This window comes from Streptomyces sp. S.PB5, from assembly GCF_030403745.1.
Lineage (GTDB): Bacteria > Actinomycetota > Actinomycetes > Streptomycetales > Streptomycetaceae > Streptomyces.
The window spans coordinates 172133-287475 of the sequence record NZ_JAQMWP010000012.1; the positions used below are offsets into that span (position 1 = coordinate 172133).

Below are 115343 nucleotides of genomic sequence, written 5' to 3' on the forward strand. Positions count from 1 at the left end.
GACGGCCAGTGCGGCCGATGCCGCCGCGGAGGTGACGAGAAAGTCTCTTCGTTCCATGGGAATGCCTGCCTTTCGGTGCGGGTCGGGCTGGCCATTCGGGAGCGGAGCGGGACGGTGCGCAGGAGGGGGTGGCTAGTCCTGGGCTTTGCCTCCGGTGATGCGGGACAGGGCCAGGGCGACGAGGATGATTCCGCCGTTGAGGGCGCCGATCCACTGGGCGGGGACACCGCCGAGGGTGAGGACGTTCTGGATCAGGAACAGCAGCAGGATGCCGGTGAACGCGCCGAAGACCGTGCCCTTGCCGCCGTTGAGGCTGATGCCGCCGATGACGGCGGCGGCGAACACGGTGAAGATGTAGCCGTTGCCCTGGGCGGAGGCCACCGAGGCCAGGCGGCCCGACAGGAGCAGGCCGCTGAGCGCGGCGAGGACGCTCGCGGTGACGATGACGATCCACAGCACGCGGTCGGTGCGGATACCGGCGGCCTTCGCCGCGTCGACGTTGCCGCCGATCGCGTAGAGGGAGCGGCCGAAGCTGGTGAAGCCGAGCACGACGATGCCGATGGCGAAGAGGATCAGGCAGATCCACACCGAGGCGGGCATGCCCAGCCACTGGGTGGTGCCGAGGTAGAGCATCGACTCGGGCAGCTGGAAGAAGGTCTGGCCGCCGGAGATGCCGGTCAGGATGCCGCGCAGCACGATCAGCATGCCGAGTGTCACGATGAAGCCGTTGAGCCCGAACCGGATGATGAACAGCGCGTTCACCACGCCGATGAGGAGGCCGACCGCCAGGGTGACGGGGATGGACCAGGCGCCGGGCAGCAGCCCGACCCCGTGTGCCGCGCCCACCGGGACGGTGAGCCAGGCCGCGACGCCGGGGGCGAGCCCGACGGTGGACTCCAGGGAGAGGTCCATCTTCTTGACGATGAGGACCAGGGTCTGGGCGAGGACCAGCAGGGCGATCTCGGACATGGTCTGCAGCACGTTGATGAGGTTGTCGGGCTGCAGGAACACCGGATTGACGAGCTGGCCGACGATCGCCATGACGATGATCGCGGGGATGAGCGCCAGGTCCCGCAGCCGGGCGAAGGCCAGCCTCCGCCCGGCTGAGCCGGTGGTGGCCGGCTGCTCGCTCGCGGGGTCGGGCGGGCCGTCGTGGGGACTCTTCGCGGCGGCCGCGGTTGCGCTCTCAGACATCGAGGTCCACTCCTTCCATCGCGGCCACGAGTTCGTGGTCGTGCCAGCCGCGGGCCTTCTCGGCCACTACTCGGCCCTGGAACATCACCAGGACCCGGTCGCACATGCGCAGGTCGTCGAGTTCGTCGGAGGCGATGAGCACCCCGGTGCCGGACTCGGCGATCTCCTCGACCTTGTCGAGGAGGAACTCCTTGGACCGCACGTCGACGCCGGCGGTCGGATTGATCAGGACCAGCACCTTCGGGCCGCTGGCCAGGGCGCGGGCCATGACGACTTTTTGCTGGTTGCCTCCGGAGAGTCCGGAGACGGGCAGCTCGGGCCCCGGTGTCTTGATCGCCAGGTTCTCGATCATGGACCGGGCGTAGGCGTTCCGGCGGCGGCCGTCGATGAAGCCCGCCGGCCCGAGCCGTTCGGGGATGGTGAGCGTGCCGTTGTCCGCGATGGACATCTGCGGTACGTAGCCCTGGTGATGGCGGTCCTGCGGGACGAAGCCGGCGCCGGCCTTCAGCGCCGCGGGCACGCTGCCGGGCCGTGGACGCACCCCGGCGATCCGCACCGTGCCGGTGTCGGCGGCGCGCAACCCGACGACCGTCTCGGCCACTTCGATGCGGCCGCTGCTCGCCGCGCCGGCGAGACCGACGATCTCCCCGCCGCCGATGCGGACGGACACGTCCTCGTAGGTCCCGGTGAGCGTCGCGTCCTCCACGACGAGTACCTCGGGGGAGGAGGTGTCCGCGGAGCGGCGGCGGGCCCTGGCTGTTTCGGTGGCACCCTCGCCGGTCATGGCGGCGACCAGTTCGGCGCGGGGCAGTTCGGCCACCGGGGCGGTCAGGATGTGCCGGGCGTCGCGGAACACCGTGACCGTGTCGCAGATCTCGTAGATCTCCTGGAGGTGGTGGCTGATGAACAGGAAGGTCACGCCCTGCCGTTGCAGATCCCGGATGCGGGCGAAGAGCCGGTTGATCGCGGCTCCGTCCAGCTGTGCGGTGGGTTCGTCGAGGATGATGAACCGGGCTCCGAAGGACAGGGCGCGGGCGATCTCCAGGAACTGGCGCTGCTCGACGTCGAGTTCGCCCGCCGGGGTGCGCACGTCCACGTCGACCGACCAGGTCTGCAGCAGTTCGCGGGCCCGGTGGCGCACGGTCCGCCAGCTGATCAGGCCGCCGCGGCCGCGGTCGTGCCGGTTGAGGAAGAGGTTCTCGGCGACCGTCAGCTCGGGGATGACGGTGGACTTCTGGTACACGCAGGCCACCCGCTGCCGCCAGCCGTCCCGGTCCGCGAGCCGGGGCGCCGGCTCGCCGTTGAAGGTGACCGTGCCCTCGTCCGGGGCGTGCAGTCCGGTGAGGATGGAGACCAGCGTGGACTTGCCCGCGCCGTTGCGTCCGACGAGTGCGTGGGTCTGCCCGGGGGTGATGGTGATCCGGGCGTCGCGCAGCGCCACCGTGGATCCGAACCGTTTCGTTATCGCCGCCGCCTGGGCGACGGGCGCTGCCGTGGACATGTCTGCCAATCGCCTTCCGGTCAGCTGAGGTTGTTGCCCCACAGGGACTTGTCGTCGCTCTTGAGGCTGGGGACCCCGCCGTAGGTGCCGCCGTCGGCCGTCACCAGGGGCGCGGAGAGCTGGTCCTCCAGAAGTCCCTCGCGGACCTGGATGATCGTGCTGTCGTGGTCGGTCTTGCCGGGCTTGAACGTCTTGCCGTCGATCGCCGCCTTCAGGTAGTAGAGGGCGTACTTGGCGTAGAGGTCGGCCGGCTGGGAGACGGTGGCGTCGATCTTGCCCGCGGCGATGTTCTTGAGTTCCTCGGGGATGCCGTCGTTGGAGACGACGAACACGTGCTTGTCGTCGTCGGGGTCGACCAGCAGGCCCTTCTGCTTGAGCACCTGCAGGGTGCCGGAGAGCGCGAAGCTGGACTGCATGTAGACGCCCTTGATGTCGGGGTGGGCGGTCAGGTCGGTCTGGAGCTTCTGGGCGGCGACGGCGCCGTCCCAGTTGGTGGCCTCGCCGAAGACCTTGATGTCCGGGTAGTTCTTCTTCATGCAGTCGTTGAACGCCTCCGTGCGGTCACGGCCGTTGACGGAGGCGAGATCGCCCTGGAGCATGACGACCTTGCCCTTGCCGCCCAGCTTCGTCCCCAGGAACTGGCAGGCCTTCTCGCCGTAGGCGCGGTTGTCCGCGCGGACGACCATGTACACGTTGCCGGTGTCCGGGCGGGTGTCCACGGAGACGACCGGGATCTTCTTCGCCTCCAGCTGCGCCAGGGTGGGCGCGATGGCGGCGGTGTCCTGCGGCGCCATCGCGACGCCCTTGACGCCCTGGCTGATGAACGTCTGGACGTCGGCGGTGAGTTTGGCGACGTCGTTCTGCGAGTTGGTGGTCTTCAGGTCGAGTTCGAGTTCCTTGGCGAACTGGGGGGTGTACTTGATGTACGAGTTCCAGAAGTCGGTGTCGGAGCGCGGGTAGTCGACGCCGACCACGGTGGAGCTGCCGCTCGAGGTCGAGGCGGATCCCGAACCTCCGCAGGCGGTGAGTGCGGTGACGGACAGGGCGGCGAGGGCGCCGAGGCAGGCGTACCTGGTGGACCTGAGGTGCATGGCTCGCTCTCCTTGCTTACGGGTCGCGCGGGTGGACTGGTTGCGGGACCGGGTGTCCGGTGTGCGGGTGCCGGTCGCGAGAGGAGACGAAGGGGAGGGGGAAGGGGCGGGGTCAGGTGCGCGGACGGATCCGCAGACCCTGCATGCCGCCGTCGACGGCGAGGTCGGTCCCGGTGGTGGAGCCGGACAGGGGGCTTGCGAGGTAGGCGATGGCGGCAGCGACCTCGTCGGCGGAGACGAGCCGGCCCATCGGCTGGCGGGCGTTGAGGGCGGCGCGTTCGGCCGCGGGGTCCGCGGCGCGGTCCAGCAGGCGGCCGATCCACGGGGTGTCGGCGGTGCCTGGGTTGACGCAGTTGACGCGGATCTTGGAGTGCACGAGGTCGGCCGCGGTCGCCCGGGTCAGGGCCAGCACGGCGCCCTTGGTCGCGGAGTACAGCACCCGGTCGGGCAGCCCTGCGGTGGCGGCGATGGAGCAGGTGTTGACGATGGCCGCGCTGTCGGAGCGGCGCAGATGGGGGAGGGCGGCCCGGGTCACCCGGACCATGCCGACGACGTTGACGTCGAACACCCGGTGCCACTCGTCGTCGGTGTTGTTCTCGATGGTGCCCTGGGCGCCGATGCCGGCGTTGTTGACCAGGATGTCGATGCCGCCGAGCACCCGTGCGGCCTCGGCGACGGCCTCCCGTACGCCCGCGTCGTCGGCCACGTCCGCGCGGATCCCGAGCAACGGCTCGGGCAGGCCGTCGGGCTGGAGGTCGAGGCAGGCGACGCGGGCCCCGCGGGCGGCCAGCAGCCGTGCCGTGGCCAGTCCGATGCCGGAGGCACCGCCGGTGACGAGGGCGGTCAGCCCCGCGCAGTCGGCAGCGCTCATCCGCCGGCCTCCGTGCTCCAGACCGGGCCGTCGGGGTAGCGGTGGTCCGCCAGGGACCGCGGATGGAGTTCGGCGCTGATGCCGGGGGCGGACGGGGCGAGATAGCGGCCGTCGCGGATGCGCACCGGGTCGGTGAAGTGCTCGTGCAGATGGTCGACGTACTCGATGACGCGGTTCTCGGTGGTGCCGCTGACGGCCACGTAGTCGAACATCGCCAGGTGCTGGACCATCTCGCACAGACCGACCCCGCCGGCGTGCGGGCACACCGGGACGCCGAACTTGGCGGCGAGCAGGAGGACGGCGACGTTCTCGGTGACGCCGGCGGTGCGGCTGGCGTCGAGCTGCAGGATGTCGAGGGCTTCTGCTTGCAGGAGCTGTTTGAACATGACCTGGTTGTGGGTGTGTTCGCCGGTGGCCACCTTGACCGGTGCCACGGCCCGGCGGATGGCGGCGTGCCCGAGGATGTCGTCCGGTGAGGTGGGCTCCTCGATCCAGTACGGGTCGTAGGGCGCGAGCGATGCCGTCCAGTCGATGGCCTGCTGGACTCCCCAGGCCTGGTTGGCGTCGACGGCGATCCTGATGTCCGGGCCGACCGCCGCGCGGGCCAGCCGCATGCGGCGCTGGTCGGCCTCGCGGTCGGCGCCGACCTTCAGCTTGATCTGACCGAACCCGTCGGCGACCGCCTCCTTGGACAGCCGCACCAGCTTCTCGTCGTCGTAGCCGAGCCAGCCGGGGGTGGTGGTGTAGGCGGGGTAGCCGTGGTCCAGCAGGTGCGCGGTGCGTTCGGCGCGGCCGGGTTCGGCGCGGCGCAGGATGTCCAGGGCCTCGTCGCGGGTGAGGGCGTCCTGGAGGTAGCGGAAGTCGACCAGGTCGACGAGCTGTTCGGGGGAGAGTTCGGCCAGCAGCCGCCATACCGGCTTTCCGGTGCGGCGTCCGTACAGGTCCCAGACGGCGTTGACGATCGCCGCGGCGGCCATGTGGATGGCCCCCTTCTCCGGGCCCAGCCAGCGCAGTTGGCTGTCGCCGGTCAACCGCCGGGAGAAGGCGCCGGGATCGGCCAGCACCTCTTCCACCGGGAGCCCTGTGACCAGCGGGGCCAGGGCACGTACGGCGGCTACCTCGACGTCGTTGCCGCGTCCCACGGTGAAGGCGAGCCCGTGGCCCCGGTCCCCGGAACTCGTGCGGATCGTCACGTACGCCGCCGAGTAGTCGGGTTCGGGGTTCATGGCATCGGAGCCGTCGAGGTCCCGCGAGGTCGGGAACCGTACGTCGACGGCCTCGACCGCGCTGATGAACTCACTCATCGGGCCCGGCACCTTCGGTTCGCAGAATCCGGTGTCGCGTCGGCTCCATGGCCACCACCCATCGTCGTGTGTCAACGAGATGTCCGCTCTGCCACGGCAGACGCCGGACATGGGATGGATTTATAGAGTCGCCTTGCTTGGGTGTCCATACCCCGGGAGGGAAATATGTGAATGGGAGCATCCCACCTGCCTGTTTACGGCGAAGAAGTGTCCGTGGGTCTTTCGAGTCATCCGACCTCTTCCTGAGTCATGGGATGTATTGCTACGCTGCGGCCGCCCGGGCAACGAGGAGGGAGCAGCCGCATGTCACTGACCGACAAGGCCATCGGCCGCATCAGGGACCTCATCCAGTCCGGTGAGCTGCCGCCGGGTGCAAAACTGCCGCCCGAGCAGCAGTTGGCCGCGGAGCTGGGCCTGTCCCGCAATCTGATGCGGGAGGCGGTCAAGGCACTGGTGGTCGCACGGGTGCTGGAGATCCGCCGGGGCGACGGCACCTACGTGACCAGCCTCGAACCGGAGCTGCTGCTGAGCAGCATCGGATCGGCGGTGGAACTGCTGCGCGGCGACACCCTGCTGGAGCTGACCGAGGTGCGCCGACTGTTCGAACCGGTCGCCACCGCACTGGCCGCCACCCGCATCTCGGCCGGTGAACTGGCTCAGGTGGAGCGGCACCTGGACGCGATGCGGGCGGCCCGGGAGGAGATCGAGCGGCTCATCGAGCACGACGCGGCGTTCCACCGGGCGGTGGTCGCGGCCACCGGCAACGCCACCCTCGCCGCCCTGCTGGAGGGTATCTCCAGCCGCACAGTGCGCGCACGCGTCTGGCGCGGTCTGGTCGACGACAACGCCGCCGCCCGCACGGTCGCCGAACACGAGGCGATCTTCCAGGCACTGGCCGCCGGCGACGCCGACCTGGCGCAGGCGGCCGCCCTCCTGCACGTGAGCACCACCGAACAGTGGCTGCGCGAACACCTGGAGCCGAACGGCACCGTCCCGGCCCGGCAGTGAACATCGGGCGGCTTCGCCCCACCCTCGACCGTCACCTGTCACCCGTCACCCATCACGCGTCACCTGTTACTCGTCTACCCGTCACCCGTCACCCGCCCCATGCCCGGCCGCCCGGACGGCCGTGTGTCACGGGCAAGCACGTTCGCTCAGTGAGGAGCACTTCGATGAGGTTCCTGCGCGTGGGCCCCGCGGGCTCGGAGCGTCCCGCCGTCCTCGATGTCGACGGCCTCGCCTACGACCTGACCCCGCTGACCGCCGACATCGACGGCGCCTTCCTGGCCGGTGACGGCGTGGAGCACGCCCGCGCCGCGCTCGCCGGAGGAACTCTGCCGCGCATCGATACCGGGGGACAGCGCATCGGAGCACCGGTGGCACGCCCGGGCAAGGTCGTGTGCATCGGGCTGAACTACGCCGATCACGCCGAGGAGACCGCGACCCCGCCCCCGGCGGAGCCGGTCGTCTTCATGAAGGCGTCCAACACCGTGGTCGGACCCGACGACACCGTCCTCGTCCCGCGCACCAGTACCCGCACCGACTACGAGATCGAACTCGCGGTCGTCATCGGCCGCACCGCCCGCTACCTGGACTCCCCGGCTGCCGCCGCCCGGGTCGTCGCGGGCTACGCCATAGCCGACGACGTCAGCGAGCGCTCCTTCCAGCACGACCGCGGCGGACAGTGGGACAAGGGCAAGTCCTGCGAGACCTTCAACCCGCTCGGCCCCTGGCTGGTGACTCCCGACGAGACCGACGACCCCCAGGACCTGGCACTGCGGCTGTGGGTCAACGGCGAACCGCGCCAGCACGGACACACCAAGAACATGATCTTCGGGGTGCACCATGTCGTGTGGTACCTGAGCCAGTTCATGGTGCTGGACCCCGGCGACGTGATCAACACCGGAACCCCGGCGGGCGTGGCCTTCGGCGCCAACGACTTCCCCTACCTGCGGGCCGGTGACGTGGTGGAGGCCGAGATCGACCGGCTCGGCCGTCAGCGGCACGTCGTCGGGCAGGCCTGATGTCCGCCGCGGCGCACCCCTGGTATGCCGAACGGGTCCCCCTCGGCCGCTCCGGTGTCACCGTCAGCCGCCTCGGGCTGGGCACCGCACCGCTGGGCGGACTGTTCTCCGCGGTCGGCGAACGGGAGGCCACCGGCACGCTGGAGGCAGCCTGGGCGGCCGGGATCCGCTCCTTCGACACCGCCCCGCACTACGGCGCCGGACTCGCGGAGCGACGGCTCGGCGCGTTCCTCACCGGCCTCGGTAAGGAACGCGCGGACTGCACGGTGTCCACCAAGGTCGGCCGGCTGCTCGTGCCGGGCGAATCCGCGCCGGGGGACGAGGACTTCCACGGCGAACCGGGCCTGGTCAGGATCCGCGACTACAGCGCCGACGGCGTCCGCCGCTCCCTCGCCGAGAGCCTCGAGCGCTCCGGCCTCGACGCCTTCGACACCGTGCTCGTCCACGACCCGGACGACCACTGGAAGGAGGCCCTCACCGGTGCCTACCCAGCCCTTGCCCGGCTGCGCGCCGAGGGAGCGGTCCGGGCGATCGGCGTCGGGATGAACCAGACGGCGATGCTCACCCGCTTCGTCACCGAGACCGACCTCGACTGCGTCCTCGTGGCCGGCCGCTACTCCCTGCTCGACCGCAGCGCGGCCGGTGAACTGCTGCCCGCGTGCGCCGAACGCGGGGTGGGCGTCCTGGTCGGCGGGGTCTTCAACAGCGGCATCCTGGCGAACCTCGCACCCGACGCCACCTACGACTACGCGCCGGCCCCCGAAGCGGTCCGGCGCCACGCCCTCGCCCTCAGCGAGCGCTGCGCCGCCCACGGCGTGGCGCTGGCCGCCGCGGCCCTGCGGTTCCCCCTGCGGCACCCCGCCGTCACCGGCATCGTCGTCGGAGCCCGCAGCGCCCAGGAGATCACCGTCAACGTCGCACACGCCGACGCGACGATCCCCGAAGAGCTGTGGACGGAACTCGACGCCCTCGAACGCGAACGAGAAGGATCGTGAACAGGATCGACGCACACCGAAACGACCGGTGGCCGGCCTCGGCGCCCGGACCCGCCCCGGGCCGCGGCCTGCGCACGGCGGCATGGACAGGCCTCGCCCACGACCTGGGCCTCGCCCCGGCCGAGCGTTCCCATGTCGTCGCCACGACAGCGGAACGCGCCTACGCACTCGGCGCCGGCGCCCGGCCGGGACGATCCGCGCCCGGCGGCCCGATGGAGGTGACCCGGTGAAAGTCCGCCTCGCCTACGGCCGGTCGGGGCTCGACATCGACGTCGATCCGCGCCGGGCGACGGTCGTCGAACCCGTCCACCACGAGGCAGCCGCGGACCAGATGGCCGCCCTGCGCGCGGCGCTGCGCGACCCGGTCGCCGGACCACCGCTGCGCGAGCGCGTCCGCCCCGGCCAGACCGTGGCCATCTCGGCCTGCGACGGCACCCGCCCGCAACCCCGCCACCTGATGATCCCGGCCGTCCTGGACGAACTCGAGGGCATAGTCCGCCGGGAGGACGTGGTGATCCTCGTCGCGACCGGCACGCACCGCGGCAACGACGAGGCCGAACTGCGGGCGATGTTCGGCGACGAGATCGTCGACGGCGTACGGATCGTCAACCACGACGCCCGCGACGCGGGGCAGCTGGCGTGGATCGGCACCTACGGCAACGGCGTCCCGGTGTGGCTCAATCGCGCGTGGTGGGAGGCGGACGTCCGCATCACCACCGGCTTCGTCGAACCCCACTTCTTCGCCGGCTTCTCCGGCGGCCCGAAGCTCGTCGCCCCCGGGCTCGCCGCGCTGGAGACCGTGCTCGTGCTGCACGACGCGGCCCGTATCGGCGACCCGAACGCCACCTGGGGCATCACCCACGGCAACCCGGTCCACGACGACGTGCGCGCCATCGCCGAGGCCACCGGCGTCACCTTCGCGCTGGACGTGGTGCTCAACCGGGACAAGGACATCGTGGCCGCGTTCGGCGGCGACCTGCTGCCCATGCACGTGGCCGCGACGGCCACGGCCAAGCGGATGGCGATGCGCCCCGTCGAGGCCCCGTTCGACGTCGTCGTCACCACCAACTCCGGCTTCCCGCTGGACCAGAACCTGTACCAGGCGGTCAAGGGGATGTCGGCGGCCTTCCAGGTGGTCCGGCCCGGAGGGACGATCGTGTGCGCGGCCGAGTGCCGCGACGGCTTTCCCGACCACGGCTCCTACCGTCAGGTGCTGGCCTCCGCGCCGTCCCCCGAGGCCCTGTTCGCCGCCATCGGCGCGCGCACCGAAACGGTTCCCGACCAGTGGCAGGTGCAGATCCAGGCCCGCATCCAGTCGGGCAGCCGCGTCATCATGCACACCTCCTTCCTCAGCGACGAGGAACTGGCCACGGCCCATCTGCGCCAGACCCGCGACATCTCCGCCACCGTCGCCGAGGCGCTGGCCGCCGCGGGCCCTCACGCCCGCGTGTGCGTCCTGCCGGAAGGCCCGCAGACCATTCCCTACATCGGACGGGGGCGGCCGTGAACGACGTGCTGGACCTGGGATACGCCCGGCTCGACCTCGGCCGTGAGGCCCGCCAGGGCCTGCCGGAGGTGGTCTACGGGCCCGGCAAGACCGTGGAGCAGATCGCCGGAATCGTCACCGGCCTCCTGCGCCACAACACCGGACCCGTGCTCGCCACCCGCGTCGATCCCGAGACCGCGGCGGCGGTCCTGGGACAGCTGGACGGCGGAACGTACGACGAGAAGGCCCGGCTGCTGACCTGGCGGCCGGCCGCCACCGGGACGTTCTCGGTCGTGGTGGCGGCCGCCGGTACCTCCGACGGCCCGGTGGCCGCGGAGGCCGCCGCCGTCGCCTCCGCCGTCGGGCTGGACACGACGGCCGTCCACGACGTCGGAGTGGCGGGCCTCGACCGCGTCCTTCAGGTGCGCGGCCTGCTGCAGCAAGCCGACGCGGTGATCGTGGTGGCCGGCATGGAAGGCGCCCTCGCCAGCGTCGTCGGCGGTCTCGTGCGCGCCCCGGTCGTCGCGGTGCCCGTCTCCACCGGATACGGCGCCTCACTGGAAGGCGTCACCGCGCTGCTCGCCATGCACGCCTCCTGCGCCGCCGGGGTGACCGTGGTCAACATCGACTCCGGATTCTCCGCGGCCATGGCAGTGCACCGCATCGCCCAGGCCGGACAGGCGGCAGACCGCGGAGGCGCCGAGTGATCTGCTGGATCAACCCGTTCACCGGACTGGCCGGGGACATGCTGCTGGCCGCCCTGATCGACGCCGGCGCCCCGCTGGAACACATCCGGTCCGCCGTCACCGCCACCGGCCTGACCGGCTGGGACCTGACCGCCGAGCGCATCACCGACCACGGGCTGGCCGCCACCCGGATCCACGTGGAGGTCACCGACCCGCACACCGAGCGGCGGGCCGCCGAGGTGCTGGAGCTGGCCTCCCGGGCATCCCCCCGGCCCGTCGCGGGCCTCGCCGTCGCCGCCGTGACCGCGATCGCCGAGGCGGAAGCGCGGCTCCACGACGCCGACCCGGCCGACGTCCACCTGCACGAACTCGGCGGCCACGACACCCTCGTCGACATCGTCGGCAGCGCCGCGGCCCTGCACGCCCTCGGCGTCACCGACGTCGTCAGCGCGCCCCTGCCCCTCGGCCGCGGCCGGATCGATGCCGCGCACGGCGTCCTGCCCTGCCCCGCGCCGGCCACCCTCGCCCTCCTGACCGGAGCCGCCGTCACGGGCAGCGACCTGCCGGGTGAGACGGTGACACCCACCGGCGCCGCGCTGCTGCACGCCATCGGAGCCCGCTACGGCCCGCCCCCGCCCATGACCCTGGGCGCCACCGGCTACGGCGCGGGCACCCGCCGCCTGCCCGACCGGCCCAACGTCGTCTCCGTCACCCTCGGTTCCCCTCTTGTCCGCGCACCGGACGAGGACGTGGTCGTGCTGGAGACCAACCTCGACGACGTCACCGGCGAACTCCTCGGACACGTCATCACCCGGGCACTGGAGGCAGGCGCCCTCGACGCCTGGACCACCCCGGCGGTCATGAAGAAGGGCAGACCCGCGCAGATCCTGCACGTCCTCGTCCACCCCCACCAGGAACGACGGCTGCGCGACCTGGTGCTGACCGAGACCGGCACCCTCGGCATCCGTCGCATCGGCGCCACCCGCACCGCACTGCCGCGCGCCTTCGAGACGGTGCAGGTCGACGGACACCCCGTACGGGTCAAACACGGTCCGCACGCCGCCAAGCCGGAGCACGACGACGTGGCGGCCGCGGCCACCGCACTGGGCAGGCCCCTGCGTGCCGTCGCGGCCGACGCGCTGCGGGTGAGCCGGGCAGGAACGATGACGACGAGCCAGGAGGAAGACCGTGGCCACTGACGCCACCTTGGAGCACCGGCTCACCGACCGCATACGCGCGCTCGGCGGCCCGGTCGCCGTCGCCTACTCCGGCGGCGCCGACTCCGCGCTGGTCCTCGCCGCGGCCGCACGGGTGCTGGGACCCGAGCACGTCCTGGCCGTCACGGCCGTGTCGGAGAGCCTGGCCGACGGGGAACTCGGCGCCGCCCGACGGCTCACCGACGACCTCGGCGTCACCCATCTCACCCCGCGCACCCACGAGTTGGCACGCCCCGGCTACCGGGCCAACGGCCCCGACCGCTGCTACTTCTGCAAGTCCGAGGTGCTGGACACCATCGCGGCGCTCGCCCGCGAACACGGCTTCGAGACGGTGGCCACCGGCACCAACGCGGACGACGCCGCGGACCCCTACCGGCCGGGCATCCGCGCCGGCCGCGAACGCGGCATCCGCACCCCGCTCCTCGACGCCGGCCTGACCAAGGCGGACGTCCGCCGCCTGAGCCGGCACTGGTCGCTGCCCACCTGGAACAAACCGGCGACACCGTGTCTGGCCAGCCGGGTCCGCTACGGCATCGAGGTCACCCCCTACCGCCTGGCCCGCGTCGACCGCGCCGAGGCGGCCGTGCGGACCCTGCTGTCCGAGGCCGGACTGGAGGTCACCGACCTCCGGGTCCGCGACCTCGGCGACCTGGCCCGTGTCGAGGTGGATCCGGCGCTCGTCACGCAGACCGCCGCACTGCCGACCCTCGGCGCCGCGCTCACCGCCGCCGGCTTCACCGACCTGCCCCACCAGGTGGAACCGTTCCGCTCGGGACGGCTCAACACCGAGCCCTGACGCCGAGGTTGGGCTCGGGTGTCACGGCGGCGCGGGTGGGGTGAGCGTCTGTGCGCACCAGATCGTCTTGCCTTCGGTGGTGTGCCGCGTGCCCCACCCCTGGGTGAGCTGGGCGACGAGCAGCAGGCCCCGGCCGCCCTCGTCGAAGGCGCGGGCCCGGCGCAGGTGCGGGGCGGTGCTGCTGGCATCGGAGACCTCGCAGATCAGGGAGCTGTCGCGGATCAGCCGCAGCCTGATCGGCGGTTCACCGTAGCGGATGGCATTGGTGACCAGCTCGCTGACGACCAGTTCGGTGACGAACGACGCTTCCTCCAGGCCCCAGGCGTCCACCTGGTCGACGGCGAGCTTCCTGACGCGCGGCACCTGCGCGGTGTCGGGCTCGACGTGCCAGTCGGCGACGTGATGACGAGCCAGCGCGCGGGTGCGAACGAGCAGCAGGGCGGCGTCGTCCGTGCGGCGATCGGGGAGCATGGCGTCCATCACCGAGTCGCACAGTGGCTCCAGTGAGGTGGTCGTGTGGTTGAGGGCGTGCTGGAGGTCGGTGATCCGCTGGTCGACGTCGCGCTCGCGGCTTTCCACCAGTCCGTCGGTGAAGAGAGCGAGCAGGCTGCCCTCGGGCAGTTCGAGCTCGGTGGCCTCGAACGGCAGACCGCCGATGCCAAGGGGCGGCCCCGGGTGGGCGGGTACCGGGGTCCTGGTGCCGTCCGGGGAGATGACCAGCGGCAGGGGATGGCCGGCACTGGCCAGAGTGAAGCGCCGGGAGACCGGGTCGTAGACGGTGTACAGGCACGTGGCCCCGGACTCGCCGGTCGGCTGGAAGTGGCTCTCGGGCCGGAGGTCGCCGGCGAGGTGGAGGACCAGGTCGTCCAGGTGGGTCAGCAGCTCGTCCGGTGGCAGGTCGACGTCGGCGAGGGTGCGTACGGCCGTGCGCAGCCGGCCCATGCTGGCCGCGGCGTGCAGGCCGTGTCCGACCACGTCGCCGACGACCAGGGCGACCCGGGCGCCGGACAGCGGGATGACGTCGAACCAGTCACCGCCCACCTCCGTTCCGGTGCCCCCGGGCAGGTAGCGGGATGCCACCTCGACCGCCTCCTGGTTCGGCGGTCCCTGTGGCAGCAGGCTGCGTTGCAGGGTCAGCGCGGTCGTCCGCTCGCGCGAGTACCGGCGGGCGTTGTCGATGGCGACGGCCGCCTTGGCGGCCAGCTCTTCGGCGAGGATCAGGTCGTCGGCGGTGAAGGCCTCCGGCCGGTCCAGGCGGGAGAAGGCGACGACGCCGAGCAGCGCGCCGCGCGCCCGGAGCGGCACGGTGATCCGGCCCGTCAGCCCGGCCGCGGCGAGGGACTCGTCGATCACCGGGTTGCCCGGCGGCCAGTGGGCGGGGTCGGCGGCGAGCCCGGGCCCGAAGGCCCACTCGCCGCCCTGGCCCGGGTCAGCAGCCAGCTCGACCGTGGACCTGCCGGTCGCCATGCAGCGGGCGGCGACGGAACCGGGGCTGTGCGTGACCGGCTTCGGGGGCCCGGCGGCCCGGTCGGGGTCGTCCTGTGCGCTGTGCTGGGCGGCACGGACGAGTCCGATCGCCTCGTCCGGGTGGCCTGCGGATCCGGAAGGTGGTTCCTCTCCGCGCAGCACCTCGTCGAACAGATCCACGCTGACCTGGTCGACGAATCGCGGCACCGGGGTCATGGCCAGTTCCTGGGCGGTGCCGATCACGTCGAGTGTCCGGCCGATGCCGCCGCTGGCGTTGTTGAGGATGAGCAGGCGTTGCCGAGCCCAGTACTCGGCGCTCATGTCGAATCCCCAGTTGGCGATCGCGCGGACCGTGCCTTCGGCATCGCGGACAGGCCAGATGCTCGTGGCCCAGGCATTGGCGTAGTCACTGCCGCGAGGTTGGAAGACAGTGATGAGACGCGTGGGCTCGCCCGTCCTCGCCACTTGGGCGAGCGCGTCGGTGTAGGGCTTGTCGTCCCTTTCGGGAAACAGGGTGCGGTCGAACTCGGGAAGCACCTCGCGGTACTTCTTGCCGAGCACTTGCTCCTCGGAGTGCGCGATCACCCGGGCCGAGGAGGCGTTGATCCACAGAAACCGCAGCTCAGGGTCGTAGACACCCAGGGCGAAGGGACACTGCTCGAAGGCTCGGTCGGCGATCACCGGGCGGCTTTCCCAGCGCTGGACGGTCACCACGTGCCCCAGCGCCTGCCCACCGGCTCCGGACAGTGGCTGAGCCGTCACCACGGCTTCCACCGTGGAACCGTTGCGATGGCGCAGGGGGGTGGGCCCCGTGTGGCCTCGGGCGCTCTCATGGCTCTCGGGGAACCCGGAAGGCAGGGGACCGGCCAGCAGATCGGTCACGGGGCGCCCGACGATGTCCTCCGCCGTCCAGCCCAGCAGGAGCCGTCCGCCCTCGCTCCAGCCGCTCACTGCGCCGTTCGGGTCGACCACGACAGCGGCAGTGGGGGCATCGTGCTCGACGGCCTTGTCCACGAGCGACACCTCCGTCCGGATGGCTGTGCCTGCCGGGGCACACTTCCAGCGGTTGCTTCCAGGCTAGATCCGCTGGGGCCGGGCGGCGCCCTGGCCGGTTCGTTCCGGAGCATCGAGGCGGGAGCGGAGGGGCCTGCGGGCGCCCTGCCCTGCGACAGGCGCAGGGCAGCGCGCCCGGACCGGCACCTTTCTGAATGTCAGATACATGCCATCCCTTGGCCGGTCACAGCGCGGTGAACGTCCACAGCAGATTGGTGCTGCTGCCGAACGTCCACTGCTTGGTGACGGAGCCCGAGCTGACGTTGCCACCGCCGTCGAGGACCAGGCCGGTGGTGCGGTTGGCGATCGAGTAGCGGTCGCCGCCGCGATGGGTGATCTTCCACTGCTGGTTGGTGCCGCCGTTCCAGGCGGCCTGCCGGGCCGGGGAGCCGTCGGCGGTGGCGCCCCAGCCGTCGGCGACCATGCCGTTGGTGCGGTTGACCAGCCGGTAGTACCCGTCGCCCACCGGCTCCGCCTGCCATTGCAGGTTGGTGCTGCCGTCCCACGTCCACTGCTTGAGGTTGGACCCGGAGGCGACGTTGCCGCCGCTGTCGAGGGCGAGGCCGTTGGTGGCGTTGGTGAGCCGGAAGTACCTCGCCGGGTCGAACTGGACCCGCAGTGAGGCGATCTGGTCGTTGTTGCCCGTGGTCCGCAGATCGGGGCTGTCGGCGGTGAACGTCCAGGACGTGCCGGTGAAGTTGTCCCCGGAGTAGCCGACCACCCGGTGACCGGGAGCGGGCCGGAGGGAGGAGATCGCGCCCGCGCCCACTCCGGCCGCGGTCAGGTCGGCCGTGGTGTGGTCGCCGACGGTGAACACACCCGAGGCGCCGGTGTAGTTGACGTCCGTGAAGGCGACGGCGCCGGCGAGCGGCCGAAGGCCCGGGATCGTGCCGGAGAAGGCGAGCTTGAGGACGTAGGCGCCCGCACCGTAGGGCGCCGAGGAGGGCAGCGCGACCGTCAGGCCCGAGGAGCTCTGCGTGGGTGCGGGCAGGTCGATGTAGGTGCCCGCCGTGGTGCCGAGGAGCTTCACCGACGTCAGGGACGAGAGGTTGATCCGGTCCGAGCCGAGGGTCTTGATCGTCAGTGAGCTGCCGGGCCAGCCCAGGACGGTGGCGTACAGGACGGTGTTGGCCTTGTTGCGGGTGAAGCGGATGTCCTGGGCGGTGCCGGCCGTCGGGTTGGTGAAGGAGCCGCCGCCCATCTTGGTCGGGCCCTCGCCGTAGGCCGTCCAGGCGCGGGTCGAGTAGATCGACTCGCCGAAGCGCCTGAGGTAGTCGCCCATGCCGAGCAGGATGTCCTTCTGCGCCTGCGGGATGGTGCCGTCGGCCATCGGCGCGATGTTCAGCAGCACGTTGCCGTTCTTGCTGACCCGGTCGATGAACGAGTGCAGCATCTGCGGGATGCTGTAGTAGCCGATGCCCTGCGTGTAGCACCAACTGCTGCTGGAGATGCTGTCGTCGGTCAGCCAGTAAGGGGCGGTGAGGTCGGCCGGGCCGCCTCGCTCGTAGTCGAAGACCTCGCCCTTGCCGTTCATGCCGTCCTTGTAGGTGGCGACGACCTCGCGGCCCCAGCCGATGGCCTGGTTGTAGTAGTACGCCAGGAAGTTCAGGCGCTGCTGCTCGTCGACGGCCGTCAGGTTGAAGTCCTGCCACAGGATGTCGGGCTGGGCGCGGTCGACGACCTCCTTGAGCTTGTCGAACCAGAGCTGGTTCTCGGCGGCCTGGCCGAGCTGGCCGTAGAGCTTCTTGAGGCTGGTGTCGGTCTGGGCGGGGGCGTGCTCGTAGAAGCCGGTGAAGTTGTACGCGTGGTGCATGGCGACCAGCAGTTTGAGGTTCTTGGCGCGGATGGCCGTGGTGAACAGCCGCAGCAGGTCGAGGCCGGGGCCCTTCTGCACCGAGTTCCACTCGTTGACCTGGCTGTCCCACATGGAGTAGCCGTCGTGATGCTCGGCGACCGGGCCGGCGAACCTGGCCCCGGCGTCGACGAACAGCTGCGCCCACTCGTCGGGGTCGAACTTCCCGCCGGCTGACTTCAGCTTCGGCGCGAACTGCACGGTGTTGCCCGCCAGGTCCTTCGCGCCGTTGATGAAGTTGTGGTACGGCCATGCCGCCGGCTGCCCGTAGGTCGCGATGTGGTGGTCGCGGGCGGAGTCACCGACCCGGTACATGTTGCGCGGGTACCACTCGTTGCCGAACGCGGGGACGCTGAAGACGCCCCAGTGGAAGTAGATCCCGAACTTCGCGTCCTGGAACCACTCCGGGGCCGGCGGGTGCTGGTCCACCGAGTTCCAGTCGGGCGTGTATGTGCTGGGCGCCGCCTCGGCGACACCGGCACTGAGCACACCTCCGGCAACGGCCGTCGCGGCCACGCAGGTTGCGGAGGCCAGGAACTGGCGTCTGTTGATCGAGTTCGACATGGATACATCCCTGATGCGGAAGGGGCAGGGGAAGCGCAGTGTCACGCATGAAGGTCGGCCATGTAACCGGGGGATGTCAACCAGCGTGCAGGGATGAATGTGGCTGCCGCGTAGGAGGAGTTGTCTGACTTGCCCCGATTATTTGCGTATTGAGATCGGTCAGACATGGCATGTCTGGAGGCTTAGCTGTGCGCGATGAGCCCGGGTTGCCGTCGGCGCTGCCAGGCGCACGGCCCGCCGGCCGCCATGATCGACTTGCCGCACCCGCGCCCCACTATCATCAACGTCACCCTCGGCATGAGGCTCCGCAACAGGTCGGACGTGCTCGCAGGGCACGCTGAGGGGAGGGACGCGCGATGTCGCTGACGGACAAGGCGATCGAGCAGATCCGTGAACTGATCCGGACCGGAGCACTGCCGCCGGGCTCGAAACTCCCGCCGGAGCCGGACCTCGCCGCCCAGCTGGGACTGTCCCGCAACCTCGCCCGTGAAGCGGTCAAGGCACTGGCCGTGGCACGCGTGCTGGAGGTCAGGCGCGGCGACGGCACATATGTCACCAGTCTCCAGCCGAGTGTGCTCCTGGAAGGGCTCGGCGGCGCGGTGGAGCTCCTGCAGGGCGACGCGGTCGCCCTGCAGGACCTCATGGAGGTACGGCGGCTCCTTGAACCGATGGCCACGGCCCTTGCCGCCACCCGGATCTCCGACGACCAACTGGCCGAGGTGAAGCGGCATCTGGACGCCATGCGTGAGGCGCGCGACGACGTCGAACAGCTCAACGCCCATGACGCCGCCTTCCACCGTGCCGTCGTCCTGGCCACGGGCAATGAGACCCTCCTGACCCTCTTGGAAGGGATCTCGGGCCGAACCCTGCGGGCCCGTATCTGGCGCGGCCTGGTCGACGACAAGGCCGGGGGCCGCACCCTCGCCGAGCACGAGGCGATCTTCAACGCACTGTCCACCCGGGACGCCACCCTCAGCCAGGCGGCCGCGCTGCTGCACGTGAGCAACACCGAGCACTGGCTGAGGGGACACCTGCGCGCCGGAGACCCTCTTGCCTCCGGGGCGACCGCGGGGGAGTGAAGGTCAACCGGCGGTCAGAGTGGTCCACTTCTGGTTGGTGCCGCCGTGGCAGTCCCACAGCTGGAGCTGCACACCGTCGGCCGTGGACGAGCCCGGAACATCGAGGCAGCGGCCGGAGGCGGGGTTGCGGTAGCCGCCGTTGTAGGGCTGCCAGACCTGGTTGGCGCCGCCGTGGCAGGTCCACAGCTGCGTCTTGGTGCCGTTGGCGACGGCCCCGCCGGCGGCGTCGAGGCACTTGCCCATGGAGCGCAGGGTTCCGTCGGTGTAGGCGGACCAGTACTGGTTGGCGCCGTCGCCGCAGCTCCACGTCTGGACGGCGGTCCCGTTGGCGGTGCCGGCGCCGCTGACGTCCATGCACTTGCCGGCGATGCCGGACTGTACGCGCGCGGGAGCGGGAGCGGGGTTCTTCAGCCACCCTGCGCTGTCTGCGGCCTGGACGCCGCGGTGGAAGGCGGCGGCCATCTTCTGGTAGCCCGCGTTGTTGGGATGGAGTGCGTCGGCCAGATCGGCCGTGGTCAGACTGCTCATGTCGACGAACGCGACGTGTTTGCCCGCGGCCTGTGCGTCGCTCACGATTTGCCGGGTGGCCTGGTTGTACGCGGCACGGTACTGCTCCTCCGAGCCGCTGGTGGACACGACCAGGGAGGCCACGAGGACGGTCGCGTCGGGAGCGGCGGCGGTGACCTGGTTGACCAGCGACCTCAGTCGATCGGCGGCGGTGGAGGGCTGGTAGTTCCCGTTGAGGTCGTTGGTGCCGATGTGCAGCGTCACGACGTTGGGCCGGTAGCGGGTCAGGGAGGCGTCGGTGAGTGCGGCGATCTGGTCGATGCGGTATCCGGAGTGGCCCTCGTTGTCGGGGTCGGACATCGAACCGCCCCGCACCGTGCCGACGAAGTCCACCGGATGACCGTCCGCCGCGAGCGCGTCCCACAGCGATGCCCGGTAGCCGTTGCCGGTACTGCTGCCCACCCCCCAGGTGATCGAGTCGCCCAACGGCATGAGGCGTACAGGGGTGTTGGGGGCGGCGGAGGCGGAGGTCTCACCTGTCGCCGTCACCCCGAGGGTGGCGGCGACAAGGGTGAGCAGGGGCAGGATCCAGGACTTTCTCATGCGGGTGTCCTCTTCTGCGAGTGGTTGCTGCTTCGGTTCAGCGCTGCAGGGTGAGCAGGCCCGGCCGGTACGGCAGTTCCGCGTAGGGGGTTCTTGGACAGGCGTACCGCGACGTTGCCTCCTTGTGCGAGATATCGAACAACGGTCGACGGGTCGAGCAGACGGAACGTGTGTCACCGTCGGTCAGGCAGGCGAGAGCTGACGCGTGGGCAGCTCAGCCGGCAGTCCACCTGGGCAAGGGGGTTTGGCATCCACGGAGGTCTGGGTCCCGGCAGCCCTTCCATCGATACCTGGGATGGATTAACGGGCATGGATGTTGCCTGTGTCTAGAGCTGCGACACGAAATGGCGGTTGCTTCTGGAGGTATGTCCGGTCGACGCCTACTTCTTCTTCTCCGACCTCGGCGTGCAGCAGGCCGGCGGTGCGCTGGAGGACGCGACCGGCACGCCGAACGTCAACCCGTCGACGTACTACACCATCAAGAACGTCAACAGCGGCAACAACCAGCTCTGGTACTTCGAGACCGAGCAGGTCCTGGAGGTCAGCGCCGGCTCCACGGCCAACGGTGCCGCCATCGACCAGTGGATGGCACTGAACCAGTCGAATCAGGCCTGGACGATCCAGTGACCGGATGACGCGGTAAGGGTCAGAAGACGGCGGGGCCGGAAAGCCATGACTTTCCGGCCCCGCCGACACGAGTTGGCTGGTGATGCGGGAGAACGTCCAACACCGTTCGGGGCGTTCGGCTGAGCATGAGTCCTTGCACCAGGACTCACTCCCGCTCACTCCCTAGGAACGGTGCCGCTCCTCGTCGGCGATGGGCACGTCGGCCCTGATGAGGCCCTGCGCGCGCAGTTCGGCCCAGAGACCGTCGGGGACAGCCTGGGCGTGGAGTGCGAGGTCGCGCCGAGGCCGAGGCCGTAGTGCGGCGCGGTGTCGAGGACGGCGGGCACGGTGACCCGGGCGTCCATGTCGCCGTGGAAGATGTTCAGGTCAGTGCCGCAGATACCGACGTAGGCGGGGGCGAGCTCCACCCCGCCGGGGCCGGACGGTGTACTGGGGACCGGTGCGGTCTCGCGGGTGCGGGCGGACAGACAAAGGGTTGCGAGCGTCACGGGGCAGGGGGTCTTCGGCGCAGACCGGGGGCGGATGCCGAGGGCTCGGCATCCGTGGGGATGTACTCCGCGCGGGTTTGGCGTGATGTTCGGTGGGGCGTGTTCAGCTCGTTCGGGCCGTCGCGTCGTCCTCTCCGCCGACCTGCGCAAGGCCGTAGAACGCGGTGGCGGTACCGGCCAGGAGCGCGTCGATGTCGCTCTCGCTCCAGCCGGTGAGCAGTTCGTCCACGGTGGCGGCCCACCGGTTCCAGCCGCCCGCCAGGTTGGCGACCGGCCAGTCCGAGCCGAACATCAGCCGCTCGGGCCCGAAGGCGGAGACCAGCACGTCCCAGACGGGGCGGATGTCGGCGGTGGTCCAGCGGGAGTGGTCGGCCTCGGTGATCAGCCCGGAGACCTTGCACACCACATTCGGGTGCGCGGCCAGCTGCCGTATCCGGCGTTCCCAGTCCGCGAAGTCGTGCCGGGCGATGTCCGGCTTGCCCGCGTGGTCGAGGACCTGGGGCAGGTCGGGGAAGCGTTCCGCGAGCCGGATCGCCTGGTCGAGCTGGTGATCGCGCACGAGCACGTCGTAGCGCAGTCCGCGGTCCCGGGCGGCCCCCAACCCGCGTTCCACATCCGGGCGTTGCAGCCAGCTCGGGTCCCTCTCGCCCTGGACCAGATGCCGCAGGGAGTGCAGGTACCCGCCGCCCGGCCCGGCGATCAGCTGGTCGAGCACGTCGGCGATGGCCGGGGAGGTGAGGTCGGCCCAGCCGACCACGGCCTGGATCAGCGGCTCCTGTTCGGCGAGCGCGAGCAGGTCCTCGGTCTCGGCGACCTCCGCGATGCACTGGACGACCACCGTGCCGTGCAGCCGTCGGCCCGCGACGGGGTGGGTGGCGGTGGAGCGCAGGTCCTCGGGGGTGAAGGTGCGGCGGATCGATGCCATGTCGGGGTCGTCCAGCCAGGGTTGCGGACGGTGGGAGAGGTCCCACAGGTGGTGGTGCGCGTCGATGAGCACGGGTGCGGTCACGGGCTGGTCCAAGTCGGGTCGGGCTGCTGCGGGTCGGGGGTCAGGCGGTGGCGTCGTCGCCGGGCAGGCTCAGGTGCCAGATCTCGGGGAGCTCGGTCCACTGGCGGCCCTCGCCCCGGTCGGGGAAGGGTTCCTGGCACGGGTCGGTGAGCTTCCACCAGCGCTGGGTCTCGGGATCGGCCTCGATGGACGCCATGTCCGCCTCGAAGTCCTCGCCGTGGTACTCCATGTAGGCGAACAGCACGTCACCGTGGAGGTAGATGCTGTAGTTGCGGATGCTCGCCCGGTGCAGGGCGGCTTCCACGCCCGGCCATACGGCAGAGTGCAGCCGGAGGTATTCCTCTCGGTGTTCGGGGCGGAGCCGGATGGTCTGGGCGATGCGCTTCATGCCGATTCCCCTGTCGTGTCACGGGAGTTGGACCGGTCGAACGGCGTGCGGTAGCTGGGAGTACGGGTGCGCAGGCCCAGTCGCAGGGTGAGCCGGATGCGCGTCGAGGCGGGCAGACGGACCGTCAGACAGGGACTCCCGCACGGGACTTCGGCCTCGGAGACCTCCGGCTCGGTGTGGCCGTAGTCGTACATGTCCCCGATCCAGCCGTCGTCCGGGCAGGTCGTGTAGCGGACGCCGGTGATGGTGTGCTCGGCGAACGCGCCGGCCTGGACGATGACCGTGCGGTCGGTGCCGGGGGAGAGGTTGACCAGTTCGACGGTGGTCGCCTCGGGGTCGATGGAGGTGACCAGAGCGGCGACGTCGGCGGGCAGACCCGCGCGGCGGGCCTCGGCGTCGTGGTAGCGCAGCCGGGCCTGTTGCAGGCCGCCCTGGTACAGCACCTGCGGGCCGCCCCAGGTCAGCTGTACCAGGGCCTCGGTGGCCACCGGGTTGCACTGCTGCCACACATGGATGTCGGCCTCGGGCACGTCCAGGTCGCGGTAGCGGTCGATGCGCCGCAGCCGGTGCCTGACCTGGGCCTGGGCGGCCGCGAGGATCCGCTCCGGGTAGCCGGGGTCGTCGCCGGCGAGGAACGCGAACCACGCCTTCTCGTGCCCGGACTCCTCCTTGGCGCGGAACGGCCGTACGGTGCGCCAGTCGATGCCGTCTGCCTCTCGCAGCCGTTCGAGGCGGGCGCGGTCGGCCTCCGAGAAGGTGTGGTGCCACAGGGCCACCGGCACGGGGGGCGTGGAGGGGTTGTAGTCGAACCAGCCCGAGTCGTTGTGCCGGAACGGCAGGTGGAGCGTGGGAGTGTCCCGGTCCGGGCCGAGTTCGGCGGCCCACTTGGAGGGCAGGCTGGAGTCGGCCTCCGTGTGGGGCATGACCTTGCCGCGCTCTATGAGGGTGTCGAGCGAGGTCGCGACCATGGAGAGGTAGTCGTCGTCCCCGGTGACCGTCGCCGCCGCGATGGCCGCCACGCAGGCCGCGTGTCCGACGCTGTGCCAGCCGTGCGGCCAGGACCAGCCGTAGTGGCCGCCGTACCAGCGGCCGTCCAGGAGGCTGCCGACGACCCCGTCCGGGCCGACGTTGTCCGGGATCAGGCCGCCCTGTTCCCGGCTGCGCTCGTGCCAGGCGCCCACGTACTCGGCGATCCAGTTCCGGTAGCGCTCCTCGCCGGTCAGGATCCAGGCGTTGAGGACCAGTCCTGCCGCTGCGAGGTTGAGCGCGGTGTCGCCGACGCCCATCCGGTCCCGCATCTGGTCGCCGAGCCGGGGGTCCGCCGAGAGCGGGTACGGGCCGTCCTGGGCCTCGGGCAGCCAGTCGAGCGGGAAGCCGTAGGTCTCCGCTTCCTTGAGCAGCCAGGGGTAGACGTCGCCGTCGAACAGGCCGGTGCGCTCGGGGTCGCTGCCGTTGTGCGGGCGGGTGATGATGCGGTGCTCGGGGTCGTAGTTGCCCTTGGCGGGGTCGACGTACAACTCGGCGAAGCGCAGGGCGCGCTCACGCCAGCGGTCGGGGGCGGCCATGCACAGGAAGTAGAGCAGCAGCAGGCTCTCGCCCTGGTGGAACCAGTCGTAGCCGCGCTCGTACTCGTCGCGCAGCATGCCCAGTTCGGTCAGCTGCTTGGTGACGCCCTCCCAGTGTTTCTCGCTGGCGGGCAGGAGGTCGTCGGCGCCGCCGAGGAGGTACAGCTGGGGCCAGTTGAAGAAGACCTCGTAGAAATCGTCGACGCCGTCGCGGGTGGTGAGCTGCTTGGTGTAGTTCAGCCGTCCGTCGGGGCCGGTGAAGTCGCGGGCGAAGCGGCGCCAGGCGTGGTCGAGCAGGTCGAACAGGGCGCGCTGGGCGACGGCCCAGCCGGGGGGTTCGAGCAGGGGGACCGTGGCCTGGACATCGGGCGTCGGGTCGCCGGTGGCGTCGGGGTGAGAGTCGAAGGGCATGAGAGCGGTCACTCCTTGGTGGCGCCGGCGAGCATTCCGCTGACCAGGAAGCGCTGGGCGAACAGGAACACGACGAGCACGGGGGTGATGGCCACCAGCGTCGCCAGTGCCAATTGCGGTCGTTGGATCGCGAGTGTGCCGACGGTCGGGTTGAACGAGGGCACATTGCTGAGGAGACTGCCGACGCCCACCTGGATCGGCATCTGGTCGCTCTCGGGGAGCATCACGTACGGCAGGAAGTAGTTGGTCCAGTTGGCGACGAAGCTGAAGAACCCGACCAGCGCGATGACGGGCGTCGCCAGGGGCAGGGCCACATGGCGGAAGACGCCGAACTCGGAGCAGCCGTCGATCCGGGCCGCGGCCAGGAGGTCCTTGGGTACGGCGGTGGTGAAGTAGATGTACGTCAGGTATACGCCGAACGGGTAGAACGAGTACGGCAGGATGATCGACCACATGGTGCCGATCAGGTGCACCGCGTTGATCTCCAGGAACAGCGGCACCACCAGCGTGGCGTTCGGCATGAGCATCACGACGAGGGTCGCGATCAGGAGCGTGTGCCGGCCGCGGAACTCGGTCATCGCCAGCGCGTATCCGGCCGGAATCGCCAGGCAGAGGGTGATGACCAGGGAGATCGCGGCGTAGAGGGCGGAGTTGCGCAGCCACAGCAGGATGGCGTTGTCCTGGAAGGCGGTGAGCGCGTGCCAGTTGGCCGACAGCGCGTGCCAGGATCCGAAGGACAACGGGCTGTCGTGGACCAGTTGCTGGTCGGTCTTGGTCGCCGCGAGCAGCAGCCACAGGACCGGCAGCACGAAGAAGACCACGAAGACGGTGAGTACCGCGCCCGCCAGCAGGCGGGACGTCATGTGCCGTGGGCGCCGGCCGCGCTGCCGCGGTTGTCCGTGGCGGCTTCGGCTCATGCGGTTCGCCTCCCGGTCCGCGCGGGCGGTGGCAGGGGGAGTGGGGCGGGTGTCAGTCGGCATCGAAGAACCCCGACCGTGCGACGAAGACACCGGCGACCGACACGCTGACGACCAGCAGCTCCACCGAGACCGCGGCCGCGCCGTTGATGTTGTTCATCTGGAAGGCGAAGTCGTACGTCAGCTGGTTGAGCGAGTAGTCGCGGCCGGCCACGCCCGTACTGGCGAGGGAGAGCAGCTGCGGTTCGACGAAGAGCTGGGCGCCGCCCGCGAAGCCCAGGATCACCATGTAGACGATCCACTTGCGCAGCATGGGGATCTGGACCCGCCAGGCGGTCTGCCAGCCGTTCGCGCCGTCGATACGGGCGGCCTCCATGACGTCCTTGGGGATGTTGTTGAGTGCGCCGTACATGACGACGATCCAGCCGCCCGCACCGGTCCAGAACGCGATGATCGTGAACAGGAGCGCCAGATTGCCGGGGGCTATGACCTCGCCGAACGTGTGGAACCCCAGCGTCTCCAGCAGCGAGCTGACCGGGCTGACCGTGGGGTCGAGCATGAACAGCCACACCAGGACGCTCGCGGCGCCGGCGAGCGCGCCGGGGATGTAGTAGAGGAAGCGCAGCGCCTGGCTGACGGGACCGGAGGACAGCTGGTGCAGGAGCAGGGCCAGGACGACCACGAACACCACGAGGGACAGGAGCCAGAAGACGAGGTACAGGGCCACGTGGCCCAGGGAGTCGACGAAGCGGAAGTCCTGTGCCGTGGTGACGAAGTTGGAGAAGCCGCTGAAGGCGCCTCCGGCGTTCGTGAACGCGAAGTAGATGGCGTAGCACGTGGGAAGGACGCCGAAGGCGATCAGCAGCAGTACGTAGCCGGCGACGAATGCCATGCCGGCCCGGCTCTGCCGGGAGGTGCCGCGAGAGCGCCCCCGGACGGAACCGGCCGAGGAGTGCGTGAGCGTCACTGGGAGACCTTGTATCCGTTGGACTTGGCGTACTTGACGATGGAGTCCTGCCAGGCGGGCAGCATCGATTCGATGGTCTTGCCCTGTGTCAGGCCGGGCTTGACGGTGGCGGCCCAGATCGCCTCCTGGCTGAACTGGCCCGAGCCCCAGCCGGACCACACCTGCGAGGAGGCGTCCTTGAGCGCGGTGAGGTCACTGGCGTAGTACCCGGAGGCGGCCTGCGCCTTCAGCCAGTTCTCGGCCGCCGGCGCGTACGCCGGGAAGCCGGGGGCCTTCTCGCCCTGGTAGGCGTTGTCGGTGGTGACCCACTTCAGGAAGTCGGTGGCCGCCTTGATGTGGGTGGAGTGCTTGGACAGCAGCCAGGTGCCGCCGCCGACGTTGCCGGTGGAGGGTGAGGTCTCCCCCTGCCACTGCGGTATGGGTGCGACCGCGATCTGCTTGGCCGGGGTCTTGAGGCCGTCCTTGAAGACCGCGCCGCCGTACCAGGCCGGGCCGGGCATCAGCAGGACCTTGTCGGCCTCGTTCTTGGCGAAGTCGGTGCTGAAGACGCCGCTGATCGACATCGACTTGTTCTTGATCAGTACGTCCAGCAGCTTGGCCATCTTGGTGCAGGCCTCGCTGGTGGTGTTCACCGAGACCGACTTGGGGCCGGTGATGTCGTTGGCGCCGCACTTGCTCGCCCACAGGTAGATCTCGGGGGTGAAGGTGTCACCCGCGTCGCCCACGAGGTAGCCGGGGTGCTCCTCGGCGACCTTCTCGCCGAGCGCCTGGTACTCCTCCCAGGTCGTCGGGACCGTGTACCCGAACTTCTTCAGCAGCGGCGCGTTGTACCAGAGCACCGCCTGGGAGAGGTCGTTGCGCAGGCAGTACAGGGTCCCGTCGACGGTGCAGACGTCGTTGGCGCCCTTCGCGAACTGTCCCAGCGTCGACTCGGGGATCAGGCCCTTGTTCAGCGGGGCCGCGAAGCCCGCGTCGACGGCCCAGCTCGCCTCGTTGTTCTGGGAGCTGAAGACGACGTCCGGCCAGCCCTTGCCCGTGCGGTTGAACAACTGGACCTTGGTCTGCAGGTAGTTGGAGCCGTTGGCGTCACCGTCGTAGCTGACGATGTCCAGCTTCACGTCCGGGTGCTGCGACTGGTACAGCTTGGCGGCGTCCATGCGGGTCGCGTCCACCCAGACGGTCAGTGCCCCGTCCTTTTGAGGTGCCTGCGCGAATCCGTCCTTGGTCGTGCCGCTCGTGCCGCCGCCCCCGCCACAGGCGGCCACGGTGAGCAGCACGGTGGACGCACAGCCGGCCAGCAACGCGGTACGTCCCCTGCTGGTCCGTGTCCCCTGGGCGACCGAAGGCTTGTAGACGGACATGAGCGACTCCACTCGGTTTGCGTGAGGCTGACGACTCTGTCATTACCGCTGCGGAAGAAATTAGCCGCCACATCAAAGGGCGCGTCAAGGGCTGTGTACGGCTTTTCTGGACCCGGTTGGGCGCAAGAGATCTGCTCCCGCTGACCTCTGTACCTGGACAAATGGGTAGCTAAGGCTGAAGTCGCGCAGAGAAGCAAGATCAAGCTGCCGCGAGATGAGTACGACTTATTGTGAGCTGGGGTACGATGAGCGCGGCTTCAAACTCGATCAGTCATGCATGTCGCAGTCACCCGGAGGCAGGACACATGAACGACACGCCGGCCGTGCCAGCAGTAGTGAACGGCGCGGACGAGCGGCGCGACTACCGGCCCGGATACGAGATCGTGGCGGAGCGGATCCTCGAATTCATCGCCGAGGAGCGCCTGGTGGCCGGCGACCGGATGCCCACGGAGAACGACTTGGCGCAGCGGCTGGACACCAGTCGGGCGGTGGTCAGGGAAGCCGTGAAGATCCTCTCGGCGCTCGGCCGGGTGCGGGCGCACAAGGGCCGCGGTCTGTTCGTCGCGGACGACGAGGGCATGCTGATCACCAGTCGCTGGGGCGGTTTCTTCCGGCCTGTGGACCTTGACCACGTCCTCATGCTCTTCGAGTTCCGCCGTGTCCAGGAGATGGCCGCCGCCAGACTCGCGGCCACCCGCGCCACGCCGGCCGAACTGCGCGCGATCGAGGTCGCGATGCAGCAGTGCCGGCACGGGTACGCCCATGGTGAGGTCGACGTCTTCAACCAGGGTGACGACGACTTCCACGCGGCGGTGGCGGCCGCCTCGCACAACACGTTCCTCGGCAGCGCGGTGCGCGACGCCCGCCGACTGCAGCGCCAGTCCAGCGCCATCGGCATCCACAACACCCTCGGCGAGGGCACCCTGGCCGCGGTCGAGGAGCACGAGGCCATCTACCGCGCCATCCGTGACGGCCACCCCGACGAAGCGGCCGAGGCCACGGCCGCACACCTGGACCGGACCCTGGAGGACTACCGGCGGGAGATCCAACGCCGTCTGTTCGGCTGACCGGCCTGCCCGGACGTGCCGGGGGTGCGCCGCACCTGGGTCGAAGTCGCCCGGCACTATCTGCACTTCCACGCCTACAACGGCCCGCCGTGCAAAGGCTGTTGGTGCCGTAGGGGCAGGTGTGACGATCTGCCGCGTGCGGGGCACCCGTAGGCCACCCCCCGCTTGTTCACCGTTCATCTATCACCTTGATCCTCCACACACGCGGCGCGGTCGCGCGGCGGAAGGCAGCCGCAGAAGGCAGCGGCAACCAGGAGGCGTCATGGGACACGGACATCACCACCACGGACACGATCACGACCACGGTCACAGCCACAGTCACGATCACGCGCACGAGGCGGCTCCCGCCCTGCCCGCGGCCTTCGACACCTCCGTGCCCGACGAGGCCCTCACCCCCGAGCAGCAGTCCCGCCGCACCTTGCTGCGCCGGGCCGGACTGCTCGGCGCGGGACTCGCGGCCGGCAGCGTCCTCGCCACCACACCGGCCGCCGCCGCTCCCGCCTCCGGCGGCCGGCGGCACGAGGGCTTCCTGTGGCTGGCCGGCGACCACCACATCCACACCCAGTACAGCAGCGACGGCAAGTACCGTGTCGTCGACCAGGTCCGCCAGGGCGCCCGGCACGGCCTGGACTGGATGGTCATCACCGACCACGGCAGCACGACGCACGCCAAGATCGGCGTCGACAAGGTGAACCCGGACATCAGGCAGGCCCGCGCCGCCTACGAGGACACGCTCGTCTTCCAGGGCCTGGAATGGAACATCCCCGCCGCCGAGCACGGCACCGTCTTCGTGCACCCCGGCAAGAACGAGGTCGCCGTCCTCAAGCAGTTCGAGACCGACTACGACGGCAGCGTGAAGAGCGCGAGCGACTCCACGCCCGCCAACGAGGCGCTGGCCGTCGCAGGCCTGAACTTCCTGGCCGAGCAGGTGCAGCGGCGCAAGGTGAAGGACGCGCTGATGCTCGCCAACCACCCGGCGCGGCGCGGTGTCGACTCCCCGCACGAGATCCGCGGCTGGCGAGACGCCACCGGCTCCGGCCGCCAGATAGCCGTCGGCTTCGAGGGCGCCCCCGGCCACCAGGCCGCCGGACTGCCCACGCCCCTGGGCATGGCCCGCGCCCGCGGCATCTACGACAACAGCCCCAGCGCCAACTCCTTCGCCGGCTACCCGCTGGAGAGCTACCGCACCTGGGGCGGCTTCGACTGGATGACCGCCACCGTCGGCGGACTGTGGGACAGCCTCCTCGCCGAGGGCAAGCCCTGGTGGATCACCGCCAACAGCGACAGCCACCAGGTCTACGCCGACACCGCCGTGCGCGGACCCGGCGGCGACTTCAACGCCAACGGCCGCTACGAGGACCCGGTCTACGGCGGCAAGATCGACATCACCCAGGGCGACTACTGGCCCGGCCAGTACAGCCGTACACATGTGGGAGCCGACGGCTTCTCCTACGCCGCGGTCATGGACGGCATCCGCGCGGGCCGGGTCTGGGTCGACCACGGGCAGCTCCTCAGCGGCCTGGACGCGCGGGTCGCGGGCGGCGGCCGGTGGGCCACACTGGGCGGCGCCCTGCACGTGAAGAAGGGCACCAGCGTCACGCTGACGGTCGACGTGGCGCTCGCGGGCGGCCCCAACTGGGCCGGTTTCGTGCCCGAACTGGCGCGCGTCGACGTCATCCAGGGCGATGTCACCGGACCGGTCGCGGACAAGGACACGTTCACCGCGCCGACGGCGAAGGTGGTCCGCTCCTACGAGATCGACAAGTCCTCCGGCGTCGTCCGCCTGACCTACCAGCTCGGCCGGGTGGACCGGCCGCTGTACGTCCGTCTGCGCGGCAGCGACGGCAACCGGAGCGCCGTCGGAGCGATGGGCGCGGCGGTCGACCCGGCGGGTCCGGCGATCGACGTCGTGGGCGACGCCGACCCGTGGCTCGACCTGTGGTTCTACTCCAACCCGATCTGGGTCCTGCCGTCGTGATGCGGTACGCCCTCACGGTGGACCCCGGGGTCCGCGACCTGCGCACGGCCGACCACCTGCTCCGGGAGCTGGCCGCCGAACTCGCCCTCGCCGAGGACGTGTTCGGCTGCACGCACCTGGTGCGCGGTGACCGCCCGCGCGTCGCGCTCTCCCTCGCCCTGCCGTCCGAGCCGCTCCTGAGCACCGTCCGGGAGCGGCTCGCGGCCGAGGGCCATGAGGTGTGCGACGGTCTGCCCGACCCGGCAGGCCGGGCGGTCCTCTACCCGGGAGCCGCCGCCGTCACCGCCACGCTGACGGTCGCGCAAGTGCTGACGCGCTCAGCGATCGACCGCGTGACGGTACTGGGCGCCCCCGGCCCGCCCGCACCCGGCACGTTGCTGGTGACACGCGATCACGTCCGACCGCAATGGCGGGACGGCGAACTCGTACTGACGACCATGCCGGCGGCCGGGGGAGTGCTGGTCCCGTTCGAGGTCCCGGAGCCGACCCCGTGCTGCGCGGACCACTGACCTGCTGCGTAGGCCCACGCCGCTGTCCTGCCCCGCTCCCGCCGTCGCCTGCAGCGGCGGGGGCGGGGAGGCCGGGTCCGTTCGCGACTGCGTCAGGGAGTGAAGATCTGCTCCAGGCTGTCGATGGCTCCGTCCGCGCCGAGGTGGTACTTGAAGACCAGGCCGCTGTCGGGGTGTGCATCCAGCCAGTCCAGGAACTCCTGGACACCGATGTGCTGGTTCTCGGTGCTGGTCACGATGGGGTCGGTGACGGTGATGTACGCCGCCTGGTCCATCGGCAGATAGGTCTCCTTGCCGACGGTCTCGAACGGGGCGCTGTCGGAATCGGGTGTGCCGCAGCCCCAGTTGCCGTGCCGGAAGATCAGGCTCAGGGAACCGCCTTCGGGTGTGTAGCGGGAGACGGCGATCTCGTCCGGCGAGACGGGCATCTTGTGATCGCAGCCGTCGTCCTCACCACCGGTGCCGGCAGCGATCGGCGAGCCCGAGGGTGATGTGGCGGATGCCGGGGGAGGGGTCGCCTTGGAGGCGGGCGGCGTCGAGACCTTGCCGGCGGGCACGGCTGTGGCGGGCGCGGTCGTCTCGGTGCCGTCCCCGGCCTTGGCCGGCGGGGCAGTGGCGGCCGTCGCCGCAGGGCCCGCATCCGAGGAGCCGGAGGAACAGGCGGTGAGCGCCAGGACGCCGGCCGCGCATGCGCTCAGCGCGAGCGTCCGGAGCGCGATCTGTCTGCGGCGACGCGTGACCTTCATGATGTCCCCCGAGGGTGGTAGCAGCGGCCACCTGTGCGGCCGCGTGAGCTGGAGGGACCATATTCAGCCACGCCGCGGCGCATTTGATCACCCTGGTGCCGTCTGTTGCGAATCGGTGACCAGCCCCGCGCAATGTCGTGAGACCGGTTGATGCCAGGAGCGGACGGGGAACCAGCCATGCCGGGCCCGGAAGCCGGCGGCCCTCTTGCAGCACCGCGGAAAACATTGACGGGTGGCGGATGAGGTCACGGCTCACGGGGTGAGGCCACGGCTCACTCGAGGGCGGAGGCACTCTCCTTGCGGCTGGTCGCTGCCCAAGGGCCGAGTGTGAACCTGCCACTGTCCCGCCGCACTTCCAGGGCCCCCGAGCCACCGAAGTGCGCGGGGACGAGCAACTCCCGTTCGTCAGCCGCCCTTCCCAGAATCCGACGGCGGCTGGTCACCGCTTGTTCCGGATCCAGGCAGGCGTTGCTGTTGCAGCAGGGATCAAGGATCTGCACCGGGCTGTGCAGCAGATCTCCGACGAAGACGGCCCGGTCGCTGCCGGATGCGAGCCGCAGTACGGATGAGCCGGGAGTGTGACCGGGTGCGGACTCCAGGGTGAGGTGTTCGTCGATGCGGTGGAGGCCGTCCCACAGCACGGCCTGTCCGGCCTGGTGGATGGGCGCGATGCTGTCTTCGTAGATCAGGCGGTCGACCTCCCGCGCGCCGTTGCCGAACGCGTTGTGCGGACCGTAGTGGAAGTCGTCGGCGGCCGGAATGAGGTACTGGGCGTTGGGGAACGCCGGTACCCACTGCCCGTCCACGTCGACGGTGTTCCAGCCGACGTGGTCGACGTGGAGGTGGGTGTTGACGACGACGTCGACATCCTGCGGGCTGACACCGGCCCTCGCCAGGAGGCCCAGGAAATCGCTGCGGGAGCGGTGGAACGGCCCCATGCCCGGTCGCTCACGCCCATTACCCGCCCCGGTGTCGACCAGGACGGTCCGGCCCGCGCTGCGCAGCACCCAGCTCTGCAGAGCAAGCACCACCAAGTCGCTGTCCGGCTCCCAGTGGTCCGGGGCCAGCCAGTCCTCGTTGTCCTTCCACACATCGGCGGCAGCCCCCGGGAACATGCCGGAGGCCGGCAGGAACGGTTCGTGCCACTCGACAACCCGGACGACCTCGACGTCCCCCAGCACCATGCTCTGCACACTCGCGTTCTCGTTCATCACGCGACCGACGTTAAAGAAGGCCGACCGAGCGCCTCAATATGCATGAAGCTCAAGAAAATACGAATCCGTCTCACCCCTCATACGGCAGATACTCTGCATGGATGGATGTGGTGAGCGATGCGATCTCCGCCGTGCACCTCGGGCACCCCCAATCCCGCCGGCTGCGGACAAGCGGCAGCTGGTGCGTGCGACTTGACCCGTACGACGGGGCGGGCTTCCATATCGTCCTCAAGGGCCGCTGCTGGCTGCTGACCGACGGCAGCGCCCCCACACCGCTCGGCCCGGGTGACGCGGTGCTGCTGCCCCATGGCACGGGCCATGTGATCGCCGATTCCCCGGTCGATGCGGCGGCCGCGCAGAAGAAGGCGGTGCCGTTCGAGCAATGGCTCAAGGAGACACAGCCGCCAACCCGGCCCGACAGCTACGAGACAGAGATGCTCTGCGGCAAGTACCGGCTCGACTGCAGCCGCATGCACCCGCTCATGGCAGAGCTGCCTGAAGTCGTCCATCTGCCCAGCCGAGTAGGCGGCCACCTCGAACTCCGTGCCGCCATCGATCTGCTCGCCGGTGAACTGGACGAGATGCGACCCGGCTCCTGCGTGGCCCTCCCGAGCCTGCTCGATCTCCTCCTCGTCTACATGATCCGCGCCTGGATGACCGAGGCCCCCAGCGGAGCTTGGCCCCGCGTACTGGGCGACCCGGTGACAGCCGCAGCCCTGCGGGCACTGCATTCGAACCCGGCCGCGCCATGGAGCAACGATCGCCTGGCGGCGGAGGCAGGCGTCTCCCGACCCACCCTGGCGCGCCGGTTCACCACCCTGGTCGGACGCCCTCCGATGGCGTACCTCACCTGGTGGCGCGTGATCCGCGCCGCCACCCTGCTCCGCGACACCCCGGACACCCTGGCCACCATCGCCGACCGAGTCGGCTACGGCAGCCCGTACGCGCTCTCACACGCCTTCCAAAGGGAGTTCGGCATCACACCGGGGCGGTATCGAACGCAGGCCGCGGGACGATCCGGTCTCACCGCAAGCCCTTGACTGACAACGCCCACACCCAACCAGGAGACTCCATACGGCTTCTGCGGGTGCCGAGGTCGTAGCGCTGACGCGAATGACGATCCGTGGCTCGCGAGTTGTCGCTGGTTCGGGAGGCGGCCGCATGTTCCGTGCGGGTAGGACGCAACCCCGGTCGTGGCTACCGGTAGTTCGCGATCCGGTGGTAGAGGTCGATGCCGTGTCCGGTGGGACCGCGTCGATCAGTGCCTGTCCTGTGGCCGTCCGGCAGTCAGCGCGCGATGCTGCGCATCAGCCCCTCAAGGTCCCGTTCACCGGCCGGTGTTTGCGCCCCGCTCTGCAGGCCCCCGCTGATCAGGTGTTGAGCGGCCGGCAGACTGACCGTAGAAGCCCAAGCGTCGTTCTCACGGCGGAGTCCTTCCTTGAAGTCGTCGGCGGGCAGCGCGCTCTTGGCTGCTTCGATGACACCGTCCGGCAGCGCGGCGACGTCACGGGCGATACGGTCGACGTACTCGTCGAGTTCGTCGGCCGGCAGGGCCCGGTTGATCCAGCCGTAGGACGCTGCGGTCCCGGCATCGAACAGGTCCGCGGTGAGGATCACCTCGAGTGCGCGATTGCGGCCCACGCGGTCCCGGAGGTACTGCGTTCCGCCTCCGCCGGGGACGATGCCCATGAGCGCCTCGATCTGACCGAGTCCAGCCGTCTCGATGGCGGCGAAAGCCATGTCCGCCGCGGCCACGAATTCAGCGCCGCCTCCGCGGGCCTTGCCGGCGAGCTTCACGATGGTCACCTGGGGCTGGTGGCGGATCAGCTCACCGATCGCCTGGAACACGTTGACGCCCGCCGGCGCGGATGCGGCGAGTTCCCGGAGGGCGTCCGTCTCTTCCCCGATGTGCATGTCCACGTGAGCGATGAAGAATTCCGGGTCGGCGCTCGAGAAGACGATCACGCGGACGGATGGATCGTCCTTGAGGCCGGTCAGCACCGTCCGCAGCTCGCGCATCATCGTCGTTCCGAGAGCGTTCACCGGGGGATTGTCGAGGACGATCCGGGCGACGCCGTGTTCGCTGCTCACGTGCAGGGTCGAGTAGGCATCGTTCGTCATGAGCTCTCCGTTGGTTACTGCTGGGCATGTAGGTTTGCGATGCATACCTACCGTCGGTGACGGCACGACGATGTTCAAGAAGGCACTTTGGGGACACCAAGGATCATGAAGAACACCGATCTGCACGGAGTTGACGCCGAACCGCGGCCGGTTTTCCGGGCGGACTGTCCCAGCCGGCCGATCCTCGATCAGATCGCGGACAAGTGGTCGATGATGGTGATGGCGTTGCTGGAGCGGCCCACCCGGTTCAATGAGTTGAAGCGAGGTCTGGAGGGCGTCACACAACGCGTCCTCACCCAGACGCTGCGCCGTCTCGAGCGCAACGGCATGATTCGCCGCACGGTGCTGCCGACCTCACCGGTCGGCGTCGAGTACTCGCTCACGCCTCTGGGCGAGTCCCTGCGCGAGCCGTTCGGACGGCTCTACGACTGGACCGTGGAGCACAGCGAAGAGATCCGGAGCAGCCAGCGGGCGTACGACACCAGGGCGGACGCTTGACTGCCTTCTTGTCGGGGCGGGTTCCGTACGGGCGGCGGCGGGACCGTAGGCAGGCGACGGCGTCAGCGGGCCGGGCAACGGTCATTGCGATGCAGCAGGGCGAGCGCGTCGAGCGTTCCTCATGCCGAACGCGACAGGAGGACGGCAGCGCCCGGGACAGCGTTCGCGTCGCCTTGCACGGGGCTGGCTCCCTGCCTGCTGGGCGCCACTGGCCGACCGCTCAGTCACGCTTGGGCTCGGACGGCACGGTGCGGCGCCTGATCGTTGCGCAGGTTTGCAGGCGGCCTTACTCGCAGGCCGCGGTCGCGCCCAGGCGGTGAACCGTCGTCACAGCCACCGCACGGCTCGCGCAACCCGGGTGACGACCGCCGCGTAGCCGACGCCGAGTACCAGTGAGGCGAACAGGGCGGTGAGCGGGAAGTCCTCCTGGAGGTAGGGGTAGACCTGGTAGTGCGTCAGGTAGATGTACAGCGAACTGCTCGCCAGGACGCCCGCCAGCGCGCTGATCGGGCCGAGGCTGGGCAGGGTCGGCACCCAGATCAGCAGCCCCAGCTCGGCGATGACGAGGGTCGTGCGCAGGGGCTGGTCCTGGAACAGGCCGGGCACGGTGAGCAGCAGGACCGCCGTCAGCAGGACCCGTTGCCGGACGGTGTCCGCCCGCGCGGCCGCCCACCCCAGTGCGAACAGCCAGAAGACCACTGAGGGGCTCAGCTGGGGACGAGCGGACGCCAGGCCGAGCAGGTCGTAGCGGCCGACCAGGCTGATGGCCATGAGCGCCAGCGGCACGCCGAACACGTGGCGCCGCTCCAGCCGGTCCAGCAGCGGTACGGCCATGAGGAGGGCCAGGGCGATCAGGAAGTAGACGAGGGCCTCCACGAACCAGTAGGCCCAGTCGAAGCGGTCGTTCCCCTGGTCGAGAAGGGTGTTGAGGAGCAGGGCGTTGGCGGGGTCGTAGAAGTCGGTCAGGAGTACCGCGCCGGTGATCCACGCCATGCTCGGCACGGCTATGCGGGCGATGCTGCGCCACAGGCGTCGTACGCGCTGGCGGCGTGGGGCGTCGGTCAGGAGGAAGCGGGCGAAGTTGTAGCCCGCCACGCCGATGAGGATGTGGGCGAAGCCCTTGATGTCGAAGATCCGGATGTGTGAGCCGACGATGAGGACGATTCCGACGGCGCGCAGGACGACGCCGGTCTCCAGGGTGCGGCGGGTCCGCCAGGAGTCGGGGCTGGTCCAGGTGCGCAGTGCCCTGCGGAGCCCGCGCCCCGGCCGCGGCACGGATCCGCCCCGTGCGTCCGGCGTCTGCTGCACGGGCGCGATCAGGGACCGCAGATCGCGGATGGTTCTCGTGTGCCAGTCGGCGGGCAGGTGGCCCAGCGCCTCCTCCAGGCGCAGGGACATCTCGACGTAGGACAGCGAGTCGCCGCCCAGGCCGACGAAGCTGCTGTCCTCGGTGACGTCGGCGCGGTCGAGGATCTCCGCGTAGAGCCGGATCAGATCCTCGGTGGGACCGGGTGCCGGTGCTGTCTCCTCGGCGGGGCGCGTCAGGCGCCGTACGGCTTCGTAGTCGGGCTTGCCCGAGGCCAGGCGGGGCAGTTCGGCCACGGCCCGGACCCGTAGGGTGCGGGCCGGGAGTCCGTACTCCTGCGCGATCAACCGGCGGATGTGGGATTCCGCGCCTGCTTTTCCGAGCGCGGCCACGGCCAGCGCCTCCTCGTCCCCCGCGCAGTACGCGGCGACGCCGTGTTCCTCGAGCAGCGTCTCGATGCGCTGCGGGTCGATCCGCAGGCCGAGGATCTTCACGAAGCGGCTGCGGCGGCCCACGATGTCGTACAGCCCGTCGGGAGCGCGCCGGGCGAGGTCTCCGGTGTGCAGGTCCTCGACGGTCCGGCCGAGGGCGAGGTCGGCAGGGCTCGCGGCGTAACCGAGCATCACGTTCGGGCCGCTGTAGACGAGTTCGCCGACGTCCGGGTCATGGCCGTCGACCGGTTGCAGCCGGAAGGAGCCGCCGGGTATCGGCACGCCGATGGCCTCGGGGCGCGCGGCGGCCAGGTGTGGCGGGAGATAGGCCATCCGGGCCGTGGCCTCGGTCTGCCCGTACATCACGAACAGCTGCCAGCCGGAGCGGGCACCCAACTCGGCGTACCGGGCGACGCGTTCCGGCGCGAGCCGGCCCCCGGCCTGGGTGACGCGGCGCAGGTGGGGCAGTTCCATCTGCTCGAACCCGACCCGGTCGAGCAGTTCGAAGGTGTACGGCACGCCGGCCAGCGAGGTGCCGCGGCCGGTGCGGAACTCCTCCCAGAAGGCGGTGTCCGACACCGACCGTTCGGTGAGGACGAGACCGGCGCCGCGCAGCAGGTGGCTGTGGATGACGGACAGGCCGTAGCAGTAGTGCATGGGCAGGGTGGTGGCGGCCCGGTCGGTGTCGTCGATGCCGAGGTAGGCGGCGATGGACTCGGCGTTGGCCTGGAGGTTGTCGTGGGAGAGCCGTACCAGTTTGGGCGAGCCGGTCGAGCCGGAGGTGCTCAGCAGCAGGGCCAGGTCCGGGTGGAGGGTGTGGGCGCTCGTGGGGTGCCGCTCGTCGAGGGTCCAGGTCCCGTCGGTGTGCGGGTGGGCCACGACGTCGGGGGCGTACGCCTCGGTCAGCGTGCGGATCGTGCTTTCGCTGTCGCCCGGGACCAGCAGGACGGGGTGGCCGGCGGACAGGGCGGCCAGGTGCGTGACGAGCGCGTCGATCCGGTTGGCGCCGGCCAGCAGCACCAGCCGCCGTACAGGTCCGAGGCGCTCGGCGGTGACGGCCACGCGGTCGGCCAACTCGCGATACGACAGCTGCCCCTGTGCCGTGATGAGAGCGGTGCGGTCACCGTAGGCCGCGAGTTCGCGTGCGAACGGCACGCTCTTCGGCCGCGGGAGCGGTGGGGCGGGGAGGGGCGGGGAGGAGTGGATCACGGCGTGGCCTTTCTGCGGCCAACGTCCGCTTTAGTAACCCTTGACTATTAGGCTAGGTTTACCTTATTCATAGCGTGGCCGTAAACAAGCCACAGCAAAGTCACAGCATCGCTTCGCTCATCGCTCTCCACCGACAGGACCGGCGGCATGCAGGCGAGCCCCGCAGGAAGGCACACACACCATGCGACGCCCCACGGCTCGTCGGATCACCGCCCTGGTCACAGCCGGTCTTCTGCTTCCCGCCCTCGCCGCCTGCGGTTCCGATGACAAGGACGGGGAGAGCCGCAGTGGCGACTCCTCCCTCGTCATCTACTCCGGCCGTAACGAGAAGCTCGTCAAGCCACTTCTGGACAAGCTGGAGAAGGCGGTCGGCACCAAGGTCGAGGTGCGTTACGGCGACAGCGCGGAACTCGCCGCGCAGATCCTGGAGGAGGGCGACCGCACCAAGGCCGGGCTGTTCTTCTCCCAGGACGCCGGCGCCCTGGGTGCCCTCTCCAAGGAAGGCATGCTGCAGAAGCTCCCGCAGGCGACCCTGGACCAGGTCGACGACTCCTACCGCGGCTCCGACGGCGACTGGGTCGGCCTCTCCGGGCGCGTCCGTGTCATCGCCTACAACCCGGACAAGGCCGCTGAAGGCGAGGTCCCGGACAGTGTCTTCGACGTGGTGAAGCCGGAGTGGAAGGGCAAGGTCGGCTTCGCGCCCACCAACGCCTCCTTCCAGGCGTTCGTCACCGGTATGCGGGTCCTGAAGGGCGACGACGTCACCCGCAAGTGGCTCGAGGACCTGAAGGCGAACGGCGCCAAGACCTACGCCCACAACCTCGCCACCCTGGACGCCGTCGAGGCCGGCGAGGTCTCCCTCGGACTGGTCAACCACTACTACTGGTACGAACGCGTCGCGGAGAAGGGGGAGGACAAGGTCAACGCCAAGCTCAAGTTCCTTCCCGGCAAGGACCCCGGTGCGCTGATCAACGTCGCGGGCGCCGGCATCCTCAAGGACGGCGGGCAGGGCGCGACGGCGCAGAAGGCGGTGGACTACCTGCTGTCGAAGGAGGCGCAGACCTACTTCGCGGGCGAGACGAAGGAATACCCGCTGGCCGCGGGCGTCACCAGCACGGTCGAGGGCCTGCCGCCGTTCGAGTCCCTTCAGTCCCCCGACATCGACCTCGGCAAGCTGGAATCCCTGCAAGAGACGCTGGCCATGCTCCAGGACGTCGGACTGGTCTAGCCGGTCGTGCCCACATCACCGTCCTCCGCGCTCCCGACCGAAGCACCCGTCGCTCCGGTCGGGGGTGAGCCGGAAAGCAGGCCGGACAGGGGCCGCGGACGAGCAACCCGCCTGGCGGGACGACTCGTCACGGCCGGTCGCAGACCGCCCCTGATCCTGGTCGTCCCGGCCTGCGTGGCCGCCCTCTTCGCCCTGCTGCCCCTCGGTTATCTCGCCGTGCGGGCCCTGGAACGCGGTCCCGCCTTCGCCTGGGACGTCGTCGCCGACGAACGCACCCTGGATCTGCTCGGCCGCAGCCTCTGGCTGACCGTCGTAGTCGTGGCGGCCTGCCTGGTGCTGGGTGTCTCGCTGGCCTGGCTCACCGTCCGTACCCGGCTGCCCGGGGGCCGCGCGTGGTCCGTGCTGGCCACACTGCCGCTGGCCGTGCCGAGCTATGTGGCCGCCTTCGCCTGGCTGTCGGCCGAACCGGACCTCGCCGGTTTCGGCGGGGCCGCGCTGGCGCTGACCCTGGTCAGCTTCCCGTACGTGTACCTGCCGGTCGCCGCCGCGCTGCGGGGCATCGACCCCGCGCAGGAGGAGGCCGCGCGCTCCCTCGGCCACGGCCCGCTCAGCACCTTCCTCCGCATCACGCTGCCGCAGCTGCGACCGGCCGCGGCGGGCGGCGCCCTCCTCGTCGCGCTGTATGTGCTCTCCGACTTCGGCGCGGTCTCGCTGATGCGGTACGACACCTTCACCCGGGCCATCCACACGTCCTACCGCGCCTCGTTCGACCGCACCCCGGCCGCCGCGCTCAGCGTCGTCCTCGTGGTCATGACGATCGCGCTGGTCGCCGCCGAAGCCCGCACCCGGGGCCGGGCCGGGCACGCCAGGACCGGCACGGGCACGGCCCGCCCCTCCGTTCAGATCGCCCTGGGCCGCTGGCGGCCCGTCGCCCTGCTGTGGTGCGGGACGGTGACCGCCGTCGCCGTCGCCTTCCCGCTGGGCACCCTCGGGTACTGGCTGGCGGTCGGCAGTTCGGCCACCTGGGACCTGACCGGGCTCGGCCAGACCGCTTGGGCCACGTTCGGGGTCGCGGCGGCGGGCGCGGGTCTCACCACGCTCCTCGCCCTGCCGGTCGGGGTGATCGCCGCCCGGCACCGAGGCCGCGGCGCACGCCTGCTGGAACAGGCGGCCTACGCAGGCCACGCGCTGCCCGGCATCACCGTCGCCCTCGCGCTGGTCTTCTTCGCCGTGCGCTACGCCTACCCGCTCTACCAGCAACTCCCGCTCCTGGTAGGTGCCTACGCGGTCCTCTTCCTGCCGGTCGCGGTGGCCGCCACCCGCGCGGCCGTGCTTCAGGCGCCGCCCGTCCTGGAGGACGTGGCCCGATCCCTCGGGCGACGGCCGTGGCAGGTGCTGCGCGAGGTCACCGTGCCGCTGGCCGCGCCCGGCGTGGCCGCCGGGGCCGCGCTCACCTTCGTGGTCTGCATGAAGGAACTCCCCGCGACCCTCCTGCTGCGCCCCACCGGCATGGACACCCTCGCCACCCGGCTGTGGACGGAGACCGGCGCCGGATCCTTCGCGGCCGCCGCCCCCTACGCCGCCGCGCTGATCCTGCTGGCCGCCGTCCCCTCGTACCTCCTAGGCAGGCACCGGACATGAACGCACTGCACGTCGAAGGACTCACCAAGTCCTACGGATCCGGAGAGCCGGTCCTGCACGGACTCGAACTCACCGTCCCCGCAGGCGCGCTGGCCGCCGTCCTGGGCCCGTCCGGCTGCGGCAAGACCACCCTCCTGCGGATCATCGCCGGCTTCCTGCACGCCGACGCAGGCTCCGTCCGCCTCGGCGACCGCACCCTCGTCGGCTCCGGCGTCCACCTGCCGCCGGAACGCCGCCGCATCGGCATCGTCCCCCAGGAGGGCGCCCTCTTCCCGCACCTGAGCGTCGCTCGCAACGTCGCCTTCGGACTGACCGGCACCGACCGCGCCGAACGACGGCGCCGCACCGAGGAGATGCTGGAGCTGGTCGGACTCGCCGGATACGGCGACCGCATGCCGCACGAACTCTCCGGCGGCCAGCAACAACGCATCGCCCTCGCCCGCGCGCTCGCCCCTCGCCCCGGGCTCGTGCTCCTGGACGAGCCCTTCAACGCCCTCGACAGCGCACTGCGGACGGGACTGCGGTCGGACGTACGGGCCGCGCTGCGGGCCACCGGCGCCACCGCCCTCCTCGTCACCCACGACCAGCAGGAGGCCCTGTCCACCGCCGACCTCGTCGCCGTCGTACGGGACGGCCAGGTCGCCCAGTGCGACACCCCGCAGAACCTCTACGGCCGCCCCGCCGACCCCTGGATCGCCGACTTCGTCGGCGACGCCGTCCTGCTCCCCGCCACCGTCGACCCCGACGGCACAGCGCGAACCGCCCTCGGCCCCCTACCCCTTGCCGCCCCACCCGCCGGCCTCCGCGCCGGCACCGTCCTGCTCCGCCCGGAACAACTCCGTCTCACCGACACGGACTCCGACGGCGCGGTCAACGGCACGGTGACCGACATCTGCTACTACGGCCACGACGCCATGGTCACCGTAGCCGTCGAAGGCCACGACATCCCTGTCGCCATCCGGGTCGCGGGACCTCTGCCGGTCGGCCCGGGGGAGGAGACGGGCGTCCGCGTCGTCGGCGAAGCCGATCTTCACGCGTAGCGAGGTGCCGCTGAGGCTTACCGCTGCGCCGTGGACCCCACCGCGAGGCGCCGCAGGATGGGCCGCGCGGCCGGTCGGCGGGATCGGCGTCGCGCTCGTTCCCGCCCGCTCCGCGAACGGCTGCCGATGCCCCGAGGCGCGGTCCTTCTACGACCTCGTCGGGACCCGGGCCAGTTACTGCACCGGTCCGCCCGGTGTCACGGGAGTTCGCTGACGCGGTCGGTGCCCGGAGGGGTGACCGGGCTACTGGCCGTGAGGTACTCGGTCAGGGCCGCGATGTCGTCACCGCCACCGACGGTGTTCCTGCCCTGGGCGAAGGTGGTGAAGCCGTCGCCGCCCGCCGCGAGGAAGGTGTTGGCGGCCACCCGGTACGTGGTGTCCGGGTTGAGGGTCTCGCCGTTGAGCTTGATCGACGCCGGGTCGATACGGTCGCCGACCGGACCGCCGCGGGAGTAGGAGTAGGTCAGCCCCTTCGAGACGCCCAGGATGAGCGTGGGCGCCCGGGTGCCGGAGTCGTTGAACTGCTCCTCCAGGATCTTCTCGATCTGCGCTCCGGTCAGGTCCACGGTCACCAGGGACCCGGCGAAGGGCTGCACGGCGAACGCCTCGGCGTAGGTGATCTCACCGGGTGCCTCGCCGCCCGTCGACGTGGCGTACACCAGGTCCGCCCTGACCCCGCCGGGGTTCATCAGCGCGATCTGGGCCCCGCCCTTGTCCGTCGCCGAGGTAGCCGCGAGCTGCGCGTCGGCGACCAGGTTCGCGAGGTCGGACTCGGCGTCGCGGGTCTCGGAGCGGGTGATGTCGGCGGTGACGCTGCCGACGACCCGGTTGGCCAGGGGCGCGGAGAGGGCCTTCCACTTGGCGATGACCTCGCTCTGGTCGGCGTCCTTGGTGCCGGTGCGGGTGACGAGGTGGTTCATCGCGGCGACCCGGTCGCGTACGACGTCGCCGGTACGGCGGTCGACGGTCAGCCGGGTCTCGGTGACCACCCGGCCGAAGGAGGAGGCCGAGGTGACCATGCGCGTCTTGCCCGCCGGGTCGGGCAGCGAGCAGATGTACGGCTGGTGGGTGTGGCCGGTGACCACGGCGTCGATCGCCGGGTCCAGGTTCTTCGCGATGTCGACGATCGGCCCGGAGATCCCGTCGCACCGGCCGTAGCTGCCGGCCTGGATGCCGCCCTCGTGCAGCAGCACCACGATGGCCTCGACGCCCTGCTCGCGCAGCTTGCTCGCGGCCGCGTCGGCGGTCCGGACCTCGTCCAGGAAGCGCACGGACTTGATCCCCGACTGGCCGGTGGCCTCGGGGGTCCCCTCCAGGGTCATGCCGATGAAGCCGACCTTGACTCCGTCGACCTTCTTGATCCAGGTGGGGGCGAGGAGCGGCTCACCCGTCGTACGGTCGATGACGTTGGCCGCGAGCCAGGGGAACTGCGCCCCGTCGTACGGCTCGTCCTTGATGTAGCAGCCGTCCTTCGGGTGGCAGCCGCCGTGCTGCATACGCAGCAGTTCCTCGGTGCCCTCGTCGAACTCGTGGTTGCCGACGCTGGTGACGTCCAGGTGCAGCTTCTCCATGGACTCGACGGTCGGCTCGTCGTGGAACAGTCCGGAGAGGAAGGGGCTGGCGCCGATGATGTCGCCCGCGGCGACGGTCAGCGAGGCGTCGGTGCCCTCGCGGAGCTGGTTCAGCCTGGTCGCGAGGTACTCCGCGCCACCGACGGTGGTGGACTTCGGGTCCAGCTTGGAGCCGAGGTTGGCGTCCCGCCCGGTGGGCGGTTCCAAGTTGCCGTGGAAGTCGTTGAAGGACAGCAGCTGGACGTCGGCCGTCCGCGCGGGCCTCGGCGCGGTGGGGAAGGTGCGGGTGTACGACGCCCAGAGCTTGATGTCCTTGCCGTCCGTGCGGCCGTTGCCGTCGAGGTCACCGGCCGGGCCGGCGCCGGGGAGGGCCGCCAGGTCCTTGCCGTTCACGGCGTTGTCGCCGTTGATGTCCGGGGTGTGGGCGGCGAGCAGCCCGGGACGGACGGAGAGCAGGTGGAACTTGGTGACGCCGGCGTTGAAGCCGAAGTTGTCGTCGGAGACGAGGACGAGGGAGCGGGAGCCATCGGGCAGGGGCGGGCCCCAGGTGACGCCCTCGACGTTGTCGGCGTCGGTACCGGTGGTGGTGAAGTCGTACAGGAGCTTCTTCGCCATCGGCTTTTCCGAGCCGGACAGCCTGTCCTTGCCGCCGACGTCGGTGGCACCGACGGTGCTCGTCCAGTACAGGCGGATGGAGAAGCCGACTCCGGAGGCGAAGGAGCGCTCGACGGTGATGTAGTCGGTCTCGTTGATCGCGAGGATCTCGGAGACTCCCCGGTCCGCGGAGTAGGTGCCGACGGGGGCGGGCAGCGGGGCGGTGGGCGCGTCGGAGATCGGGTCGACCTCGTAGACGTGCTCGGCTACGGCGGCTCCGGTTTCGCGGTCCGTCACCAGCAGCCGGGACGGGCTCTTGGCCGTCAGCCCTGCCGCGGGGCCGTCCTGGACGAGGGCGTTCTCCGTGACGGTGACGGCCTTGCTGCCGTCCGGGGAGAGGGTCAGGCCTTCGAGGGCCTGGTTGTTGCGGACCCCCGAGATGAGCGTTCCGGAGGCGGACTTCACCGGCGTGTACGCCTTGGGCAGCGGCAGTTCACGTTCGTAGCCGCCGGAGGCGTTCGCCTCGCGGACGAAGGCGGGCTGTCCGGCTGAGGAGGCACCCTCGCTCGTCCACAGCAGGCCCTTGCCGCCCGGTGTCCAGCGGATCGCCTCGGGGTCGACCTGCTTGGCCGCGAAGGGCTCGCCGGTGGTGTCGTCGAGCACCGTGAGGCCGTCGAGGTCGGGCTTGTCGTGCGCGAACCCGGTTCCGTCCAGGGGGAGTTGCAGGGTGTAGTAGCGGGCCTTGCCGTTCTCCGAGCGGTCGTCGCTGAGGGCGACGTACGTGTCGGACTTCTTGTCGTAGTCGATGCCGGACAGCCCTCCGAAGGGCATGCCGAACTCGGTCGTCCCGGCGGGCACGGTCAGGGTGTCCAGCAACCGTATGCCGTGCTGCTCGACGGCATCGGTGGCACCGGGCTCGGCGGCGAACCCGCCGGTGGCGGCCAGTCCGCCGAGGAGCCCGGCCGCGGTGAGACCGGCGGCGAGCGTGCGTCTGCGACGTGTTCGAAGTCTGTGTCGCATGAGGGTCCTTCCACTCTGTCCGAGAGGTGGTCGTGCAGGGAGTGAACTGCCGGCAGGCAAGGGTGGGTCCAGCCCTCGGCCGTCGGCCGGGGCGGACTGTGTCGGTTGGGGTGTGGGTGGGCCGCTCAGCGGCCCGAGGGAACGGGCGCCGGAGCGAGGCGCGGCGTGTGCGCCGTCGGCCGGGCCGGCCGTGCCGGTCGGCCGTTCGGCTCGGGTCCGGCGCGGACGCCCGCTCGTTCCTGGCGCACAAGCTAGGTATCCAAAGCCCTTTGCACAACCGTCGATCCGCGGACGTCATCGGCTCGCCCGGCGGCTCGTCATGCTTGCCCGCCGCACCGGCGTGGAGCAACGCGGCGATACCCACACGCGACGGCCGGCGCTCACATGCCGTCATCTTCGGGGCGGGCGTGGTGGGCGTGGCGCCTGCGCCTGCTCGCCAGCTGGACCGCAGACCCGGCGGCGGCACCGGGCCCGGCCCGGACGACCGGCTGAGACTCCGATGTGCTCCAAGTTCACCGGACGTGTGTTCGGTAAGTTGTGGTCGGAAATATCGATCACAAGGAGACCAAAGAGGATGCAGCTGAACGTCTCCGAGCTGTGCCACCGCGCCGAGAGCCGCTTGGCCGGTGCCGACCTCGATGTGCATCGCGCCGCGTTGCGGGAGTTGGAGGCGCTCGCCCGGACGCATCCCGGGCAGCGGCAGGCCGTGGCCGACGTCGTCTGTCGCTACCTGCGCAGCTTCAGCGTGCAGACTGCTGACGCCTCCGTGGACGTACGGGCGGAGGCAGCCTCGGTGCTCGCCGTTCTGGCGCGCCGGCATACCGCCGCAGGCGAGGTGTCGGCTGCTGTCCCAGCGGATGCCGGGTGCAGCGCCGACTGCGAGGAGTGCCTCGACATCGACCTCACCGGTTCCGTGCTGCTGGACGTCGACTTCAGCGGCTGCCGTTTCGGCCGGGCCCGCTTTGCGGACGCCCACTTTCGTGGCAGGTGTGTGTTCGACGGCGCCGGCTTCGCCGGGGAGGCGCTGTTCCCGCGGGCGGTCTTCGAGGAGGAGGCGTGCTTCGCGGGTGCCTCGTTCGGTGACACGGCCGTGTTCGGTCGTGCGCGATTCCGGGCGTGTGCCGACTTCTCAGGCGCTTGTTTCCAGGGGGTGGCGTGGTTCGGACGGGGTGAGGACGGACTCCCTGAGGACGAGTCGGTCTGGGAGCAGGCCGAGACATGGCGTCCTGTCGCGTGGGACGAAGTGAACGAGGATGACCCCCACTGGCCCGTGGCCGTGCTGGAGGACGACTACCAGAGCTGGGAGGAAGGCGGCGACGGGGCACGCTTCAACGAACGGGTGTCGTTCACAGAGGTACGGTTCGCGAAGCCCGCCTGGTTCTGGAAGGCACGCTTCGGCGGCCAGGCGCTGTTCCATCGGGCCGTCTTCGGCGGACGTGTCCATCTCGTGCAGCCGGCAGCCGACCTCACCGGCGCCCGGCTCTCCGACACCGCCGAAGCCGAAGAGCAGGACTGGCCCCTTGGCTGGACCGCGGCCGCACCAGGCGCCCACCAGGAGAGTCACGGGCGGCTGATCCCCGACGAGTCCGTCGCGCCGTACCATCGTCAACTCGCCGACCCCGACCCCGAGGTCCGCCTCGACGGCCTGCGCATCCTCGGCGAACTCGGGGACACCCAGCCCGCGCTCAGACAGCGTGTCATCGACACCGTCTGTGAGTATCTGCGAACGCCCCTCGCTTTCGAAGTCACCGCTGACGTCTTTGCGCTCACACCTTCCCAGTTCGCCGACGTGCGGATGCGTTGTACCGCTCAGCAGCTGCTCGCCGACCGCACGCGTCCCTCCGCCGACCGGCCGTTCTGGGAGGAGATACGCCTGCGGCTCTCCGGCGCCACACTGATCGACTTCGATGTCAGTGGATGCCGACTGGCTCACGGCGACTTCACCGGGACCCAGTTCCACGGGAGCACGACCTTCGCGGGCGCCTCGTTCGGTACGAGCTCATCCGGCTCCGGGATCGTCTTCTGCCTGGAGGGTTCACGCAACGGACGCGCTTCCTTCCACGGACCTGCTGACTTCTCCGGCGCCTCGCTCTTCTGGTGCTGGGGGCTGCGGTACTGCCTCTTCCGTACGGACGACTCCGTACGCGCGACCGGAACCGGTCAGGACGTCATCCGGATGCTGCTGGGAGCCAGGGGCACCGGGACCCCTACCGACATCACCAGCGGATTCCGCAAAGCGCTGCTGACCGCCCACTCGGAGAGCCCCGACAACCTTGCCTGCGTCGAGCACCTGGAGTACGGCTCGGTGCCAGGCCCGCCGGATGCCCCTGAGCGCGAAGGAGCCGGGCTGAAGATCACCGGCACCGACATCCTCATCTCCAGCGTGGCGTCGAGTATGGAGGACACCCCTGTCCCGACCTCCGTCGCCAAAGACTTCCCCGAGCTCACGCCCGAGCAGTGGTCCGCAGTCACCCGCCTCATCACCCTGCTGCTGGGCGCGCTTGAAGCACCGTGACCCGTGGACGGCACGCCGGTCGCTACGGGGGCACCTGCACCGGCCAAGGCTGAAGATCTATCCGAAATGAACGATAAATGATAGTTGTGCAAAACGTTTTGCATGCCTAGCTTGTGCTCCATGAGCGCGAGAGCAGCCACCCCGCCGGGTGGCCTTGTGGTGGCCGGATGCGATGTGCTGCGCATCCCGGCGGAGGGCGAGTGCGAGATCCTCCGGTCGCACGACATCGTCGTGGCGGACGGCCGTGTCCAGGAGGTACGGCCGACCGGCGGCGTGCATCCGAGCGACGCCGCCGAGGTGATCGACGGGCGGGGCCTGCTCGCGGTACCGGGCCTGGTCAACGCCCACACGCACAGCCCGATGGTGCTGATGCGGGGCGCCGCCGAGGACGTGACGGTCGAGGGATGGTTCAACGACCGCGTCTGGCCGATGGAGAGCAACCTGACCCCCGCCGACGTACACGCCGGCGCACTGCTGGCCTGTGCCGAGATGATCCGCTCCGGTGTCACCACCTTCGCCGACCACTACTTCTTCCCCGAGCAGATCGCGGAGGCGGTCGCCGAGACCGGCCTGCGGGCCGACATCGCGCCCACCTACTTCAGCAGCCGCGGCCAGGCGGCCCTGGACGCCACCGTGCGGTTCGCGGAGACCTGGCACGGCGCGGCCGAGGGCCGGGTCACCGTCTCGCTCGGGCCGCACGCCCCGTACACCGTCGACGACACGGACCTGAAGGCCCTCGCCGGACACGCCCGGCGGCTCGGACTGCGCGTGCACATCCACGCCGCCGAACACCTGGAGCAGACCGAGTCCAGCCTCGCGCGGCGCGGCGCCACACCGATCCGGGTGCTGCACGAGACCGGGGTGCTGGAGGCGGGCGCCCTCATCGCGCACGGCTGCGGCATCGTCGAGCAGGATCTGCCGCTGCTGGCCGAGTACGCCGAGCGGACCGCCGTGGCCTGCTGTCCCAAGGTGTACCTCAAGCACGCGCTGTCCCCGCTCACCCCGGTCCGCGACCTGCTCGACGCCGGAGTCACGGTCGCGGTGGGCACGGACGGGGCCGCCGGACACAACACGCTCGACGTGTGGGAGGCGCTGCGGCTGGTCGCCCTGACCCAGAAGCAGGCGGTGCGGGACGCGACCTGGATGACGGTCTCCGACACCCTGCGCCTGGCGACACGCGGCGGGGCCCGTGCCCTCGGACTGCAGGACCGGATCGGGGCGCTGGAGCCGGGCATGCGCGCCGACATCGTGCTCACGGACCTGTCGGGCTCGCACTGCCGCCCCCTGCACGACCCGCGCGCCGCCCTCGTCTACAGCGCCCGCGCCAGCGATGTGCGCACGGTCGTGGTCGACGGCCGGGTGCTGATGCGTGACGGACGCCTGCTGACCGTGGACGAGCCCGCACTGCTGGCCGAGGCCGATTCCCGGGTGGCGCGGATCCTCGACACCTCCCACGGGAGGGTGGTGCAGCACTATGACCCGTGAGTCGTACGGGCAGCACAGATCCGACGACCGGCCGGCGGTGCGCAGGCCCGCCTCCATCAAGGACGTGGCCGCCGCCGCGGGGGTCAGCCCCACCACCGTCTCCCATGTCCTCAGCGGCAACCGGCCGGTCAACGAACAGACCGCCGCCCGGGTCCGCAGCGTGGTCAACCGGCTCGGCTACGTCCCGGCCTCGCTGGCCCGCAGCCTCCAGGCCGGCTCCACCTCCGTCATCGGCCTGCTCATCCCCGACATCAGCAACGCCTTCTTCGCCGAGCTGGCCAAGGGCGCCGAGGACGCCGCCCACGACCTGGGGTACGGGCTGATCCTGTGCAACACCGAGTTCGACGCCGAACGCGAGGACCGCTACCTCGGCATGATCCGCAGCCGGTTCGTCGACGGCATGGTGTACGCCTCGGGATCCCCGCCCTCGCGCCGGCGGCTGGAGTCCCTGATGGGCAAGTTCCCCATCGCGCTCGCCGACGAGGAGGTCGACGGCCTCGAACGGGCCCTCATCGCCACCGCCGACCATGAGGCGGGCGGCCGGCTGGTCGGCGAGCACCTGCGCGAACTCGGCCATCGCCGGGTGCTGATGCTGACCGGTCCGCGCGGGCTGCGCAGCGGCGTCGCCCGCGCCGCCGGCTTCGTGCGGGCCTTCGGTGGTCATGTCGTCGAACGCGTCGGCGACTTCAAGGAGGATTCCGGCTACCGCCTGGTCGCCAAACTGCTCGAGGAGGGCGGCCTGGACTGCACGGCCGTCTTCGCGGCCAACGACCTCATGGCCTTCGGTGCCCTCGCCGCCCTCACCGAGGCCGGACTCTCGGTCCCCGGGGACATCTCAGTGGTCGGTTTCGACGACATCCGGGCCGCCTCCCAGATCAGCCCGCCCCTGACCACCGTCCATCAGCCGGCCTACGACGTGGGCCGCACCGCCACCGCGCAGCTCCTCCAGTACGTCTCCCGGGGCGAGGTCCCGCCCGCCTCCCGGCACACCCTCCCGGTCACCCTCAAGGTGCGCGGCAGCACGGCGCCCGCCGCCCGCTGACCCCTCCCGCCCGCCCCGCCCGTCCAGCAGGACGCGGTGTCGCACCACCCCTGTGCCCAAATCCCCCTCTCGAAAGGCGATTTCACCATGTCCAGAGTCCTCGTCGTCGGCGAGTCCTGGTTCACGTACACGGTCCATCAGAAAGGCTTCGACGCCTTCCACACCGCGGAGTACACCGAGGGCGGCCACGTCTTCCTTAAGGCGCTGCGCTCGCACGGTCACGAGGTGACGTACGTCCCCGCGCACGAGATAGCCAGCCGGGTCCCGGACTCCGCGGACGGCTTCGACGCGTACGACGTCGTGGTCATCAGCGACGTCGGAGCCAACAGCTTCCAGCTGCCGCCGCAGACCTTCGGCCACTCCATCCCCTGCCCCGACCGTTCCGAGCTGGTCCGGGCCTTCGTGGAGCAGGGCGGCGGGGTGCTGATGATCGGCGGCTATCTCACCTTCAGCGGCATCGACGCCCGCGCCCGCTGGGGGCGTACACCACTGGCCGATGCGCTGCCGGTGGTGATGGCCGACCGGGACGACCGGGTGGAGCTCCCGGCCGGGGCCGAGCCCGAAGTGGTGGCCGATCACGCTGTTGTACGAGGGCTGGAGCGGATCTGGCCCGCGCTGCTCGGACTTAACGAGGTCACCGTACGCCCGGAGGCGTCCTTGCTGGCCGAGTGCGCCGGGCATCCGCTGCTCGTCGTCGGCGGGCACGGCGCGGGTCGGTCGGCGGCATTCACCTCCGATGTCGCACCGCACTGGGCCCCGCCGCCGTTCCTGGAATGGGAGGGCTACGCCGAACTGTGGGACCGGCTGGTGCGCTGGCTGGCCGGAGCGGAGCTGTGATGCCCGCCCACGGCACACCGCATATCACCGCCACCCACGGCACACCGCACATCGCCGCCGCGCCCGGCGACTTCGCCCCCCTCGTGCTGATGCCGGGTGACCCGCGCCGTGCGCGCCGGATCGCCGAGACGTTCCTGGAGGGCTCCCGGCTCGTCACCGAGGTGCGCGGCATCCTCGGCTACACCGGTACCCACCGGGGCGAGCCCATGTCGGTCCTCGCCTCCGGCATGGGCATCCCGTCGGTGTCGATCTACGCGACGGAACTGCTGCGCCACTACGGGGTACGCAGGATCGTCCGGGTCGGTACGGCGGGAGCGATCCCGGAGTCGGTGGCGCTGCGGGACGTGGTGATCGCCTCCGCCGCGCACACCGACTCGCAGATCGGTCGGCTGCCTGACTGCGGCGTCACCCTCTCCCTGACCCCGTCCCATCGGCTGCTGGGCGCCGCCGTCCGGGCCGCGGAACAGCAGCAGCCGGACGGCGGGGGAGCGGTGCGCATCGGACCCGTGTTCAGCACCGACCACTTCTACCTGGACAGACCCGCCGTCTTCGACACGCTGGAGCGCAGGGGCACCCTCGCCGTCGAGATGGAGGCCGCGGGGCTGTACGCCGTCGCCGCCGCCGAGGGCGGGGAGGCACTCGCCGTTCTGACCGCGTCCGACCACCTGTGCACCGGTGAGCAGCTCAGCGCCGCCGAACGGGAGACGTGCTTCGCGCGCGCCGTGCGCATCGCGGCCGACGCGCTGCTCGCCGACTGAATTTCGCGGTTCAGAAATCAAACCGAAACCGGGCATCGTAGCCAAAACGTTTTGCACTTCTTAGTGTTCAACGCAATCACTCACCCCGAACCGTCCCACACATGATCAGGAGAAAGCAGATGAGGAATAGAAAGAGCGCCGCCGCGGCGCTGGTCGCGGGAATGCTCGTACTCGTCGCATGCGGTGGGTCGGACGGGGATTCCGGCTCGACGGGAGCCTCCGGCAAGCCCCGCATCAAGCTGGTGCTCAACGGCGGGCTGGGCGACAAGTCGTTCTTCGACTCCGCCCACGCGGGTCTGGAGCGCGCTGCGAAGGACCTCGGCTACGAGCTCAAGGTGGTGGAACTGGGCTCGGACCGCACCAAGTGGGAGCCCGGTTTCGAGGACGCGGCCGCGGCCGACGACTACGACATCCTCGCCGCCGGCACCTTCGACGTCACCGACTACATCGGCGATCTCGCCCCGCAGTACCCGGACAAGAAGTTCTGGGTCTTCGACGCGCCCGTCGACTACAGCGGCAAGAACGGCACCTGTTCCAACAAGTGCGAGAACGTGTACTCGGTGACCTTCAAGCAGAACGAGGGTGGATATCTGGCCGGATTTCTCGCCGAGAAGCTCATCGCTGCGAAATCCCTGAAGGGAGCCGAATCCCTGACGAAGGCCGGCGTCATGGGCGGCGTGAAGATCCCCCTCATCGAGGACTTCGTCGTCGGATTCAAGGCCGGATTCACTGCGGCCGGCGGCAACGACTCAAACGTCCTCACCCAGTACGTCGGCGGCGACAAGCCCTTCGGTGACCCGGCCAAGGGCAAGGAGATCTCCAACGCCATGTACGGCCAGGGCGCCGCGCTGGTGTGGCCGGTCGCCGGGCTCTCCGGGCTCGGCACCTTCGAGTCCGCGGTGTCGGCGAAGCGCTACGCCTTCGGAGTCGACTCCGACCAGTACCAGACCCTCACCGACCCGGCGCAGAAGAACACCGTCGTCACCTCCATCCTCAAGAACGTCGGCAACGCCCTGTACAAGGCCGCGCAGGACGACCAGAAGGGTTCCCTGAAGTACGGCGCCGTGGAGACCGTCGGCCTCGCCGAGGACGCCGTCGGTTACGTGAACGACGCCCACTTCAAGGAGCTGGTGCCGGAGGAGATCCGTACCGAGCTGGAAGCGGCGGCCGACCAGGTGAAGTCCGGCTCCGTCAAGGTCCCCAGCGCCCTCTAGCCGCCCGAACCGAAACGGTCCCGAGGATGAACGAGTCATGGCACGCCGCAGGTCCGGCCGTCGCCGCCCGAGCGGTGACGAAGACCTACGGCAACGGAGTGCGCGCGGTCCGCGGCGTGGACCTGACGGTCCCGCCCGGTGAGATCCGGGCGGTGGTCGGTGAGAACGGCGCGGGCAAGTCCACGCTGATGAAGATGTTCTACGGCCTGGAGCAGCCCTCGTCCGGCGAGATCCTGATCGGCGGACGGCCGCGCACCCTGCGCGGCCCGGCCGCCGCGATCGCACTCGGCGTGGGCATGGTCCACCAGAACCTCATGCTGGTGCCCTCCTTCACCGTCGCCCAGAACGTCGTCCTCGGCGTCGAACCCGGCCGCCGCGGCCTGGTCGACGCGAGGGCGGCGGTCGAGACCACCGCCCGGCTCGCCGAGGAGGCCGGACTCGCCGTCGACCCCAAGGCGCGCATCGACGAGGTGTCCGTCGGAATGCGCCAGCGCACCGAGATCCTCAAGGCGCTGCACCGCCGGGCGAAGGTGCTGATCCTGGACGAGCCGACCGCCGTGCTCACCCCACAGGAGACCGAGGACCTCTTCGCCGCCGTACGACGGCTGCGCGACGGCGGGATGACGGTGCTGTTCATCTCGCACAAGCTGCGCGAGGTACGGGAGATCAGCGACCAGGTCAGCGTGATGCGCGCCGGCTCCCTGGTGGGAACCGTCCCCACCGCCGACGCCACCGAGCGCTCCCTGGCCGCGATGATGGTCGGCCGCGACCTGTCCCTGGACGTCGACCGGGTCCCGGCCCGCCGGGGCGAAGTCACGCTCCGGGTAAGGAAGTTGGGATACGAGGCGCCCACGGGCCAGTCGCTGCACCGCCTCTCCTTCGATGTCGCGGCCGGGGAGATCGTCGGCGTGGCCGGCATCGAGGGCAACGGACAGAGTGAACTCGCCGAGATCCTGGCCGGGTTGCGCACCCCCACCGCCGGCACGATCCACGTCGGCGGCACCGACACCGCGGGCCTCGGCGTCGCCGGTCACCGCAGGGCCGGCGTCGGCTACGTCCCGGAGGACCGGCTGCACAACGGCGCCGCACTGGACGAGTCGATCGCCGACAACCTCGTCGTCGACCGCCACGACCGCCCCCCGCTCGCCCGCCGCGGCGTCCTGCACCCCAAGGCGGTGCGCGCCCACGCCGAGCGGCTCATCGACCAGTACGCGATCCGCACCCCCGACCCGTCCGTCCCCCTGCGCGCACTGTCCGGCGGCAACATGCAGAAGGTGATCGTCGCCCGCGAACTCTCCGCAGGACCCCGGCTGTTGATCGCCTCCCAGGTCACCCGCGGGGTCGACGTCGGCGCCATGCGCTTCATGTACGAGCGTCTCGTCGCCGCGCGCGACAACGGCGCCGCCGTCCTGCTGATCTCCGCCGACCTGACCGAACTTCTCGCGCTCTCGGACCGGTTGCTGGTCCTCAAGGACGGCCTGCTCGTCGGCCGGTTCGACGACACGGGCGGCCTGACCGAGAAACACGTCGGCCTCTACATGCTCGGCGTCGAACACCACGACGACGAGCACCTGACGGCAGGCCTCGCCGCCGGTGAGGAGCCCACCCCATGACCAGCACCCTCATCGAGACCGAGGACCGCCGGGAGTACCGGGCCACCCGGCGCCGCGGCCTGGCCGTCGACCTCAGCATGACCCTGGCCACCGTCCTGGCCGCCCTCGCCGTCGGCTTCCTCGTCATCCTCGCCACCGGCAAGGATCCGATCGCGGCGTACGAGGCCCTGCTCACCGGTCCCCTGGAGCGCTCCTTCCGGGTCGGCCGCTGGCTGGAGGACGCCACCACCCTCACCCTGCTCGGCCTGTCGGTCGCCATCCCCTTCCGCGCCCGCCAGATCAGCCTGGGCGCCGAAAGCCAGCTGTACGCCGGCGCCTTGGCGGCCGCCGCAGTTGCGATCTTCCTCCCGCTGCCGCCGGTCGCCGCTGTCGTCGTTCCGCTCGTCGCCGCGGCCGCGGCAGGTGCGGGCATGGGTTTCGTACCCGGATCCATGAAGGCACGCCTCGGCGCCAACGAGATCGTGGCGACGCTCATGCTCAACGCCATCGTCGTGCGCGTCTACGACTACCTGGTCAACGGCCCGCTGAAGGAGCCCGGCAGCAGCGCCGTGCACTCCGAACGCGTCCAGCAGGACTCCGTGCTCACCCCGCTGACCGACTGGTTCGGCATCCCGCTGGGCCGCTCCAACGTCGGGTTCGTCCTGATGCTGTTCACCGCCGTCGCGCTGTGGCTGCTCATCACCCGCACCCCGCTCGGCTACCGCATCCGCATGACCGGCGCCAACTCCGACTTCGCCGAGTACGGCGGCATCTGGGTGCCCCGCGCCATCGAGTGGAGCTTCGTCATCGGCGGCGCCGTCGCGGGCCTCGCCGGAGCCCATCTCGTTCAGGGCGTCTACGGCCGCCTCGAACCCGGCATGGCCGGAAGCCTCGCTTTCGAGGGGATCGTGGTGGCCCTGCTGGCCAGGAACAACCCGCTGGTCGTCGTGGTCGCCGGCCTCTTCTACTCCTACCTGCGCGCCGGGGGAGACATCATGGAACAGCAGACCGACGTCGGCACCGAGATCGTCGTCGTCATCCAGGCGGTCATCGTGCTCCTGGTCACCGCACAGGCTCTGCCGGACCTGCTCAAGCGGCGGATCGCCCGGAAGCAGGCGGCGCAGAAGCAGGTGGGCGCCCGATGAGTTCCGTATTCGACGTCGTCCTCAGCAGTGCCTTCCTGGCGGCCGCGCTGCGGGTCGCCACCCCGTACCTGCTCGCCGCTTTCGGCGGACTGGTCGCCGAACGCGCCGGCATCAGCAACATCGCCCTGGAGGGCCAGATGCTGGCCGCCGCCTGCACGGGCGCGCTGGTCGCGGGCTACAGCGGCTCCGTGGCCCTGGGAGCCCTGAGCGGGATCACTGTGGCCACGCTCCTCGGCCTGCTGCTCGCCGCGCTGCGCCTGGAACTCGGAGCCGACGCGATCATCGCGGGCATCGGCCTCAACCTCCTCGCCTCCGGGGCCACCGCCTACGCCGTCTACACCCTCCTGGACGACAAGGGCGGTACCTCCGGCCTCGACAGCGGCACCCTGCCGACCGTCCCCCTGCCCGGCATCGAGAGCATCCCGGTACTCGGGGACGTGCTCAGCGGCCAGAACCTGATCACCTGGCTGGCCTTCCTGGCCGCCCCGTTCGTCGCCTGGCTGTTCTACCGCACGACCTTCGGCTTCCACCTGCGCGCGGTCGGGGAGACGCCGGACGCCGCCGCGTCGGTCGGCATCCCGGTACGACGTGTCCAGTACACCGGACTCGCCCTCAGCGGCGCGCTCGCCGGACTCGCCGGGGTCTTCCTCAGCATGGGCTATGTGTCCTTCTTCGTACGGGACATGACGGCCGGCCGCGGCTTCATCGCCCTGGCGGCGGTCTTCCTGGGCGGCCTGCGCCCCTGGGGCGTCTTCCTCGCCGCCCTCGGCTTCGGCGCGGCGGAGGCCCTGGCCGTACAACTCGGCACACTCGACGTGCCGCCCCAGCTGGTATCGACGATCCCGTACGCCATGACGCTCGTCGCACTCGCACTGTACGCGTGGCGCCGCAAGCGCAGGGGCGTGGGGCAGGCGGCTCCGGCCTCGCTCTGACGCGGCTTCCGGGACGCGTCGTAGGAAACCGGCGATCTGGTGGCTCAGATGCGCGGTTCGGAGAAACCGTTGGGCCTGTGGCTGTGGCTGTGGCTGTGGCTGTGGCTGTGTCGTGCGTCCGGCTGTGGAACGACAGCACCCGAGGCTCCGTTCACTCACCGCTTGCGATGAAGTGCGGGTGCCGACGAGAGACTGGCCCGGTTGCGGCAGACCGCGTTCATGGGCCAGGCCCTGCGCGCCTCGTTGATGTCCGCCTACCAGGCATGCACCTCACCACCCTGGCCACCGGCCTCAGCGCCGCACCGACCGGCCTGGGCGTCGCCCTGGTGGCCACGGCGGAGGCCCTGACGGACCGCTCCGCCACGGGGTGAAGGACCTTCGGCCCTGCCCTTCAAGACCATCGGCCGCCGCGTCGCCCACCGCTGCCGGTGGAAGCTGGCGACGACCGATCCGGAGGTATCCCGTGCACGACGACGTCGACCGCCCTCAAGGCCGATTCCACCGCCGTCACTCGCGGTGGGCGCCGCGCACGGTCCGGCCCGGTCACCGTCCGGCCGCCCGACTCGTCTGCCCTGACTCCAGGGCGGCCGGACACTGTCTCAGGACACTGTGCAGGGCCGCGCGATGAGCGCCGCCGTTCCGGCCGACCGGATGAACGCCGTGGAAACCCGCACCGCCGTAACGCGCACCGCGGTCCCCACCGACGCGACGGGCCCCGCCGCCCACGCCGTCCGTCGTCGGCGGCGCGACGCGGCGGAGCGGCCCTTCACCGTCATCTGGGAGTCCACCCGGGCCTGCCCGTCGGCGTGCCCGCACGGTCGTGCCGAGGCCGTGCCCGACCGCGACCCGCGCGAACTGGACACCGCCGCCGCCAAGGACCTGCTGCGCCAGGTGGCCGCCTTCGGGCAGCCCACCCCGCTGTTCGTCATCACCGGCGGCGACCCGTTCCAGCGCCCCGACCTCACCCAACTCATCACCTACGGCCGGGAGACAGGGGTCCGCATCGCCGTCTCCCCGTCCGGGGCCCCGACGCTCACCCGTCGGCGTCTGCGGGAGGTGCACGCGGCGGGCGCGGTCGGGTTGTCACTGAGTCTGGACGGGTCCACGGGCGACATCCACGACACCTTCCGCGGAGTACCAGGGGTGTTCCGCCGGACCCTGGACACCTGGGACGCCGCCCGCGCCCTCGGCATGAAGGTGCAGATCAACACCACCGTCGCCCGGCACAACCTGCGCGATCTGCCCGACATCGTCCGCCTCGTCGCCGACCACGGGGCAACGCTGTGGAGCGCCTTCTTCCCCGCGCCGGCCGGCCGCGGCCGCACGCTCGGCGCCCTTACCCCCGCCGAGGCGGAGGACGTCCTGAACTTCGTCCACGACGTCGGCCTGACCGTGCCCGCCAAGACCGCCGAGGCCCACCATGTCCGCCGCGTGGCCCTGCAGCGTCAGGTCCTCGACGCCACCGGCGAGGACCATGTGGCGGTGCTCGGACTGGGCCCGCTGTACCGGGAGTTGCGCGAGAGGGCCGCCGTACTGGGACTGGACACGGCGGAGCGCCGGGTGCGGCAGCCGCACCCGGACGACGACGCGGGGCGCGGGTCCGTGTTCGTCTCGCACACCGGCAGCGTCCACCCGAGCGGACTCCTGCCGCTCAGCGCGGGCAACGTACGCACGACCACCCTGACGTCGATCTACCGCACCTCACCCCTGTTCACCGCGCTACGGGATCCGGGCATGCTCGGCGGCCGGTGCGGTGCGTGCGAGTTCCGCGCGGTCTGCGGGGGTTCACGGTCCAGGGCGTACGGCGTCACCGGCGACCCGTACGCGGAGGAGCCATGGTGCGGTTACGTCCCCGGTTCGTTCCCCCACCAGCGGGAGTTGGCCGCGCTCCTCGGTGGCGAACCGCCCGTTCGTCCACTCCCGGCCTCCGGCCGAGGCGGCAAGGAGCGCCATGTCCGGCACGAAGGATGACCCAGGCGTCGGCGGACGTCTTCACGGCGGCTGCCGGGCACCGGTCCGGCTTGCCGACCGCAGCGGTGTTCCTGCCCGTGCAACTGGCCACCGTCTGGGCCATGGCCCGGCACAAGGGCGTCGTCTGACCCTCCCAGGCCGAACCAGGCCACGGCCGCGCCCCGCATCCGAACCCGCCCTGTTCGTGGTCGTGATGCTCGCGGCGACCGGCCACGGCACCGCCCACTCCCGGGGCCGCGTCGGCCCGGCCCGGGCGCTGGCCGTGATCTCCCTGGTCGGCCCACCGGGCGTCGTCCTGCTCGTCACCGCCCGGCCCGCCACATGGCAGCGGGCCGGGGAGAAGAAGAAGGAGGAGGCATCATGCGCACCCGAGCCCCACTGGACGCGCTCACCGTGGAAACGCTGCTCGCGGCCGCGGTGGCAGCACCCTCGATCCACAACACACAGCCCTGGCACTTCCGGCTGGACTCCGGCAGCCAGGTGCTGGAGATCCACGCGGCGCCGGAGCGCACCTTGCCGCTGACCGACCCGACGCACCGCGCCCAGTACCTGTCCGTCGGCGCGGCGGTGTTCAACCTGCGCGTCGCCGCCGTGCACCAGGGCCGCCGACCGGAGGTGCGGTTGCTCCCCGACCCGCGCCGCCCCGGCCTGCTGGCCGCCGTACGACTGGCCGATCCGCTCGGTACGGACGACCGGTTGGCGGACCACGGCCTCTACGAGGCCATCGCACGTCGGCACACCAGCCGGAGGCCGTTCACGGGACGTCCCGTGCCCGAGCCGGTCATGGCGGAGATGACCGCGGCCGCGTACGCCGCAGGTGCGCGTCTGCACGTACCCGACATCCCCGGCACTCGGCAGTTGCTGCGCCTGACAGCCGCGGCCGAAGCACGCAACGGGGCTCACCCGGAGCGCGTCGCCGAGACACTCGCCTGGATCACGGCCCCGGGGTCGCAGACCCCCTACGGCGTCCCCCTCACCGCCCTCGGCCCGCCGGACGCGGGCAAGCGGATGCCCATCAGGGACTTCACCGGCCCCGTACCCGGCCTCCGCCGCCCCGCCCTGTGGTTCGAGCGCCATGTCCAGGTCGCGCTGTTGTGGACTCCCCAGGACCGCCGCGAGGACTGGCTGCGCGCCGGCCAGGCCCTGCAGTACGTGCTGCTCACCGCGACCGCCCGCGGACTGCGCACCTCACTCCTGCACCAGGCCATGGAGTGGCCGGACCTGCGCGACGCGAGCGCCGTCCCGCGGCACAAGCGGTGCCGTTCCCACATGGTGATCCGATTCGGCTACGGCCCGGACGGCACCGACACCCCGCGGCAGCCCGCGCAGGTCCGTACGACCCGCTGAGGCGAGTCTCACCGGGTGCTCCGACTCGATACGTACGAACACCGCGTCCCGCACGGGCATCCAGAAGACGGGGCCTCCTGCGACAGCCGTTCGTGCTCGGCAGGATCGGCCAGCACGGTGGCATGCCCGGTCACGACCACGCTCCAGCCCGCGCGGGCCGCCGCGCCGAAGTCGTCTTCCCTCGTTCCTTTGACCACGCCATGGGGGTAGGGCCGACCGGCCTCGCACGCCATGCCTCCGGTTGGGGCAGAAGGGCGGTCGGGTCGCCCGCCGGGACCGTCCGCAGGCCCTGCTCCCCGCCCTGGCCGGGCCGGCTCATGGAGACGGTGGCCGTTGTGCGGGAGCACATCCTCACGGAGCGGGACGGCGTCTTCCCGGAGGCACCGGCCAACCTCGGCATCGAGCCATGGGAGGCGGTCGAGGCCGCGCGCTTCAGGGCGGGCAGCACTCTGAACCGTCCCGCCGCCTGAATTCCCGCCGAAGCACGTCCCGTACGCCCGCACACGCCGAGCGGGCGTACGGGCCTTGCGCCGTACGGTCGTTGACCTCCGCCGGGAACCGCGGGCGCACCTGCAGCCCGGCCTGGACCTCATGACCGGCATCCGGTGCTCCTTCGGCTTCACCCGCCTCGTCCTGGTGCTCACCGCACCCCCGGGCTGCCTTGCACCGCACCGGCTGACGCCTCTCGCGCCCGGCATCGAACACCGGTCGCTGGGGGCCGTTCGGCCCTTGTCGCCCCTCAGACGCCCGGACTTCACTGATCGAACGGCATCGGGAGATCGACGCCGCAGGAGAACGCCGTACAGCGAGGAGGCGAGCGGAGAGATGATCGCGGCGGTGGGCCACGCCGACCTGACCCCGGAGGCACTGAAGCTGGTGGAGGTCGAACTCGGGCCGGTAGTGGAGCGGTTGCCCCGGCGGACGCCGGTGGTGGTGCGGGCGGGCGCCGGGGCGCCGGTCGCCGTCGGTCGGGCCGTGCGCGCCGCGGGTCGGGAATTGGTCGTGGTGACGCCCGCACCGGGGACGCTGCCCATGGTGCCGCCGGCGGATGACCGGACGGCCGTAGGTGAACTGCTGTGCCTCGCCGAGCAGGTGCGCCTGCTGGCGTACGACCCGGCCGTCCGCGACGCCTGCGTCGGTGCGGACGAGCGGATCATCGCGAGTTGCCGGCGCCTGCTGGCCGTCTGGGACGGCTCACCGTCCAACGGCCGTGACGCCACAGCCCACTTGGTGGCGTATGCCAGGGCCCGGGGCGTTCCGGTCGAGGTGCTGTGGCCGGAGGGAGCCGCGCGGCAAGCGATACCCGGCACGCCGCGCACCCCGGCGCGGCTGCCGACCGCGTGACGTCCCCTGCTCATCACCCGGCGTGGACCGTGGCCCATCCGGACACCATCGAGGCGGAACCATTCTCATGACCAGCAGCGCCACTCCCACCGTGCACGACATCGACGCCCGAGCCCGAGACGGCGGACGGCGATCGAAGCCCGTACCGGAGGGCACCATCGGCGCCTCCCGCGCCTTCGCCTGGCTCCTGATCATCACCGGCGCCCTCGGCATCCTCGCTTCCTTCGTGATCACCATCGACAAGTTCCAGCTCCTTCAGGACCCGGACTTCGCGCCCTCCTGCAACCTCAGTCCGGTGGTGTCCTGCTCGAACGTGATGCGCAGTGACCAGGCAGGCGTGTTCGGGTTCCCCAACCCGCTGCTGGGACTGCTCACCTACCCGGTCGTCGCCGCCGTCGGACTCGCCCTGCTGGCCGGGGCCCGGTTCCGGCGCTGGTTCTGGCTCGGACTGAACGCCGGCACATTGCTCGGCGCGGGCTTCTGCATGTGGCTGGTGACACAGGCGCTGTACGAGATCGGCGCGCTGTGCCTGTGGTGCTGCCTGGCCTGGGCGGCCACCATCGCGATGTTCTGGTACGTCACCGTGCACAATCTCCGGCACGGCGTCATCCGGGCCCCGCGCGTTCTGGTCGCCGGTGTGCGGGAGTTCCACTGGGCGGTGCCGACCACCTGGTACCTGAGCATCGTCATGCTCATCGCCACCCGCTGGTGGGACTACTGGCAGACACTGCTTTGAACCGGTCCGGCCCACTGCGTCCGGTCCGGCCCACCGCGTCCGGTCTGGCGAAGAAGGGACCCTTGGGCCCCGAACACGGGCCCCACAGGGACTGTTCGGCCCTATCCGCACCCCATGCCCCACCGCAGATCATGAGGCGGCGGCCGGGAAGGGCCACGTCCATTCCCGCGCTATGGCACTTCCCGGTCCGTCGACGGCACATGCGCGATGGGGAGGACACCGTCCGGTGGACGAGGAACAGATGCATCAGGTGGAGACCGTACGGCCGGGAGCCGAGGTCTCCACGGCCGCAGTGGCGGCAGGGCGGGCCACCAGGCCGGCGTGGGTGGAGTGGCTGACGACCACCGACCACAAGAAGATCGGGACGATGTACCTGGTCTCCGCGTTCGCCTTCTTCGTCGTCGGCGGCGTGCTGGCATTGATGATGCGCGCCGAACTCGCCCGCCCCGGACTGCAGATCATGTCCGGCGAGCAGTTCAACCAGGCGTTCACCATGCACGGCTCGATCATGCTGCTGATGTTCGCGATGCCGCTGTTCACCGGGTTCGCCAACTGGATCATGCCGCTGCAGATCGGCGCGCCGGACGTGGCCTTCCCCCGGTTGAACATGCTGGCCTACTGGCTGTTCCTCTTCGGCTCGTCGATCGCCGCGTTCGGTTTCCTCACCCCGGGCGGAGCCGCCGACTTCGGCTGGTTCCTGTACGCGCCGCTGTCGGACGCCGTGCACTCGCCGGGGCTCGGCGCCGATCTGTGGATCATGGGGGTGGCGCTGTCCGGCTTCGGCTCGATCCTCGGCGCGGTCAACTTCATCACCACGATCATCTGTATGCGCGCCCCTGGCATGACCATGTTCCGGATGCCGATCTTCACCTGGAACGTGCTGCTGACCGCGCTCCTGGTCCTGATCGTCTTCCCGGTCTTGGCCGCGGCGCTGTTCGCGCTGGAGTGCGACCGCAAGTTCGGCAGCCACGTCTTCGACGCGGCCAACGGCGGGGCGCTGCTGTGGCAGCACCTGTTCTGGTTCTTCGGGCACCCCGAGGTGTACATCCTGGCGCTGCCGTTCTTCGGGATCGTCTCCGAGGTGATCCCGGTCTTCGCCCGCAAACCGATGTTCGGCTACATGGGCCTGATCGGCGCCACGATCGCCATCGCGGGTCTGTCAGTGACGGTGTGGGCGCACCACATGTACGTCACCGGCGGTGTGCTGCTGCCCTTCTTCTCCTTCATGACGTTCCTGATCGCGGTGCCGACCGGCGTGAAGTTCTTCAACTGGATCGGCACGATGTGGAAGGGCTCCCTGTCCTTCGAGACGCCGATGCTGTGGACCACGGGCTTCCTGATCACCTTCCTGTTCGGCGGCCTGACCGGCGTGATCCTGGCGTCACCGCCGATGGACTTCCACCTCTCCGACTCGTACTTCGTCGTCGCGCACTTCCACTACACGGTGTTCGGCACGGTCGTGTACGCGATGTTCGCCGGATTCCACTTCTGGTGGCCCAAGTTCACCGGCAGGATACTCGACGAACGCCTCGGGAAGATCACCTTCTGGACGCTCACGGCCGGCTTCCACCTCACCTTCCTCGTCCAGCACTGGCTGGGCGCCGAGGGCATGCCGCGCCGCTACGCCGACTACCTGGCCGCCGACGGCTTCACGGTCCTCAACTCCCTGTCCACGATCGGGGCGTTCCTGCTGGGGCTGTCGGTCCTGCCGTTCCTCTACAACGTCTGGAAGACCGCCAAGTACGGCAAGAAGGTCGAGGTCGACGACCCGTGGGGGTACGGCCGCTCGCTGGAGTGGGCCACCTCCTGCCCGCCGCCGCGTCACAACTTCCGTGCCCTGCCCCGGATCCGGTCCGAGTCCCCGGCGTTCGACCTGCACCACCCCGAGATCGCCGAACTCGATCAGGTGGGCTGAGCCGTGGCCCGCGTACTGGGGCTGGGCCTTGCGTTGGTGACCCTCCCCGGCTGCGTCTGGTACCTGCCCGCCCTCGCCGACCTGCGGGCGGGCGACGACCGCCCCGCGTTCCGTCGCACGGCGGCCATGGCGTGTCTGACGGGCTGGAGCACGGCAGGGACCGTGGCGCTGCTGTTGCCGGTGGGCGTGATGTGGCCGGTGCCGTGCGTGGTGGCCGTGGCAGGCGCCGCCGGCACCGCCGTGCTGCGCATGCACGCCGGAGCGCAACACCGGGTCGAGGCGCGGGAGGCCGCCCGCCACTGGGCGACGCCGGAACCCACTCCGCCGCGGCACGGCCGGTCGCAGGGCCGCACAGAGCAGTCGTGTCGCTCCTTCGGTGACGGGTCAGGGGAGCGAGCGTGTCGGAGGAGAGCGACGACCGCGTCAACGTGATGTTCGGGGCGTGTCAGGGCTGCCGGGTGAGCCGGGATCGGGGTGGGGCGGCAGTCGTACGGTGAAGCGGGCGCCGCCTTCGGGTGCGCGGCGGTGGGCGGTGATGACGGCGCCGAGCCGGCCGGCCAGCCGGTGGGCGATCGCGAGCCCGAGGCCGCTGCCGACGGGACGGACGCCCCGGTAGCGTTCGGTGAGGGTGCCGCGTTCGAAGGCGACGGCGATGTCGTCGTCGGTGAGGCCGGGGCCGCCGTCGCGGACCTCCAGGACGGCGCCGGGACCTTCCGCGCGCAGGGCCAGGACGAGGGGCTTTCCGGCGGGTGTGACGCGCAGGGCGTTCTCGGCGAGGCCGTCGATGAGCTGTCGTACCCGGAAGCCGTCGGTGGTGATCGTCAGGGGGACTCCCGGGCGTTCGAGGCGGAAGTCGACCTCGTGGCGGGCGCACCGGGCCGCCCAGGACTCGGCGGCCTCCGCCAGCAGGGCGTCGAGGTCGGTTTCACTTGTGTCGAGGCGGAAGTCGTCGGCTTCGAGGCGGGCCAGGGCGAGCAGGTCGCCGACGAAGCGCTCCAGCCGCCCGATCTCGCTGCGCAGGATGCGTCCGGCCTCGGGCACCTCGTCGCCGGTGATCACCTCGTCGGCGAGGGCCTCGGCGTAGCCCCGTGCCGTGGTCAGCGGGGTGCGGATCTCATGGGAGACGGAGAGCAGGAAGTCCCGCTGCCGGCCCTCGCTGTGGGCGAGCGCCGCGTCCAGGGTGTTCAACGCCCCGGCCAGCTCGGCCACTTCGGTGGGCCCCTCGGCGGGCACCGTCAGCCCGCGCTCGCCCTCGGACAGCCGGTGTGCGGTACGGGCGGCGGAGACGAGCGGCCGGGTCAGGCGCCGGGCGAGCAGCGCGCCGGCGAGGGCGGCACCGACAAGACCCAGGACCAGGGGCAGGACAAGGCTGCCGCGCATGCGGCCGGTGGCCTGGTCGACGGCGTCCATCGGCTGGGTGAGCACCAGCCCGCCCCCGGCAGGGGTGGGGATGCCCTCCACCAGCACCGTCCGGCCGTCGAGGCGTGCGGTGCCGGACACCTCGTGCCCGGCGAGCAGGGCCCGGCGATCGGCGTCGTCGACGACTGCCGCCGCCGGTCCCGCGACCTCACCGGAGGGACGGACCATGGCGAGCCGGATCTCGTCGGGACCGGCGATGCGCTGCTGCCGGTCCAGCATCCACGAGGCCAGGGGCGGAGTGCGGGCCAGGACCTGCGCCTGTCGGGAGAGCTGGTCGCGTTCCTGCGCCTCGGCGTTGCTGCGGATGACCCGCCAGGCGAACAAGCCGGTCAGGACGACGGCGACCGCGGCCACCGTGGTGGTGAGCAGGACGAGGCTTCCCCTCAGGGAGCCGCGGCGGGCAGCGATCGTCATCGGGCGGTATCGGCGTCGGTGACGCTGTAGCCGACACCGCGGACGGTGCGGATCGGGCTGGCGTCACCGAGTTTGGCGCGCAGCTGGGAGACGTAGACGTCCATGACGCGGGTGTCGCGGTAGCCGGCGTAGCCCCACACCTGCGCGAGCAGCTGCTCGCGCGTGAATACCTGTTCGGGGTGGTGCATGAGGAAGGCGAGCAGGTTGAACTCGGTGGTGGTCAGCTCCACCGGCTCCTCGTCCACCCTCAGGGTGCGGCGCCCGCTGTCGAGGGTGAGCCGTCCGATCCGGCGCACCGGATCCGTTCCCGGGCCTGCTGCCCGGCGCAACAGGCTCTTGACGCGGGCGACGAGTTCCTGCGGGGAGAACGGCTTGGTCAGGTAGTCGTCGCCGCCCAGTTCCAGCCCGAGGATCCGGTCGGTGACCTCGTCCCGGGCGGTGACGAACAGCACGGGCGTCCAGTCCCCTTCCGTGCGCAGCCGCCGGCACAGCTCCATGCCGTCCATGCCGGGCAGGGCGATGTCCAGCACGATCGCCACCGGGCGCAGCCGGCGCGCGGCGGCCAGCGCGGCGCCACCGTCGGTCTCGACATGGACGCCGAAGCCCTCCCGGCTCAGATAGCGCCGCTGGAGGTCGGCGATGTTCCGCTCGTCCTCGACGACCAGGACGAGTCCTTTGCTCTCCGGCATCCGCTCCTCACCTCCCGATCCGGCTCTCGATGCTAGCCAAGCCAGACCCTCTCGATCGTTCGCGCGAGGCGTCCTTACACACCCCGAACATGCGCCGAATCTCCTCCTCGGATCCCTTCGACACGCTGGGCCGCAGATCGAGCAAGGGGAGGATCTCGTGAACCGCTTGACCACCGCGCCGACCCGTCGTACCCGAAGGACGCTGTCGGCCGTCGCCATCGCCGCCGTTGCCGTGGCCGGACCGGCCTGGGCTGCATCGTCCGGAAACACCGCAGCCGCCACGACCGGCACGCCCGCGGCGGCGCTCGTCGTGACCGCCGCCGACACCGGCGGCGCACCGCGCACGCTGCCCGCCTGGGTTCCGCCCCGCCTGCGCGCCGACCTGCGGCAGCTGCGGGGCATGGACCCGCAGCAGCGTCAGCAGAGGGCGACACAGATCTGGCAGGACGCGCTGGACGGCGACTACGGCGTCCGGGTACAGCTGCGGGCCGAGCGGGCACAGCAGCGCTACCGGCTGCTGCCGGAGCAACTGCGCGAGGATCTGGGGGAGTTGCGCGGACTGGGCGGAGACGAGCTGCGCGAGCACATCGCGGCCATCCGCGACAAGGCCCTGGACGGTGATTACGGCGACCAGGTACGGCAGTGGGCCGAGCGCCGCAGCGACGTCTGGCCCTGGGGCTGAACGGTGGCATCCCTGAAGGCCGCCCCACCGCCGGCCGTGTTCGTGCTCGCCCTCGTGCCGGTGGCCGTGGTGTCGCTGGTGGGTGCCGCTCCAGCCGGCACGGATCCGCTGTGCCCCGGGCAGTACGGGCTGGAGCTGAGCGGCGTGGCCGCCGCTGCCGGGTCCGGGGCCCGCGCCGACGCAGTGGTCGTCGCGGTGCTGGACACCGGTGTCGACCTGGACCATCCCGACCTCGCCGGCGCCCTGGTCGCGGGCCTGATCGCCGCCCGGGCCGGCATCGGCATCGTCGGCGGCGCCCCTGGCGCGAGGATCATGCCTGTCAGGGTGCTCGGCGCCGGAGGCACCGGTGATCCCGACGTGATCGCCGACGCCGTGCGCTGGGCCCTCGGCCACGGCGCCGACGTCATCAACCTCTTCCTGGACCACACCGGCCCCGCAGACCGGCTGCGCAAGGACGGCCCCCTGTCCCGCGCCCTGCGCGAGGTCACGGGCCGGGCGGTGGTCGTGACGGCGGCCGGGAACGAGGACCGGGCCGAGCGCATCTGCCGGGCCGGCGTCCGCGCCCTCGTCGTCCAGACCGTCGGCCCCGACGGACAGCCGGCCGCGTTCTCCGACGTCGGCGACCCCCGCTCGGTCGCGGTCCCGGGCGTGGACATCCTCTCCACCGTCCCGCACGGCTACGTCCGCATGTCCGGTACGTCGATGGCGGCGCCCCATGTGGCGGCCCTGGCGGCGCTGCTGCTCGGCCGCGGAGCCGATGCGGCCACCGTCCGTGAGGTGATCGCCGGCACCCCCGCCCGGCGGGTGACCCATGCCTCGGCGCGGGCCTCATCGACGCGCAGGCGGCCCTGGCGGCGCTCGGATCGCCGGCGCCTTCCGACAGCACACCGACCCCACCCGTGCCGAGCGCCGGAACGCAAGCACCCGGCTCAGCAGGAACGGACCCGGCAGGTTCTGGAAGCGCCGGTCCGGCCGGTCCGGCGGGCGGCGAGCGTCCGGCCGGTGCGGGAGAACCGGAGCCGGTCGGTTCGGGAGGCGCAGCCCTCCTGGGGCTGCGCCTCGTCACCGCCGCCGGCCTGCTCACGGCCGTAGCCGTGCTGCTGCGCCGCACCCGCAGACGTCCCCGTCCCCATCCGCAGTCCGTCCTCGCCGACACCCGTGAGCCTCTCCCACGCCCCCATCCGGGCCCAAGCAGAAGCGACACCATGACAACGACGCACCCGACTGTTACGACCTCCCCACCGCGCCCTCCTGTCGGCCGCTTGCACCGGCTCGGCCGCTGGTGTGCCCGCCGGGCCTGGTGGGTGCTGGGCACCTGGCTGCTGGTGGCGGTGGCCGCCATCGGTGCCGACCGGGCCTGGGGCGGCACCTTTGACGACGACTTCTCCCTGCCCGGCACCTCCGTGCAGACCGGCGCCGACCTGCTGGATGCGCACGGTTCCCGGGAGGTGCGTGGCACGGCCTCCCAGATCGTTTTGCACACGGACAGCGGAACGCTCGACGCACACCGGGACGCGGTCGGCGACACGGTCGCGCACCTGCGGGAGCTGCCCGAGGTGCTCTCGGTGGCCGACCCGCTGACCACCCCTGGCGCGGTCTCGGCCGACGGCGCCACCGCCATCGTCACCGTCCGTTTCACGGAGAGCCCGGCCAAGTTCGAGAAGTCTTACCTCGACGCAGTCGACGACGCCGTCCGGCCGCTGCGCACGGGCCATGTCCAGGTCGAATACGGGGGCCCGCTGGGTCAGTTGGCGCGTCCCGAGGCCGCCGACCGGCTGTCCGAGGGCATCGGTCTGGTCACCGCCGTGGTCGTGCTGCTGGTCGGATTCGGGAGCATCGCGGCAGCCGTACTGCCGCTGCTGACCGCCGTCGTCGCCCTGCTCACCGGTATCTCCTTGCTGGGCCTGCTGGCCGCTGCCGTCTCCTTCGGCAACGCCGCGCCCACCCTGGCGACGATGATGGGGCTGGGCGTCGGCATCGACTACACGCTCTTCCTGGTCACCCGGCACCGCAGGCTGCTGCGGGACATCGGTGACGGCGCCGACCCGGCCGAGGCAGCGGGCCGGGCGGTGGCCACCAGCGGACGTGCGGTGATCGTCGCCGCGGCTACCGTGGCCCTCGCACTCGGTGGCCTGTACGCGTCGGGTGTCGGCTTCATCGGCAGCCTCGGTGCGGCCGCCGGTCTCACCGTGGTGGTCGCCGCCGTCGCCGCCCTCACCCTGGCCCCCGCCCTGCTGGGCATCGCCGGGCGCCGCATCGACCGCTGGCGGGTGCGTACCCCGGTGGACGAGCCGACCGGGACCGCCGACACCTGGCACCGCTGGGCCGGCACCGTCGGCCGTCGCCCCTGGCTCTTCCTGGCCGTCGGCATCGTCATGCTGGGCGTCCTGAGCATCCCCACCGCCTCGATGCGGCTCGGCCACATCGACCACGGCGCCGACCCCACCGACTACACCGACCGCCGCGCCTACGACCTGATCTCCGACGGCTTCGGCCCCGGCACCAACGGCCAGTTCACCGTCGTCGCCGACGTCGGCGGACAGCGGAACGACATCGAGGAACTCACCGCCTCGCTGCACGACGCGCTGGCGGCGACCCCCGGCGTCGCCCACGCGTCCACCCCCATCGCGACCGACGACCAGGCCCTGCTCGTCGCCACCGTCACTCCCGACACCGGCCCCGAGGAGCAGGCCACCTCCGATCTCCTGCACCGACTGGAGGACGACACGCTGCCCGACGCCCTGGCAGGCACGGGCGCCCACGGCCATGTCACCGGCGTCACGGCCGCCCAGCTCACCTTCCGCGACGTCGTGGCGGACCGGCTACCGGTCATCATCGCGGTCGTGGTCGCAGCGGCCTTCCTCCTGCTGCTGACCGTCTTCCGCAGCCTCCTCGTCGCGCTCAAGGCCGCCCTGCTCAACCTGCTGTCCATCGGTGCCGCCTACGGAGTCGTCGTCGCGGTCTTCCAATGGGGCTGGGGCGGCTCGCTGCTCGGCGTCGACGAACCCGTACCCGTCGAGTCGTACGTCCCGATGATGATGTTCGCCATCGTCTTCGGCCTGTCCATGGACTACGAGGTCTTCCTCCTCTCCCGCATCCGCGAGTCCTGGCTGCACACGAAGGACAACCACCTCAGCGTCGCCACCGGCCTGGCCGGCACCGCCCGCGTCATCACCTGCGCCGCCCTGATCATGACCAGCGTCTTCCTGGCCTTCCTGCTCTCCACCAATGTGGTGATCAAGATGCTGGCCCTCGGACTGGGCGTCAGCGTCGTCATCGACGCCACCGTCGTCCGGCTCGTCCTGGTGCCCGCCACCATGTACCTGCTGGGCCGGGGCAACTGGTGGCTGCCGCCCTGGCTGGACCGCCTGCTGCCCCGCCTGGACCCGGAAGGACCGGCGCCTACCGCACCCGATGCGCAGGACACTTCCGGCCGTGGACGTCCGGAATCCGCAGAGGCCCCGGCCGCAACGGGGGAGCAGCGGTGAAACGGTACGTGTTCGACATGTTCCGGCGATATCGCATCGCGTCGATCACCGCCGTCGTCCTCGTCGCCCTGCTGCTGATCGTCACCGCCGCCGAACTCACCGCCCGCGGCCTGCTGGAGGGCCGCCTCGCCGCCACGGTCGACCGGAAACTCGGTCAGGGCAGCGAGGTCGACATCGACGGCGGGCCGGCCCTCCTCGACCTGTTCGAACGCCATCTGGACGCCGTCACCGTCAGCAGCGACCACGCCACCGTCGGTCGTGTCCCCGACGTGTCCGTCCACGCCCGCCTGGACGACATACGCCTGACCGGCGACCGCTCGGGCACCGTGGCCCGTACCCATGCCGAGGTCGAGGTGCCCGCCGCCTCCCTGCAGAGCCTGGCGACCGCGCCCAACGGACGGCTTCCGGTCTCCGGTGTCCGTCTCGACGCCCAGGCCGACACCCTCACCCTCGTCCTCGGCCAGGGCGGCCTCGGAGAGGCAACCCTCAAGCCCGAACTGCGCAACGGACACCTGAGCCTGCGCCTCGAAGACGCCGAGATCCTCGGCAAGCCGGCACCCGCCGCGCTCGTCGACCGGATCCAGAAGAACCTGGCCGACCGGACGGACACCGCCTACCCCCTGGGCCTTGAGGCCACCTCGGTCGACGTCACCGAGACCGGGCTCGATGTCACCCTCGCGGGAGGGCCGAGCCGGTTCCCGTCGCGAAACGGCGTCTGAGCGGGGCGCACACGAGAGCGGCGTGCCGGTCGCACGACCGGCACGCCGCTGCCGTCGCCGACTTGGCCAACGCCCATGCCCGCCCGGGCATCTCGCAGACGTGGGGCGAGGCCACCGCCGCCGCGGCGGCACCCACATGGACACCTGCCTCGACAAGCTGCTCGCCGAGACATCCGTGCGGTACAGCAAGCCGGTCGGCAGCGCCGAATCGTCGTGGCTTGTCGATGTAACGACAAAACTGACCCTCGCCGATAGGCTCGGCAAATCTGTCACTGACAAGCCCATGGGGGGTCTCGTGACGCAACGTCAGCTCGCAGGATCATTCAGAGGGTTACGCCGTATCGCGGTCCTCACCGTACTTGCCCTGACCGTCCCAGCGACGGCCACCACCGCCGAGGCACGCAGCGGCGCAGAGGCCGCCCCGGGCAATCCCGTCACCGCCTGGAACATCCACGCCCAGAGCGCCATCTACGACACCGCCAAGCAGTCGCCGACCGCCGGCACCCGCAGCTTCGCCATCGTGCAGGGCGCCGTGTACGACGCGGTCAACGCCGTCGCCGGCCGCCCGTACGACCCCCTGGTCAGCGCGCCCCGAAGCCGTCCCGGGGACTCCACCGCCGCGGCGGTGGCCGCGGCCGCCCACGACACGCTGCTGTGGCTCTTCCCCGGGCAGGCCGAGTCGCTGAACGCCCGGTACGACGAGGCGCTGGCCGCGATCCCCGACGGCCGCGCCGAGGACGGCGGGGTAGCCGTCGGCAGGGCCGCCGCCGCGGCGATGACCGAGAGCCGCCGTGACGACGGCTTCGACCCCACCGCGCCGTGGACCGTCGGCACCGAGCCGGGCGAATACCGGCCCACCCCGCCCGGCTACGTCAACGCCGGCGCCTGGGTGCCGAACCTGAAGCCGTTCGTCGTCCCCGACGCCGGCACCTACCGGGTCAAGCCCCCGCCGGCCCTGACCAGCGCCGCCTGGGCCCGCGCCCTGAACGAGGTCAAGAGCCTCGGCGCGGCCACCAGCACCGTCCGCACCCAGAACCAGACGGAGGCGGCGATCTGGTGGGACGACCCCCAGATGGTCGAATGGTCGATCACCCGGCAACTCGCCGGCGCGCACCACCTCAGCAGCCTCCGGACGGCCCGGCTGCTCGCCATGGTGTACGTGGCCTCCGCCGACACCCTGATCGCCTGCTACAAGGCCAAGGTGCACTGGAGTTTCTGGCGCCCGGTGACGGCCATCGCGCTCGCCGACACCGACGGCAACGCGGCCACCGATCCCGACCCGGACTGGACACCGCTGCGGGTCACCGCCCCGTCGCCGGAGTACCCGTCGGGCCACGCCTGCTTCACCACGGCGGTCATGACGGCCCTGGGGACCTTCTTCGGCCGTGACCACCTCACGTTCGCCGCGTACAGCCCCGCCTCCGGAACAACCCGCCACTACGACAGCCTTCAGGCGGCGACAGCCGAACTCCTGGAGGCGCGGATCTGGGCCGGCGTGCATTACCGCTTCGCCTCCGAACACGGGTACCGGCTCGGGCTGGCGGTCACCCATGACGTCCTGAACCGCGCCTTCCAGCGACGCTGACGCGGCCGTCCCTTCGAGACCGGTCAGGACCAGCGATGGCCGGTTCCGCGAAGTGCGGCGTCGCGGGGGAGGGGTTGTGGTGATCGCCTGACGCTGGGCGTGGTCAGGGCCCCCTCCGTGTTCGGGATCGGTCGGACGTCGTCTCCCTCGAACAGGGCTGTAGCCGAGTTCGTCGGGCCGAAGTCGGTGCCCACCACGGACCCGTGGCCAGGGCTCGGGGCAGGCGGGCACTGTCTGGCGGCCGGGCGGCCTGGGCGAGCTGTGGGTGTCTCGCCCAGGCCGCGTGTGTGCCACAACTTCCTGGCCCTGCCTGCCACGTGGCGATCCGTATCGCCGATCAGGATCAGGAGTGAAGCGCGGGCGGCGCCCCGGGTCGACCCGGAGACCGTGAAGGGCGGTGGAACGGGAGGGGACGGTGAGAGCGGAGACGGCCGACGGATGACGGCTCCGCGCCGGTCCCGCCGGCGTCCTGGCCCTCGTACCGGCCGACCGCCGCCGGGAACCACCGCCCGAGTCGCCTCTGCCTGATTCCGGGCCTACAAGCGGACCGTATGGCGCACCGGGAAGACGGCGAAGCCCGTGCGGTGCGCCAGCGTCCCCCACAGCCCCCGCGGCAGGTACAGCGAGACCACGATGGCCGCCGCGCCGACCACGATCAGGTACCAGACGCCGCTCTGCGCGAAGTACTTGTCGAGGAGGAAGTACGCGATCGCGCCGATGACCGGGCCCTCGATCGTGCCGATGCCGCCGATGATCACCATGAAGACCATCAGGGCCGAGTACTGCACCCCGAAGATCTGCGTCGGAGACGCCACCCCGAGGCTGTTGACGCAGATCACCGCACCGGCGGCGGCACATCCGGCGGCCGCGGTGACATAGATGATCCGCTTGCCCCGCGTGACGTTCACACCGAGGGAACCGGCGGCGGTGTCGTCGTCCCGGATGGCCTGGAGGCTCAGGCCGAGTCGGCTGCGCAGGACGGCGTAGGTGCCGAGCACGGCCGCGGCCATGACGGCGAGCGCCAGCCAGTAGGTGAAGGCGCGCCGCAGCACCGGATCGGCGGTGACGTCCGAGAGGGTGCGTCCGCTCGCCGCTCCCAGGGAGTCGAAGCGGACCACGATCAGGCGGACGACCTCGGCGATCACCCAGGTGCCGACGGCGAAGTAGCCGCCGCGCAGCCGGAAGGCGAGGTACGACACCGGCCAGGCGAGCAGCGCCACCACGGCGGAGACGACAAGCGTGCCCGCGTAGACGTTCACGCCGTGGTCGTTGACGACGAACAGCAGGTAGGCGCCCAGGCCGATGAACGCCTGCTGACCCATCGACATCATGCCGGCGTACCCCGCGAGCAGGTTCCACATGGAGGCGAGGGCCACCAGATAGCAGAGCTTGACCAGTTGGGCCGTGACGCCCGATTCGACGAGGTAGGGGAGGGCCGCCATCGTCAGGAGGACGACGGCTGTTCCTGCCAGGCCGAGGGCGGTGGCGCGGCCACCCCGGTGGACGGCCGGCAGCGCGGTCGTCGTCTCGGCGGTGGGGGCTGTCTGGACGGTCATGCGGGAACGCTCCTGCCGAACAGGCCCTGCGGGCGGAGCACCAGGACCAGGAGGAAGACCACGTGCCCCGCGAGCAGGGGGAGGTCCGGGGAGATCTGGGCGCCGACGGACTGGGCCACACCGAGCACCACACCGCCGGCGAGCGTGCCCCACAGCGAGCCGAGACCGCCGATGATGACCGTCTCGAAGGCGAACAGGACGGTGAGCTGACCCTCGAAGGGGGTGACTCCGCCCTGCCGCATCGTGTACAGGACACCGGCCAGGGCCACCGTCGCGAAGGCGATGACCGAGGTCAGGGCGTACACGCGGCGGTTGTCGACGCCCATCAGACGGACCACCGCGCGGTCGTCGGACGTGGCCCGGACGATACGGCCGGGCTGGGTGCGGTACAGGAAGAGGTGGAGGGAGGAGAGGACCGCGACCGCCGCCGCGACCGTGATCAGGGGGAACCAGCCGATGGCCAGGCCGCCGCCGAGGTCGATGCTCGCGGTGCCGAGCGAGCCGATGGGCAGGGGCTGCGCGTCGCTGCTGAACACCTGGACCAGGACGTTCGGGATGATGACCGAGATGCCGAACGTGACCAGCATCGGGGCGAGTTCGCCGAGGCCCATCGCCCGGTCCAGCATGGAGCGTTGGACCAGGTAGCCGAGTGCGCCCACCGCGACCATCGACACGACGACGGTGACGGGGACCGGGACGCCGTAGTGCGCCGCGGTCACCGAGGCCACGTATCCGCCGAGGATCATCAGGTCCCCGTGGGCGAGGTTGGCGATCCGCATCACGCCGAAGACGAGGGACAGACCCGCGGCGGCCATGGCGAAGATGCCGCCGAGCAGGACGCCCTGCAGGATTGCGTTGAGCCAGGTCATGGGGTCTTCACCTCCGGGAAGGCACCGGTGCCGAAGTACGCGGCGGTCACCTGGTCGCGGGTGAGTCCGGCCGCCGTGCCGGTCAGCACGATCCGGCCCTCCAGGACACACGCGATGCGGTCCGCCACGGCGAACGTGCGGTTCAGGTCCTGTTCGACCAGGATCACGGTCGCGCCCTCGGCACGGATGTCGGGCAGCGCCGTGTAGAGCTGGTCCACGACGAGCGGGGCCAGGCCCAGGGAGACCTCGTCGAGGAGCAACAGCCGCGGATTGCCCATCAGAGCGCGGCCGATGGCGACGGCCTGCTGCTCACCGCCGGAGAGCCGGGCCGCCTTGCGGGTACGCCGGTCGGCGACGAGCGGCATCGCCTCGTACACCTTGGCCAGGTTCCAGGGCCCCTTGCGCCCGGTGGCGGCGCCCACCTGGAGGTTCTCCTCGACGGTGAGCGACGGGAAGAGCCGGCGGCCCTCCGGGACCAGGCAGACGCCCTTGCGGGCCCGGCGGATGTCCGGCTCGGCGGTGACGTCCTCACCGGCCAGGCCGATGGTGCCGCGGAAGGGCTTCAGGGCTCCCGCGATGGTTTTCAACAGGGTGGATTTTCCCGCGCCGTTGGCGCCGACGAGGGCGAGCAGCTCACCCTCGGCCACCTCGAGGTCGATGCCGAACAAGGCCTGGAAGTCGCCGTATCCGGCATCGACGGAATCGACTCGCAGAAGCGCGCTCATGCCGCCGTACCTCCCAGGTAGACCTCCGCGACCTCGTCGCTGGCCAGTACCTCGTGCGGGTCGCCGTCGACGCGGATCCGGCCGTAGGCGAGGCAGACCAGCCGGTCGACGACCTGGACCAGTGCCTTGACGACGTGCTCGATCCACAGGATCGTCACGCCGGACTCCTTCAAGGTCAGCACGGTGGCGACGAGTTCCTCCGCCTCGGCTTCGGTGAGGCCGCCCGCGATCTCGTCGAGGAGGAGCAGCTCGGGGCCGGTGGCCAGCGCCCGTGCCAGCTCCAGCCGTTTGCGGCCGAGGAGCGGCAGGGAGCCGGCGGGCTTGTTGGCGAGGTGGAGCAGCCCGGCGGTCTCCAGCGCGCGCAGGGCCTGCTCGCGGGCGGGGCCGCCCCGCAACCGGGCTCCGCGCTCGGCGCCGACCAGGGCGTTCTCGAACACGGTCAGGTCGCCGAAGGGGCGCGGTATCTGGAAGGAGCGGCCGACGCCGAGCCGACATCGCTGCGCCGCGGAGGTGCGGGTGACATCGCGGCCCGCGAGCCGCACGCAGCCGGCACTCGCGCGCTCGACGCCCGAGATCGCGCTGAGCAGTGTGGACTTGCCTGCGCCGTTCGGGCCGACGATGCCGACGGCCTGCCCGCGGGGGACGGTCAGCTCGACGTCCTCCAGGACCCGCAACTCACCGAAGCGCACGGCGAGATGGTCCACTTCGAGCAGGGGAGCGGTCACAGCTGCGCCGCCTTGGCGTCGGGCTCGACCTGCGGCAGCAGGCTGTTGCTGATGACCTTCAGTTCGTACGCGTCACCGCTGCCCTTGATCCACTGGGTGCCGACCATGGGGATGGTGGCGACGTTCTTGACCGGGTTGGCCGGACCGCCGCCGGTCCAGGACAGGTGGCCGAGGACGGTGTCGAGGCTGGTCTTCGCGATCTGGGCGGCGACGGCCTCGCGGTCCTTGGGGTTCGTGTTCCGCAGGACGTGGCCTGCGACCTCGAACAGGGCGTGGTTGGGTCCGAGGCCCTGGTTCCACGTCCGGCCCTTCGCCAGCGGGGACTTCTCGTAGTCGTCGGCGAGCGCGGTGGCGGTCTGGCCGGTGATCGTGGAGGTGAACGGGAACTGCGGCACCCACCAGCTCGCCGTGCACAGCCCGTTGCCGAGGTTGTTCGGCAGGGAGGCCACCGACGACTCGAAGAGGATGGCCTTGGAGATGGTGGCGACCGTGGGCTTGAAGTTCTGCTGTGCGGCCTGCGTCCAGAACGTCGAGAAGTCGGGCGGCGAGGGCACGCCGGCGAGGATCTCGACGCCCTCCTTCTTGAACTTCGCGATGATGGAGGAGAAGTCCTTGGTGCCGGGCTCGTAGGAACCCGGGTCGACGAACGTGAAGCCCTTGGTCGAGGGCTGCGCGCGGTAACCGGTGGTCTTGTCCCGGAAGGCGTTGCCGTCGGAGTCGTTCGGCCACAGCACGCCGACCTTCTTGTTGGTGTCGTGCTGGCGCCACATGTCGCTCTCGACCCTGGCCAGGTGCTCGATGCCGTCGAAGAAGTGGAACGTGTACTTGAAGGTCTTCTTCGGCGTGCCGCCACGCCCGAAGAACCAGGCCTGCCAGGGCTCGATGGTCGAGACGCAGGGCACGCCCTCGCTCTCACACTTGGCCGCCACCGGGTGGATCGTGTCCGGCGTCGCGGTGACCAGGACCAGGTCGACCTGCTCCTGGGAGATCAGCTCGTCCGCGATGGTGGCCGCCTGCTGCGGGTCCGAGCCCGTGTCGCGGTCCAGGATCTTCACGTCGTACTTCTTGCCGTCGTAGGTGATCCCCTTGGCGAAGAAGGCACGCACCTGCTCGAGGATGTAGGCGTCGGACTCGGCGAAGGCCGCGTAGGCGCCGGTGCGCGGGCTGACGTAACCGATCTTGATGGTGTCGCCGGCCGAACTGCCCGAGCCCTTGAGGCCGGATGAACAGGCGGAGAGGATCGGGGCGGCCGCTACAGCGGAGACTCCGAGGCCTCTGAGGACGGTGCGGCGGGAGGGCTTGATCGCGGGGTGTTCCATGGCGGGCTCCGGAGGGCCTTGAGCCGCAGGTCGCGGGCTGCGGCGAGTGGAGGAAGTGGCCGCGAACGTAGGGCCGCCGTCCGTGCCTGGACAGGGCATGGATTCGATATGAGAGACGGCGCAGCCGTCGGTGACCTAACGAAACATCAGCTGTACGCAGAGCGACGTGGAGGAGACGCGGCACGTTTGTAACGGGACGTGGGGGACTCCCGTGGCCGACGCGCGCACGAGTCAGGGGCGTCGCGCGGATCCGCTCGCGCCGGTCCCTGTCCGACTCGCCATGAGCCGGCAGGGGCGTGATCACTCGCCCCAGGCAGCTCCCGGCCGAAGTCGCTACGCCGACCGCGCGGTACCGTGCGCCCCGAGAGGGGATCTGATGACCATAAGAGCTGCTGGAAGAGCATCCCGCCGATGGCTGGCCAGCCGATACCGTTGGGGCTGGCTGGTGTTCATCGCCGGCCAGCTCTACCTGGCCCGGGGCATGTGGGGCAAGGCCGCGGACGGCAACTCCACAGCGCTGGTCACTGTGGCCTTCGGGCTGATCATCGTGTGCTGGGCGGTCTGGTACAGGGTTCGATGGGCGAGGCGACAACAGGAGGCACCAGCCCCGCCGACCGGTCCTGCAAGCGCCGACTAGACCCTGGGCTCACGTACGGGATGGGGACAGGGGGCCGTAGGACGGGAGGAGGCCAGGTCACGGTCTCGCCGGGTCAAGTCGGATCCGCATACGCGATCTCGCATTGCGAAACAGTGCTGTTCACCGGTAGCGGCGAGGCCCTTATGGTCCGCCCATGCAGACCACCCTCTCCAGGCTTGCCGCCGGGACGCTCACCAGCGTCTCGCTCACCGAGGAACTTCTCGCGCGTGCGGAGCGGGCGAGCGACCTGGGAGCCTTCGTCACCCTCGACGCCGACCGCGCTCTCGTCGAGGCCGCGGCGGCCGACCGCGGCCCCGCGCGGGGCCCGCTGCACGGGCTGCCGATCGCGGTCAAGGACAACATCCACGTCGCCGGGCTCCCCAACACCGCGGGCTGCGAGGCCCTCGCCGGATGGGTTCCGGACCGGGACGCGCAGGCGATCACCCGGCTGCGTGCGGCCGGCGCGATCGTGCTGGGCAAGACCAACATGCACGAGCTGGCCCTGGGAGCCACCAGCGCGGGCGGCCCGTACGGGCCCGCCCGCAATCCTGCCGACCCCGCCCGTTTCGCGGGCGGAAGCAGCGGCGGCACCGCCACCGCTGTCGCCGCCGGTATGGCTCCGGCAGGGCTGGGCACCGACACCGGGGGCTCGGTCCGCGTCCCGACCGCGCTCACCGGCATCGCCGGTCTTCGCCCGACGACGGGCCGCTACCCGGCCGGGGGAGTGACCCCGCTGTCGTGGACGCGCGACACCATCGGCCCCATGGCCCCGACCGTCGCGGACCTGGTCCTGCTGGACACCGTCCTCGCCGCCGACCGCGGCCCGGCCGAGGCCCCCGACCCGCGCGATGTCGTGCTCGCCGTCCCCGAACACCACTTCACCGAGCCGCTGCACCCGCGTACCGCCGAGGTGTGGGAGCACTGCCTGGACGTACTGAGGACCGCCGGGGTGCGGCTCGTGCCGGTACGGCTGCCGGAGGTCGAGACGGCCGAGGAACGGGCCGGCTTCCCGATCACCCTCTACGAGACGGCCAGGCAGCTGCCCCGGTATCTGGAGAAGGCGACGGGCGGTACGGATCCCGCGAAACTCCTGGACCGGATCACCGACCCACACGTACGGGCGACGATGGCGGACGTCGTGTTCCCGCGGGCGGTCACTGAACAGGCGTACGAGGCCGCCCTCAGGATCCGTGACCGTGTCCTCGTCGACGGCTACCGGCGCATCTTCCGCACCACCGGGGCCCACGCCGCGCTCTTCCCCACCACACCCCTGCCCGCCGGACGGATCGACACCGACACCGAGCGGGTACGGCTGGACGGTGACCTGCGTCCGACCTTCCCCACGTACATCCGCAACACGGGACCCGGCAGCGTCGCCGCTCTCCCCGGCCTCACCGTGCCCGTCCGGTCGGCGAACCCGGGACTCCCGGTGGGTGTGGCGCTCGACGCGCCCTGGAACACCGACCGACGGCTCCTGGGCCTCGGCCTGCTGGTCGAAAAGCTCCTGGAAGCGGGAGCATGAAGAGAAGGAGACGATCGGACATGACAGAGACCACTCGCCGCTTCAAGGCCGCGGCCGTCCAGGCCGAGCCCGCCTGGCTCGACGCGGAGGCCGGGGTCGCCAAGACCGTGGACCTGATCGCGGAAGCGGCCCGTAACGGTGCCTCGCTCATCGCCTTCCCCGAAGTATGGATTCCCGGCTATCCGCACTTCCTGTGGCTGGGCGCGGTCGCCGACCAGGTCCCCTACGTCGGCCGCTACCACGCCGCGTCCCTAGCCCCCGACAGCGACGGGATGACCACCATCCGCCGCACCGCCCGGCAGCACGGCATCACCGTCGCGCTCGGCTACAGCGAGAAGGACCACGGCACCCTCTACATCACCCAGACCGTGATCGCCGCCGACGGCAGCGTGCTCCTGCACCGCCGCAAGCTGAAGCCGACCCATGTCGAGCGCAGCCTGTTCGGCGAGGGCGACGGCAGCGACCTCAAGGTCGTCGACAGCGCGCTCGGCCGGCTCGGCGCGCTGAACTGCGCCGAGCACGTCCAGCCGCTCAGCAAGTACGCCCTGTACGCGCAGAACGAGCAGGTGCACATCGCCAGTTGGCCGTGTTTCGGTCTCTACCGCAACCTTGCCTTCCAGCTCAGCGCCGAGGCCAACACCGCCGCGACCCAGGTGTACGCCATCGAGGGCAGCGCCTTCGTCCTGATGGCCACCCAGGTCATCTCCCCGGCCGGCATCGACGTCTTCGCGTCCACCCCCGAGCAGCGCCGCCTGCTCACGGCCGGCGGCGGCTGCTCCCGGATCTTCGGCCCCGACGGACGTACCCTCACCAAGGACGTCGACGAGGGGGAGGAGGCACTGGTGTACGCCGACATCGACCTCGACGAGATCGACCTCGCGAAGAACGCTTACGATCCGGCCGGGCACTACGCGCGCGCCGACGCCACCTACCTCGTTCACCGGCGCGAAGCTCGCCGGCCCGTGGTCCGGGAGGGAAGCCCCGCCGAGACCGTGTTCCACGCGTTTCCGGCGCTGGACGACGAGATCCCCGAGTCATGACGCGACCTGCCGAAGACCCCCCGCCGCCGGGCCGGCCCTCCGTCCAGACCCTGGACCGGGGGCTCAGGCTCCTGGAAGTGATCGCGCTGTCGGACGTACCGCTCACGCTGGCCGAACTGAGCCAGCAGATGGGCCTGCACCGCTCGATCGTCTACCGGCTGCTGCGCACCCTCCAGGACCACCACCTGGTCGCGCACACCACCCACGGGTACGTCATCGGCACCCGCGCGCAGTCACTGGGCCGGCGCACCCTGCCCATGCTCCAGCGCATCGCCAAACCGGAGATCGCCAAGCTGGCCGCGCGCGTGGGCCTGACCTCCTTCTTCGTCGTCCGGGACGGCGAGGAAGCGGTCACGCTGGTCTCCGTCGAGGTCGAGAGCACCCGCTCGCGCACCGTCTACAGCCCCGGCGACCGGCATCCGCTGACCCTGGGCTCCCCGGGCATCGCCATGCTGTCCGCCGAGCCGCAACTGCTCGGTGAGCGACCGGAGATCAGCCGGGCCCGGGCCTGCGGCTACGCCATCACACGCAACGAGGTCGTGCGCGGCCTCGGGACGGTCTCGGCGCCGGTCGTGTCGGCGCCCGGCCATGCCGTCGCCGCCGTGTCGATCGCCTTCACCGTCGAACAGCCCGGCCCGCCGCAGATCGAGGCCGTCCTCGACACCGCCCGCCTCATCACCGGCCGGCTGCGCGGCGAACTGTCGACGGGCGCGGTCCTGCCCGGGGTCGACTGACTCGGGCGACTGTCCGAGGTGCGGCGCGTTTCGCATAGCGAACGTGCCCGTGGCCCCCGGGTGTTGGGCGGCTTAGCGTCCAGTCCTGTCAGAAAGGGGACCCGCGATGACCACGGCCGCCCACAGCAGGACCGTCAAGGAACAGACCTTCGACGTCCTTCGCCAGTACGACCTCACCACCCTCTTCAGCAACCCGGGCTCCACCGAGGTCGGCTTCCTCGCCGACCTGCCCGCCGACATCTCCTTCGTGCTCGGCCTGCACGAGGGCTCGGTCGTCGGAATGGCCTCCGGCAGCGCCCTGGCCACCGGTCGCCCCGCGCTCGTACTGCTGCACACCACCGCCGGATACGGCAACGCCGTCAGCGCCCTGGCCACCGCCCGCGCGAACCGCGCGCCCCTGGTGGTGATCGTGGGCCAGCAGGACCGCCGGCATCTTGCCCACGAGCCGTTCCTGGCCGGGAGGTTGGATGGCCTGGCGGGGGAGTACCCCGTGTGGCAGCACACGCCGACCCGTCCGCAGGACGTCCCCGGCGCCGTCGCCCGTGCCTGGCACGAGGCCCAGGAAGGCCGCGGTCCGACGGTCGTGGTGGTTCCGATGGACGACTGGTTCGCCGAGGCCGACGAGGACGTAGCCCAGGCCGCGCCGCGCGGACCGCTCGCGGTGCGAGGCGCTCGTACGGCCTCCGACGACGCCGTGGCCGCGCTCGCAGCGCTCCTGGCGGCCGCCGACTCGCCCTGTCTGGTGGCGGGCGCGGGCAACGACACGGCGGGCGGCTGGGAGGCCCTCGTCATGCTGGCCGAGCGCCTGGACTGCCCGGTCTACCAGGAGCCGTTCGGCGCCCGCGCCGGCTTCCCCCAGGACCACCGCCTCTTCGCCGGCCACCTGCCCGCGGTCCGCCCCGCCCTGCGCGAGGCGCTCGCGCCGTACGACACGGTCCTCACCGTCGGGACTGCCGCGTTCCGCCAATACACCTACGCCCCGGGCGACTTCACCGAGGCGGGCACCCGGGTCGCCGTCATCACGGACGACCCGGAGGAGGCTCACCGCAGCCCGGCGGAGCTGGTGCTGCTCGCCGAACCGGCCGACACCGTACGCCGGTTGACCCCGCTGGTGCCCGCCGTCCCGCGTTCCTCGACACCGAACCGGCCCACAACACTCCAGCCCCCCGCGCCCGGTGAGCCCCTGCGTGCCGCTCATGTACTGGCCGCCCTGGCCGAGCGGCTCGACCCGAAGGCCGTGGTGGTCGAGGAGACCCCCTCCAGCCGCCCTGACCTGCACCGGCTGCTGCCCGCCCGGGCGCCGCTCGGCTTCCTCAGCGCGGCCATGGGCGGACTGGGCTTCGCCATGCCGGCCGCGATCGGTGTCCGCCATGGTGCCCCGGACCGGCCCGTCGTGGCCGTGCTCGGCGACGGCTCCTCCCTCTACTCGATCCAGGCCCTGTGGAGCGCCGCCCACTACGGCATCGGCGTCCTGTTCGTCGTCCTCGCCAACGGCCGTTACGCGATCATGGACCGCCTCTCCGAGCGCGAGGGCTCCGCCGCCCCGGCCTGGCCCGCGTTCACCGAGCTGAGCGTGTCGACCCTGGCCGAGGGCCTGGGCTGCCCGGCCGAACGGGTCGAGGACCACACCGCGTTGCTGTCCGTCCTGGACAAGGTCCTGCCGACCCTGGCGGACCGGCGTGAGGCGCTCGTGCTGGAGGTCGCCGTCGAGGCCGACGCCCACTACTCCTCCTGACCCGCTGAGCACGGAAGGCACAGACACGTGAAGGTCGTCATCATCGGAGGCGCCGGCGGCATCGGCTCCTCCGCTGCGTTCAACCTGCTCTCCGCGCAGGGGACGTACGAGATCGTGCTCGTCGACACCCGCCCGAACATGATCACCAGCCACACCATGGATCTGGAGAACGCCCTCGGCCTCGGCGCCACCGCCGACACCGTCCGGGGCGGTGCCCCCGAGGACGCGCTCGACGCGGACGTGGTCGTGCTGAGCGCCGCCGTCCCGCTGCGGCTGAACTCCTCCCGTTCCGTCTTCCTCGCCGACAACGCGCGGATCGTGAACGAGTGCCTGCGTCCCCTGCGGGAGGCGGGAGCGGACTTCGGCGGACTGGTGCTGATGCTCACCAACCCCGTCGACCCGCTGCTGACCTGGGTGCACCGGCAGGGCTGGCTGCCGCGCGAGCGGCTGATCGGCTACACCCTCAACGACAGCCTCCGGCTGCGCACGGGCATCGCGTTCGCGCTCGGCGTGCCGCCGAAGGACGTCGACGCCTGGATGCTCGGCGAGCACGGCGAGGGCCAGGTCCCGCTGTACAGCCGGGTCAGGGTGGGCGGGGAGCCCGTCGTACTCACCGACGAACAGCGCACGGCCGCCGAGGAGTACGTGGACACCTGGTACTCCAAGCACGTCGCCCTCGACTCGGGCCGCACCTCCACCTGGACCACCGGCCTGGGCACCGCCCGTCTCATCGAGGCGATCGCCACCGGCGCAGGCACCCTCGTCCCCGCCTCCGTCGTGCTGGACGGGGAGTACGGCGTGCACGGCACCAGCCTCACCGTGCCCGTCGAGCTCGGCCCCGAGGGCGTACGCCGCATCGCGGCCTGGGACCTGCCGGAGGAGGAAGCGGCCGGCATGGTCCGGGCCGCCGACCGCGTGGAGGCAGGCGCCTCCGAACTGACCGAGCAGGCCGTGGCTCAACTGTCCTGACACAACTGGTCACGTATCACCACGTATCAAAGATGCTGCGTAGCAAGGAGACCGTCCTCATGGCCATCACCCGAGACCTGTACATCGCCGGAAGAGACGTGCCCGCCGCCTCCGGCCGGAGCGCCGACGACATCAACCCCTTCACCGGGGAGGTGTACGCCACCGTCGCCGCCGCCGGTCCCGAGGACGTCGTACGTGCCGTGGACGCGGCCGACGCGGCCTTCGAGGCATGGGCCGCGCTGGCCCCCTTCGCCCGTCGGGCGATCTTCCTCAAGGCAGCCGACCTGCTGGACGGGCGCGGCGCACAGGTCGCCGACCTGATGGCGCAGGAGGCGGGCGGCACCCGTCCGTGGGCGTTCTTCAACGTGATGCTGGCGGCGAACATCCTGCGCGAGGCGGCAGCCGCGATCACCGCCCCGCGCGGTGAGGTGCTCAGCGCGCAGGAGCAGGGCGCGCTGGGCCTGGCGGTGCGCGAACCGCTGGGCGTGGTCGCGGCGTTCGCGCCCTGGAACGCGCCGGTCATTTTGGGCGTGCGGGCCGTGGCGGCGCCGCTGGCCGCGGGCAACACGGTCGTCGTCAAGGCGAGCGAGGACGCGCCGATCGCCTGTGGGCTGCTGGTCGCGGACGTGCTGCGGGAGGCCGGGCTGCCGGACGGCGTGCTCAACGTCATCACCAACGCCCGTGAGGACGCGGCCGAGATCGCCGAGACGCTGATCGCCGACGAGCGGGTGCGGGCGGTGAACTTCACCGGCTCCACCGCTGTCGGACGGATCGTCGGAGAGCTGGCGGCCCGTCATCTCAAGCCCGCCGTACTGGAGTTGGGCGGCAAGAACGCGGTGCTCGTCCTCGACGACGCGGACGTGGACTACGCCGTGGACGCCGTGACGTTCAGCGTGTTCATGAACGCCGGGCAGATCTGCATGTCCGGCGACCGGATCCTCGTACACGAGTCCTTGGCCGAGGAGTTCACGCGGAAGTTCACCGCGAAGGCGGGTGCGCTGCCGGCCGGCGACCCCGGGGAGCCGTACACGGTCGTGGGCCCGCTGGTGAGCGCACAGGCCGCCCGGCGGGTGGCCGGCCTGGTCGCGGACGCCGTCGCCAAGGGCGCGAAGGTCCTGGTCGGCGGCGGCGAACCGGACGGGGCGGTCCATCCGGCGACCGTCCTCACCGATGTTCCGAGGGACGCGCACCTGTACCACGCGGAGGCGTTCGGCCCGGTCTGCGTGATCGAGACCTTCACCGACGACGACACCGCGGTGAGCCTCGCCAACGACACCGACAACGGCCTGACCTGCGGCATCATCACGGAGAACGCCACCCACGGACTGACGGTGGCGCGCCGGATCCGTACGGGCATCGTGCACATCAACGACCAGTCAGTGGCCGACGAGCCGCAAGCCCCGTTCGGTGGAGCGAAGGCCTCCGGGTATGGGCGCTTCGGCGGCCGTTGGGGGATCGAAGCGTTCTCCAACACCCGCTGGGTGACCATCGCCACGCAGCAAGCGCACTACCCCTTCTGAACCGGATCGGAGTACCGGTGGCCCACCGGGAGAACGAGAGGCTATCGGCGAAGCCCGGACCACAGGGCGGCCTGTCGGACAGGTCGTGACAGACCTGGGACGCGCTGTCCAAGCTCGCCGGACGCCCGGATCCGGGCCCCCACCATGCCGCCCTGCGACGGCTCCTCAGCGGGTACGCGGGCAAGCCGGCCAAGGAGATCGATGCTGGCGACGCGCTCGCCAACGGCGCGGTTGCATAAGATGCATCGCCCTTTGCCGGAGGGACCGGCCGTGACGACTCCCCTCGAAGCACGGCCGATCCGCCTCAACCATGGATGGTCGGGCCTGCGGGAGTGTGCCCACCTCCATGGGAGTGGAGGGCCGGTGACATCGTCGGCGATGTCACCGGCTTCACAGCCCCTGTGCCCGGGACGGCTCGACGCTCCCGAAGCTGCCCTGAACCGGCAAGTACCGGAGGGTGACGACTACTCGCTCCGTCTGCCTGCGGCGATTACATCCGCACGCGTCCCGGCATCATCCGCCTCACCCCCACCGCCCTGCGCTGACGCATCCCGGCCAACGGTCACATGCCCCGCTCTCCTCAGGGGCAGAACCGTGCCAGCGCTGTTCCACCAGTCGCGTGCCCGGCGGTGATGATCTTGCCGTCCGGCTGGAGTGCGACCGCGTGTGCCGCATCGTCGCCACCGGCGCCGCCGAGGTCGATGACGGTGTGGCCACCGGTGCCGAAGCCGGTGTCCGGGCTGCCGTCCGCATTGAACCGCACCAGCGCCGTATCAGCACGGGAACCGCGGCTGGCGTTCGCGAAGCCGGCGGTGATGATCTTGCCGTCCGGCTGGATGGCCATCCCGCGTGCCCAGTTGTCGAGACCGAGGTCGACGGCGGTGCGGCCGCCGGTGCCGAAGCCGGTATCCGGGCTGCCGTCCGCATTGAACCGCGCTACCGCGTGACCGCCGTCGCCGCCGGCGGTGACGATCTTGCCGTCCGGCTGGAGAGCCACCACCCACGCACCGAAGTGGTCCATGATGGTGTGGCCGCCGGTGCCGAAGCCGGCATCCGGGCTGCCGTCCGCATTGAACCGCTCCAGCGCCGACTTGCCGCCGTTCGCGTAACCGACGGTGACGATCCTGCCGTCCGGCTGGATGGCCACCGCGCGCGCCCCGTTGTAGACGCCGAAGCCGGTGACGGTGTGGCCGCCGGTGCCGAAGCCGGTGTCCGGGCTGCCGTCCGCATTGAACCGCGCCACCACTGAACCAGCAGTGTAAGTACTGTCCTGCACGCCGCCGACGGTGACGATCTTGCCGTCCGGCTGGATGGCCACTGCGTTCACCCAGTCGGTGCTGCCGAAGTCGAAGGTGGTGCGGCCGCCGGTGCCGAAGCCGGTGTCCGGGCTGCCATCCGTATTGAACCGCGCCACCACCGCGTTACCGCCCACACCACCGGCGGTGACGATCTTGCCGTCCGGCTGGAGGGCCACCGCACGCATCCCCAAGCGGGAGCCCGTGAAGTCGGTGAGGGTGCGGCCGCCCTCGCCGAAGCCGGTGTCCAGGGTGCCGTCCGCATTGAACCGCGCCACCACCGTGCCAGCGCTCGCGTCACCGACAACGACGGCCTTGCCGTCCGGCTGGAGCACCATCCCGTACTCCTGGGCCCAGCCGCCGATGTCGGTGACGGTGTAGCCGCCCCTGCCGAAGCCGGTATCCAGGTCGCCAGCCGCGACCGCCACCCCCGGCAAGGCTACGACCAGGGCCGCCCCCGCCATTGCCGCCCACATCCCGTACCGCCGCCGGCCCGGCCGAGCAGCCGGTCTCATCACAGACATTTCTTATGCGCCCTTCTTGCCGTCTGACCTCACCGAAAAAAGCGTCACAAAACATCTCTAGTCACGCATACGCGCCAGCAGGGGGCTGTGAGTAACTGCTCCATCCGGCACCCGCACCACCCGCCCGGACCAGTCCGTAGATAGAGACCGGCAGGTCAGGAGCTTTTGATCATCGCTGGAGAGCGGTACCGCGTGTTTGCGTACGCAATGCAATCGGTACTTGTCGCTTCAGGGCAGCTTCGGGAGCGTCGAGCCTGGACAACAGCGCCGACACCAGTTGGAAGAATGGCCCAACACCCTGCCGAGCACCGGCCGCGGCCCGCAGCAGCCCTCCGCGAAGTCCGTGATCGTCGGCGGGACAGAGGGCCACCCGGCGGGGAAGTCCGTGCCGGGGCTGGGTGAGGCGCCGTTGCGCTGTGCACCAAGCAACGTAGCGAAGCCCGGTCGGTGGCAGCAGAACTGGCAGAAGCCTATTGGCTCGATTCTCCGCTGCATGGTGCTGACGGCTGCGTGTGTGCGTGCCGCTTCGCGGGGCTTCGGCAGGGAGGGAGAGGAATGTTTCGCCGCGGCCGGGCGCGTCTGCTGCGCGGGCATGGTGCCGCAGGCACGTCGGACGGCGATGCCCGTGGTGTCGTCGGCGACGGTGACAGCGGCCGTGGTCGCAGGGCTCTGCCGCGATCTTCGGTAGAACTCGGGGACCGCGTCGGCAAAGACCCCGATACCGACAACGGCGCAGCCGTTGCCCCGATGGAGCTGGCTGGTCCAGAGGCCGAGTTCGACGCCGGAACGGTGTGGCCCGCGGTCCTCCCCGGGCAGGCGCCACCACCGGGGCGAGGCCAGCACGGTGACCCAGGCGCGGGCCCTGGGCACGAGCATGTCGTGGACGCTGCGGTCCTCCGGGTCGCGCCGCGTGGAGTACTCGCCGAAGCGGCGGACGTGCTCGGTCAGGGACGGCGAGATAGGGGACAGGTCCTCGGGGCCGATCTCCCATCTCTCCTCTTGGAGCCGGCGCACGATCGCGGCGATGTCCAAGGCGTTGTGGATGGGTGGCATCAGTACGTTGCCGGCCCCGCCCCTTGAGCAGCCCGGCCGCCACCAAGCGGTCCAGCATCAACTGCGGCAGCTGATCCGCCCGGCTGCCCTCGGCCAGCCGGGCCCGGAACTCACTGAGTATCGAGTGGTCGAACCGCGGATCGTCGAGTTCAAGGCCGGGTCCGTACTTCCAGTCGATCCTCGTGCGCACCGCATCCGCCGCACGGTCCGAGAGGTTCTCCGTGAACTGCAGCACCGACACCAGTGCCAACTGGCCCGGCAAGAAACCCGGTCGGCCATCGGACGGATACAGATGAGTGAAGTCCTCGTCGGCGAACACCACATCCAGCCGGTCCCTCATCAGCATCACCGGCGTCCCCTTCGGACACGCCGCCCACGCCGTGGGGACCGCCATCGGGGGAATCCGCTGGAAACTTGCCGGACGCATCGACACCGTCCACCGCCCCGAAACCGAGGCCGCCCCGTCTCCGACCAGCCAACCACCACCAGCGTCCGCCGTCACCGTCCCGACAAGATCACCGACAGAGTCACGGCATTGGGCCTAAGCGTTTGCTCGGCGCAGGCGCTCGGCTGCCTGTGCGCGGACGGCGTCACAGGACTGCGGGGTGCTGCCGTGCAGGATTTCCCATCGGGCGTTGTGCGCCGCAGGCCACAGGCTGGCAGCCCAGGCGATCTCAAGTTCCTCAGGGGTGAACCGACGCCCGCGGAGGCCCTGATACCCGGTCAGGAACGCCGAAGAACTCTCGATCGGGGCCAGCGTCGGTGGCGAGACGCTGGCGAATGCACCGCACGCCGCGCCTGCCAGTGCCGCCTCCGGCTGCCACGCCAGACTGTCCCAGTCATGCACGGCCCACACGTCACCGCCGTGCCAACGGAGGTTCTGCGCTTCGAAGTCGGTGTGACCCAGCACACATGGCAGGTCGGCCGCGAGCAGCCGTTTGCGGGCCCGGGCGGCTGTCTCGACGACGTACGCGGGCACGATGCTCTGATCTCGCTCGTCGAGGAAGCCGATCGCTGGCCATAGCCCTGAATCTGTATGGTCCCAACGGGCCCATCGCGGATTCGGCAGCGGCGGAGCAACAGCCACCTCGGCCAGTTCGGTCATCAGCCAGGCGAAGACCGCCGCATAACGCACGGCGACATCAGGCGAGTTGCCACGCAGCAGTTCACCGCCGGACCGGTACTCCTCCGCATGCACTGCCAGCGCACCGACACCGACTACGGGTGTGATGGGCCGGGCGCACGGAAACCCCCGTTTCGCGAGCTCGGTCTGGGCGGCGACGCAGGAAACAGCCCGGCCGTCGTCCTCCCGCGCTTTCACCACGACGTCTCGCCCATCGACCAGCCGCAGCCCGAACACGGCCGACAGCGACCGCCGTTCGAACAGCACTCTGGCCGGCTCGTTCCCCAGCTGGTCCACGCACCAACCGACCAGCCAGCCCGGCACGTCATCCAAGACCATGGGGCGACTGTGCCATGTGCGGCGAACAAAGCGCATTGCTCAGTACCCGAAGCTGCCGCGGACTTTTCCAGGCCAGCTTGGGCAAGGGGCTGGCGCAAGCGCAGCATCACCGCCAGTGATGCCCGTTGTGCAAGCCCAGGGCTTTAGCGCTGGGGAGTTGACTGGTCGGTTTGTGCTTCGTCTGTGGCTGTCTTCGGCGGTGCGGGAGTGTCTGCGGCGGTGTAGAAGACGGAAGAGCCCTGCTTGGCGCGCTGAGCCTGGCTCTTGGCCACGAGTCCTTCGAGTGTGGTGCGTACGACGGTGGTCTTGATGTTGCGCTCGGGATGGGTCTGTCCGAGCGCGGTGGCAACCTCAGCTGCCGAGCGCGGTTCGGTCTGTTCGGTGAGGTGGCCGCGGATGAGTTCCACGAGGGTGGGCTTGGCTGTCTTGGCGGCTGCGGTCTTCGTCGCGGTCTTCGTCGCGGACTTCGCCGCGGTCTTCTTGGGGCTCTTGCTGTCTTGCTCGGTACCGGCCTTCTTCGTGCGGCTGCGCTTGCCTGTTGCGGGCTTGGCGGGCGTCTCGTGCCGGGGAGAGGGGACTGCGGCGTCTTCCGGTGACGGGGCGGCCGGGGCGGCCTCGGTCGGGGCGTCTGTGGCGCTGAGCGCCTTCTGCATGTTCACCAGAACGGAGTGGTCATGTTGCAGGGCGAGCAGTTGTTCCTGCAGCGCGGCGATTTCTGCTTCGATGCGCTGTTGTTCCTTGGCGTTGCGTTCGAGGTCGCTTGCTACCTGGGCGGTGTACTGGGAGGTGAGTTCGGTGCTCGGGAACGTGTTCTGCGGCATGATGCTGGCCTTTCCTCGGTGCGCGGCCGCGGTGACGCCGTGCGCGGGCGTCATAGTGGACGGGCGTGACACCTGCTGTGTCAGGTCCTGGCGCTGAGATAGTACGCAGGTTGGAACTGCTGTGTTCCTGTTGTGCAGTGCCTTCCGTTCATATTGCGAGGCGTTCATGGGCGGCTGCCTGGTCTGGGATGCCGCTGTCGCACGCGGCCGGGTCTGGGCCGGGCCGGGGCGTGAGGCATTGCGGGGACTGGGGCGTAGGCGCCTGGCGGGCATCTCGCCGGTCTCCTTGCGGTGGTGCCAGGACGTTGGGGCGGGGGTGGGCGCAGGCCGGGTTGAGGAGATTTGTTCGGTCTGTTGGCGGGAGTGCCCGCACAGCCGGGCCAGGAGGCGGGCCGTGGGAGAGGTGAACGGGTGTCCGGCACGACGGCGGTGCTGTTCGTCGGCCGCGCACATCGGCCTGCATCCCGACGATGCTGCCGACACGGCGTACGTCATGGCCGGTTGGATGTTCGTGTACTACGCCGCGTTGCGCGGCCTGGAGCTCCTCGCCGAGTGATGGGCCTGGAGGCACTTGCAGCCGGCCGCCGGTGTCCTGCTCGGTTGGCCGCGGCCGCCCGCGTACGAGTCACCGCCGGTGCTGCCGCTCACGTGCAAGCTCGGCGTGGACGCGACGAACAAGGGGTCCTGGACGCCCTTGAGAGCGTCGTCGGTGGTGATGAGGACCGGAAGGAAGGGACCTTGCTCGCACGCGTCCTGGCGAAAGGGCCGGTGTGCCCTTGGCCGGCGCGGCCGCAATCGGGAGTGTGGTGGCTGTTGCCGTCACCGGCGGTGGTTCGTCTTTGAGACGATCACGAGCAGGCGTTCTGTTGTGTGATGGCCCGCGCGGTGCGGGCGGCCTTCTCCTCAGTGTCGGAGAGGACCGCGTTTCCCGCACCGAACAAGCCCTGCCGCAGGAAGACTGCCAGGCCGTGTGCGGCGGCGGCGATCCTGAGCAGCAGGTCGAACGCGGCGTCCGGGGTTGAGGCAACCTGTCGGGCCGCCGGCAGGAGGAGGCGGGCCACCTGGTCGCCCGCCGTGGCCAGTTCGGCGAACCGGGACTTGTCGAGTCCGGCATGGAAGGTCACATCGAACAGGGCAGGTTCCTCGGCGGCGAATCTGACGTATGCCGCCGCGAAGGACGCCAGTTGTTCAGCGGGGTCCTCGATGCCGTTCATGGCCGCGGCGAAGCGGTTTTGCTGCTCCCGGTAGCCCTGGGTGGCGAGTTCCGCCAGTAGTGCGTCCCGGTCGGCGAAGTGCTTGTACGGCGCCGCGACGCTCACGCCGGCCCGGCGGCTCGCTTCGGCCAGGGTGAAGCCGTGCGGACCCTTCTCGCCGACCAGTTCCAAGGATGCGCGCAGGAGGGAGTTGCGCAGGTCGCCGTGATGGTGACCGACGGGACGTCGGGTGACTGGAGGGGCCATGCCCGATAGGTTAACATCACTTACCAGGTAAACGGCATTAACCATGGGAGTCGGTCATGTCCGCTGTTCGTTTTCACCACATCAGCATCTCGGTCGCGGACCTTGCCGCGCAGGAGGCCTGGTACGCCGACGCGTTCGGGCTCACGCAGGTGGAAGAACGCCTGGAGATGCCTGAAGCGGGAGTCCGGACCGTCGTTCTGAGCGATGCGGCGGGTCTGCGGGTGGAGTTCGTCGAACGGTCCGGCTCGCGCCCCGTCTCGCACACCGATGCTTTCGCCGCCACTGCCGCACAGACCTTCACCCACCTGGCACTTCAAGTCCGGGACCTCGACGGCACGTTCGCCCGTCTCACGCAGGACTGCGGGGCTGCTGCGGTGTCGCGACCTGCGCCCGGCGCCAGTGAAGGCATGCGCTACGCGTACGTCGCCGACCCGGAGGGCAATCTGCTGGAGCTGATCGAGACGTCATGAGCAGGGCGGGTCCGGGTGCGGCGCAGCAGCGCGCTCATGCGGAGGGATGGGGTGCATGAGTGTCGAGTGCCGTCGCGCGCAGGACAGCGGCCACCCGTGTCACGGCCGGCATCGGCGGGGCGGGCAGGCGGGCCAGGAGCAGGCGCCGCTGTTCTTGCGGACCGCCGCGGACGGGCAGGACGCGCACTCCGGGAGGTACCGCGGAGACGAGCGAGGCGGGAACCGTGGTCAGTCCGCACCCCGCGGCCACGAGGTGGAGTTTGGCCAGCCAGTCGCGGGCGGTGTGGGCGATCTCGGGGCGCTCGTCCAGGCCCGGCCAGACGCCCATCAGGCGGTCCTCTCCCGAGGAGGACCCGGCGATCCAGCGCTGCCCCCGCAGATCGGCCACGTCCACGTATGTGCCGCGGGCGAGGGGATGCGTGGCGGGCACCGCGAGACACAGCGGGCGTTCGGTGAGGGTCTGCAGTACCAGCGGGGGCGAGTCGGTGTCCGGCGCGCGGAACGGCGGCGCCGAGGCGAGCAGGGCCAGATCCAGGCTGCCCGCCCGCAACGCACGGACCAGTGCCGGGGTGCCGCCCTCGCGGCCGACGACGTCCACTCCGGGGTCGCTTTCACGCAACGCGGCAAGGGCCCGGGGCAGCAGCACGGCACCGGCGCTGGGCACCCACCCCAGCCGGACCGTCCCGGTCTGTTCCGGCAGCCCCGACAGTTCCCTGGCGGTCGCGGCGATCTCGTCGAGCACGACGGTCGCGCGGCGCATGACGACACGGCCGGCGGGCGTGAGCCTGGCCCCGTCGCGCCGCCGCTCCAGCAGTTCCGTGCCGGCCGCGCGCTCGATCGCGGCGATCTGCCGGGAGACCGCCGACTGGGTGTAGCCGAGCGACGCCGCGGCCGCGGTGAAGGTTCCCTGTTCGGCCACGGCCCGCAGGACACGCAACGCCGTCAGTGACACATCAGTGAAGTCCATGATGTTTACGCATGCTAGCTGTTCCAAACTTTCGTTGGACTCATGGACGACCGGTTTCTAGCGTGGACGTATGACCACGTCACGCATCGCCCTCGTCACGGGCGCCAACCAGGGGCTCGGCCGGGCCCTCACCGAGGGGCTGGCAGCCCGCATGGATGAGCAGGACCTGGTCCTGCTCACCGGCCGCAGTCAGCAACGGGTGGCCGACGCCGCCCGGGAAGTCGCCGCCCTGTCCACCACCCGTGCCCGGGTCGAGGGCCGGATCCTGGATGTCACGGACCGCGGCGCCATCGCCCGCCTCGCCGAGGACCTGCGGGTCCACCACGCAGGGGTGGACGTCGTCATCTCCAACGCGGTCGCCCGTCTGCTCCCCGAGGAGTCGCAGTCACAGCGCGCCGATGAGTTCATCGACGTCTCCAACACCGCCACGCACGCGATGCTGCGCTCCTTCGGCCCGGTGCTGCGCCCGGGCGGGCGCCTGCTCGTGGTGGCCAGCAGCTTGGGGACGCTCGGCCACCTCGACGGCCGGCTGCACCACTTGTTCGACGGCGCGAGCCTGGACCAGGTCGAATACGCCGTGGAGTCGTGGCGCAGCGCCATCCACCACAAGACCGCGCAGGAAGCGGGCTGGCCGCTGTGGCTGAACGTGCCCTCGAAGGTGGCCCAGGTCGCTGCCGTTCGCGCCGTTGCCGCCGAACGCCGTGCCCGGGATCTCGCGGAGAACACGCTTGTCGCCGCCGTGTGCCCCGGCATGGTCGACACGGCGACCTCACGCCCGTGGTTCAGCGACTACAGCCAGGCCCAGTCGCCCGCCCGGGCCGCTGAGGCCGTCCTCGATCTGGTCTTCGCCGAGCACGTCGACCCGGAGCTCTACGGCGAACTGGTGCGCTTCGGCAAGGCCCTGCCCTGGCACGACGGCACGCCTCCGGTCGAGCAGGACACGATCCTCGTCCCCTGACCGCACCCGCTCCGCACCGGACCGGACCGCGCCGGCCGCCGTCGTCCGCAGCACCCGTGGCCGCTTCAACACCCCGCATTTCCGCAAGGAGTTCCGCATGAGTGCCCTCACCACCCCGTTCGGTTTCGCCAGCACCGCCGGCGAGGTCGTGTCAGGAATCGATCTCACCGGCCGCCGCGCGGTCGTCACCGGCGCCTCCTCCGGCATCGGGGCGGAGACGGCCCGCGCCCTGGCGGCCACCGGTGCGGCCGTCACCCTCGCCGTGCGGGACGTGGCGGCGGGTGAACGCGTCGCCAAGGACATCACCGGATCGACCGGCAACCATGACGTGCGGGCCGCGCACCTCGACCTGACCGATCTCGCGTCCATCTCGGCCTTCACCGCCGCCTGGCAGGGCCCGCTGCACGTCCTGGTCAACAACGCGGGCGTCATGGCCTGCCCCGAGCAGTACACCGAGCAGGGCTGGGAATGGCAGTTCGCCACCAACCACCTCGGCCATTTCGCTCTCGCCACCGGCCTGCACAGCGCGCTGGCCGCTGACGGCAACGCCCGCATCGTGGTGGTGAGTTCCACCGGCCACCAGCGGTCACCGATCGTGTGGGACGACGTCAACTTCGCCTTCCGCCCCTACGATCCGTGGCTCGCCTACGCACAGTCCAAGACGGCCAACGTCCTGTTCGCGGTGGAGGCGACCCGCCGCTGGGCCGACGACAACATCACCGCCAACGCCCTGATGCCGGGCGCCATCTACACGAACCTGCAGCGGCACACCGCAGGCCGAGGCAGCGGCCGCGTCCCCGCTGAGCTGATCAAGACCGTCGAACAGGGCGCCGCCACGTCGGCGCTCCTGGCCACCTCACCGTTGCTCGAAGGCGTCGGCGGCCGCTATTTCGTCGACTGCAACGAGACCGAGATCGTCGACCGGCGCTCCGGCTCGCTCCACGGCGTGGCCCGCTACGCCGTCGACCCGGCGGGCGCGCGGCGCCTGTGGGACCTGTCGCAGGACCTGATCACAGGCGCCGCGTGATCGGGACGCCTCCCGACCAGACGCCTGCTCGGCCGCCCAGGGCAGCGCGGACAAGAAGAACTGCAGCCGCTGCACCCGCGGGCATCCCCGCACCCGCGACCGGCTCCGCCCGGCCAGTCAGGTGATCGCCTTGTTCCGCTCCCGCGGCGCCGGCCCGGTCAGGTACTCACGAAACCCCCGGCGCAGGCGGACACGGACGGCGCGCAGTCATCTACAGCCCTCGGCAAGCCAGTTGACTCCGACCACCGACCCTGCCCCTGCCCCGCGTGCAGGGCGACGTATTCACGGACGATGCTGCACGGCATCCTCGGCAGCCCGCAGGTCAACCGTCCGACGGCGTTACGGGTTGACCCGCCGTCGCCCAGCTCACAATCCCGCACCAACGCGAGCTACTGCTCCGTCAGCGGTAATGCGCCGACATCACGTCCCAAGGAGCTCTCCTTCGGCCGAGGCGAATGCCACATTCAGGCGATTGTCTCGAAAGTGATCGGAAGGGATGCAAGGAAGCGGAAGTTGATGCTTTCGAGCCACTCGGGCTGCGCCACCTCGCGCTTCCAGTTGGTGGTCCGACGCAGCAGCGCCCGCAGCGCGACATCCATCTCGGTGAGAGCCAGTGAGGCGCCCAGGCAGTAGTGGATGCCGTGCCCGAACGACAGGTGATCAGCAGCCGGTCGGGAGACATCCAGCATGTCAGGGTCGGTGTAGCGGCGGGGGTCACGATTTCCTGAACCAAGAACCAGGGTCACCGACTCGCCGGCGCGGATCAGGTGCTCACCTAGTTCGATGTCGGCGAGAGCCTTCCGAGTGGTGAACTGGACCGAACTGTCGTATCTCATCAGTTCGTGCGTGGCGGGTGTAATCAACTCAGGATCTCTGCGCAGCCGCTGAGTTTGCTCGTCGTTGTTCAAGAGGGCGAGGACCGCGTTCCCGATCATATGTGTGGTAGTCGCCTGCCCCGCGTCGATGAGCAGCAGGAAGTTGGCGAAGACTTCGTCCTCGGTGTAGTCGGCTGCCCGGAGTTGGGGACTGATCATTCGGCTGAAGAAGTCGTCGGCTGTGCTGTTTCGACGCGCGGTGGCAGTGCGGTCGAAGGACTCCCTGAGCGCCTGTATCCGCGCGTTCTGCGAGTTGGACTGGGTAAAGAACTCATGCAGCAGCCCCTGCCAGCTCTCCAGGAGGTGGGCGGCGTCGTCGGATACGCCTGCCAGTTTCGCGATGACGCCACGGCTGAGCGGTTCCGAGAAGTCGTGAATGATGTCCATGCGCCCGCTCGGCAGGACCTTGTCGAGCAGCTCGTCGGCCAACTCCTCGACATGAAAGCGTAGTTCTCGAGCGAGGCGGGGAGAAAGGCTGGGCCTGATCAATCGGCGTAGCCGGGTGTGATGCGGCGGATCATTGAACAGCATCATGTCTGACAGTGTGCGAGCCAGCAGTCCAACATCGCCACGAGCCTGTTCGGGCAAGCTCTCGTAGAAATCCGATATTCTGGCTACAGAAAGACGACCGCCCTTTGAGAGGTCGAGGATTTCCGGATGCCCGAACACCGCCCAGGTCTGCATCCATTCATCCCACTGCACCGGTGATTTCGTACGTGACTCGGCATAGAATGAGTATGGCTCCGCCGCGTGTTCAGGATCGAACAGGTGAGATAGATTCGTCGTATCGGGAGCGCGCATGGAGGATCCTCCAGTCCACCGCATCGAAGAAGTCGAAACCTGAGACTTCTAGTGGGGGTATGGATCGATAGGAGTCGGCCGTCATTGTTGACTCTGCGTCGAATGTTGCTGCCGGAAAGCGAAGGCATCAGGTGTCTCGCCAACTCGGCGGCCGCATATCCGCCTTCTTGCTCGTGCACCGGATCCTCCCTTTACGGCCCGCCGGATTATGAATAGTCTGCGGGACTCAAACACTGCGCCCGTGAAGGAATATCGAGCAGGCTAGCGATCTCCGTGAGCTGGCGTCAAGCGTCGACGGCAAAGCACGGCTGACAGTTATTGCGCTCTCCTGGACACATATTGCGCGCCCCCTCGCCGGCCCTTATTTCGGCATTGACGCAGGGGTTAACGGATGCCAGAGTGAATCCGCTCCGGTCTGAGCGGAGTTCAGTGACCGTCCGATGAGCGTGTACTGCTCATGTTCGCCCGCCACTCCTGTCCGTAGGAATGCAGTCTGATTTCGGGAGTTGATACCGGTAGTACCTGATCCGTTGGCAACGCCAGCCGGGTTGTGGGCTGAACTGTTCGGACACACCGATCTCCGTGACGACCCCGACTTCTTCGAGTCGGGGGAGATTTGCTGCTGATGACATTCCTTACCCGCCAGCTCGACCAGCATCTCGGCGTTCGGGTCCCCGCCCGGGCGATGTCGGCCGCTCGCACGCTGGGGCGGCAAGCCGAGGTCGTCCTTGGCCTGTTGGCACGCCATGAACCGAGCAGCACCAGCCGAGAACCAGTGTGGGAATCCTGATGACCTTGCCAGAACAGAACTTTGTGTCGAACGCTCCACACGAGGAGCTCAGCCCAGTCCATGCAGTCGTGGCCCGGATAGCCGGCAGTGATCCGCTGAGGGTCGCCGTTCGGAGCAGGGGCACCGAGCTGAGCTACGGCGAGCTCGACGCTTGGGCCAGGCGCATCGCAGCGTCTGTCCGTGCGGCAGGTGCGGGCGGAGGCGAGCGAATCGGTGTGCTCGTTGAACCTTCGAACGCGATGATCGCCGCCGTACTCGGAATCCTGTACGCCGGTGCCGCGTACGTCCCGGCAGACCCGGCCCACCCTGATCAGCGGATCGCTGATGTGTTCGCTGACGCGGGCGTGTCTGCCGTGATCGTCGCGGACGGCACGTCTGGCCGACTGCCCACGCTCACATGCCCGGTCATTCGAGCGGAGGACGCCCGAGAAGCAGAAGAGACCACGGCGGCGGCAGTCGCGGTGACCCCCGATGACGCCGCTTACATCATCTACACCTCGGGCAGCACTGGCGAGCCCAAAGGCGTCCTGGTCGAGCACGGTCAGCTGTCCGCTTCTACTCGGGCACGCCGCGCGGTGTATCCCGGCGCTCCGGTCTTCTTGCTTGTGTCCCCCTTGGCCTTCGATTCCTCGGTTGCCGGGGTGTGGGGGACCTTGACCGCGGGGGGATGCCTAGTCGTAGCTGCGTCTGATGAAATCCGCGATCCTGATCAGCTGGCCCACCTGGCGGAACGCTGGCAGGTGACCCGGCTGCTCTGTGTACCGCTCCTCTACAGCGCCCTGCTGGACGCGGCGACACGGCAGGGCAGGCGGCTGGATGCGCTGGACACGGTGATCGTGGCCGGCGAGCCGCTGGCTGAGGCATTGGTGGAACGCCATTTCGCCTTACTCGGCCGCACAGTCCCCCTGGTCAATGAGTACGGCCCGACCGAGGCCACGGTATGGGCCAGTTTCCGCCGTTATGAGGCCCCTGGACCGGTATCCATCGGCGGGCCGGTGCCTGGTGTCCGCCTGTACGTGCTGAATGAGGAGCTGAAGCCGGTCCCACGCGGTGTGAGCGGCGAGTTGTTCATCGGCGGCGCAGGGGTGGCTCGAGGATACTTCGGCCGCCCTGAAGCGACTGCCCAGGCTTTCATCGACGACCCTTTCACCGATGTCGAGGGCGCCAAGATGTACCGCACGGGGGACCTCGCCCGGTGGAACGATGATGATGAGTTGGAATTCCTCGGCCGCCGCGATCAACAAGTCAAGATCCGCGGCCATCGGATCGAGCTCGGCGCAGTCGAGGCTCATCTGCGTACTGCACCAGGGGTCAGCGACGCCGCCGTGGTGACGAACGCGGAGCGGACCCAGCTTGTCGGGTTCGTCCTGTCGCCTCCTGACATTTCTCCAGAATCAATCCGCGAGTATGTGGCGCGCAGGCTGCCGCAGGCCATGGTTCCGAACTGGATTCATGTGCTCGATCGGTTTCCTGTGACTGTCAACGGCAAAATCGACCGAAAACGCCTTAGTGCTCTGGCAGAAACCTACCCGGACTCCCAGGCTGAGGATGCAGCCGCCGCCCCCACGGACGACACGACTGGACGGGTGTCCGCCGCGTGGGCCGAGGTACTGAAGCGGGAAAATGTTCCGATCGAGGTGAATTTCTTCGATCTGGGCGGCCACTCGATCAAGCTCTTCGAGCTTCAGAACACCCTTGAGCGACATGCGGGAGTTCGGCTCTCGATTGTTGATCTGTTCTCGCACACCACGGTGTCGGCGCAGGCAACGCTGATCCGTGACGGCGTGCCCTCGGACGATGGTTCGGCCGTGGTCGGGCGAGCGGCATCGGCCACGCGCGCTCGCGCGCTGCGAGCACGGCGCCAGCGTCTGGAGGGAGGGGAACGGCGGTGACGGGGGAGTCGGCCTGGTGCCGGCGCGACCTCGTGCCTGGCGGTGCCGTCCATCGGCTGGTCTGCGGGGAGATCACTTCTGCCTTCATTCAGAACCTCCACACGCTCTGATCCGGAAATCCCTCAACGTCAAGACAACCAGCCGGAAGGACTCGTCTCATGCAGGCCAATAGAGGTGTAACCCTGACATGGGAAAATCCGTAGTGGGGTACGAGGCAAGGCAACCGAAGGCTGATGTGACGCAAGAACGCCTTCGATCGGCGCTTTCTGATTCCGTACCCGCGAGCCGGTCGTACACCGCCCCGGACAGCGCGGCCGAACAGCGCGTGGCCCGGGTGCGGCGGCAGGCGCTGACCCTGGACCGGGTCGGCGTCCACGACAACTTCTTTGACCTGGGCGGCAATGCGATACCGCTGCCGACCGTCCTCGCGGTGCTCCAGAAACACCCGGAGTACCAGGACCTCATCACCCCGACCAACCTGTTCCGGCACCCGACGGTGGCCGCCGTGGCTGCCCATCTCGACCAGATGGCCGAGCAGGAGGCGGCCCGGCGCGGCAGCGACCGCCGGGCCGCCCCGCACAAACTCCGTTCCAGGAAGGGCACGATGCGATGACGACCGAGGAAGCCGCACAGCACGACCTTGAGCAAGCGGTGGCCGTTGTGGGGATGAGCGGACGCTTCCCCGGCGCCCCCGACCTCGACGCCTACTGGGCCAACCTGCGCGACGGCGTCTGCTCGCTGTCCACGTTCACCGAGAAGGAACTGCTCGCCGACGGGGCGGACCCGGCCGAACTGCGCAACCCCGCCTTCGTCCCGGTGGCGGGGCATCTCGCTGACGCGGACCGCTTCGAGGCCGAGCTCTTCGGCTTCAACCGCACCGAGGCGGCCGCCCTGGACCCGCAGCACCGGGTACTCCTGGAGACCGCCTGGTCGGCGCTGGAGGACGCCGGGTACGCCCCGCTGAACGCACCGTCCCGCACCGGCGTCTACATGGGCGGCAGCTCGACGGAGCACGCGCTGGCCGCCGAGATGGACCCGGCGCTCGCCGCGTCCATCGGCGCGCTCCAGGTGCGTCTCCTCACCGACCGCGAGTTCCTGGCGCCCTGGATCTCCTACCGACTGGGCCTTGACGGGCCGAGCATGATGATCCAGACGGCCTGCTCGTCCTCGCTGACGGCGGTCCATGTCGCCGTTCAGGCGCTGCTGCTCGGCGAGTGCGACACCGCGCTCGCGGGCGGCGTCTCCATCGGCGCCCCGCGCAAAGAGGGCTACATCTACTACCAGGGCGGGACCTCCTCGCCCGACGGCCGCTGTCGCCCCTTCGACGAGAAGGCGGCCGGCACCGTGCCGGGCAGCGGCGTGGGCGTGCTGGTGCTGCGGCGGCTGGAGGACGCGCTCGCCGACGGCGACCCGGTGCGTGCGGTGATCCGGGGCACGGCCGTCACCAACGACGGGGCCGGCAAGGTCGGCTTCACCGCTCCGGGCGTGGACCAGCAGACAGCCGCGATCACCGAGGCGTGGACGGCGGCGGGGCTGGAGCCGTCGGCGGCGCAGTACCTTGAGGCGCACGGGACCGGGACCGAACTGGGCGACCGGATCGAACTGGCGGCGGCGAGCGCGGCGTTCACCGCCCGAGCCGGCCTCGACGGCGGCGCCGGCATCGCGCTCGGTTCGGTGAAGTCGAACATCGGGCACGCCGACGCGGCGGCCGGTGTGGCGGCGCTGATCAAGACGGTCCTGATGCTGGAGCACGCCACCCTGGCCCCGACGGTGAACGTCACGAGCCCGATGGCCGCCCTGCAGGACTCGCCGCTGCGGCTGGTGACCGAAACCCGTCACTGGCCGCGCAGGCCGGACCTGCCCCGGCTGGCCGGCGTGACGTCGGTCGGCATGGGCGGCACGAACGTGCACGCAGTGGTGCAGGAGCCACCGGCACGCGAGCCGCGCACGAAGGCCGACGCCCGCCCGACGGTCCTGCCGCTGTCGGCCCGTACCGAGCATCAACTCGCTCTCGTGGCATCGCGGTTGGCGGCACGTCTGCGCGAGGCCGACGCCCCCGCCCTCGCCGATGTCGCGCACACCCTGCGCACCGGCCGGGTCGGGATGCCCGTGCGTGCCTACGTGATCGCCGCCGACGTGCAGGAGGCGGCGGACAAGCTCATGGCACTGGCCGAGGGCCACCCGGATCCGGTGCGGGACCCGTCGGGGGAGGCGTGGCTGCGCGCCGAGGAAGTGACCTGGCCGGCCCTCGACGGCGAGGTACGCCGGGTACGGCTCCCGTCGTACCCGTTCGCGGGCGAGAACTACGGCGCCCTGACGCTGCGCGGCCCGGCAGCTCAGGCGCAGGCCGAGAGTGCGGCGCCCGCGCTGGGCAGCGAACTGGAGGCCGGGGTCGCCGAGTTGGTGATCGAGGCGCTGGATCTCGATGGGCCCTCCGGTCTGGAGAAGACGTACATCGAGGCGGGCGGCGACTCGCTGACGTCCGTGCATCTGGCCGGACGGCTCCGCGACGAGCTCGACATCGACGTACCGATCCAGCTGTTCCAGGAACCGCTCACGCTGAAAGAGATGACGACCCGCATCGTGGAGATCAAGGGAGGCGGCGAGGGCGCCGGCCGCCCTGCTCCCGGAGTTACGGCCGTGCGGCGGCCCACCTTCGCCTCGGTGCACGGGGAGGGCGTGACCGAGGTCCACGCGAAGGACCTCACCCTCGACAAATTCCTCGACGCGCACCTCCTTGCCGACGCCCCCGCGCTGCCCCGCGCCGAGCGGGAACCGCGCACCGTGCTGCTGACCGGGGCGAACGGCTACCTCGGCCGCTTCCTCGCCCTGGAATGGCTGCGCACCCTGGCGCCGGCCGGCGGCCGGCTGATCGCCCTGGTGCGGGGCAAGGACGCCGCCGCGGCCCGGCAGCGGCTGGACGCGGCCTTCGACAGCGGCGACCCGGAGCTGGTGCGGACGTACGAGGAACTGGCCGCGGTCCATCTCGAGGTCATGGCGGGTGACATGGCGGAGCCGCGGCTCGGCCTGGACGAGGCGGTCTGGGACCGGCTGACCGACGAGGTCGACCTGATCGTCCACGCCGGTGCGCTGGTGAACCACCTCCTGCCGTACCCGCACCTCTTCGACGCCAACGTCGTCGGCACCGCCGAACTCGTCCGGCTGGCACTCACCCGCCGGGCGAAGCCGATCACCTACATCTCCAGCGTCGGGGTCGCCGACTCCTGCCGGCCGGCCCTCGACGAGGACAGCGACGTCCGCGTCGCCATACCGGCCCTGAACGTCGACGGTGGCTACGCCAACGGGTACGCGGCCAGCAAATGGGCCGGCGAAGTGTTGCTGCGGGAGGCGCACGACCTGTGCGGACTGCCGGTCACGACCTTCCGGTCCAGCATGATCCTCGCGCACAGCCGGTACGGCGGACAGCTCAACGTCGCCGATGTGTTCAGCCGCCTTCTGTTCAGCGTGCTCGCCACCGGGATCGCGCCGCGCAGCTTCTACCGTGCGGACGGCGAACGCGCCCACTACGACGGCCTGCCGGTCGACTTCACCGCCGTCGCCATGGTGGCGCTGGGGGGCCGCGGCACCTCTGAAGCCCCGCCCGGATACCGGACGTTCAGCCTCGTGAACCCCAACGACGACGGCGTCTCCCTCGACGCCATCGTCGACTGGCTCGCCCAGGACGGCCACGCCATCGAGCGGGTGGACGACTACGCCGAGTGGTACCTGCGGTTCGAGGCGGCGATGCGTGCCCTGCCCGAGGCACAGCGGCAGTACGCGGCGCTGCCCATCCGGCACGCCTACAAGGAGCCCGAGGACCCGGTACCCGGATCCGCCATCCCCTCCGACCGGTTCCGCGCCGCCGTCCGGGCCGGCGCGATCGCCGGGCACGGGGTCATCCCGAGCCTCACGCGCGACCTCGTCGCCAAGTACGCCCGGGACCTGAAGAACCTGTTCACAGCGGGGCGCCCCATGGACGGCGGCCACGTCGACCACTGACGTGCCGCCCGGGACGCGGAGCCGGGGTCATCCCCCGTCCCCGGCTCCGTGTCCCGCAGTACAGCCCCCGGGACGGCCGGAAGGGCTCGGTACCACCGAACCTTCGGTGGGCCCGTGGTCGACGGTTCGGTGTTCAGGCAGGGCGAGAGAGTGGGGCGGCAGAGTGGCGCGTCAGGAGCGTGCGATACGTACGCGTGAGGCCGTCCTGGAAGCCATGGCGCGCCGGTTCATCGAGGTCGGGTACGAAGCCGCCACCATCGCCGCGCCCGTCGAACGGACCGGCCGTACCCGAGGCGCCTGTACCTCCACTTCCCGACCGAGGAAGCGATGGCGCCCGGCGTGCTCGACCAGGCCGTGACCCGCGAGGGGCTCGTTCCGCAGACGCACAAGCTCCAGGAACGGGTCGACCTCGGGCTCCTGCTCGCACACCGGATGCCCCAGGAATCGATGTTGCGTGCGGCCGTCCAGCCGTCCCCCCACCTCAAGGCACGCAGCATGTTCGGCACGCGCCAGCCGGACTTGATCAGCCTGTTCGAGGACCTGCTCGTGGAGGCCGAGGAGCGCGGCGAGTTGCTGCCGCACGCGGTCCCCGCGGAGATCGCAGGGCTGGTCGTGGGCGCCTGGACCGGAGTGCAACTGGTACCCGAGGCGCGTGCGGCGAGCCCGGCGCTGTCCGAGGAGATAGCGCGGCTCTACCAGTTGATCCTGCCGAACGTCGCCACCATCGGCGTCCTGGCCAAGCCGGACACCTCCTCCTATCGCGCGAAACACCCTGCTCGACTCCGCGCCCTGAGCGCACAGTCGGAGCTGACCTCCACTGCCAAGGCCGCCTTGCAACCGTCGGACACCCTGTCACCCGGTGCCGTCAGGGTGAGCATCACGGAGGACGCGGCTGAGTCGTCGTAGATGCCGTCGACACCGGCGCCTTGCGCGCGTACGGCAGCGACCCGTACGGCATCCACGAGTCCTGTCCGGACCGCAGCCGCCGACACGCGGGTTCAGACCCGCTGGGACGCCCAGTTCTGGACCGCCCGCGTCGTCCGGCAGGTCGGGGAACGGTGGGAGCCGGCGGACTTCCTCGACGTCATGTGGTTCGCCTGGCACGCCTTCCACAGGACGGGGGACGCCTGGGACACCGCCGCGATCGCTGCCACGCTCCGCCGGGTGCGTGACGCCCTCGCCGTACGCCGCCACCGCAGGGCCGCGCTGATCACCGCGGCCCTCACCTTGCTCGCGTACCTGTTCTGCATCGGGGACCTCGCCGTCTCCGGCTCGGGCCGGGTCCCCGGTGCCCAGCCCTGCGGGCCGCACCAGGGCAGCTGCTTGAGGCGTGGGCGCCGTATCTGTTCGAGCCGGTCCTCGGCCGTCGCCGCCCACACCGCCCGCCACGCCGCCTCCTGCCAGCGCACACGCTATGCCCGGCTGCTGGGCATGCTCCCGGAGTTCCTGCTCGGATTCGCCTGCTGCGTGCCGACTTTTCTGCTCGTCCTCGATGCGAGCACGGCCGCCGCGCTCCTGCCGGCCCTGATCCTGCTGCGCCCGGCCTTCTACGCGCTCACGCTGCTACAGCGCCGCAGTCAGTTGCTGCAGCACCTGGTGGAGACGGCCGGGGTGCTGCTCGTGAACGCCGCCCGGCTCACCGACCCGGCGTGAACCGTATCGGCAGAGCCTTGATCCCGTACACGGGGGTCAGATCCGGAAACCATTCGATGGCCGCGTCATCGGCGACGGTGTAGTCCGGTATCCGGTCGAACACCTCCTCCAGCATCGCCGTGAACATCTCTCGCACCATGGCCGCGCCCACGCAATAGTGCTGGCCGGCACCGAAAGCGAGGTGGCGGCCGGCGTCGCGGTTCAGGTCGATCCGGTCCGGGTGCGGGAAGACGGAATCGTCGCGGTTCGCCGCGGCCCACCCGAGCAGCACCTGGTCGCCCCGGGCGATGCGCTGCCCGCCGAGTTCGACGTCCTCGGCGGCAATCCGGCCCGTGCTTTGAACGGGGGAGACCCACCGCAGGAACTCGTCCGCGGCGGTGCGGATCATCGAGCGGTCGGACATCAGCCGGGACCGCAGCTCGGGTTGCTGGGCGAGGGTACGGAGCGCGATCGCGGTCACGCTTGACGTCGGATGGATGCCGAGCAGCAGCAAATACATCATCGAGACGATGTCATCGTCCGGTATCGGTACTCCGTCCACCTCACGGGTCGCCAGGTGTCCGAGCAGCCCCCGCTTGTCACCGTCCCGTTGCGCGTCGAGTGCTTCCACCAGCTCCAGGCAGATCAGTTGCGCGCATTCGCGGGCTGTCGACGGATCGTGCGGAGCGGCGAAAAGCCCCCGGTAGAGCAGGGAGTCGATGTCGAACCACCGCTCCTCCGGCAGCCCGATGTCCCGCATGGTCAGAATACTGGGCAGTTTCTCGGTCATCGCCACAACGATGTCGCACTCGCCGCGCTCGATCACCTCGTCGATACAAGCCGCCGCCAACTGCCGGACCTCGCCGGCGCGCGCGGCGACCCGCTTCGGGGAATAGAACACGGAGAGCAACTTGCGGTACTTCAGGCACTCCGGCGAGTCGAGTTCCAGCGGTATCATCCGGTTGCTCTGCCCGAGTGAGGGAATGGTCACGCCCTGCACCGTACCGTCCGCCCTGTCCTGCGCGGTTTGGAAGGTCAGGGCTTCGCGGGCCGCCGAGGAGACCTCACGGTGACCGGTCGCGACCCAGTAGCCGTCCCAGGCGCGGCTCCACTGCACCGGGCAGGATTCGCGGAGTTTCGCATAGGTCGGAAACGGATCCACCGCTATCGCCGGGTCATGGCTGTCATAGTCGAACCCTGCTCGCACGTCCACCAAGGAAATCACCTTCGCTGTCACGGAGTTTGTCGGGTAACGATCGCGACGTAGAGCGCCTCGCTACCGCCGTGCGTGGTCACCACCCGTTGTGCGTCCCTGTTGCCTCAATCGTTGGACAATGGCCTCGCGCAGGTCGTCGCGCCCGAGGCACGGGCTGTCACCGGAAGGCGATTTCGTCGAGCTCGCCCGGCTCGATGCCGACAAGTTGCCGCACCCGCGCGAGTGAATGATCGAGGACCCCGCTCGACCCGATGTCGATGACCGCAGTGTGACAGTGGTCGCGCATCCAGTTTTCGAGTGATGCCTCAGGGAGCGTCATCATCCTCCGAACGCTGTCCGACGCCTTCCACGTGGGAATGTATGGCGCCTCCAGTACCAACAGTTGGCCTACGTTGCTCATTGCCACATCGTTATTGCTCTTGGTACGGCGACTCTCCCGGCGGTGCTGCAGAGGTGTCGGTCGCCGGCGCGCCGTGAGACGGCTGCAGGGTGTCTTTGCCGGTAGTCCGTTGAATCGGGCGATGGTGTGGGTTGGCGGTAGGTCAGGCTGGTCGTAGGTCGGTGGTCGGAGTCAACTTCTTCAGCCTGGCCCAGCGGCGGGGGAGTCGTGAGTAGCTGACCGGGCTGCCGGCGCCGCGGGAGCGGAACAAGGCGTTCTTCTTGTCCGCGTTGCCCTTGAGGGGCCGAGCAGGCCAACGACCGGCGGCTTGAGCTGCTGCGCGAGCAGCCGGCGACGGCTCCGCACGACGGCGGGGGCATGGTGATCGACGACTCCGGGGACCGCAAGGACGGCACGGCGACCGCACATGCGGGCCGGCAGTGGCTGGGCCGGCCGGGCAAGACGGACAACGGCATCGTCACGGTGACCACGGTGCGGGGACCGACGGCCGCGTGCACGTCCCGATGCACTCACAGCCGTACGCTCCCGCTGCGTGGCTCACATTCGAACTGCCCTGACCTGCAACGCCACTTGAAGATCGGTGGTGTCTGGAGCGTGCCGCTCACCACGCTGGGGGAAGCCCTCTTCTTCCTCGATGTCGGTTATCGGCAGATGAGGCACCCGACTCATCGACGCATGGGCAGCAACGCAGATCCCGCAGCGGGCAATATCGGTCAACTGCCCATATCGGCGAGGACATACATTGCTCCGCAGAAGACCTCACACCCTCGATCTGGGAGTTTGAGGAATCGACAGTCATTGGACCAGAAACGCTAGATCAGCGTCTCTGCCGAACTGAATCTACTTACCTCTTGTGATCTCTGTGTGGGGTCGCGGTTCTCGGGTCGCGAGGATGAGGTTCTGGAGAACGATGAATTTTGATGGGGCATTGCTCGAAGACTGGATGCGCGACCACTATCATGACGCTGCGATAGACATCGGGTCGAGTGGGGTTCTTGACTACTCGCTCGGACAGGTGCGACAACTCGCCGGCATCGAGCCTGGTGATTTGGACGAGATCGTTTTCCGGGACAGTCCTTGCCTGGGTCGGGACGACCTGCGCGAGGCCATCGCCTCGCGCTGGGGTGACGGCGACGCGCGCAGGGTGATGCTCACGCACGGCGGCAGCGAGGCTATCTACGTCGCGCTCCAGACCCTCCTTGAGCCAGGTGACCAAGTCGTCGCCCTGGACCCGGCCTACCACTCGCACGTATCCGTCGCAGAGTCCATGGGGTGCGAAGTTCTGCGCTGGCGGCTGCGCGAGGAGGACCAATTCCGGCCTGACGTGGAGGAACTTGCGAGGCTCGTCACTGCGCGCACAAAGGTCATTGTGGTCAACTTTCCGCACAACCCGACCGGCGCGACACTCGACCCTGCTGGTTTCCGTCGCCTGCTTGAGATTGCTGACCATGTTGGTGCCCATCTCCTGTGGGACGGCGCTTTCACGGACCTGGTCTACGATGACGCACCGCTGCCGGACCCCGGACTGACCTATCCGCGCACTGTGTCGATCGGAACCTTCTCAAAGGCTTTCGGTCTGCCCGGCATGAGATTCGGATGGTGCATGGCCGAGCCGGAGCTTCTGCGGGCGATGACCAACCTGCGCGACCGCATCACGCTCAGCCTCTCTCCGCTTCTCGAGTTCATTGCGCTGCGCGTCGTACAGCGTGCAGACGTCTTCATCGCTCCCAGGCTGGAGAACGCCAGGGAGAACCGACGTCTGTTGGCCGACTGGGCCGCGCAGCACGAGGATCATGTCGACCTCCCGCTGCCCCTCGGCGGAGTGACAGCGTTCCCGCAACTGCGCCCGTGGCGGGACACGACCGAGCTGTGCCGGCGGCTGGGAGAGACCAGCAACATACTGCTCGTCCCCGGCCGCGCATTCGACCACCCGTGCCGCGTCCGGCTCGGTTTCGGCGGCGATCGCAGCCAACTAGGCAAAGGCCTGGACATTTTGGGCGCTGAGTTCGCCGCGAGTCTCCAACCGTGAAGCGGAAAGGAACCCTGACGAACATGCAGAGCATTGAACTCTCGGACATTGAGTTAAAGACAGTCAACGAAGTACTCGCCTCGCTCACGGCGAAGTTCCAGTCGGTCAGTGACCCGGAGTTCGTTCAGCAGTGCGCGGTGTACGCACACGAGCTGCCGCAGCGGCTGCGGGCCGAGTTGAACGCGTTCCGCCTGGAGGCTTCCGGTGGCGCGCTGTCCATCCGCGGCTTCCGGATCGACGACGCTGCAATCGGGCCCACTCCCGAGCACTGGCGTACCCACGTCGGCCGGGCGTCCACGCTCTTTGCGGAGATGTACTTCATGCTCTGCGCATCCCTGCTGGGCGACCCCATCGGCTGGGCGACGCAGCAGGACGGCCGGATCATGCACGACATCTTTCCGATCAAGGGCCACGAAAATGAGCAGCTTGGCTCAGGTAGCAAAGAACTGCTGACCTGGCACACCGAGGAGGCCTTCCACCCGCTGCGGGCCGACTACCTCGGCCTGGCCTGTCTGCGCAACCACGACCGGGTGGCGACGACATTCGCCTCGGTCGACGACCTCGAGCTCACTGATGAGATCACGGACCTGCTCTGTCAGGAGCGGTACCCGATCAAGCCCGACCGCTCGCATCTGCCGCACCACGACGAAGACAACCGGCAGATGTCGACGCGCGAACGCGAGCTGCTCTCGCGCAGCTATGAATGGATCACAGCCAAGGACAGCGAGCCCGACCGAGTCGCCATCCTCTTCGGCGACCGCGAAGCACCCTATCTGCGCATCGATCCATTCTTCATGGAGGACGCATACGCCGTCCCGGACAGCGCCCGCGCAATGAAGGCTGTCGAGGCGGAGGTCGATCGCAACATACGAGATTACGTGCTCGAACCGGGTGAACTGCTCTTCCTGGACAACTACAAGATCGTGCACGGCAGGGTGCCCTTCACCGCCCGCTTCGACGGCACGGACCGCTGGCTCAAGAGGCTCAACGTGGCACGCGACCTGCGGAAGTCCCGCGATCGCAGAATCAGCCACGACGCGCGAGTGATCTATTGACGGCCTACAGCACCTCGGCCCTCGCGGCCGGACGGACCCCACCCGGAAAGGACTGCGAGACGTCAGTGTCGACCACCCAAGACTCTGCGATGCAACCGAAAGACAGCCAGGACCGCCGCGTTGACAGGAGTTTCCCCCTTTCCCTGGCACAGGAGCGGATCTGGGTCTCCGAGCAACTCGCCGATGCGGGCTCGCACTACGGGACCCCGGTGGTGTTCGCCCTCCGCGGCGCGCTGGACCTCGGGCTGCTTGAGGCGGCTCTGACCCAGATCGTTCAACGACACGAGGTGCTGCACTCCGTCGTGTCCAACGCGTCGGGCTCGCCCCGGTTCGTCGTCATCCCCGCACGCCCCGTAGGACTCGATCCACAGGATGCGGCTTCGGAGCAGGAGCTGACTGAGCGGGTGAGCGCCGCGACGGCAGCTCCGTTCGACCTCTTGCATGGGCCGCTCGTGCGGTTCGGCTTGTACCGCCTCGGTCCCGCGGATCACCGCCTGCTGGTGGACATACATCACCTGATCTTCGACGGAGTCTCGGCCGGCGTGCTGCTCCAGGAGCTTGCCGAACTTCTTGCCGCGGGGGCCGAGGGCCGCACGCCCGAACTCCCCGAGCTGCCTTTCGCCTACGGGCAGTACGCCGTCGCCCAACGTCGCTCGCTCGACGAGGGCCTGTTGGACAGTCAGGTCGAGCACTGGTGCACCCAGCTCAGCGACGCGTCCTTCGCACTTGAACTGCCCACCGATTACCAGCGCCCCTCACGCATGAGCTTCCAAGGCGCCAGCCACTTCTTCACATTGCCGACTTCGCTGCGCGCCGAACTCGCGGCGGCGGCCCGCCGCTGGAGCGTCACCCCCTACGCGGTCATGCTCGCCGGCTGGGCTGCCGTTCTCGGCCGCTACGCAGGGCAAGAGGACCTGCTGGTGGGCAGCCCCATGGTGGGTCGGACCGAGCCGGGCACCGAGGAGATGATCGGCATGTTCGTCAACGTCCTGCCCCTCCGGGTACGCCCAGAGCGAGATCAGACCTTCCACAGCCTGGTCAACCAGACACGCCTCGCTTCCATCGAGGGTCTCGCCTATCAGGAAGCGCCGATCGAGAAGGTCATCGAGCGACTTCGTCCGCCACGCGACCCGAGCCGCAATCCGCTGTTCCAGACGGCGTTCACCTACGACGAGGGGCTTGAGGAATCCATACACGTCGCGGGACTGACGATCGAGGTCGCCGCACCGCCGCCGCGCACCGCCGCCAAACTCGACCTGAGTATCGAGGTCGTTGAGCAGGACGGCCGACTCGAAGCGGAAATCGAGTACGCCACCGACCTGTTCGCGCCGGAGACGATCCGCCGCATCGCATCCCACTACACCACCTTCCTCGACAACGCGCTCCGCTCGCCGGACCGGCCGCTGTGCGAGATCCCACTGGCCTCGGAGGAGGAGCACGCTCTGCTGGCAAGGCAGCAGAGCGGAGACGGCGCACCCTACGATCCCGTTGTCCTCCCCTCGCTCTTCGAGGCCCAAGTCGCGCTGCGCCCCGACGCATGCGCGGTCTCCTGCGGCGAACTGCGGTGGAGCTACCGAGAACTCAACGAGCGGGCCAACCGGCTTGCCAGAACTCTGATGGCCCGCGGACTGGGACCCGAGAAGCTGGTGGGCGTTGCGTTGCCCAGCGGCCCGCTCCTCGTCCTGGCCGTCCTCGCGATCAGCAAGGCGGGTGCCGCCTTCCTACCGCTCGACCCGGCCTATCCGAGCAAGCGAATCGAGTACATCGTCAGCGACGCGCGTCCCGCCCTGCTGCTGACCGACGCCGCCGGCGCCACGGCCCAGCCCTGGACGACGCCGGTCCTGGTCCTCGACGAACAGCAGACCGGGCGAGACGCGGACGCGGACGCATCGAACGTCTCCGACGCGCAGCGGTCGCACCCACTCACCCTCGCGCACCCGGCATACGTCATCTACACCTCCGGTTCGACCGGGACACCGAAGGGCGTGACAGTCACGCACGAGGGCCTCGCCGGGCTTTCCGGCGCGCAGATCGAGGCATTCGGCGTACGGTCCGACAGCAGGGTCCTGCAATTCGCCAGTCCAAGCTTCGACGCCTCCGTCTCGGAGCTCTGTATGGCCCTGCTCAGCGGTGCTACGGCGGTGTTCGTCCCGGGTCTTCACGACTTCGTGGGGGGATCGTTCGAAGCAGTGCTTGTCCGGGAGACCGTGACGCACGTAACCCTGCCGCCCTCGGTACTCGCCTCGCTTTCCCCCGACGAGGATCTGCCCGCGGACCTGACCATCGTGGTTGCCGGGGAAAGCCTGACCGCCGACCTCGCCGCACGCTGGTCCGGGCGTTGCAGGATGTTCAACGCTTACGGGCCTACCGAGTCCACGGTGTGCGCAACGCTGACCGGCCCGCTGACGGGGAACGAACCGCCGCCCATCGGCCGGCCGATCGCCGGCACCCAGATCTTCGTCCTGGACGAGGGCCTGCGGCCGCTGCCGGTGGGCGTGGCGGGCGAGTTGTACCTTGCCGGCGCCGGTCTGGCCCGCGGATATCTCGGCCGACCCGGCCTCACCGCGGCCGGCTTCGTCGCCTGTCCCTTCGGTCCGGACGGGGGGCGGATGTATCGCACCGGAGATCGGGCCCGCTGGCGTAGCGACGGGAATCTCGAGTTCGTCGGGCGCCGGGACGACCAGGTCAAGATGAACGGCTTCCGGATCGAGCTCGGTGAGATCGAGAACGTGATCGCAGCGCACCCAGGCGTGGAACAGACCGCTGTCGTGGTACGCGAAGACAGGCCGGGGCTGCGGCAAGTCGTCGCCTACGTGGTGGCCCAGGCGCCCAACGAGGAGATCCTCGCCCACGCCGCGTCACAGTTGCCCGGTTACATGGTGCCGTCTGCTGTGGTGCGCTTGCAGAAGCTGCCGTTGACCACGAACGGCAAGGTGGACCGGCGCAACCTGCCTGCTCCGGATGACCGGACGTCTGTCACTGATCGCAGTCCGGGCACCGCGTGCGAGGAGCAGCTGTGCAAGCTGATCGGTGAGGTGCTGGACCTCGCTGAGGTCGGCGTGGACGAGAGCTTCTTCGAACTCGGCGGCCAGTCTCTGCACGCGGTGCGTCTGCTGAGCCGGATCCGCGGTGTCATGGGTGTGGAGATCGGTATCAAGACCCTGTTCCAGGCGCCTACCGCGGCGTTGCTCGCGGCGCAGATCGACTCTGGTCAGATCGCCGTCATCACCCGGCCGGCACT

General features: G+C 70.2%; 95 protein-coding genes and 4 pseudogenes (2 of these 99 running past the window's edge). 60 read left to right on the plus strand and 39 right to left on the minus strand.

Annotated features, from left to right (window positions below; genetic code table 11):
* From PH203_RS30165 to PH203_RS30190, 6 genes are all read right to left on the minus strand, one after another.
* Window positions 1-57: the 5' portion of a glycoside hydrolase family 95 protein gene (locus PH203_RS30165; protein WP_289923857.1), read on the minus strand. The gene continues 2361 nt to the left of window position 1, outside the view; 57 of the gene's 2418 nt are visible here — the first part of the coding sequence; it begins with the start codon at window positions 55-57; its stop codon lies off the left edge, out of view.
* A 75-nt stretch (window positions 58-132) separates the two neighbouring features.
* A complete protein-coding gene (locus tag PH203_RS30170; RefSeq protein ID WP_289923858.1) occupies window positions 133-1194 on the minus strand; it encodes an ABC transporter permease in 1062 nt (353 codons plus the stop codon).
* On the minus strand, window positions 1187-2695 hold the full coding sequence (locus PH203_RS30175; protein ID WP_289923859.1) for a sugar ABC transporter ATP-binding protein: 1509 nt from the start codon (window positions 2693-2695) through the stop codon (window positions 1187-1189). Before PH203_RS30175 ends, PH203_RS30170 begins: the two co-directional genes overlap by 8 nt.
* A 20-nt stretch (window positions 2696-2715) precedes the next feature.
* Window positions 2716-3786 carry a sugar ABC transporter substrate-binding protein gene (locus PH203_RS30180; RefSeq protein WP_289923861.1) on the minus strand — a complete coding sequence of 357 codons (1071 nt, stop codon included), beginning with the start codon at window positions 3784-3786 and terminating at the stop codon, window positions 2716-2718.
* A 112-nt stretch (window positions 3787-3898) separates the two neighbouring features.
* Entirely contained in the window at window positions 3899-4657 is a 759-nt protein-coding gene (locus PH203_RS30185) for an SDR family oxidoreductase (protein WP_289923862.1), read from the minus strand.
* Complete coding sequence (locus PH203_RS30190; RefSeq protein ID WP_289923863.1) at window positions 4654-5961, minus strand: enolase C-terminal domain-like protein; 1308 nt, start codon at window positions 5959-5961, stop codon at window positions 4654-4656. The genes PH203_RS30185 and PH203_RS30190 overlap by 4 nt, the downstream gene beginning before the upstream one ends.
* Window positions 5962-6264: 303 nt before the next feature.
* Here PH203_RS30190 and PH203_RS30195 point away from each other — a divergent pair, with 303 nt between their 5' ends.
* The 8 genes from PH203_RS30195 to larE all read left to right on the plus strand — a co-directional run bounded on the left by PH203_RS30195 (window position 6265) and on the right by larE (window position 13165).
* Window positions 6265-6969, plus strand: a complete 705-nt coding sequence (locus PH203_RS30195) for an FCD domain-containing protein (protein ID WP_289923864.1) — start codon at window positions 6265-6267, stop codon at window positions 6967-6969.
* 164 nt (window positions 6970-7133) lie between these two features.
* Entirely contained in the window at window positions 7134-7985 is an 852-nt protein-coding gene (locus PH203_RS30200) for a fumarylacetoacetate hydrolase family protein (protein WP_289923865.1), read from the plus strand.
* Window positions 7985-8980 carry an aldo/keto reductase gene (locus PH203_RS30205; protein ID WP_289923866.1) on the plus strand — a complete coding sequence of 332 codons (996 nt, stop codon included), beginning with the start codon at window positions 7985-7987 and terminating at the stop codon, window positions 8978-8980. The genes PH203_RS30200 and PH203_RS30205 overlap by 1 nt, the downstream gene beginning before the upstream one ends.
* Window positions 8977-9210, plus strand: coding sequence for a hypothetical protein (locus PH203_RS30210; RefSeq protein ID WP_289923868.1), 234 nt, complete (start codon window positions 8977-8979; stop codon window positions 9208-9210). Before PH203_RS30205 ends, PH203_RS30210 begins: the two co-directional genes overlap by 4 nt.
* Window positions 9207-10487 (plus strand): nickel-dependent lactate racemase, encoded by a 1281-nt coding sequence (gene larA, locus PH203_RS30215; protein WP_289923869.1) that lies wholly within the window; start codon window positions 9207-9209, stop codon window positions 10485-10487. Before PH203_RS30210 ends, larA begins: the two co-directional genes overlap by 4 nt.
* A complete protein-coding gene (gene larB / locus PH203_RS30220; RefSeq protein WP_289923870.1) occupies window positions 10484-11173 on the plus strand; it encodes a nickel pincer cofactor biosynthesis protein LarB in 690 nt (229 codons plus the stop codon). The genes larA and larB overlap by 4 nt, the downstream gene beginning before the upstream one ends.
* A complete protein-coding gene (gene larC / locus PH203_RS30225; protein ID WP_289923871.1) occupies window positions 11170-12351 on the plus strand; it encodes a nickel pincer cofactor biosynthesis protein LarC in 1182 nt (393 codons plus the stop codon). Before larB ends, larC begins: the two co-directional genes overlap by 4 nt.
* On the plus strand, window positions 12341-13165 hold the full coding sequence (gene larE, locus PH203_RS30230; RefSeq protein WP_289923873.1) for an ATP-dependent sacrificial sulfur transferase LarE: 825 nt from the start codon (window positions 12341-12343) through the stop codon (window positions 13163-13165). Before larC ends, larE begins: the two co-directional genes overlap by 11 nt.
* 21 nt (window positions 13166-13186) lie before the next feature.
* On the opposite strand, the gene PH203_RS30235 is transcribed toward larE, so the two are convergent.
* Window positions 13187-15646 carry a SpoIIE family protein phosphatase gene (locus tag PH203_RS30235; protein ID WP_289923876.1) on the minus strand — a complete coding sequence of 820 codons (2460 nt, stop codon included), beginning with the start codon at window positions 15644-15646 and terminating at the stop codon, window positions 13187-13189.
* A gap of 223 nt (window positions 15647-15869) precedes the next feature.
* The gene (locus PH203_RS30240) at window positions 15870-18101 is read right to left on the minus strand and encodes an alpha-L-fucosidase (RefSeq protein ID WP_289923877.1); all 2232 of its coding nucleotides are present in this window, start codon (window positions 18099-18101) and stop codon (window positions 15870-15872) included.
* A 356-nt stretch (window positions 18102-18457) separates the two neighbouring features.
* On the opposite strand from PH203_RS30240, the gene PH203_RS30245 reads away from it, so the two are divergent.
* Complete coding sequence (locus PH203_RS30245; protein ID WP_289923878.1) at window positions 18458-19180, plus strand: FadR/GntR family transcriptional regulator; 723 nt, start codon at window positions 18458-18460, stop codon at window positions 19178-19180.
* A 3-nt stretch (window positions 19181-19183) separates the two neighbouring features.
* Here PH203_RS30245 and PH203_RS30250 read toward each other — a convergent pair whose 3' ends face one another.
* Window positions 19184-20290 carry a ricin-type beta-trefoil lectin domain protein gene (locus tag PH203_RS30250; RefSeq protein ID WP_289923879.1) on the minus strand — a complete coding sequence of 369 codons (1107 nt, stop codon included), beginning with the start codon at window positions 20288-20290 and terminating at the stop codon, window positions 19184-19186.
* A 351-nt stretch (window positions 20291-20641) separates the two neighbouring features.
* Between PH203_RS30250 and PH203_RS30255 the strand changes: the two genes are divergently transcribed.
* Window positions 20642-20917, plus strand: a complete 276-nt coding sequence (locus PH203_RS30255; protein WP_289923881.1) for an RICIN domain-containing protein — start codon at window positions 20642-20644, stop codon at window positions 20915-20917.
* A 311-nt stretch (window positions 20918-21228) separates the two neighbouring features.
* On the opposite strand, the pseudogene PH203_RS30260 reads toward PH203_RS30255, so the two are convergent.
* From PH203_RS30260 to PH203_RS30290, 7 genes and pseudogenes are all read right to left on the minus strand, one after another.
* Window positions 21229-21405, minus strand: a pseudogene (locus tag PH203_RS30260) (Zn-dependent alcohol dehydrogenase); the annotation flags it as partial.
* A gap of 103 nt (window positions 21406-21508) precedes the next feature.
* On the minus strand, window positions 21509-22414 hold the full coding sequence (locus PH203_RS30265; protein WP_289923883.1) for an amidohydrolase family protein: 906 nt from the start codon (window positions 22412-22414) through the stop codon (window positions 21509-21511).
* A gap of 40 nt (window positions 22415-22454) precedes the next feature.
* On the minus strand, window positions 22455-22802 hold the full coding sequence (locus PH203_RS30270; RefSeq protein WP_289923884.1) for an L-rhamnose mutarotase: 348 nt from the start codon (window positions 22800-22802) through the stop codon (window positions 22455-22457).
* On the minus strand, window positions 22799-24778 hold the full coding sequence (locus PH203_RS30275; RefSeq protein ID WP_289923885.1) for a hypothetical protein: 1980 nt from the start codon (window positions 24776-24778) through the stop codon (window positions 22799-22801). Before PH203_RS30275 ends, PH203_RS30270 begins: the two co-directional genes overlap by 4 nt.
* Before the next feature lie 8 nt (window positions 24779-24786).
* Window positions 24787-25641 carry a carbohydrate ABC transporter permease gene (locus PH203_RS30280; RefSeq protein ID WP_289923886.1) on the minus strand — a complete coding sequence of 285 codons (855 nt, stop codon included), beginning with the start codon at window positions 25639-25641 and terminating at the stop codon, window positions 24787-24789.
* Window positions 25642-25747: 106 nt separating this feature from the next.
* On the minus strand, window positions 25748-26662 hold the full coding sequence (locus PH203_RS30285; RefSeq protein ID WP_289923890.1) for a sugar ABC transporter permease: 915 nt from the start codon (window positions 26660-26662) through the stop codon (window positions 25748-25750).
* A complete protein-coding gene (locus tag PH203_RS30290) occupies window positions 26659-28023 on the minus strand; it encodes an ABC transporter substrate-binding protein (protein ID WP_289923891.1) in 1365 nt (454 codons plus the stop codon). Before PH203_RS30290 ends, PH203_RS30285 begins: the two co-directional genes overlap by 4 nt.
* 305 nt (window positions 28024-28328) lie before the next feature.
* On the opposite strand from PH203_RS30290, the gene PH203_RS30295 reads away from it, so the two are divergent.
* The 3 genes from PH203_RS30295 to PH203_RS30305 all read left to right on the plus strand — a co-directional run bounded on the left by PH203_RS30295 (window position 28329) and on the right by PH203_RS30305 (window position 31577).
* Window positions 28329-29090 carry an FCD domain-containing protein gene (locus tag PH203_RS30295; protein WP_289923892.1) on the plus strand — a complete coding sequence of 254 codons (762 nt, stop codon included), beginning with the start codon at window positions 28329-28331 and terminating at the stop codon, window positions 29088-29090.
* A 262-nt stretch (window positions 29091-29352) separates the two neighbouring features.
* Window positions 29353-31068: a PHP domain-containing protein gene (locus PH203_RS30300; RefSeq protein ID WP_289923894.1), complete on the plus strand. Its 1716-nt coding sequence runs from the start codon at window positions 29353-29355 to the stop codon at window positions 31066-31068.
* Window positions 31068-31577: a hypothetical protein gene (locus PH203_RS30305; RefSeq protein ID WP_289923896.1), complete on the plus strand. Its 510-nt coding sequence runs from the start codon at window positions 31068-31070 to the stop codon at window positions 31575-31577. The genes PH203_RS30300 and PH203_RS30305 overlap by 1 nt, the downstream gene beginning before the upstream one ends.
* Before the next feature lie 92 nt (window positions 31578-31669).
* Here the strand turns inward: PH203_RS30305 and PH203_RS30310 are convergent, their stop codons facing one another.
* The gene (locus tag PH203_RS30310; RefSeq protein WP_289923897.1) at window positions 31670-32323 is read right to left on the minus strand and encodes a hypothetical protein; all 654 of its coding nucleotides are present in this window, start codon (window positions 32321-32323) and stop codon (window positions 31670-31672) included.
* Between the two features lie 272 nt (window positions 32324-32595).
* The gene (locus PH203_RS30315; RefSeq protein ID WP_289924002.1) at window positions 32596-33534 is read right to left on the minus strand and encodes an MBL fold metallo-hydrolase; all 939 of its coding nucleotides are present in this window, start codon (window positions 33532-33534) and stop codon (window positions 32596-32598) included.
* A gap of 104 nt (window positions 33535-33638) precedes the next feature.
* Here PH203_RS30315 and PH203_RS30320 point away from each other — a divergent pair, with 104 nt between their 5' ends.
* Entirely contained in the window at window positions 33639-34577 is a 939-nt protein-coding gene (locus PH203_RS30320) for an AraC family transcriptional regulator (protein ID WP_289923898.1), read from the plus strand.
* Window positions 34578-34824: 247 nt separating this feature from the next.
* Here the strand turns inward: PH203_RS30320 and PH203_RS30325 are convergent, their stop codons facing one another.
* Window positions 34825-35736: an enoyl-CoA hydratase/isomerase family protein gene (locus PH203_RS30325; protein WP_289923899.1), complete on the minus strand. Its 912-nt coding sequence runs from the start codon at window positions 35734-35736 to the stop codon at window positions 34825-34827.
* Window positions 35737-35763: 27 nt separating this feature from the next.
* On the opposite strand from PH203_RS30325, the gene PH203_RS30330 reads away from it, so the two are divergent.
* Window positions 35764-36156, plus strand: a complete 393-nt coding sequence (locus tag PH203_RS30330) for a helix-turn-helix domain-containing protein (RefSeq protein ID WP_289923900.1) — start codon at window positions 35764-35766, stop codon at window positions 36154-36156.
* A 327-nt stretch (window positions 36157-36483) separates the two neighbouring features.
* On the opposite strand, the gene PH203_RS30335 is transcribed toward PH203_RS30330, so the two are convergent.
* Complete coding sequence (locus PH203_RS30335) at window positions 36484-39048, minus strand: AMP-binding protein (protein ID WP_289923902.1); 2565 nt, start codon at window positions 39046-39048, stop codon at window positions 36484-36486.
* A gap of 235 nt (window positions 39049-39283) precedes the next feature.
* Between PH203_RS30335 and PH203_RS30340 the strand changes: the two genes are divergently transcribed.
* From PH203_RS30340 to PH203_RS30350, 3 genes are all read left to right on the plus strand, one after another.
* Entirely contained in the window at window positions 39284-40330 is a 1047-nt protein-coding gene (locus tag PH203_RS30340; RefSeq protein WP_289923905.1) for an iron ABC transporter substrate-binding protein, read from the plus strand.
* Between the two features lie 174 nt (window positions 40331-40504).
* The gene (locus PH203_RS30345) at window positions 40505-41971 is read left to right on the plus strand and encodes an iron ABC transporter permease (RefSeq protein WP_289923906.1); all 1467 of its coding nucleotides are present in this window, start codon (window positions 40505-40507) and stop codon (window positions 41969-41971) included.
* Window positions 41968-43011: an ABC transporter ATP-binding protein gene (locus tag PH203_RS30350; RefSeq protein ID WP_289923907.1), complete on the plus strand. Its 1044-nt coding sequence runs from the start codon at window positions 41968-41970 to the stop codon at window positions 43009-43011. Before PH203_RS30345 ends, PH203_RS30350 begins: the two co-directional genes overlap by 4 nt.
* 197 nt (window positions 43012-43208) lie before the next feature.
* Here PH203_RS30350 and PH203_RS30355 read toward each other — a convergent pair whose 3' ends face one another.
* A complete protein-coding gene (locus tag PH203_RS30355) occupies window positions 43209-46196 on the minus strand; it encodes an esterase-like activity of phytase family protein (protein ID WP_289923908.1) in 2988 nt (995 codons plus the stop codon).
* 574 nt (window positions 46197-46770) lie between these two features.
* On the opposite strand from PH203_RS30355, the gene PH203_RS30360 reads away from it, so the two are divergent.
* The 12 genes from PH203_RS30360 (at window position 46771) to PH203_RS30415 (ending at window position 61034) form a co-directional block, all read left to right on the plus strand.
* Window positions 46771-48711: a pentapeptide repeat-containing protein gene (locus tag PH203_RS30360; protein WP_289923909.1), complete on the plus strand. Its 1941-nt coding sequence runs from the start codon at window positions 46771-46773 to the stop codon at window positions 48709-48711.
* Between the two features lie 120 nt (window positions 48712-48831).
* A complete protein-coding gene (locus PH203_RS30365; protein ID WP_289923911.1) occupies window positions 48832-50196 on the plus strand; it encodes an amidohydrolase in 1365 nt (454 codons plus the stop codon).
* Window positions 50186-51238 carry a LacI family DNA-binding transcriptional regulator gene (locus PH203_RS30370; protein ID WP_289923912.1) on the plus strand — a complete coding sequence of 351 codons (1053 nt, stop codon included), beginning with the start codon at window positions 50186-50188 and terminating at the stop codon, window positions 51236-51238. The genes PH203_RS30365 and PH203_RS30370 overlap by 11 nt, the downstream gene beginning before the upstream one ends.
* A gap of 87 nt (window positions 51239-51325) precedes the next feature.
* Window positions 51326-52075: a glutamine amidotransferase gene (locus PH203_RS30375; RefSeq protein ID WP_289923913.1), complete on the plus strand. Its 750-nt coding sequence runs from the start codon at window positions 51326-51328 to the stop codon at window positions 52073-52075.
* Window positions 52075-52833, plus strand: a complete 759-nt coding sequence (gene deoD / locus PH203_RS30380; RefSeq protein ID WP_289923914.1) for a purine-nucleoside phosphorylase — start codon at window positions 52075-52077, stop codon at window positions 52831-52833. Before PH203_RS30375 ends, deoD begins: the two co-directional genes overlap by 1 nt.
* A 119-nt stretch (window positions 52834-52952) precedes the next feature.
* Window positions 52953-54047, plus strand: coding sequence for a BMP family ABC transporter substrate-binding protein (locus PH203_RS30385; RefSeq protein WP_289923915.1), 1095 nt, complete (start codon window positions 52953-52955; stop codon window positions 54045-54047).
* Window positions 54048-54073: 26 nt separating this feature from the next.
* Window positions 54074-55660 (plus strand): ABC transporter ATP-binding protein, encoded by a 1587-nt coding sequence (locus PH203_RS30390; protein ID WP_289923916.1) that lies wholly within the window; start codon window positions 54074-54076, stop codon window positions 55658-55660.
* Complete coding sequence (locus PH203_RS30395; RefSeq protein ID WP_289923917.1) at window positions 55657-56784, plus strand: ABC transporter permease; 1128 nt, start codon at window positions 55657-55659, stop codon at window positions 56782-56784. The genes PH203_RS30390 and PH203_RS30395 overlap by 4 nt, the downstream gene beginning before the upstream one ends.
* The gene (locus PH203_RS30400) at window positions 56781-57716 is read left to right on the plus strand and encodes an ABC transporter permease (RefSeq protein WP_289923918.1); all 936 of its coding nucleotides are present in this window, start codon (window positions 56781-56783) and stop codon (window positions 57714-57716) included. Before PH203_RS30395 ends, PH203_RS30400 begins: the two co-directional genes overlap by 4 nt.
* Before the next feature lie 624 nt (window positions 57717-58340).
* Complete coding sequence (locus PH203_RS30405; protein ID WP_289923919.1) at window positions 58341-59687, plus strand: TIGR04053 family radical SAM/SPASM domain-containing protein; 1347 nt, start codon at window positions 58341-58343, stop codon at window positions 59685-59687.
* Entirely contained in the window at window positions 59684-59815 is a 132-nt protein-coding gene (locus PH203_RS30410; RefSeq protein WP_289923921.1) for a hypothetical protein, read from the plus strand. The genes PH203_RS30405 and PH203_RS30410 overlap by 4 nt, the downstream gene beginning before the upstream one ends.
* Before the next feature lie 232 nt (window positions 59816-60047).
* Window positions 60048-61034 carry a nitroreductase family protein gene (locus PH203_RS30415; protein WP_289923922.1) on the plus strand — a complete coding sequence of 329 codons (987 nt, stop codon included), beginning with the start codon at window positions 60048-60050 and terminating at the stop codon, window positions 61032-61034.
* An 18-nt stretch (window positions 61035-61052) separates the two neighbouring features.
* On the opposite strand, the pseudogene PH203_RS30420 reads toward PH203_RS30415, so the two are convergent.
* Window positions 61053-61210: pseudogene (locus PH203_RS30420) on the minus strand (pyridoxamine 5'-phosphate oxidase family protein); the annotation flags it as partial.
* Between the two features lie 150 nt (window positions 61211-61360).
* Between PH203_RS30420 and PH203_RS30425 the strand changes: the two are divergent.
* The 5 genes from PH203_RS30425 (at window position 61361) to PH203_RS30445 (ending at window position 65461) form a co-directional block, all read left to right on the plus strand.
* The gene (locus PH203_RS30425; protein ID WP_289923923.1) at window positions 61361-61504 is read left to right on the plus strand and encodes a hypothetical protein; all 144 of its coding nucleotides are present in this window, start codon (window positions 61361-61363) and stop codon (window positions 61502-61504) included.
* 355 nt (window positions 61505-61859) lie between these two features.
* The gene (locus PH203_RS30430) at window positions 61860-62378 is read left to right on the plus strand and encodes a hypothetical protein (RefSeq protein WP_289923924.1); all 519 of its coding nucleotides are present in this window, start codon (window positions 61860-61862) and stop codon (window positions 62376-62378) included.
* A 67-nt stretch (window positions 62379-62445) separates the two neighbouring features.
* On the plus strand, window positions 62446-63114 hold the full coding sequence (locus PH203_RS30435; RefSeq protein WP_289923925.1) for a vitamin K epoxide reductase family protein: 669 nt from the start codon (window positions 62446-62448) through the stop codon (window positions 63112-63114).
* Window positions 63115-63340: 226 nt separating this feature from the next.
* Window positions 63341-65029 carry a cytochrome c oxidase subunit I gene (gene ctaD / locus PH203_RS30440; RefSeq protein ID WP_289923926.1) on the plus strand — a complete coding sequence of 563 codons (1689 nt, stop codon included), beginning with the start codon at window positions 63341-63343 and terminating at the stop codon, window positions 65027-65029.
* Between the two features lie 3 nt (window positions 65030-65032).
* Window positions 65033-65461 carry a hypothetical protein gene (locus PH203_RS30445; RefSeq protein WP_289923928.1) on the plus strand — a complete coding sequence of 143 codons (429 nt, stop codon included), beginning with the start codon at window positions 65033-65035 and terminating at the stop codon, window positions 65459-65461.
* Here PH203_RS30445 and PH203_RS30450 read toward each other — a convergent pair.
* Both PH203_RS30450 and PH203_RS30455 read right to left on the minus strand, forming a co-directional pair.
* Window positions 65453-66862, minus strand: coding sequence for a HAMP domain-containing sensor histidine kinase (locus PH203_RS30450; RefSeq protein ID WP_289923929.1), 1410 nt, complete (start codon window positions 66860-66862; stop codon window positions 65453-65455). The genes PH203_RS30445 and PH203_RS30450 overlap by 9 nt on opposite strands.
* On the minus strand, window positions 66859-67551 hold the full coding sequence (locus PH203_RS30455; RefSeq protein ID WP_289923930.1) for a response regulator transcription factor: 693 nt from the start codon (window positions 67549-67551) through the stop codon (window positions 66859-66861). The genes PH203_RS30450 and PH203_RS30455 overlap by 4 nt, the downstream gene beginning before the upstream one ends.
* A 157-nt stretch (window positions 67552-67708) precedes the next feature.
* Here PH203_RS30455 and PH203_RS30460 point away from each other — a divergent pair, with 157 nt between their 5' ends.
* The 5 genes from PH203_RS30460 (at window position 67709) to PH203_RS30480 (ending at window position 74025) form a co-directional block, all read left to right on the plus strand.
* Window positions 67709-68233: a hypothetical protein gene (locus PH203_RS30460; protein ID WP_289923931.1), complete on the plus strand. Its 525-nt coding sequence runs from the start codon at window positions 67709-67711 to the stop codon at window positions 68231-68233.
* A gap of 3 nt (window positions 68234-68236) precedes the next feature.
* Window positions 68237-69325: a S8 family serine peptidase gene (locus PH203_RS30465; protein WP_289923932.1), complete on the plus strand. Its 1089-nt coding sequence runs from the start codon at window positions 68237-68239 to the stop codon at window positions 69323-69325.
* A gap of 113 nt (window positions 69326-69438) precedes the next feature.
* Entirely contained in the window at window positions 69439-71721 is a 2283-nt protein-coding gene (locus PH203_RS30470; protein WP_289923933.1) for an MMPL family transporter, read from the plus strand.
* Window positions 71718-72440 (plus strand): DUF2993 domain-containing protein, encoded by a 723-nt coding sequence (locus tag PH203_RS30475; RefSeq protein WP_289923935.1) that lies wholly within the window; start codon window positions 71718-71720, stop codon window positions 72438-72440. Before PH203_RS30470 ends, PH203_RS30475 begins: the two co-directional genes overlap by 4 nt.
* Before the next feature lie 295 nt (window positions 72441-72735).
* A complete protein-coding gene (locus PH203_RS30480) occupies window positions 72736-74025 on the plus strand; it encodes a vanadium-dependent haloperoxidase (protein ID WP_289923937.1) in 1290 nt (429 codons plus the stop codon).
* A gap of 536 nt (window positions 74026-74561) precedes the next feature.
* Here the strand turns inward: PH203_RS30480 and PH203_RS30485 are convergent.
* The 5 genes from PH203_RS30485 to PH203_RS30505 are packed head-to-tail and all read right to left on the minus strand — an operon-like array spanning window position 74562 to window position 79219.
* On the minus strand, window positions 74562-75581 hold the full coding sequence (locus tag PH203_RS30485; RefSeq protein WP_289923939.1) for a branched-chain amino acid ABC transporter permease: 1020 nt from the start codon (window positions 75579-75581) through the stop codon (window positions 74562-74564).
* Window positions 75578-76450: a branched-chain amino acid ABC transporter permease gene (locus PH203_RS30490; protein WP_289923941.1), complete on the minus strand. Its 873-nt coding sequence runs from the start codon at window positions 76448-76450 to the stop codon at window positions 75578-75580. Before PH203_RS30490 ends, PH203_RS30485 begins: the two co-directional genes overlap by 4 nt.
* Window positions 76447-77175 (minus strand): ABC transporter ATP-binding protein, encoded by a 729-nt coding sequence (locus PH203_RS30495; RefSeq protein ID WP_289923942.1) that lies wholly within the window; start codon window positions 77173-77175, stop codon window positions 76447-76449. Before PH203_RS30495 ends, PH203_RS30490 begins: the two co-directional genes overlap by 4 nt.
* Window positions 77172-77900, minus strand: a complete 729-nt coding sequence (locus PH203_RS30500) for an ABC transporter ATP-binding protein (protein WP_289923943.1) — start codon at window positions 77898-77900, stop codon at window positions 77172-77174. Before PH203_RS30500 ends, PH203_RS30495 begins: the two co-directional genes overlap by 4 nt.
* Window positions 77897-79219, minus strand: coding sequence for an ABC transporter substrate-binding protein (locus PH203_RS30505; protein WP_289923944.1), 1323 nt, complete (start codon window positions 79217-79219; stop codon window positions 77897-77899). Before PH203_RS30505 ends, PH203_RS30500 begins: the two co-directional genes overlap by 4 nt.
* 791 nt (window positions 79220-80010) lie before the next feature.
* Between PH203_RS30505 and PH203_RS30510 the strand changes: the two genes are divergently transcribed.
* From PH203_RS30510 to PH203_RS30535, 6 genes are all read left to right on the plus strand, one after another.
* Window positions 80011-81378, plus strand: a complete 1368-nt coding sequence (locus PH203_RS30510; protein WP_289923945.1) for an amidase family protein — start codon at window positions 80011-80013, stop codon at window positions 81376-81378.
* Window positions 81379-81398: 20 nt separating this feature from the next.
* On the plus strand, window positions 81399-82418 hold the full coding sequence (locus PH203_RS30515) for a carbon-nitrogen hydrolase family protein (RefSeq protein ID WP_289923946.1): 1020 nt from the start codon (window positions 81399-81401) through the stop codon (window positions 82416-82418).
* Complete coding sequence (locus tag PH203_RS30520; protein ID WP_289923947.1) at window positions 82415-83152, plus strand: helix-turn-helix domain-containing protein; 738 nt, start codon at window positions 82415-82417, stop codon at window positions 83150-83152. Before PH203_RS30515 ends, PH203_RS30520 begins: the two co-directional genes overlap by 4 nt.
* A gap of 106 nt (window positions 83153-83258) precedes the next feature.
* A complete protein-coding gene (locus tag PH203_RS30525; protein WP_289923948.1) occupies window positions 83259-84887 on the plus strand; it encodes a thiamine pyrophosphate-dependent enzyme in 1629 nt (542 codons plus the stop codon).
* 27 nt (window positions 84888-84914) lie between these two features.
* Window positions 84915-85856 (plus strand): hypothetical protein, encoded by a 942-nt coding sequence (locus tag PH203_RS30530; protein ID WP_289923949.1) that lies wholly within the window; start codon window positions 84915-84917, stop codon window positions 85854-85856.
* 59 nt (window positions 85857-85915) lie between these two features.
* Entirely contained in the window at window positions 85916-87376 is a 1461-nt protein-coding gene (locus tag PH203_RS30535; RefSeq protein ID WP_289923951.1) for an aldehyde dehydrogenase family protein, read from the plus strand.
* Window positions 87377-87956: 580 nt separating this feature from the next.
* Here the strand turns inward: PH203_RS30535 and PH203_RS30540 are convergent.
* The 5 genes and pseudogenes from PH203_RS30540 to PH203_RS30560 all read right to left on the minus strand — a co-directional run bounded on the left by PH203_RS30540 (window position 87957) and on the right by PH203_RS30560 (window position 92531).
* Complete coding sequence (locus PH203_RS30540) at window positions 87957-89099, minus strand: delta-60 repeat domain-containing protein (protein ID WP_289923953.1); 1143 nt, start codon at window positions 89097-89099, stop codon at window positions 87957-87959.
* Between the two features lie 324 nt (window positions 89100-89423).
* The gene (locus PH203_RS30545) at window positions 89424-90227 is read right to left on the minus strand and encodes a hypothetical protein (RefSeq protein ID WP_289924009.1); all 804 of its coding nucleotides are present in this window, start codon (window positions 90225-90227) and stop codon (window positions 89424-89426) included.
* A 103-nt stretch (window positions 90228-90330) separates the two neighbouring features.
* A pseudogene (locus PH203_RS30550) lies at window positions 90331-90675 on the minus strand (transposase); the annotation flags it as partial.
* Between the two features lie 114 nt (window positions 90676-90789).
* A complete protein-coding gene (locus PH203_RS30555; RefSeq protein WP_289923954.1) occupies window positions 90790-91710 on the minus strand; it encodes a phosphotransferase in 921 nt (306 codons plus the stop codon).
* Window positions 91711-91853: 143 nt separating this feature from the next.
* Window positions 91854-92531, minus strand: coding sequence for a hypothetical protein (locus tag PH203_RS30560; protein WP_289924005.1), 678 nt, complete (start codon window positions 92529-92531; stop codon window positions 91854-91856).
* 394 nt (window positions 92532-92925) lie between these two features.
* On the opposite strand from PH203_RS30560, the gene PH203_RS30565 reads away from it, so the two are divergent.
* Window positions 92926-93087, plus strand: coding sequence for a hypothetical protein (locus tag PH203_RS30565; RefSeq protein ID WP_289923955.1), 162 nt, complete (start codon window positions 92926-92928; stop codon window positions 93085-93087).
* A gap of 292 nt (window positions 93088-93379) precedes the next feature.
* On the opposite strand, the gene PH203_RS30570 is transcribed toward PH203_RS30565, so the two are convergent.
* Entirely contained in the window at window positions 93380-93991 is a 612-nt protein-coding gene (locus PH203_RS30570) for a TetR/AcrR family transcriptional regulator (RefSeq protein ID WP_289923956.1), read from the minus strand.
* A 56-nt stretch (window positions 93992-94047) separates the two neighbouring features.
* Here PH203_RS30570 and PH203_RS30575 point away from each other — a divergent pair, with 56 nt between their 5' ends.
* Window positions 94048-94461, plus strand: coding sequence for a VOC family protein (locus tag PH203_RS30575; protein ID WP_289923958.1), 414 nt, complete (start codon window positions 94048-94050; stop codon window positions 94459-94461).
* A gap of 34 nt (window positions 94462-94495) precedes the next feature.
* On the opposite strand, the gene PH203_RS30580 is transcribed toward PH203_RS30575, so the two are convergent.
* Window positions 94496-95428 carry a LysR family transcriptional regulator gene (locus tag PH203_RS30580; RefSeq protein WP_289923959.1) on the minus strand — a complete coding sequence of 311 codons (933 nt, stop codon included), beginning with the start codon at window positions 95426-95428 and terminating at the stop codon, window positions 94496-94498.
* A 70-nt stretch (window positions 95429-95498) separates the two neighbouring features.
* On the opposite strand from PH203_RS30580, the gene PH203_RS30585 reads away from it, so the two are divergent.
* A complete protein-coding gene (locus tag PH203_RS30585; RefSeq protein ID WP_289923960.1) occupies window positions 95499-96386 on the plus strand; it encodes an SDR family NAD(P)-dependent oxidoreductase in 888 nt (295 codons plus the stop codon).
* Window positions 96387-96483: 97 nt separating this feature from the next.
* Window positions 96484-97413, plus strand: a complete 930-nt coding sequence (locus tag PH203_RS30590) for an SDR family NAD(P)-dependent oxidoreductase (protein ID WP_289923961.1) — start codon at window positions 96484-96486, stop codon at window positions 97411-97413.
* Between the two features lie 464 nt (window positions 97414-97877).
* On the opposite strand, the gene PH203_RS30595 is transcribed toward PH203_RS30590, so the two are convergent.
* On the minus strand, window positions 97878-99089 hold the full coding sequence (locus tag PH203_RS30595; protein WP_289923963.1) for a cytochrome P450: 1212 nt from the start codon (window positions 99087-99089) through the stop codon (window positions 97878-97880).
* A gap of 607 nt (window positions 99090-99696) precedes the next feature.
* Here PH203_RS30595 and PH203_RS49740 point away from each other — a divergent pair.
* The 6 genes and pseudogenes from PH203_RS49740 to PH203_RS30620 all read left to right on the plus strand — a co-directional run.
* Window positions 99697-99879, plus strand: a pseudogene (locus PH203_RS49740) (hypothetical protein); the annotation flags it as partial.
* A gap of 68 nt (window positions 99880-99947) precedes the next feature.
* On the plus strand, window positions 99948-101771 hold the full coding sequence (locus PH203_RS30600; protein WP_289924006.1) for a non-ribosomal peptide synthetase: 1824 nt from the start codon (window positions 99948-99950) through the stop codon (window positions 101769-101771).
* Between the two features lie 235 nt (window positions 101772-102006).
* The gene (locus PH203_RS30605; protein ID WP_289923965.1) at window positions 102007-102384 is read left to right on the plus strand and encodes a phosphopantetheine-binding protein; all 378 of its coding nucleotides are present in this window, start codon (window positions 102007-102009) and stop codon (window positions 102382-102384) included.
* Window positions 102381-105770, plus strand: coding sequence for a thioester reductase domain-containing protein (locus PH203_RS30610; protein ID WP_289923966.1), 3390 nt, complete (start codon window positions 102381-102383; stop codon window positions 105768-105770). Before PH203_RS30605 ends, PH203_RS30610 begins: the two co-directional genes overlap by 4 nt.
* Window positions 105771-106097: 327 nt before the next feature.
* Entirely contained in the window at window positions 106098-106676 is a 579-nt protein-coding gene (locus PH203_RS30615) for a TetR/AcrR family transcriptional regulator (protein WP_289923967.1), read from the plus strand.
* Window positions 106677-107423: a hypothetical protein gene (locus tag PH203_RS30620; protein WP_289923969.1), complete on the plus strand. Its 747-nt coding sequence runs from the start codon at window positions 106677-106679 to the stop codon at window positions 107421-107423.
* On the opposite strand, the gene PH203_RS30625 is transcribed toward PH203_RS30620, so the two are convergent.
* Both PH203_RS30625 and PH203_RS30630 read right to left on the minus strand, forming a co-directional pair.
* Complete coding sequence (locus PH203_RS30625) at window positions 107407-108615, minus strand: cytochrome P450 (RefSeq protein WP_289923971.1); 1209 nt, start codon at window positions 108613-108615, stop codon at window positions 107407-107409. The genes PH203_RS30620 and PH203_RS30625 overlap by 17 nt on opposite strands.
* Before the next feature lie 160 nt (window positions 108616-108775).
* Window positions 108776-109018: a hypothetical protein gene (locus tag PH203_RS30630; RefSeq protein ID WP_289923972.1), complete on the minus strand. Its 243-nt coding sequence runs from the start codon at window positions 109016-109018 to the stop codon at window positions 108776-108778.
* Between the two features lie 357 nt (window positions 109019-109375).
* Between PH203_RS30630 and PH203_RS30635 the strand changes: the two genes are divergently transcribed.
* The 4 genes from PH203_RS30635 to PH203_RS30650 form a co-directional block, all read left to right on the plus strand.
* The gene (locus PH203_RS30635; RefSeq protein WP_289923973.1) at window positions 109376-109834 is read left to right on the plus strand and encodes a transposase; all 459 of its coding nucleotides are present in this window, start codon (window positions 109376-109378) and stop codon (window positions 109832-109834) included.
* Between the two features lie 94 nt (window positions 109835-109928).
* Window positions 109929-111047, plus strand: coding sequence for a capreomycidine synthase (gene vioD, locus PH203_RS30640; protein ID WP_289923975.1), 1119 nt, complete (start codon window positions 109929-109931; stop codon window positions 111045-111047).
* Between the two features lie 23 nt (window positions 111048-111070).
* Window positions 111071-112102, plus strand: coding sequence for a guanitoxin biosynthesis L-enduracididine beta-hydroxylase GntD (gntD, locus tag PH203_RS30645; protein WP_289923976.1), 1032 nt, complete (start codon window positions 111071-111073; stop codon window positions 112100-112102).
* Between the two features lie 65 nt (window positions 112103-112167).
* A protein-coding gene (locus tag PH203_RS30650) for an amino acid adenylation domain-containing protein (protein WP_289923977.1) crosses the window boundary here: on the plus strand, window positions 112168-115343 show its 5' portion. The gene runs 19 nt beyond the window's last position; 3176 of the gene's 3195 nt are visible here — the first part of the coding sequence; the start codon lies at window positions 112168-112170; its stop codon lies off the right edge, out of view.

Bases quoted from the DNA above. Each gene is read 5' to 3' on its own strand.
- PH203_RS30455 (WP_289923930.1), bottom strand. From the start codon at position 67,551: ATGCCGGAGAGCAAAGGACTCGTCCTGGTCGTCGAGGACGAGCGGAAC.
- PH203_RS30175 (WP_289923859.1), bottom strand. From the start codon at position 2,695: ATGTCCACGGCAGCGCCCGTCGCCCAGGCGGCGGCGATAACGAAACGG.
- PH203_RS30510 (WP_289923945.1), top strand. From the start codon at position 80,011: ATGCAGACCACCCTCTCCAGGCTTGCCGCCGGGACGCTCACCAGCGTC.
- PH203_RS30200 (WP_289923865.1), top strand. From the start codon at position 7,134: ATGAGGTTCCTGCGCGTGGGCCCCGCGGGCTCGGAGCGTCCCGCCGTC.
- PH203_RS30590 (WP_289923961.1), top strand. From the start codon at position 96,484: ATGAGTGCCCTCACCACCCCGTTCGGTTTCGCCAGCACCGCCGGCGAG.
- PH203_RS30575 (WP_289923958.1), top strand. From the start codon at position 94,048: ATGTCCGCTGTTCGTTTTCACCACATCAGCATCTCGGTCGCGGACCTT.
- PH203_RS30430 (WP_289923924.1), top strand. From the start codon at position 61,860: ATGATCGCGGCGGTGGGCCACGCCGACCTGACCCCGGAGGCACTGAAG.
- PH203_RS30370 (WP_289923912.1), top strand. From the start codon at position 50,186: ATGACCCGTGAGTCGTACGGGCAGCACAGATCCGACGACCGGCCGGCG.
- PH203_RS30315 (WP_289924002.1), bottom strand. From the start codon at position 33,534: ATGAACGAGAACGCGAGTGTGCAGAGCATGGTGCTGGGGGACGTCGAG.
- PH203_RS30580 (WP_289923959.1), bottom strand. From the start codon at position 95,428: ATGGACTTCACTGATGTGTCACTGACGGCGTTGCGTGTCCTGCGGGCC.
- PH203_RS30400 (WP_289923918.1), top strand. From the start codon at position 56,781: ATGAGTTCCGTATTCGACGTCGTCCTCAGCAGTGCCTTCCTGGCGGCC.
- PH203_RS30490 (WP_289923941.1), bottom strand. From the start codon at position 76,450: ATGACCTGGCTCAACGCAATCCTGCAGGGCGTCCTGCTCGGCGGCATC.
- PH203_RS30275 (WP_289923885.1), bottom strand. From the start codon at position 24,778: ATGCCCTTCGACTCTCACCCCGACGCCACCGGCGACCCGACGCCCGAT.
- PH203_RS30570 (WP_289923956.1), bottom strand. From the start codon at position 93,991: ATGGCCCCTCCAGTCACCCGACGTCCCGTCGGTCACCATCACGGCGAC.
- PH203_RS30290 (WP_289923891.1), bottom strand. From the start codon at position 28,023: ATGTCCGTCTACAAGCCTTCGGTCGCCCAGGGGACACGGACCAGCAGG.
- PH203_RS30495 (WP_289923942.1), bottom strand. From the start codon at position 77,175: ATGAGCGCGCTTCTGCGAGTCGATTCCGTCGATGCCGGATACGGCGAC.
- PH203_RS30470 (WP_289923933.1), top strand. From the start codon at position 69,439: ATGACAACGACGCACCCGACTGTTACGACCTCCCCACCGCGCCCTCCT.
- PH203_RS30405 (WP_289923919.1), top strand. From the start codon at position 58,341: ATGAGCGCCGCCGTTCCGGCCGACCGGATGAACGCCGTGGAAACCCGC.
- PH203_RS30330 (WP_289923900.1), top strand. From the start codon at position 35,764: ATGAAGAACACCGATCTGCACGGAGTTGACGCCGAACCGCGGCCGGTT.
- PH203_RS30505 (WP_289923944.1), bottom strand. From the start codon at position 79,219: ATGGAACACCCCGCGATCAAGCCCTCCCGCCGCACCGTCCTCAGAGGC.
- PH203_RS30435 (WP_289923925.1), top strand. From the start codon at position 62,446: ATGACCAGCAGCGCCACTCCCACCGTGCACGACATCGACGCCCGAGCC.
- PH203_RS30355 (WP_289923908.1), bottom strand. From the start codon at position 46,196: ATGCGACACAGACTTCGAACACGTCGCAGACGCACGCTCGCCGCCGGT.
- PH203_RS30410 (WP_289923921.1), top strand. From the start codon at position 59,684: ATGACCCAGGCGTCGGCGGACGTCTTCACGGCGGCTGCCGGGCACCGG.
- vioD (WP_289923975.1), top strand. From the start codon at position 109,929: ATGAATTTTGATGGGGCATTGCTCGAAGACTGGATGCGCGACCACTAT.
- PH203_RS30585 (WP_289923960.1), top strand. From the start codon at position 95,499: ATGACCACGTCACGCATCGCCCTCGTCACGGGCGCCAACCAGGGGCTC.
- PH203_RS30320 (WP_289923898.1), top strand. From the start codon at position 33,639: ATGGATGTGGTGAGCGATGCGATCTCCGCCGTGCACCTCGGGCACCCC.
- PH203_RS30610 (WP_289923966.1), top strand. From the start codon at position 102,381: ATGACGACCGAGGAAGCCGCACAGCACGACCTTGAGCAAGCGGTGGCC.
- PH203_RS30385 (WP_289923915.1), top strand. From the start codon at position 52,953: ATGAGGAATAGAAAGAGCGCCGCCGCGGCGCTGGTCGCGGGAATGCTC.
- gntD (WP_289923976.1), top strand. From the start codon at position 111,071: ATGCAGAGCATTGAACTCTCGGACATTGAGTTAAAGACAGTCAACGAA.
- PH203_RS30295 (WP_289923892.1), top strand. From the start codon at position 28,329: ATGAACGACACGCCGGCCGTGCCAGCAGTAGTGAACGGCGCGGACGAG.
- PH203_RS30205 (WP_289923866.1), top strand. From the start codon at position 7,985: ATGTCCGCCGCGGCGCACCCCTGGTATGCCGAACGGGTCCCCCTCGGC.
- PH203_RS30395 (WP_289923917.1), top strand. From the start codon at position 55,657: ATGACCAGCACCCTCATCGAGACCGAGGACCGCCGGGAGTACCGGGCC.
- PH203_RS30535 (WP_289923951.1), top strand. From the start codon at position 85,916: ATGGCCATCACCCGAGACCTGTACATCGCCGGAAGAGACGTGCCCGCC.
- PH203_RS30340 (WP_289923905.1), top strand. From the start codon at position 39,284: ATGCGACGCCCCACGGCTCGTCGGATCACCGCCCTGGTCACAGCCGGT.
- PH203_RS30375 (WP_289923913.1), top strand. From the start codon at position 51,326: ATGTCCAGAGTCCTCGTCGTCGGCGAGTCCTGGTTCACGTACACGGTC.
- PH203_RS30360 (WP_289923909.1), top strand. From the start codon at position 46,771: ATGCAGCTGAACGTCTCCGAGCTGTGCCACCGCGCCGAGAGCCGCTTG.
- PH203_RS30620 (WP_289923969.1), top strand. From the start codon at position 106,677: ATGCCGTCGACACCGGCGCCTTGCGCGCGTACGGCAGCGACCCGTACG.
- PH203_RS30240 (WP_289923877.1), bottom strand. From the start codon at position 18,101: ATGTCGAACTCGATCAACAGACGCCAGTTCCTGGCCTCCGCAACCTGC.
- PH203_RS30595 (WP_289923963.1), bottom strand. From the start codon at position 99,089: ATGCGCGCTCCCGATACGACGAATCTATCTCACCTGTTCGATCCTGAA.
- PH203_RS30185 (WP_289923862.1), bottom strand. From the start codon at position 4,657: ATGAGCGCTGCCGACTGCGCGGGGCTGACCGCCCTCGTCACCGGCGGT.
- PH203_RS30250 (WP_289923879.1), bottom strand. From the start codon at position 20,290: ATGAGAAAGTCCTGGATCCTGCCCCTGCTCACCCTTGTCGCCGCCACC.
- deoD (WP_289923914.1), top strand. From the start codon at position 52,075: ATGCCCGCCCACGGCACACCGCATATCACCGCCACCCACGGCACACCG.
- PH203_RS30180 (WP_289923861.1), bottom strand. From the start codon at position 3,786: ATGCACCTCAGGTCCACCAGGTACGCCTGCCTCGGCGCCCTCGCCGCC.
- PH203_RS30560 (WP_289924005.1), bottom strand. From the start codon at position 92,531: ATGCCGCAGAACACGTTCCCGAGCACCGAACTCACCTCCCAGTACACC.
- PH203_RS30170 (WP_289923858.1), bottom strand. From the start codon at position 1,194: ATGTCTGAGAGCGCAACCGCGGCCGCCGCGAAGAGTCCCCACGACGGC.
- PH203_RS30300 (WP_289923894.1), top strand. From the start codon at position 29,353: ATGGGACACGGACATCACCACCACGGACACGATCACGACCACGGTCAC.
- PH203_RS30390 (WP_289923916.1), top strand. From the start codon at position 54,074: ATGAACGAGTCATGGCACGCCGCAGGTCCGGCCGTCGCCGCCCGAGCG.
- PH203_RS30270 (WP_289923884.1), bottom strand. From the start codon at position 22,802: ATGAAGCGCATCGCCCAGACCATCCGGCTCCGCCCCGAACACCGAGAG.
- PH203_RS30305 (WP_289923896.1), top strand. From the start codon at position 31,068: ATGCGGTACGCCCTCACGGTGGACCCCGGGGTCCGCGACCTGCGCACG.
- PH203_RS30190 (WP_289923863.1), bottom strand. From the start codon at position 5,961: ATGAGTGAGTTCATCAGCGCGGTCGAGGCCGTCGACGTACGGTTCCCG.
- PH203_RS30515 (WP_289923946.1), top strand. From the start codon at position 81,399: ATGACAGAGACCACTCGCCGCTTCAAGGCCGCGGCCGTCCAGGCCGAG.
- PH203_RS30450 (WP_289923929.1), bottom strand. From the start codon at position 66,862: ATGACGATCGCTGCCCGCCGCGGCTCCCTGAGGGGAAGCCTCGTCCTG.
- PH203_RS30555 (WP_289923954.1), bottom strand. From the start codon at position 91,710: ATGGTCTTGGATGACGTGCCGGGCTGGCTGGTCGGTTGGTGCGTGGAC.
- PH203_RS30635 (WP_289923973.1), top strand. From the start codon at position 109,376: ATGGTGATCGACGACTCCGGGGACCGCAAGGACGGCACGGCGACCGCA.
- PH203_RS30520 (WP_289923947.1), top strand. From the start codon at position 82,415: ATGACGCGACCTGCCGAAGACCCCCCGCCGCCGGGCCGGCCCTCCGTC.
- PH203_RS30195 (WP_289923864.1), top strand. From the start codon at position 6,265: ATGTCACTGACCGACAAGGCCATCGGCCGCATCAGGGACCTCATCCAG.
- PH203_RS30245 (WP_289923878.1), top strand. From the start codon at position 18,458: ATGTCGCTGACGGACAAGGCGATCGAGCAGATCCGTGAACTGATCCGG.
- PH203_RS30485 (WP_289923939.1), bottom strand. From the start codon at position 75,581: ATGACCGTCCAGACAGCCCCCACCGCCGAGACGACGACCGCGCTGCCG.
- PH203_RS30525 (WP_289923948.1), top strand. From the start codon at position 83,259: ATGACCACGGCCGCCCACAGCAGGACCGTCAAGGAACAGACCTTCGAC.
- PH203_RS30615 (WP_289923967.1), top strand. From the start codon at position 106,098: ATGGCGCCCGGCGTGCTCGACCAGGCCGTGACCCGCGAGGGGCTCGTT.
- PH203_RS30310 (WP_289923897.1), bottom strand. From the start codon at position 32,323: ATGAAGGTCACGCGTCGCCGCAGACAGATCGCGCTCCGGACGCTCGCG.
- PH203_RS30350 (WP_289923907.1), top strand. From the start codon at position 41,968: ATGAACGCACTGCACGTCGAAGGACTCACCAAGTCCTACGGATCCGGA.
- PH203_RS30280 (WP_289923886.1), bottom strand. From the start codon at position 25,641: ATGACGTCCCGCCTGCTGGCGGGCGCGGTACTCACCGTCTTCGTGGTC.
- PH203_RS30630 (WP_289923972.1), bottom strand. From the start codon at position 109,018: ATGAGCAACGTAGGCCAACTGTTGGTACTGGAGGCGCCATACATTCCC.
- PH203_RS30415 (WP_289923922.1), top strand. From the start codon at position 60,048: ATGCGCACCCGAGCCCCACTGGACGCGCTCACCGTGGAAACGCTGCTC.
- PH203_RS30365 (WP_289923911.1), top strand. From the start codon at position 48,832: ATGAGCGCGAGAGCAGCCACCCCGCCGGGTGGCCTTGTGGTGGCCGGA.